This is a genomic window from Pseudomonas sp. GW823-FHT01D03 (genome assembly GCF_058798255.1).
Window position 1 is genome coordinate 2795600 of sequence record NZ_JBXAKK010000001.1, and the last position, 115343, is coordinate 2910942.

Sequence of the window (115343 nt, forward strand, 5' to 3'; positions counted from 1 at the left end):
TGGCAGCAAGGCTTTGCTGGCGTTCAATGCGGTTCGAAGGTTCAGCGAGTAGAGCCGATCCCAGGCCTCTATCGCACTGCCCAGCAACGGCTCCCAAGCATAGCCGCCGGCGCCGTTGACCAGGGCGTCGAGGCGACCGAAATAGCGATTGATCTGGTGGGCGACTGCCTGGCAATCGGCAAGGGAGGTCAGATCGATGCCGGACAGGACCAGTCGATTGTGGGAACTGGGCATCGCCATCGTCGCCTGATCGATCAGCACCAGATCTGCGCCCTGGGCTGCGGCCATGTCCGCCAGGGTCTCGCCGAGATTCCCCAGGGCGCCGGTAATCGCCACAACGCGCCGTGAGAGTGACTGAGTCATCAAGAGTCCTTTCCTTTTTAAGGGCGCATACTCTAATGACATCGGTGGCCCGTGGCATGCTTTTGGATGTCAACTTGTTGCGCAAAAGTGCCAAAATTTTATGCTTGGCAAAACAACGGGAAAGGGTCGTTAAACAGGCGTCAGAAAGTTGGCTTGAGGCTGGCGGCGCCAAGCGGATTCTGAAAGCCTGGCGATGGTTTGGTCTGGCATTCTTGTCGCTGTTTCGCCAAGCGCAAATGCTGTCCTGAAGTCTTTAGCACGCTTTTTTTCGGACGACGCAGTACAAACCAGAAGTCTGTTTTTTGCGTCACATAATCTGTTGCTGCAGCAAGTCAGTGCTGCTTGTATCCTTGCGCGCGACAAGGACACGCGGCTGCAGTCATCGAGTCGGTCGACCCGCCGCAGGAACGGAAACCGGACTTTCCCAAAGGTAGTAATGTGAAGCGTGATACCCGCCTGGTTGTGCTTTTGTTGTTGGTGATCGGTTGTTCCCTCGGGTCACTGACGGTATGGAAAGTGTTGGCCTCTCGAGAGCGCGCACTGGAGGAAGTCAACGTTCATGGCTTGAACCTGACCCAGACGCTGGCGACTTATTCCGAAGGGATCGTCCGCCAGAGTTCGTTGCTGCTGCTGGGGATCGTCGAACGTCTGGAAACCGAAGGCAGTGGCCCCGCGCAGATCCAGCGTCTGAGCGCACTGGTCAACCGTCAGGAACCGCTGATGCCACAGCTCAGCGGCATCACCATTTACGACAATCAGGGCCGTTGGCTAATGTCGTCCAACCGACCGATCCCGGCCGGGGCCAACAGCAGTGATCGTGTGTATTTCATCCATCATCGCGATGATCCGAGCCGCGAAACCTTTATCGGTCCGCCGATCCAGAGCCGCTCCAATCAGGAGTGGGTGATGACCGTCAGCCGCCGTTTCAATGACGCGCACGGCGAGTTTGCCGGGGTGGTGGCGGTGACCCTGGGAATCGAAAACTTCCTGCGCCTGTTCGGCAAGATCGACGTCGGGCAGGAGGGGGCCATCGGTTTGTCCTACACCGACGGCACGTTGCTGGTGCGCTATCCCTTCCGCGAGCAGGACATGGGGCGCAACTTTTCCAAGTCGCCCATCTATGCGAAGTATCTGGTTGATCGGTCCGTCGGTACCGCGTCGTTTACCTCCAGCCTCGATGGGGTCGAGCGGCTCTACGCCTTCCGCAAGAGTGACCGGCTGCCGCTGATCACCACTGTCGCTCTCGGCAAGCGCGAGGCCCTTGCTGCGTGGCGCATGGAGGCCTGGCTGTCGGCAGTGGTGGTCGCGGGGTTGCTGGGGCTTACCGGGCTCATCGGCTGGCTCCTGATTCTCGATATTCGCAGGCGTACCAGGGCTGAAGACCAATTGCGCGGGACGCAGCAACAGTTGCTTTCCTCCAATCGTCAGCTTGAGTTACTGGCGATGAAGGACGCCCTGACCGGCCTGGCCAACCGGCGCTGCTTCGATGAGAGCCTCGCCATGGAAGCCCGGCGCGCACAACGTGACGGCACGACGCTGGCGTTGCTGATGATTGATATCGACTACTTCAAGCTGTTCAACGACTCATTCGGGCATGTCGCCGGCGATGCCTGCCTACAGAAGGTCGGCACAATCCTTGAAGGTTGTGTACGGCGCCCCTCCGATCTGGTGGCGCGTTACGGCGGCGAAGAAATGAGCGTGATCATGCCTGCCACCGACAGCGACGGTGCTGCGGTGGTGGCGCAGCTGATCCTCGAACGCTTGGAGCAAGGGAACATCGCACACCCCTCCAGCCCGTTCGGCCGGCTGAGTGTGAGTATCGGCATCGCTACGGCTTCGGGGTCGCAACTGCAATCCTTGCAAGGGTTGATCGAGGTCGCCGATCAGGCGCTGTATAACGCCAAGGCGCTGGGGCGTAACCGGTTTGTGAAATGATGGGTGGGCATTTATCCGATAGATCGCCGTCGGGCTGACTTTCACGCCGGGCGGCGAACCCGCTGGGTGTCTTTTGATGGCGGACACCCGAACTGGCGACTGTATTCCCGGCTGAATTGCGACGGGCTTTCGTAGCCCACTCGATAGCAGGCACTCGCCACATCCAGCCCTTCGCCGAGCAATAAGCGGCGGGCTTCCTGCAGGCGGAGCTGTTTCTGGTATTGCAGCGGACTCATGGCCGTCACGGCCTTGAATTGATGATGCAATGTGGAGCTGCCCAGACTGGCAACCCGGGCGAGTTCTTCGATGCGCAAGGGTTGGGTGTAGTGGTTGTTCAGCCAATCGATTGCCCGCGTTACCCGGCGTGTTTGCGAGTCACCTAGGGCAAGCTCATACAGACGACGACCGTGCACACCTCGCAGGAGCCGGTAATACAGCTCGCGAAGGGCGAGGGGCGCGAGCATGCCGATGTCCTTCGGTGTTTCCAGCAGCCGGACCAGCCGAAGCATTGTTTCCAGCAGAGGCACATCGACCTTTTCAATGAACAGGCCAAGCTCCGGCTCGTCGGGGACGCCCGTCGGGGGCGCATCGGCGATGACCTGCGCGATTTCCGTGGCTTCGAAATCAATGCGGATACACAGATAAGGCGCCTCCGGGCTGGCCATCAGCACGCGCCCGGACACGGGAAGTGTCACTGAGACCACCAGGTAACTGAGCGGGTCGTACAGGTAATGGTCGTCACCCAGGCCGACTTCTTTTTGTCCTTGCACGATCAAGCAAAGTGCCGGCTTGTGCACGGTGTGGATCAGCTCCGAAGGTGCGTCAAAACGGATCACATGCAAGGGCGCTACGGCGGTCTCATAGACCCCGGGTGCGCTAAACCGTTGCGTCAGCAAGCGAACCAGTTCGTCACGGTAGATGGCCGTGTTTTGCAGGATGAAAGCATCGCTCTGTTGCATTTCAGGCTCTCACAAGTGTGCATGAGCGTCTGCCCGGAACTGTCCAGGCAGACGATATTCACCCGACATCATTAAAGTGCTCATTGCCGATAAAGGACCATGCCGGCGTGATACAGCACGTCGTCATGAAAATGCCCGTCAGCGGTGAAGCCGGTGTCGTCCCAGTACTGGATATAGTCACCGGTTATTTCGTAGCGACCTTCATAAGCACTGTTATTTTTACCACGCGCCTCGTCATAACGCCCAGTGGTCAGAAGCTCGTGACGGATGAATCCATCGGCGGTAACCCACATGCCGGCGTAACGATGGTCAGGCGTGATTTGTCTGGCATTTTTCATCAGCTTTACTCCTCAGTCCTCATTCAATCCGAGCGGCCTGCCTTGGCCTGTGTCTGCATCCGTTGCGTGCTTTCAGATTACGTAGCCGAGCGCAGTGGTGTTAGGACGAAACTGCCGCAGATTTGCCTGATCCTCTCGGGCTTGCCGGCGGATCTTTCCTGTAATGGCTCACCCGGCCTTGACGGTCATGCCGCCGTCGGCCATGACCACCGAACCGACCATGAAGCTGGCACGGTCCGAGGCGATGAACGCGACCACTTCGGCGATTTCTTCCGGTTGTGCCGCACGGCCGATCGGCGCGGCCTCGCCGTGCTGGGCGAGAAATGCCGGGCCATCGTCGACTACATTGTTGAGGATGTTGGTCACCACATCTCCGACGCCGACGGCATTGACGCGAATGCCGTGGCCAATGACCTCAAGCGCCAGGGTGCGCGTCAGTTGCGCGAGTGCGCCTTTGGAAGCGGTGTAGGCGGCGATGGTGGGGAAAGCGAAGTAGGAGGCGTAAGACGCGATGTTGACGATCGAACCGGATTTATTCGGCATCATCGCCTTGACTGCTTCGCGGCTATGCAGAAATGACGCCGTGGCATTGACCGCCTGAATGCGCTCCCAGTCTTCGCGAGTCATGTCGATGACCAGCTTGTTGATGATGATGCCGGCGTTATTGACCAGAATGTCCAGTCGACCAAATTGCTCGATGGCCAATGCGACCGCGCGTTCGGCGGCCCCGTCCTGAGTGATGTCGGCTACCAGTGGTACCAGCCCGGGGCGAGCCAGCGCCTCTACCTCAGGGTTGATATCTTCGGCGATGACTTTGGCGCCGCGGGCATGCAGCAGTAGCGCGATGGCCTTGCCGATGCCACTGGCCGCGCCAGTGATCAGAGCCACTTTACCGGCCACTTCGTTTGGTGTGCTGTGCTTGATATCGGTCATGATGTTCTCCAGCATTTTGATCGAGTAGGGATTGGCCGGGTCGGCGCCCGCAAGGCGCTGTCATCGGCGACGGGCCTACTGTCTCGCAGCGGGGCGAGGTCGGCTTTCGGGAGATTGCCCAGGCTGTCGGGGTTTTGCGCTGAATCTCAGCAAAAGGACATGTTCATGACCAATACCGGGCGAACGGCGTTGCAACAGAAGTCCACTTCCTCCCAGGACTTGCGCATCACCGGGCAGTCGATGGGTGACTACCTGCCGAGCGAGCCGCAGGCGTTGCCAGCGTGTCCGGAAATCAAGGACACCGTGATCCGGTTTTTTACCCATGGCAGCGTGGTTGAACCCGTTCTCGTGCCTGCGGTGGTGGAGCCGCTGCTCGTCCTGGTCCTGGCGGGGGCGGCGAGGGTGGAGGAGCGCGTGCCGGGTGGCGAGTGGGAAGCGGCGGAGGTCAGCGCCGGCGATTTTTTCCTCACCAGTTCCGACGAGCCTTATGAGATGCGCTGGCAGACTCATGGGGGCGATACCTTTGAAGTCATGCACCTTTATCTGGGGCTGCCGCTGATCGAGCACGCGTCGCGTGAGCTGTCGGGTGAGTACGCTGGCGCTGTGCGTTTGCGTGATATTTCCGGGGCACGCGACGCGCGCGTCGCGTTTGTGATGGAGCAGTTGCGCACCGAACTGGTTCTGGAGCGCTCGCCCAGCGCGCTGTTTGCCCGCTCGCTGGCACAGGCGCTGGCCGTGCATCTGGTGCGCAGCTATCGCGCCGAGGCCCGCGGCGGACGTCGGAGCAACGCCTTGCAAGCCTACAAACTGCGCAAAGTCACTGACGCCATGAGTGCGGATCTGGGCGCTGAATTCAGTCTGGCAAAACTGGCCGGACTGGCCGAGCTGAGCGAGTACCACTTCAGCCGTCTGTTCAAGCGTGCGACGGGTTTTTCGCCTTCGCAGTACTTCATCCGCTTGCGCATGATTCGCGCGCGGCAACTGTTGCTCGAGACCGGCCGCAGTGTCATCGACATCGGGCTGGAGGTCGGCTATTCAAGCCCCAGTCACTTCTCTCAAGTGTTTCGTCGCGAGGTGGGCGTAACGCCCAGCGAGTTCCGTGGGGCTTGAGCATCGCTGCCTTATCTGTTTTGCAGATTGCTGCACACCGACACGAATAGGCAAAAGTTGCGCAGGTTTCGGCACGCGCCGCACAGACGTGTGCCCTTAATCTTTTCGACGTACCCCAGCAGTAACGCCCGCGACTTCAGCGGTCGCTGCTGAACTTCAATGCTGAGAGCAGGAGCTACGGATATGTCGAACATTCAAAACAAAGTCGTGCTGATCACCGGTGCAAGCAGTGGTATTGGCGAAGCGGCGGCCAGGCTGATCGCCAGCAAAGGTGCCCATGTGGTACTCGGTGCCCGCCGTACAGAGCGTCTGGACCAACTGGTCAGCGAGATCCAGGCCGCAGGTGGCTCGGCCAGCGCCCGCGCACTGGATGTCACGGATCTGCAATCGATGCAGGCGTTCGTGACGTTCGCCAAGGCGCAACATGGCAAGGTCGACGTGATCATCAACAACGCGGGCGTGATGCCGCTGTCTCCTCTGGCCTCGCTGAAGGTCAACGAATGGAACCAGATGCTCGATGTCAACGTGCGCGGGGTGCTGCATGGTATCGCTGCGGTCTTGCCGGACATGCAGGCGCAAGGGTACGGGCAGGTTATCAATATCTCGTCGATCGGCGGTCTGGCGGTCTCTCCAACCGCCGCGGTGTACTGCGCGACCAAATTCGCCGTCCGCGCCATCTCGGATGGTTTGCGCCAGGAAACCGACAAGATCCGTGTCACGGTGGTGTGCCCGGGTGTCGTCGAGTCGGAACTGGCCGATACGATTTCCGATGAGGAGGCACGCGAGGCAATGAAAGCCTTCCGGCGTGTGGCGCTCAACGCCGACGCCATTGCACGAGCACTCGCTTATGCCATCGAACAGCCCGACGATGTGGATGTGAGTGAGATCGTGGTACGCCCGACGGCCAGCCCGCACTGATCGGTCCTGGCAGGCAATCGTTCTCCGGCCCAAGGCAGTCGTGGATTAACGGCTGCTTTGGGCCGCTTCATTTATTGAGGCCACAACGAAAACCATCTGTCGCGCCGTCAGTCGCCGCCGCTGAACACTCCAGAACCGCAGCCCTCTACCGACTTACAAGTCACCCGGGGGCAATAACCATGTGCGACATTCGCAAAGAGCAGGCGTTGGCCGCCTGGCGAAAATTACTGGAAGAGCCGGAGATCCGTATGGACGCCGAGGATCAATACGACGAGTTGCTGAAAATGGCCGATACGATGGAGCAGGAAGGACTGATTACAGCAACAGAATGGCGCCAGCTGGTGCGCAAGGCCGGGGTGAGGTTCGCCCAGACTACGGAGGGACTCTCGGGCGGAACCTGAAAGTTCGGCGGGGCAGGGCGCTGAGCGCCCTCTGGATCGCGGCCTTACCCGTTACGCGAAGCAGACCGCAACCGCCTCGCGCGACAGCTTTATCGGCGAAAAAGACGCAGGCAAACTGCACAACGACAACAACATGGCGCAATTGCGTTTTGAGCACATGCTCAACGACGACCGGACCTTGGGCGGCGGTTTCCAGTGGCTCGACGGTTCGCTCAAGGGCAACGCAATCGAGGCCAATGGCATTGCCGATGACGGCCGCACCCTCGGGCGAAATTTCAACTATCGCAAGCTGGAGTGGACCGAAAAGGATACCCAGCTCAACCTGACCGGGCATTTCTATACCGCGGGTTTGCAGCACAGCGTTGACCGATAAACTCAAGGTGCTGGCCGGGGCGCGTTTCGAGCGCTTCGAACATGATTACGAAACTTACGTGCCCGGAGGCAAGAGCTGGCAGGCCAGTGACAACGCGGTGACTCCGCGCATCGGCGTGACCTACGACCTGACCGAGACATTGGCGGTCTATGCCGACGCTGCGCGCTCCTTCAAGCCTTGTAGCAAGGTGGAGCGCAACGCTCACAGGCCACAAATGAAACAGCCCTGAATATCCAGGGCTGTTTCTTGTTTATCCGATAACGCTTGAAACGTTCTTGCTGTAGCCGCTGCCGGCCTCGGTCAGATTAGCGTAAAAGATACAGCCGATCAGTCTCGCGAACAGGCCTAACGTGTCCGCCAGATCCGGGTCGTCGAAAATGACCGCCCTGGAGTCCAGTGCACACAGCGCGCCCCAAAGTTGTCCGTCGGGCAGGAAAATCGGCGCACCTGCGTAGCTTTCAATCAAATATTGCTTTACCACCGGGCGTGTGGAAAACCTGCCGTCGCGACTTATCTGCGGCACGAAAAGCACCTGAGGGTCTCTGCGAAACTCGCTGCACAGCGTGGTCTCCAATTCCAGCGTGTCGCCGGAGTTGATCCCAAGTTCGATCGGATCGTAGGCGGAACAGACGATCCAGTCCGTGTCGGTGAATTTTGCGATCGCCGCGAAGCGTGTCCCGGTCATGCGTGTGACGAGCTGCAGAATATTGGTGGTGGCTTCAATTTCAGCGATAGAGGAACGTTCCTCTGCGCTTAGCAACGCTCTGTGAATGGTCTCACTGAGAGGCATGCATTGTTCTCCGGTAATGAATGATCGAGCTGGCGACTGCTGAACGCGATTGAAACTGCCCGTTTTGATACCAAGCCAAACGGATTCGTTCACATGAAAGGTTCCTGATGGCTGCCATAGCGAAGGGTCATTGGCGTTCGGCTTGAGACGCCGTTATCGGCGGCGTAGGCTTGATCACACCATTTGTTGGATATCGCGAAGTGCAGGGTGATGAAGTGGAAGGCGTAGTGTTGAACGAAAAGATGCAGCGTGAGGCTGATCGGCTCTTGGCGCAGATTGTCCGGGCAGACTCGATGATCATCGCGGTGAAGGCGGGTGCCCGTGCGGATGGCTTCGTGCTTGGGCTGGAAACCAGCGGGGTTTTACGTGCCGGCGATGCTGAAAAGTTGTACGTCATCTTTGAAGCGGCTTTGGTAGAGCGTCTGAAAACGCTTTCGCGGCCTTGAGCTGCGTGTCAGTCGCGCGCGGGTGGGCGGAAGGGAAAAGGCGTAGCGGGGTAGTGGGGCCGGCGGTGGAGGCTTAGTCCGAGCCACCGGCAACGAGCATGGTTACTCTACGATGCAAATCCAGCGGTGGTTCTGCCGGTATGGCGCGCGAGTGAAGTGAACATCTGAAACCAGATTCATTCCTTGCTCTTGGAGCGCCTCGGTCAGTTGTACGAGTGTCTCTGCCTGGATAGTCATTGCTGTCACCTCGTCAGATTTTCTGCGTTCATAATTCTTGACCAAGGGGGCAACTGGCTAATTCAATTTTTCTACCTGATTGATATGCAAATCACCCAGACCCGCTACTGGCGTCGGTTTGTAGCATCAAATTGTCGACATGCGAGGGGGGGGCTACCTCATTCGGCCGATGCGCGATGACATCGATGGCCTAATGTGTCGTCAATTGAGAAGTGCGGGTTGCATTCAGAACAGTGACCAGCCACTTCGATCTCAACGGAGTGCTGTAGAAACTCTTGATCGCGGTAGCAGGATGACTTGATCGATCTTCGGGCCTTAGACTGCGAAGACCCGAAGATCGGAGCTTTTTTTAGATCCGATGGATCTGAGTGATGTGCGGCTTGCCATTAATTGGCGCGTAGATTTCTACGATCGCTTGCCAGCCGTTTGGCGAACCCGGAAGCGTAGCTTTCGACTTGTAGCGATAGTTGGTGCCATTAACGACTTGGCTGGAAACCTCTTCGGGCGTGTAGCTCACGCCAACGAAGCCGGCCAGTGCTTCTTTGAAGACTTCCTGATCCTTGGGAGTCAGTTTGTGGTAAGGGGTCCATCCACCAACAAGATGTTCTTGAGCTGTCATGAATTAAATCTCCCTATTTAAATTCCTACTCGTTTGGCTTTTCGGAGTACGCCCCGTTTATTCAATGGTTTCCGGAATCCATATCCTGAATAGTTTTCCGTGCATCCCTGACTGCATTGAGATGATTGTCCAGGAAAACACCGATACGAGCTTACTGCCGGTGCCGGGGAGTGTAGGTGAAGAGGGAGGGAGGTCAAGGCGATCGCTGCGAAGAGGTCAAGGCGGCGTCTTGTAAAAAAGGCAACCGGAGCTGGCATATGTCGAATGGGTAGGAGCGCTAACCACGAGCGTCCAGTTGCGCCAAGTGCACTTTTCCGGCACCGGTTTCAAAAAGTCGAGGCGATTGCCTGGGCGAGTTGCATGTCGGTCATCAAAGGCGAGCCGTACGTCGAGCGGTAGTATCGAGATGCTTGCTCAAATTGAGCGTCGCGGATCTCGCCATCTGAGCCAATGAATGCAAGAGCATCAGCCTTCGCAGGCTTGAAGTTTTTTGCCGCCAACTCAGACAGTCCAGTGGTTCCTGACAGGAGGAATGTTGGAGCCATCATCATCATCGAGTTTTCGTACGAACCCCTATCTTCCGCAAGGGCTTGGGTGCTGATCAGTGCGAGAGTGATGATGCCGGAGGCTTTCCATGAGCCCATATTACAACCGCTTCCTTGCTGTCTAATGTGATGGCGCAAAGATAGCAGAGTAGGGTGTTTGCTAGAAACAAGAAGCCCGGCGCTGGACCGGGCTTTCAGGAAAAAATCAGGAGCTGAACTGCGGTTTATTTGTGTAAGCGGAAATCGCAAGTTAAGCGACGGACACGGGGAGCGCCTTCTGCTTGACCTTCGTGGCCAGATAGGTCTCAAACTTTCCAGATCCGAAAGTAGTCGGGGTAATTGTGGTCATACTTGATCCTGGGGCCGTAGAAATTTTTAAGTTCGGCAGTCTTCCAGTGTTTTGCCCAATAAATCCCGACGCTTCCATCTGGCACGAAGGTGCTATCAATAGGGATGCCACCCTGGCCAAGGTGGACAAATACGTTGCTGGAGAGTTTTAACTATACGGGTCTGCCGTCTGTTTCGGAAGGAAAAGCAAGTCTGTCAGCTTTCGCTTTATCATAATGCTTAGTCAAAAAAATAGTTTTGCTGCGGAGGCTGACAAGCACTGTTTTCATGGCTTTGGTCTTCTGGCTATATAATCAGATGATCGTTTGGAGTATGGGTAAGGGTGCATTCGGACGATTGCGAATGTTTTTTGGACGCCAGAATATTAACTGTTTGACTAGTTCTTGGTAATTTTGTATTTCCACCTCAGGAAGAAATGCTAGGAATTAGTAATGAAAAAATTGCATAAAAAGATCGCCTTGGTCACTGGGGCTTCTAAGGGCATTGGTGCAGCGATTGCTAGGGAATTAGGAAAGGAGGGTGCAACTGTAATAGTCAATTATGCAAGCAGTAGCGAGGATGCTGATCGAGTCGTTTCGCAGATCCTTAAAGCTGGTGGCAGGGCTTATGCGATACAAGGTGATGTCTCCAGTAACGTCGATATCAGCGCCTTGTTCAGGAATATCATGCATCAACATGAATATTTGGATATTCTGGTGAACAATGCGGGCGTTTACTCGACCAACGCTTTGGCTGATATTACCGAAGACGAGTTTCACCGACACTTTAATCTCAACGTTTTGGGCCTTATAAAATGCACCCAGGCAGCGTTGGATGTGTTCAATCCAGCAGGAGGCAGCATCGTCAATATCAGCTCTAGCGTTACTTCATTTACTCCCGCGAACTCTACGGTTTATACAGCTTCCAAGGGAGCGGTAGACGCTATCACCCGTACACTTGCCAATGAGTTAGGGCCAAGGAATATACGTGTTAACTCGGTTAATCCAGGTTTGGTCGTAACAGAAGGTGTGCATGCTAGTGGTTTCTTCGCAGAAGAATTCCGTCAAAAAATTGAAGCCATTACGCCCTTGGGGCGCATCGGCAAACCAGAAGATATTGCGCCCGCCGTTGCCTTTCTCGCTTCACACGATGCAAGTTGGATAACCGGAGAAACACTGGTTATTGGTGGTGGCCTGCACTAAGATAAAACGGTATGCTCACGGGCATACCGTCGAGGTGATTTCGACATGACTCGCTTGAAAGCGGTACTGAAAGCGCTTTCCGACTCATACCCTAATGAATAGGCAATAGTGGATATAGATTCTTCGGATTTTCTCAGGCGATCACTGGCTAAAAACATACGCCAATACGTCAGATATTCCATTGGGGCTAACCCAATTACTTGCTTAAAACGCAGTGCGAACGCCGAGCGTGACATAGCTGCTAACTGTGCCAGTTCTTGGACGGTCCAGCGACGTGATGGATTTTCATGAATTGCCCTCAAAGAGACGCAGATGCAGCGATTAGCCAAACCATACAACCATCCAATACCTAGTCTGTCGAGAGTCGCTAGGTGCGCGCGAAGAACTGCGGCTAAGATGATATGTACTAGATACTCGCTTATAAGTATGCGTCCAGGAAGTTTCTCTCGCAGTTCTGAACTAAAACGCTCGAGTGCCCAGCGCATGATCAACGTCTGATTTTCATTACCTTGCATGTGAACCAGGCTGGGCAATGTACTGAGTATGAGTTGGGAAGGAGCACCGGAGAATCCAAGTCGTACACCTATAAGTTGAGTGTCATCACCCCCGTAATTCAATCTAATTTCCTCTGAGCTGAAAGTTCGGATGTGATCATCTGAGTTCATGACTGTTTTGGACGTATCAGTGTAAAGCTTGAAAGATTTTCCATGGTTTATGAGAAAGCAATCGCCTTCAAGTAGTTGTTGTGGCTGTTGTTCACCATTGACGTGCAGCCAGCAACTACCCTTAAGGATCGCTGAAAAGTAAATGCCTTCTTTCTCCGGAAAGCTAAATGCCCAAGATCCACCCAATGTTAGTGACATTGAGCAGTGGTCGCTGGTCATTATTAATGATAAAACATTGGATAATGGATCCATTTATTACCTTGAATGGTTATGGTGTTGTATTTTATGATTTTATATATGTTTTTATTGTGCGTTTCCCCGGTTTTCTCTGTGGAAATTTCGCGAGTGCGTAAGCTAATAATTTCTATTGTGGTAGTGAGGTCTGAGACAGGTTGGCGCATCTCAAGACCGGGCGAGTTTAGCTTTTTACGTGCTTGTAAATCCGTGGCGCATTTCTTTTGTAATGTTTTGGTATAATAAATCTGTGATGGCTAAATGGTTTTTTAAAACTAATTTAATGCGCCGGTTTGTAATTGTTTTGATTCGGTGGTCGGTTTATTTTTATTGGTAAGATGGTTGATGGTTGTTTTTCAGTGCTCTAGACTTTGAGAGTGCAGGTGGCGTTACTGGCTCAGTTTTCATGCTCTCTAAGAATTTTAACTTTGGGGAGAGAGTGAAGTGCAAGTGATTGAAATTCGATCATAGTTTAGTTTCTTATTACGCGCCGGCAACGCATAAGGCGCTTCGCAACGCTGGCCCTGCCAGTTGATGGTCAAGATGCCGGCATCGGCTTCTACCAGCGCCAGTGCCTTGCCGCCCGGGTCGGAGATCGCCAGTTGCTTGCCGGCGCCGTCCTCCAGCGAGGCGCCAAACGGAATCGGCTGGTGCTGCGCGTCGAACAAGGCGAACTGCACGCGGCGTCCGGTCTTGCTGGTGTAACGCGCCAGCACGACGGCACCGCGACGTGGCACCACTTGCTGGGTGGCATTCTCGATCTCGACATCGCCGCCCAGATCGCGGGTGTCGAGGTTGATCCAGTTCACGCGATAGGGCTGCGCATTGGGCACCACGGCGAAGCCGTTACTGCCGGTGGTGGCCCCGGTGAAACTGCCGATTTTCACTCCTTTCACGCCTTCGACCTGGGCCAGTGCGAACGTCTCGCCCACGGTTTGTCCGAGGTTGATCCCGCCGGCATGGCCGACGATCGAACCTGCCAGGTTCAGGTTCTGCGAGTTGTAACCGCGGCCCTGACTGAAACCGGCACTGATATCCATCACCGAGGTACGGGTGCTGAGGTTGACCGAACCGGAGCTGCCACCGGTGCTGCTGTTGCCGGCTTGTACCGAGTAATAGGTGTCGCTGTCTTCCGACAGATAGCCGTTGATGCCCATTTGCGTGGTGTCGCTGGATTTCTGCGTGCTGGCCGAGACAAACGCCCGGGGAGCGCGGGGCTTGAACCCCAGCGGGAACGACACCGACAGGTTGACCAGTGTGTCGTTGTTAGCCGGTCCGTAATTGCCGACATCCTTTGTATACGTCGCACTGAGGTTGTAACTCACATCCCCCCAATAGTTGCTGTAACCGGCCGACAGGCTTTGTGAACCGCCGCGCTCCCAGTAACGCTGGTCGCTGGCGTTGATGTAGACGCTGCCATATTCCTGGCTGCGCCCCAGGCTCTGATTGACGGTCAGGTCGGTACGGGTTTTCGAGTTGCCGGTACGTGGCTGGCCATCGCGGCTCAACTGCTCGACGTGCTCTGTGAGGGTGCGATAGCCCTCGGTCGAGTAGCGATAGGCGGCGAGGGTGAAGTTGGTGTCGGTGCCAGTGAACGTCTTCGCATACAGGGCCCGCAAGCTGTTGCCGGTGAGCGTTTCGCCGAAGGTGTTGCTCATGGAGTGGGTCAAGTCCAGTGAGATCGCACCGATAGCAGTATTGCGGCCAGCGCCGACGGACAACGCCTTGAAGTTGTCCGTGGCCTGCACCCCGACGATGCCGGACAAGTTGCTGCTGATGCCATACGCCAGTGTGCTGCTGACAAACTGCGGGGTCTTCTGATCCTCGCTGTTGCTGTTGTACTGGCCAGTTGAGACGCTGTACTTCAACTGGCCCTGGCGAACCATGATCGGCAGGCTGGAAAACGCTTGCACCGTCACTCGGCGCCGACCATCGGCTTCGATAATCGTCACTTCCAGGTCGCCGTTGGAGCCGCTGGGATAGATATCGCTGATTTCGAACGGCCCCGGCGGTACGTTTGCGCTGTAGAGAATGTAGTTGTTCTGGCGAATCTCCACGGTCGCGCTGGACTGCGCAATCCCGCGGATCACCGGTGCATAACCGCGCTCGCTGTCGGCACGCATGCCGTCGTCGGACGCCAGTTTCACACCGCGGTAGCGCACGCTGTCGAACAGGTCGGCATCGGAGAAAATATCCCCGGCGCTGAACTGGCCTTTTAAGGCGGTCACGTCATGTTGCAGGTAACTGCGGTTGCTTTTGAATGTGCTGGGGCGGCCAGTGCTGCTGTTGAAGTTCGATTCGTTGCGCAGGCGCCAGCCACCGAAGTTGATTCCGTTGCGCAAGCCGAGGTTGTTGGACAGGGTGTTGTCAGCCTGGGTGCTGTTGCGGCTGCTGCTCAACTGATAATTGATGAACGCGGCGGGTACACCTTCGTCCCACAGCGCCGGGTCGACGTAACCCCGTCGGCCACGTTCCATAGCGCGTTGCGGGACACTGACCATCAGGCGCAGGCGCGGTACGTCGTAACGCACGCTGGCGTGATCGATCAGGGCGGGCAAGTTGATGCAGGCATCGGGGTTGTCACCGGCCAGTTTGCCGCTGGCTTGCAGTTTGCCGATGTCGACCCCCAGTTGCTGCACCATCTCCAGGGTCAGACAGGCCTCGACCTTTCCCGTGCCAGGGTGACGACGAAATTCAATATCCCGCCGGCCGACTAGCGTCTCGTTGCCGTAGAGGTCGACCCGGTAAGTGCCGGGCAGCACGCGACTGCTCGCGAGCAGTGATTGCAGGTCGACTGATGAGGGGGCGCCCTGCAGAAACGATGTGTTGAATTGTTCTTCGTCATCGGCCAGGCAGGTGCAACTGATAACCAGAGCAACCGAAAATGGCGCCCATCCGTCGCGTTTGAGTAAAAACATGCAGGAACCCTATATCACCTCCGATACGAACTAACGGAGCGAAGAGAAATACAGTGAATGTGTGCGATCAGTGCGATTCGCGAGTTATGGCACTTCTTTCTTTGGACTGGCGCGAGTGTCGGCGCTGTTGGAAAGTTGCGCGGTGAAGCGATCTTGGGCGCCATAGTCGTTAATGCTGCTGAACAACAAACTTGCCGCATTAGTCGAGTGAAGTTGTTTAAGCGCGAACTCTTTGCGTTCGCCGGGCGCGATCATCATCGAATCAAACGGGTGCTCACTGAGTGCGCCGGATTGCAGAGTGATATCGGCGATGGACACGTGATAAAGACCGGGGTTGTTCAACATCAGCACGCTTTTGCCGGCGCGCTCGGCCAGGCGCCAGGTCAATTCGCCTGGTGCCAGATAGGCGTTGTTTTTCAGGCCCGCCGGGCGGAAGAACACCTTGATGCGCTGGCGCACGGCGAGTTGCAGGGTGTTCTGGGTTTTCGCGTTCTGGGGGATTTCCTGCACGTTGAGCCAGACCACCGACTCGCGGTCGGTCGGCATGCCCGCGCCTTCGTAGATCACCCGCAGGATCTGCTGTTCGTCGCCACTGACGCGCACCAGTGGCGGAGTGACGGCAAACGGTACCGCGGCAGTTTCACTGGAGTCGGTGTCGATCCATGATTGAATCAATACATCAGCACCACTGTTACGCACGGTGATTCCGGCTTCCTTGTGCTGGCCGTCGAAGACCAGACGGGTGCTGCTCAAGGAAATGCCGGCCATGGCCTGATTGGCCACGAGCAGGCCCAAAAGGCCCGCGCAGAGGGACAATGAGTGACGATAAAACATAAGGGGTACCGCGCTGTTGATTGAGGGTGCAGGGCCGGCCGGCCCTGCACCAGGCGTGAGTGTTCGCGCGGGTTATTCGTATTGCAGCGTGAACGGCAGGGTCGCGTCACCGCGACCGGCAACGGCGGTTGTCACGTCGCCAGTGGTAACGTAGGCGGCCGAAAATCTCAGCGTGGTGTTGCTGTCTTGCAGAGTATTTTCGATCTTCGCAGTTGACGGCGAGCTCAGGTCGATCAGCGCTCCGTTGGAGTCGAGCAAGGCGATACCAATGTTCTTCGCAGCACCAAGACCGTCGATCAGCTTCAGCACTTTGGTTCCGGCAACGATGCCCGAACCTGCGCCCTTGGTTGGCTCGAAGATCATCGCAACCTTGGTCCCGGCGTTGCAGTTGATCTTCATGTCGAAGTTCTCGACGCTCATGGTGCCGTTGCCTTTAGGCGCAGTGGCGGTGCCCATGTTCTTGATCGACACTTCACCCATGTCGACCGAAATGGTTTTGTTGTTGCCGGCGCCTGCAACCGAGCAGGCATCGTTGTTGATGGTGCCGGTGAAGTTGATCGTGCCGCTGCCGGCTTTGGTCGGGGTCAGTGGCGGGTCGGCTGCCAGGACATTGCCGGCCGCAGCGAAGATCGAAAGGGCGAGAAGCGTTCGGGACAACTTTTTCATGTTGCTTTTTCCATTGATGGGGTTAGAGCAACACAATAAAGCGCGGTTTACTAGTGGAACATCAGACGATTCCTAGATGTACGAAAGTATCAGAGAGGTGGCTGATTTATTAATTGAACAAGTTGCGCTCAATACAATAGGCCATTAACTCTTGGTCGCTATTGACTTCAAGTTTGCGCATTGCCGATATTTTTTGAGTACTGATGGTTTTTGCACTTCTGTTCAGGTGACGGGCAATGTCGTTGACGCCTTGGCCCTGAACGAACAAACGCAGAATTTCATGCTCCTTGGGCGACAGCCGGGAAAAACGTTCATCCAGAGCGGCGCCGTCGTTCACTACGGATGTCGGCGCGGGTGCTTGCCAGCGCACCGGGCTGCCTTTGGCGATGGCTTTGAGGGCGGTCTCGATTTCGTCGTGCAGTTGGTTTTTCTGAATGACCGCCAGCACGCCCAGCTCCTGCAGGCGCGTCAGGATCAAGGGGTTGGAAATCATGGTCAGCACCAATACCCGGAGCTTGGGAAAGTGTCGTGTCAGGTATTCCATCAGTTTCAGACCGTCTCCGTAAGGCGAATCGGCGGGCATGTTGAAGTCGGTGATCAACAGATCTACAGGCTTGGTCTCCAGCAGCTTGATCAGCTCATCGGAGCTAACGGCTTCGCCCACCACGCGAAAGCGTTGGTCACGCTCAACCAGTTCCCGCACCCCCAGCACCACGATGGGATGATCATCGGCAATGACAACGTTGAAGGTTTCCATGAGTGATTTATCCAGAGTGAAGTTATTCGAGGGAGTCGAGCAGATCTTGCAGCCGCGTCATATTTTGTCGCACCGCCACGGCCAGAGCGGGCGTCACGGCCATGCCGGTCAAGCGACATTCCAGCTCGACAAACGCGCTGGCCAAGACGTTGACCTGCACCGCTCCCAGCGCTCCCGCCATGCTGTGCAGTTGCTGCGCCACGCTATTGGCGTCGGCCGCATCCAGTGCCGCCAGGGTGGTTTGAATATCCTGGCGCAGGGTCGCGACAAACAGCTCGCGCATTTTTGCTGATAGGGTTGGCGGGGCATCGATAGCGGGGGGCAGAGCGATTTTGCAATGCTGCACCAGTTGCGCGCGCAGGGTGGCGAGATTCAGTGGCTTGACCATCCAGGCGTTCATGCCGACGGCTGCGCAACGTTCGCCTTCTTCGCGCAGAGCGTTGGCGGTGACGCCGATGATCGGCAGCGTTGTGTCCTGTTGGCGTATCGCTTCGGCGAGTCGGTAGCCATTCATGACTGGCATGTTGACGTCGGTCAGCAGCAGATCGAAGCGGCCGGGTGTCCATTGCGCCAAGGCCTGTTCGCCATTCGCGGTGACGACCACCGTGCAGCCCAGTGCTTCCAGTTGTTCCTTGATAATTGCCGCGTTGATCACGTTGTCTTCGGCCACCAGCACTTGCAGATTCAACGGGCGGGTCTTTGCCTGCAACGAGGCTGGGCGCTGCGCATTGGCGCCGAGTTGGGCCAGATGAATCGCCCAGGCGATCGCGCGGACATCATCGGCATCGACCGCCCAGTCGGTGCCGTTTGACTGCGCCGGATTGGGGCCACCCGGCACGGCGACGATCCGTGGCCCGTTCCGGAGCGGGGCATTGTCGATGGGCGCAAGGTCCACCAGCAGCGACGATGGCGGCGGCATCTCGCTCACCACCAAGCGGCAATCAAGACCAAAACGATTGAGCCAGGCAATAAGGTACTGCGCCAATTCGCTGACGGGGGCACGTACATAAACGGTGGGACTGCCGGCTAAGAAGGCAGGGCAGTCAGCCAATGCCCCCGGCACGTTCTCCAGCGCGAGCTGCAGGGTAAAACTGCTGCCCAGTCCCGGTTCGCTGACCACGTTCAACTTCCCTTGCATCAACTCGCACAGCCATTTGCAAATAGCCAGGCCCAGACCCGCGCCGGCCTGACTGTCGGCGTCGTTGACCTGATAGAACGGGTCGAACAACTGCTGCTGTTGTGCCAGGGAAATCCCCACGCCGGAATCACTGACCTGCCACTGCACCTCGGTGTTGCCAGGGGCGTTTTGCAACACGTGTAGGCGCAGCGCCACGCGGCCGTTGTCGGTGAACTTGATCGCGTTGCTCAGCAGGTTGTTGAGGATCTGGCGGATGCGCAACGGGTCACCGCGCAGTCGATCCGGCAAGGTCGAATCGATGCAGGCATACAGTTGCAGGCCTTTCGCGCGGGCAAATGCGCTGTAAGTACGCACGACGTCTTCAGTCAGCTCCAGCGGGCAGAAGTCCTGAAGCTCAAGAGTCATTTGCCCAGCCTCGATCTTCGACACATCCAGCACATCGCTGATCAGCTTGAACAGGCTGGCGGAGGAGCGCTGGATGGTGTCCAGATAATCCTGCTGGCGCGGGGCGAGTGGTGTCAGTCCGAGCAATTCAAGGGTGCCCAGTACACCGTAGAGCGGGGTGCGAATCTCATGGCTCATGGTGGCGAGGAAGCGGCTTTTGGCCTGGTTGGCCGAGTCGGCGGCCTGACGGGCTTCTTCCAGCGCTGCCGCGTCTTCGATATGCCGGGTCACGTCATGCAGTGCACACAGCCAGGCATCCTGGCCTTGGTAACGCGTCGATACGAAGTCGACATGCACGTGGCGGCGGTCAATCTCCAGTTCCGCGTGACCAGGCCCGGTCGACTGCTGGAGCAGACTCATCAGATCGCGGGTGTCCTGCCATTGCTGCGCACGCTGGTTTTGCAACAGCACGCGGTGATCGCTACGGCGGATCACGCACAGGCCGGTGGGAGCCGTGTCGATGATCGCGCGGCCGAAAGCCTCGCTTTCGGCGATGCTGGCGTGAGCGCTCTGCGCCGGCAGGATGACCCGGTTCGTGTACCAGCGATTGAACGCGCGGCCGCAACCGAGCATGGTCACGACCAGAGCGAACAGGCCCAGCAGTGGCCACAGCGCGTAATCCATAAAACTCTGCACGCTGATGACGTAGATTGCCGTCCAGTGCTGATCTCCGGCACTGCTAAGTTTGAACACCAGACCGTCGCGATTGAAGTTCACGCCCTCATCCAGCGCCTGAGCAGATCGCTGTGCGCCGGTCAAAACCTCGCCAGCGGGACTGATCAAGGTGAAGTCATCGTAAATCGACCACTCCATCAATCGCTCGATGTTGTTCACCTGAGACAGTTTCAGCAACGTGCCGAGCACCACCCAGGAATCGGCGCCCTCAATGCTTAGTGTGGGCTGCAGCAGATTGATCCTGACGTAGGCCAGCAGCGTCGGTGTCGCTTCGTTGTCCTGAGTGGGCGGGTAGGGTGCCCAATGCACTTGATGATCGGCCGCCGATGAAGGCTGTTCGCGTGTGTGCTGGTTCATCTGGCTAATGATTTGGGCGACCGCGCCGATTTGCATCGGGCCGGCACCGCGCAAGCGCCCGGCGGAGGGAACGGCCACGTCGAAGTTGTCGGGGCCATTAAGCAGGATCACTTGCGGCGACTGATAGTGCGATGCCGCCCAGAACGCGCTGTAGTAGGCGGCCAGATAACTGCCCAGCGCGAAAACCTTGGGGTATTGGTCGGCGGCGATTCTCTGCGGATCAATCTTTACACTGAACGCCAGTGAGAACGGCAAGCCACGCCCCTCATAGACATTCGGGCCCTCTTCTGGCAGCAGTTTTTGCGAATAAGTGGGCAACACGATCAAAGGAAAATATTGACCCTTGGCACTGGCCTGGGAGATATCGCGCAGGAACACTTCCTGCTCATGGATATTTTCCATCAAGCGGGCGAAGTGAAACTGCAGCGTGTCACGCTGTTCTTCAATCATGCGCTGCGCGCCCAGATAGCTGACGCCGAGCAAAAACAACACCAGTGCGCCGAGCACTGGCAGGCTTTTGTTCAAACGCAACGAACTGCTGGCCAGTTTATCCAGAAATGCATTGGTATGCGGCATTACAGCGCCTGACCAGCGTTGATGGGGCGGCTTTGGAACACAGTGACCTCGGTAGCGAGCGACGTTCAATAACCGCCACGTGCCGCTCAATAGGCAGTCGCCGGCCCGTCGTGGGTCAGCAAGTGCTGGAACTGATCGGCTGAAACGGCGTGGGAGATCAGGAAGCCCTGAACCTGAGTGCAGTCGATCTTACGCAATAGGGCAAGTTCTTGCGCGGTTTCCACGCCTTCGGCGACTACGGTCAGGCCCAATTGGCGACCGAGGCTGACAATGCTGGTCAGGGCTTGCGCGAGTTCGGCGTTGACGTTGCAGCCTTGCACCAGCGCGCGGTCGATTTTCAGTTCGGTGAACGGTGCCGACACCAGGTTCATGTACGAGCTGTAGCCTTTGCCGAAATCGTCCTGCGACAGACCAAAACCTTTGATCCGCAAGCGGCAGGCGCCGGCGTAGAAATTGCTGATGTCGTCGGGCACCGAGCACTCCATCAACTCGAAACAGATCCGCGCGGGCAGGCCTTGATGGGCCAGAACGAACGCGAGAATGCGGTCGGGCAGGTCGTGGCTGTTGAGCAAGTGCGTGGGCAGGTTGACCGAGACCGGAATGTCATAGCCCTGTTCGCGCCAAGTCGCTTGGGCGGCGATCGCCTGTTTCAGCACGCACCAGAGCAGAGGCTCTTCGAGACCGAACGCAACCAACGCCGGCAAGAATGCCCCGGGTAACAGCGTGCCATGTTCAGGGTGATTCCAGCGTACCAGCGCTTCGGCGGCGACGATCCGGCCATTGTTCAAAGCCTTCTTCGGTTGAAACCAGGCTTGCAGTTCACCGTTGTCTAGGGCGTTGCAAATACTCTGGCGATCAATGCCGGGATGGCACGCCGTCGGGACGCTTTGGCGCAGTGCCTGCAATTGATCGATCAGGCAGCGCAGGGCGGCGGCATTCACCGGTTTGGAAATCAGCCCGATGACTTTCACTTGCAGATTGCTCGCCACCAGGCTCGCGCCCATCAGCATGCGTCGTGAAGCGGCGCTCATGATCGCCAGTGCCGGGCGTGAGCGTTGCGCGGCGAGGCTCTGAATGAATTGCACGCCGTCCATGCCCGGCATCAGCAGGTCGGTGAGGACCATATCGAAGTCGCGTTGTTTCAGGCAGTCCAATGCTTCTTCGCCGTCCCTGGCGCATGCCAGATCGAAGTCGCCCAACTCGCTGAACAGGTTCTGCAAATACAGGTGCTGGAAGGGGTGGTCTTCGACAATCAGAATGCTACAGGGCTTCATGAGCAACTCGTTCGTAGGGAGCCAGGATCGCGGACAAGGCTCGCAGCGTAAAAGGTTTGACCAGACAGTGATTCATCCCGGCCGCCAGACACAGGGCGTCTTCACCGCGCAGGGCGTTGGCGGTGGCGCCGATGATCGGAGTGACGCAGCCCGCGCGGCGCAGGGCTGCGGTGAGTTCGTAGCCGTTGAGTCGGGGCATGTTGACGTCGGTGAGGACAATGTCGAACTCACCCTCGCGCCAGATTGACAAGGCCTCTTCGCCATCGCTGGCCAATGCGACCGTGCAGCCCAGTTCTTCGAGCTGGTCGCGCAGGATCAGTTGATTGATGACGTTATCCTCGGCCACCAGAATGTGCAGGTGTAATGGACACAGCGTATGGGGTTCGTGTTGTTCGGGGTGGTGGGTAATCTGACCACCCTGTGCTTGGTGTACGGCGCGCTGGATCGCCGCCAGATCGTTCAGATTGACCTTCCAGCCACTTACGTCGAACTGCGGCTCATGGGCGCCGTCGCCACTGGCCAATACTCGCGGGCCGGGCCATGCCCGGCTCGGGCGTTGATCGAAGGGCGTTGGATACAGCTCAAGCAGCACAGCGCTGCTGTCGGGTTCCATGCAGTCGGGTGCGCCAATCTGCGGACGGGCGCCCCAGCGGCGCAGCCAGCCGCAGAGACTTTCGGCCAATTCACGCACGGGCGAAACCACGTGAACGAGGTCCGGCGCCAATGCCGGCACGAGGTCCGGCGAGGTCTTGTTTGAGGGTTGCTCCAGCGGCACACTCAGGGAAAAACTGCTGCCCAGCCCCGGCTCGCTGACCATGCGCAGGGTACCGTTCATCAAGTGCGTCAGCCGCTGACAGATGGGCAGGCCCAGGCCTGTGCCGGCCACCACGTTAGTGTTGCCTTGAGTCTGGTAGAACGGTTCGAAAATGAACGCCTGATCGTCATGGGCGATGCCCTTGCCAGTGTCCGAAACCTGCCATTGCAGGCACACCCGTTCGCCTTCGCGATCGAGCAATTTGACTCGCAGCACCACACGCCCGGAATCGGTGAACTTGACCGCGTTGCTCAGCAGATTGTTGAGAATCTGCCGCACGCGGCTGGCATCGCCGATCAACCGCTCCGGCGTTTGCGGGTCGAGGCAGGAGTACAGTTGCAGGCCTTTGCTCTGCGCCGCCGCCGCGTAGCCTTGCACCACTTCCTGCACCAGCATCATCGGTCTGAATTCGCTCAGTTCCAGCGCCAGTTGCCCAGCCTCGATTTTTGATACATCAAGCACGTCGCAAATCAACTGCAGCAGGGTGGCGGACGAGCCTTCGATGGCATGCAGGTAACTTTTCTGTTGGGTATCGAGTTGCGTACGGGCGAGCAATTCCAGGGTTCCCAGCACGCCGTATAACGGTGTGCGGATTTCGTGGCTCATGGTCGCTAGGAACAAGGTCTTGGCTTCATTGGCGGCGTCGGCGGACTGGCGAGCCTGCTCTAGCGCCGCTTCGATTTGCCGGCGTGCACTGATGTCGCTGAAGGCACAGAGCAACACGTCTTCGCCTTTGTAGCGGGTCGGCGCGCAGCTCAGGTACAAGTGACGGCCATCGGCGGTCGCGAAGTAATCGGTGAGAGCGGGTTGATGCTCGTCAAACGCTGCACGAATCCAGCCCGGCCCCAGTTGTTCACCGCGGCGGCCCAGCCATTGGCGGGCGAGGGTGTTTTCAAGCACCACCTGAGCGTCGGTGCGGCGCAGCACGCACAGCGCGACCGGGGCGGTCTGGATCACGTCGCGGCTGAACAGCTCGCTTTCCACCAACGCCTGGATCCGGTGAATCGCCGGGTTGATCACGCGGTGTTCCAGACGCCGGGTCAGCAGGCACACCAGGCTGATGCTCAGCAGACAGAACAGCAGCGCGCCGAGCATTTGCGGCCACAGCGCCCACAGCACTGCTACTAAATCGATAGAGTACGTGAGCTGCCAATCCGATGATTTGAGCTGTTTGCGTAATACCAACTGTTCGGGCAGCCAGCCGTCACCGACAAATCCGAAAAAGTCCTGTTGCCGCAGCAATGGCAGATTCTGCCCCGGCGGCGGATTGTGGCTGTTGCTGAACAGCGGCATGCCCTGCGAATTAAACATGGTGAACTCGCCGGCGCTGTGATCGCTCAAGGCGCTGGAAACCTCGCGGTCGTCCATTTCCAGACCGAGCCAGCCGGAGTTGATGTCGCGTTCGTCCAGGCGAATGAAGATGTACAGCTGCGAGTGCCCGTCAGCAGCATGGGTCAGCCAGAGCTCTTTCAAGTTGTCGCTGTGGTGGTGCTTGAGTGTTTGCAGTTGCTCAAGCGTGGCCCGTGGAAAAGCACTGGTCACCGGCGTCGCGTTGTACAGACGCCACACTTGAGGCTGGGGGCCGCTGCTGACATAGACCAGGTTGAGTTGCCGGGCCTTGAGATAGTCGCGCATGCGTTGGGTGAGCCAAATGCTCCATTGGTGTCCCGGCACTTGACCGAGGAGCAGACGGGTTTCTTCTTCGGAGACTGGCAGGTTCATGTTGGCCATGCGCGTGGCCGACAGGCTGAGGCTTTTCAGCAGCGCTTCCCGGGTGGTGAAAAAGGTGTGCGCTTCGGCGATCGCGCTGCTCATGTAGCTGCGCCGCTGGGATACTTCATTGTTGAAGGTAAACAACAGAAAGCTGTAGACGCCGCCGAGAATACCCACCAGCAGTACCAAGGCAAAAATGCGAAGCAGACGGCGTGCCGCATGGGGCGTGGAAAATATTGGGCTAATTTGATGGAGGCGATTTTTTAATGGCATCCCCCACTGTAAGGGCGGCGTGAAGTGGAGAAAATCAGACGATTCCTAGAATTCTGAAAGTAGTTGACCGTGAAAAAATAGCTGTGGTTTCACCTGCTCCGAGTTTCCTGTTGACAGCCTGATAAACACAACTCAAGGGTGGTGGTTGCTCTCGAGATACATAGCTCTACTATGGGATTGGTGGTTGCGAAGAAAAAATAAATTAAGATTCGTCTTATGTTGTTTGGCTATAACTGTGAAATGCTATGTCGTCTGTCGGTTTATTTGGATATTATTTATGTGCTTCTCTAAACGACTTGCCTTCACTGTTGCTTTGGCTTTGGTGTCGCCAGCACTCTTCGCAGGAGTATGTCGTTCGAATTCCCCCCACTCAAAATATACAATTTAACGGGCTTATTCCGGAATCTGGATTGAGCGCTGCCCCAAGAGATCCAATTGGCACCGTTTATTATGTTGTAGAGCGTTACGGGGCTGCTATTGATTGGACCTGTGACGGAAGCACTTTATACGGGATTTCCATGAATCCTAAATTCGGCAGTGTCGCCGGAGCCGTACATGAATTCCCAATAAACAAGACAGGGCTATCATTCCGCATTTGGATAGATTCGCTGGCGCGCTATGAATCCAATCAATTTATACTGCCTGGAAAAAAGTTTGTTATTCCTGCAACGCGGCTCCAGTTGGAAATATTCAAATCAAGCGAGCTTGCCCCCAACATCACTGTCAGTGGCGGCTTGTTGGCTACTTTGAAAAGCGATAACCTGGACTTGATGCGCTTCAATATCCCTCCCATTTACTTCAAGGCGAGAACCTGTCAGGCGCCTTCCCTAGCGGTCGCGATGGGAGATGATTATCAGCTCCACCAGTTCAATGACACAGGGTCGGTAAACCGTATGGTCAGGTTCAATATCGAGTTGAACAATTGTGAGGCAGGCATTCAGAAGATTACCTACTCGCTGCGCGCCAATACCCCTATAGTTGACGAGGCAAAAGCTGTGGTTGAGCTCAGCGGTAGCTCTACTGCGAAGGGTATTGGCTTGCAGCTATTGAGTGGTGCAGGGCTACCCATCTCATTGAATACCGACTACATACTCCAAGACTTTACCCCGTCGGGCACCAACTTTAAATTCCGTTGCAGGCTTCCTGCTACCGACTACCCGTCAGTAAAATCAAGGCAGGGAGCGCTAATACTGGAATTTCCTTTGTTGTAAACTATTTATAGCTCGGTGCCAGCAGATTTGGCGGATGTTTAACGGCGAGATTTTGTGAAAATAAGAATCGTCTGATTTTCAGGTTTATTTAAATCGCCTAAATTTCCTCTATTTGAATAAAAATTTCAGGAGCCCCATTTAAGGGGCGCTGAACCAATAGAGGACATCACCCTATGAGAAAATCTACATTATTTTTTGCATTTTTTATTCTGACATTCCCCATCTACGCTAACTCAGCAATCTGTTCTTTTTACAAAGATCACGCTATGACGACCTTTAATGTAAGCGTCCCATCAACGCTATCCATTCCTCGCGACACGCCCAACGGTACAGTTGTATATGAAAGTCCGCCAATCACACTAAACTCGATAAACAGTTCTTACACATGTACTGCCAATTCTGTATCGGGCATTAAAAATAATGTTGGGGAGTCCGGGAAGGATAAGTTGCTTCCTATAGGAAATACCGGCCTTGCATGGTCGTGGAAATACCAAGGCGCACCCGTAAACGTTTTTCCCAAGGATGTCTCAGTCAAAGGTACTTACGGGTTTAACGGCACTACACACAATCTTGTCATCGTAAAAGCTGCGAATATAACCAGCGCTCAAAAAATACCTTCTGGAATTCTAGGGTATTATCAAGTTGGTGAGGTATCTGTACTCGCGATGTCGATCCAAGGTATGACAATTTTGCCGCAGTCTTGCGAAACGCCTGATGTGAAGGTGGACATGGGCGAAAATGATCTAAGTCAATTCTCAGAGTTTGGTAAGCACACCGATCCGGTAGGCTTCACTGTCAAGGTCAATAATTGCCCTCGCGGCATAAATAAAATTACTTATACTTTATCCCCCACTCCAAACAGCCCAGAAGTTAGTGCTGGTTCGGGTGTCGTGAGTTTAAATCAAAACTCCACGGCAAAGGGAATAGCATTACAGTTACTTGATTCGAACCAGGTTCCAATCGAGTTTAATAAGGCGTATTTGTTGTCTGGCTATTCAGTTGAAGGGGGAAACTACAATATTCCACTTAACGCGCAGTACATCAGGACCGTGCCCACTGGCAATCAAGGGGGGTTGGATCCCGGTATGAGAGCAGGATCTGCGAATGCGGAAATCTGGTTCATCATGAGCTACCTATAAAGACGACTCATTTAAGGGGCGCTGCTGAATTTTGTATCTTGTGATTTCTTCGTCACTTAACAACATCAGCTTCAAGGCAAGCGTCACAGTAAGACGCCCGTGTTTTGAAACCGCATTTCTAAGGCTCGAACCGGCCTTGATTCCATAGTCATATCTAAATGACCGCTTTTGGCCATTCACTACCTTGTGCGACGGATCGAAAACGACCTATTAAAGGGTAACGGCGATGCGGGATGAAATTGAGGCGGATGAGCTGTATCAAACCATCGGAAATTTCGCGGTGAAGAGGGTGCCACTCTCTTGTGTTGAATTCACCGACACGACACCGTTATGCGCCCTGACGATCTCTCGAACGATAAAGAGTCCAAGCCCCACGCTTCGCGAATCGGTGCCGGTTATTTCTCCCCGAATCATAGGCTCAAACAAAACGCCCATCACAGACTCGGGAATGGCCGGCCCCAGGTTTTGTACCGATACAACGGAGTTATCCTGCTCGATGCGTGAAGTGATCGTGATCGGCTGTTGTAGATCACCATACTTCACGCTGTTAGCCACCAGATTACCAAAGATTTGCTGCACCCGATCTGCATCCAGACAAGCAGTGCCGGTTCCCACGGTCTGATGCACCAACGTGGCTTCGGGGAACGTCATACGCAATTCATCGACGCTGGCGCCAACGAAGGCATGCAAATCCACGGTCGAAGGGCCGATAGTAATGCCTTGCCCAACTCTGGCTAATGCCAGATCTAGCAGGTCGCCAATCATGCGTTCAGCACGGTCAGCCGACTGGCTGATGTGGCCGAGCATCCTGATATCTCGAGTGGTGCGTTCTTCTCGGGCAAGGATGCCAGAGGCCATTTTGATAGCCGTCAGCGGGTTTTTCAGATCGTGGCTGACGATGGCAACCATTTGTTCGGCGAACGCGGCGCGAACCTGGGCCTTTTCGTAGGCGTTTTTTAGCTCCTCCTGAGCCAGTCTGAGGGCTGTTTCGGCGGCGGTTTTTTCGCACAGCAGGTCTTCGGCGATTTTTCGTGCGTTGAGCAGCTCGCGCTCATACTTATCGAGATCCTTGGTGCGAAACAGCGCTAACTCATAAAACGCACCGCTGGCGTGCTTGCGTCGGACGCCATTAAGCAACATGGTCACAATGTGTTTGTCATGGTGAACCAGGTCGAGCTTTACCTCAGCGACGGAGCCTTGCATCTGCATCAGCGGCGACCAATGCGTTTGGTGGAAAATGCGTCCGCCCATCGTCAGTAGGTCCTGGAAACGCCGCCCTATGATCGCCTGGGTGTCCAGGCCGATTGAATGGCTGAACGTCTTATTGCTGCGAAGAATCGTGCCGTCTTCCTTCGTTACCACCAATCCGCATGGGGCTTCATCTAACAGCGCGTGAGCATCGGGCAGCAATTGCTGGTCAGTCGACATATTCGCCCATCCAGGGTAACAAGAAGTTCTCCATGGCCTCAGAACATGCACTGGGCGAACTCATGTGGGGGCAATGGCCGACGTTAGCCACCAGGCAGAGCGTGCTAGAGGGCATCACAGACTGCAGGTATTCGCCAACGGCGACGGGAGCGATCAGGTCATCGGTGGATTGCAGGATCAGCGTGGGTGTCGCCAGCCCAACGATGTCTTGGCGGTTGTCGGACATGAACGTCACTCGCGCAAATTGCTTGGCGATATCGGGCTCGGTGCGGCAAAAGCTATTGGTCAGATCTTCGCTCAGTGCCGGTTGCCCTGGTGTGCCCATGATCACTGGAGCCATGGTGCTAGACCAGCCAAGGTAGTTGCTGTCGAGTGTGTCGAGCAGTGAGTGGATGTCCTCCAGCTTGAAACCACCGACATAGTCGTCGGTGTCCATGTAGCAGGGTGAGGGGCCGATCATTATATGGGCAGCGATGCTTCCGGGCGCCTGGCGGTCAGCCAACGCACCGATCATGCTGCTGACAGAGTGGCCCACGACGATCACGGGTCCACGGGTGCAATGGTCGATGATTTCATTCAGGTCACGTGCGTACCCGGCCAGTGAGTTGTACTTTTCCCGATCATAGGCTTCAAGATCCGACTCACCCGCGCCGACGAGGTCGTACAGAACAACTGTAAATCGATCGGTGAAACCTTCGGCGAGATAACGCCACATGGTCTGATCGCAGCCGAAACCATGGGAAAAGATCAACGTTGAAGGACCATCGCCCATTATTTTCACGTTGTTGCGATGTTGAAGGTCCATGCGTGTTGCCCCGGTCGAGCCAAAGGTTTTGGTGCCTGCGGCAGTGTAGATAGTCAAGGGTACCGCGTTACGCGGTATAGGTTTATGGCTCCTTGATGACGTCGAACTTATCTCGGACAAACGATTTGATTCTCGCGCCCGGATGATAACTACCAATTTCTGCTTCGGCCGAAAGCTGCCTATGAAGACAGCCACACCCCCGTGAGTATAGAGTCGAATTAACTAAATTTGAGGGGGACGCACTAGTGTCGAAGGGGCAGGGTTGCGGAAATGACCGAAAAGATGCGGAAACGATCTGGACATTGAGGAGAAAAAACTCGATTCCCAGAAACGACAAAGCCCTGAATAATCAGGGCTTTGTCGTACATAAGATGGCGGAGGCGATGGGATTCGAACTCATGGACCTGTTACAGTCGACGGTTTTCAAGACCGTTGCCTTAAACCACTCGGCCACACCTCCGTTTGCGTTGCGGGCGCCATAATACCTGAATGAAACACACTGTCAAACTCTGTGCATGGCTTGTTACAGAGCGTCTGTTATGATCTTTGCGACTGAACGTTTCAAACCAACAGGAGTGTCGCCATGCGCGAACAGGATTACGCAGTTCACAACAGCGTGCAGGCTGAGCAGCTAGAGGTTAGCCGCGTCCTGCGCAACACATACGGCCTACTGGCGCTCACCCTCGCATTCAGCGGTGTGATGGCGTTCGTGGCCCAGCAGATGCGCGTCGGCTACCCGAATATTTTCGTGGTGCTGATCGGCTTCTACGGGCTGTTCTTCCTCACCAACAAACTCCGTGATTCCGCGTGGGGCCTGGTGTCCGCTTTTGCGCTGACCGGTTTCATGGGTTTCCTGCTCGGCCCGATCCTCAACCGTTACCTGGGCATGCAGGGCGGCGCTGAAGTGGTCAGTTCGGCGTTCGCCATGACCGCGCTGGTGTTCGGTGGTCTGTCGGCCTACGTGCTGATCACCCGCAAGGACATGAGCTTCCTCGGTGGTTTCATCACCGCCGGTTTCTTCGTCCTGCTGGGTGCAACGCTGGCGAGCCTGTTCTTCCAGATCAGCGGCCTGCAGCTGGCGATCAGCGCCGGTTTCGTGCTGTTCTCGTCGGTATGCATTCTGTTCCAGACCAGCGCGATCATCCACGGTGGCGAGCGCAACTACATCATGGCGACCATCAGCCTGTATGTATCGATCTACAACCTGTTCATCAGCTTGTTGCAGATCTTCGGCATCATGAGCCGCGACGACTGATCGCTGTTTATGAATCAACAAAAAACCCGCTTCGGCGGGTTTTTTGTCGTCTGCGAAAAGCGGATCAGTTGATCACCATGCTGCCATCGGCCTGCTGCTTATAAATCGTGTAGGGCAACAGAAACGTATCCAGCACACCGGAAACCGCTGCATCGACCACCAGACCAAAAGAAGCGTTGTTGTAATTGAACGCGTCGACGTCATCCGGCTTTTCGGCGTGCAGCATGCAGAAGTCGTAGGTTGCACCGCTGTAAATGCGCGGGACCGCGCCGCAGTAGCTTTTCCTGGTTTTCAACTGGTCTACGGAAGCCTTGTCGCTAAGCACAACGGTCTGCACCGTCCCGCACCCGCTGAGCATCAACACTGTCAGCATCACTGCCTGAATTCTCATTACCGCCAATCCTTCGCCGGAAAAACCTCAATCTACGCCGAGCAGGCGCAAAAAGCACTCACGCCATCGGCGGCAATCGGCGTTTGACCGGGGTTTTCTTGACGATCGCGGTGTTGGTTTCGGCCAGTGTATTGAGGCGGTCGAGCAGGGTGTCCAGCTGTTCCATCGAGCGCACGTGCAGGCGGGCTATGAAGCAATCCTCGCCCGTGACCTTGTCGCACTCGGTGAACTCCGGGATCGACATGATCTGCCGTTCCACTTCTTGCAGTTGGCCCGGCAGCGGCCGCACCCGGACGATGGCCTGGAGCTGATAGCCGAAGCATTTGGGGTCGATCTCGACGGTATAGCTCTTGAGCACACCGCGCTCCTCCAGGCGGCGCAGGCGTTCGGCCACGCTGGGTGAGGACAGGCCGCTGATTTGCGCCAATGCCTTGAGCGAGCGACGCGAGTCGTCCATCAAGGCGCTGATGAGGATCTGGTCGATATCGTCGGTCATGGGGCAACTCCGGTATTAGGCATTTAAGGGAAACCACCCACGATAAAAAAGGCAGAAATCGAGTTTAGCCTGCTTTTTGCGCTGGAGGCGCTCGTGGTCGGCTTGGCATACTTTTGCCATGCTTTCGTCAAACGCTTAGGGAGATCGATGATGGACAACACAATCCGCCGTGGTTCATTGGAAATGACCGCCGCCATGCTGATTTCCGGAACCATCGGCTGGTTCGTGCTGGTGTCCGGGCAACCGGTGCTGGACGTGGTGTTCTGGCGTTGCGTGTTCGGCGCCGGCACCTTGCTGCTGATCTGCGCGGCATTCGGTTTCTTGCGTCCGGGCATTCTGAACCGCACCACGTTCCTGCTCGCGGTGCTCAGCGGGGTGGCGATTGTCGGCAACTGGGTGTTGTTGTTCGGCTCGTATTCCCGGGCCTCGATCGCCATCGGCACGGCGGTCTACAACGTGCAGCCGTTCATGCTGGTCGGCCTGGCGGCGCTGTTTCTCGGCGAGAAAATCACCTTGCAAAAGCTGTTCTGGCTGGCGATTTCCTTTCTCGGCATGCTGGCAATCGTCAGCGCCCATGGCACGCAGAGTGAAAGCGGAAGCGACTATCTACTGGGCATTGCGCTGGCGTTGGGTGCGGCGTTGCTCTACGCGATTGCGGCGCTGATCATCAAGCGCCTGACCGGCACGCCGCCGCATCTGATCGCGTTGATACAGGTCTGCACCGGAGTGCTGTTGCTCGCGCCGTTCGCGCATTTCAACGGCCTGCCACAAACCAGCGGAGCCTGGGCCAGTCTGGTGACGCTGGGCATCGTCCACACCGGTCTGATGTACGTGCTGCTGTACGGCGCGATCCAGAAACTGCCGACAGCATTGACCGGAGCACTGTCCTTCATCTACCCGATTGCAGCGATCTTCGTCGACTGGTTCGCCTTCGGCCATCGCCTGGAGATCCTGCAATGGATCGGGGTGGCGGCGATTCTGCTGGCCGCCGCGGGAATGCAACAGGGCTGGAGATTGAAGTCGCGACGGCTGGCTACTCCGTAGGCTCAGATGTTCCAGCGCGGCGCCGTCATCGCCAGACGCTGACGCAGCTCACCAATGTTCGCGGCCAGTTGTCGGGTCAGCAAACGGTAACCGTCCAGCGTGCTGTAGACCGGTGTGTCGAGGCTGGCGTCAGGCAACTCCAGCGGGCGCTGCAGGCGTTGCGTGGCGCCGGACTTCAAGGCCCGGGCCATGCCGATCAACTGTATGCGGATCACCCGGTGTTCGGCCCGCAGCGCTGATTGCAGGTGCGCCATGGCTTCGGGGTCGTTGGCATCCGGGCGGGTGTTGCCGAGGATCTCCAGAGTGCTGACGCACGTCCGCAGGTTGCGTTGAATCGCGTCCAGTTCGGTCATGGAGATCTTCACTTCCTTGGACACCGAAGGCATCAGCGAGCGCAGTTGCACCATCACCGTGGTCACCCGGCCCATCAGCTTCAGATGCTCATCGGCGCTGACCGGTTGGCCGCTGATGATCCGCCCGTACAACGTGGCGCAGTCGCGCAAGGCGTCGGCCAGGTTGTAGCGCCACGAATACACCGCGTACAGCGGCAGGGCGAAGGAAAATGCGAGGGCCAGGGCGATGCCGATCAGGATGTCGACCCCGCGCCATAAGCCATCGGTGATCGGGTTGTCGCCATGTCCGGCGACGATGAACACGGTGATCGCCGAGAGCAGGGCGGTATAGCCGCCCTTGCCGATCGCGTGATAGGAGAAGAAGCCGCAGACCACCGCCATGGCAAAGTAGGTCAGCCACGGCAGGCCCAGCCACGCCTGTTGCGCCACCAGCAGCAGACCCACCCCGGCACCGATCAGGGTGCCGGTGGCACGTTCGGCGGCTTTCTTGCCGATGTTGCCGTGGTGTTGCAGGCCGCCGATCACCACCAGCATGGTCACCGACGCCCACTCGCCGTGGGGCAGGTTGATGCCGGTGGTCAGCAGGATGGTCGCCAGCAGCCCCAGCGCTACCCGCACCGCGTGAATCAGTCGGGCGTTCTGGTAGCGGCGGTACGGGTCCAGCAACGGACGCAGGATTCGCCGCAGCAGCGGTGGCAGTCGTTGGGTGCTGAAGGTGCTCAGTGCAAGGTCCTCGTCAGAAGATGTAGTCGGTGGTCAGGAAGCTCGAATCGCGGCCGCGAATGATTTCGCTGATCAGGTCCTTGTTGCTGTCCTGGAACTTGGTCGCCACCAGTGTGCGGATCGAAAACACCCGCAGTGCATCGTGTACCGACAGCGTGCCTTCGGCGGAGTTCTTGCGCCCGTTGAACGGGTAGGTGTCCGGGCCGCGCTGGCACTGGGCGTTGAGGTTGATCCGCCCGACCTGGTTGGCGAAGGTGTCGACCAGTCGGCCGATTGCCACCGGGTTGGTCCCGAACAGGCTCAGTTGCTGGCCAAAATCCGATTCCAGCACGTAGTCGATCACGGTATCGAGGTGACGGTACGGCACGATCGGCACCACCGGGCCGAACTGTTCTTCGTTGTACACGCGCATCTGCGGCGTCACCGGGTACAGCACCGCCGGGTAGAAGAACGACTCCCGGCTCTCGCCGCCGTTCGGGTTGACCACTTGTGCGCCCTTGCTCTGCGCATCGGCCACCAGACCGTGCAGGTAATCGACCTTGCCCGACTCCGGCAACGGCGTCAGCGCCACACCGCTGTCCCACGGCATGCCCGGTTTCAGCGTAGCGAGTTTGGCATTGAATTTTTCGATGAAGGCGTCGACCACATCCTCATGCACAAACAGGATTTTCAGCGCGGTGCAGCGCTGGCCGTTGAACGACAGCGAACCGGTGACCGCTTCGCTGACCGCATTGTCCAGATCGACTTCCGGCAGGACGATGCCGGGGTTTTTCGCGTCCAGGCCCAGCGCGGCGCGCAAGCGGTGTGGTTTCGGGTGCAGTTTCTTCAGGTCACTGGCTGCCTTGTTGGTGCCGATGAAGGCGAAGATGTCGATCTTGCCGCTGGCCATCAGCGCGCTGACGGTCTCGCGGCCACTGCCGTAGATCACGTTGATCACGCCGCTCGGGAAGCTGTCGCGGAACGCCTCGAGCAGTGGGCGGATCAGCAACACGCCGAGCTTGGCCGGTTTGAACACCACGGTGTTGCCCATGATCAGCGCCGGAATCAGCGTGGTGAAGGTTTCGTTCAGCGGGTAGTTGTAAGGGCCCATGCACAGTGCCACGCCGAGCGGCACGCGGCGGATCTGGCCGAGAGTGTCCTGTTCCAGTTCGAAACGGCTGGAGCGGCGGTCGAGTTCTTTCAGTGCATTGATGGTGTCGACGATGTAGTCGCAGGTGCGGTCGAACTCTTTTTCCGAGTCCTTGAGATTCTTGCCGATCTCCCACATCAGCAGCTTGACCACGGCTTCGCGCTGCTGGCGCATGCGGCCGAGGAACGCTTCGACGTGCTGGATGCGTTCGGCCACGCGCATGGTCGGCCACAGGCCCTGACCACGATCGTAGGCACGCACGGCGGCGTCGAGGGCGGTGAGGGCGGTGTCGGCGTCGAGCAGCGGCGTGCTGCCGAGAATCACTTGTTCATCACCGTTTTCGCCGTGCAGGTACACCGGGCTGCGCACGGTGGCAAGCGGGCCGTCCCAGCGCCGCAGTTCGCCGTCGACGAGGTATTCGCGTTGTTCGACTTGACCGTCGAGACGGTATTTTTCCGGGATGTCGCTGACAGAAGGGAACAGATTGCCAAGGATGTTTGCTGTGGTCATGTCGCTACCCCGTGTTGATGTCCGTATTCAGATCAAAAAGTCTTTACAGGTTATACGCCTGAATGCGCCGACATTTAAACCCGCCAATGTCACGCGAATGTCACGCAGATCCCCGGAGCAGAGCTTTGACTGGTTTATGAAATCCACTGTGGGAGCGGGCTTGCTCGCGAATGCGTCCTTTCAACTGACATCCTCATTGCTGACACACCGCATTCGCGAGCAAGCCCGCTCCCACAGTTGAATCGGGTTGCCTGAACACTCTCTACTGGCCCCGTTTGCCCCCATCGTTGTCCCGCAATGCCCTCAGCCCGCAGCCGAGCCTGCCTTAAGGTGGGATCAAAACAATAAGCGCTGCCATCCTCGAGGATCGTTATGCGGGCAATCCCACTCACTTTACTGCTGGCGCTGTCCATGACGCTGTGCGGCTGCGACGAAAAATCCGCACCGCCGGCGACTACTCGCAACGCCACCCCCTCCGACCCGGCCCTGGCGCAGATCTACGTCAACAGCTGCCAACTGTGCCACGCCAACCCGGCTGCCAATGCGCCGCTCACTGGCGATCGTCAAGCCTGGGAACCACGCATCCGCCAAGGCGCCGACACGCTGCTCGACCACGCCATCAATGGCTACAACGGCATGCCGCCGATGGGCCAGTGCGTCGAATGCTCGGAAGAACAATTCCTGCAACTGATCGGCTTCATGGCCGACCAGCCCCTCCCACAGTAAGGGCGCGCGCATGAGCATGGATCTGACACGGCGTCAGTTGTTGCAACGGGCAAGCATCGTCGGCGCGTTCAGTGCGTTGGCGGCCAATCCCGCGCTGGGGCAATTGATGCGCGCCCCGCGACTGATTCCCTGGCGCAACTGGTCGGGCGGGCAGAGTTGCCTGCCAGCGGCGCGGCTGGCGCCGAAGAATCTTGATGAACTAAGCGCTGCGATTCGTCAGGCCCAGGGCAAGATCCGCCCGGTCGGTTCGGCGCATTCGTTCAGCGCGCTGGTGCCCACCGACGGCACGCTGCTGTCGCTGAGTTACTTCACCGGCCTGCTCGACCACGACCCGAACACCCTGCAGGCGGAATTCGGCGCCGGTACGCCGATGTCGCGCATGGGCGTGCCGCTGAAGGACGTCGGTCAGGCCCTGCAGAACATGGCCGACATCGATTACCAGACCCTCGCCGGGGCGATTGCCACCTCGACCCACGGCACCGGCACAACCTTTCAGTCGTACTCGGCGCACGTCTGCGGCATGCAACTGGTGACGGCCAATGGCGAGGTGCTGGACTGCGACAGCCAGCGCCACCCGGAAGTGTTCAATGCCGCCCGGGTTTCCCTTGGGGCACTGGGCGTGGCGACGAAAATCCGTCTGCAAAATCGCCCGGCCTACCGCCTGCGTGAGCGTCAATGGATCGCCAAGACCGAAGAGCTGCTGGAAGACCTCGACAAAAACACCCGGGAAAACCAGCACTGGGAAATGCTCGTCGTCACCCATTCCGACTATGCGCTGTCCATCGCCCTCAACGAAACCAGCGACCCGGCCACGCCGCCGATTCCGCCCGAAGAGGAGGGCGGCAACGAGTTCGTCACCCTGATCGAGAAACTCGACAAGTACGGCAGCGACTTCCCCGACTTGCGCCGCACGCTGCTCAACAGCCTGCGCCATCTGGCGAGTTTCGACGATCGGGTCGGCGACTCTTTCGACATCTACGCCAACGTGCGCACCGTGCGCTTCAACGAGATGGAATATTCGGTGCCCGCCGAACACGGCCCGGCCTGTCTGCGTGAAATCCTCAAGCTGATTCAGGACAAGGACCTGCGCACCTGGTTTCCCATCGAGTACCGCTACGTCAAGGCTGATGACATTCCGCTGAGCATGTTCGAGGGCCGCGACAGCTGTTCGATCTCGGTGCACCAGCATTACCAGATGGATCATCACAACTTCTTCGCCGCGGTTGAACCGATTTTCTGGAAGTACAACGGCCGTCCGCACTGGGGCAAGTTGCATTCGCTCAATGCGCGCACCCTGCAACCGCTGTATCCGCGCTGGCGCGAGTTCGTCGAGGTGCGTCAGGCACTGGACCCGAGCGGGCGTTTTCTCAATGCACATCTGGCATCGATTTTGGGGGTGAGCTGATGGCGGTCAATCGACGCAATTTTCTCCTCGGCACGCTGGGTGTCGGCGCTTTGTTAGTGGGCGTGGGCGCCTGGCTGCGACCGAGTGATCGTGGCGGCCCGTACAGCGAGTATTTCCGCGCGCTGAATAAAGAGTTGAAGGACAACGGACCGATGCGCCCGGTGCTGTTGATCGATCTGGATCGCCTCGATCTCAACATCGACGTGGTGATGCAGTCGGTCAAACGCGGCGGCAAGCAATTGCGTCTGGTGGAAAAATCCCTGCCGTCACCGGGGTTGTTGAGCTACATCGCACAACGGGCCGGGACGCAAAAACTCATGTCGTTTCACCAGCCGTTTCTCAATCACGATGCGCTCACGTTTCCGCAGTCCGACATCCTGCTCGGCAAGCCGTTGCCGGTGCGTTCAGCCGAGCTGTTCTATCAAACCCACAAAGGCCCGTTCGATCCGTCCATACAGCTGCAATGGCTGCTCGACGGGCCTGAGCGCTTGCAGCAATACCTCGCGCTGGCAAAGAGTTTGGGCACGCGGCTGCGCATCAACATCGAACTGGATGTCGGCTTGCATCGAGGCGGGGTCAGGGATGTGAATGTGCTGGGGCAGATGCTCACGCTGATCAGCGCCAACCCGCAGCACTTAGCGTTCGCCGGGTTCATGGGCTACGACCCGTTTGTGGGCATGGGCGTGCCGGGGATACTCGGCTCACCGGAAGACCTGTTCGCCAAGGTGATGGTGATTTATCAGCGTTGCGTGGATTTCACTCGCCAGCAGTTTCCGGCGTTGTGGAACGAAAACCTGTGCCTGAACACCGCCGGCAGCCCGAGTTACCGCATCCACGAAAACGAAAAGCTGAGCACCGAGGTTTCGGTGGGCACGGCGATGCTCAAACCGACGCACTACGACCTGCCGTCGCTGGTCGAACATGTGCCTGCCACGTACATCGCCACCCCGGTGCTGAAGAGTACCGGTGCGGTGAATATTCCGGCGCTGGACGACAAGTCGACGTTGTTCTCGTGGTGGGACACCAATCAGCGCCAGACCTTTTTCATCTACGGCGGTTACTGGATGGCCGAATTCGAATCGCCGCTGGGGTTGCAGAGCAATGGGGTGTATGGGCGCAGTTCGAATCAGGAGATGGTCAACGGCTCCCACGCCGTCGGCCTGACCGTTGAGGATCAAGTGTTTCTGCGCCCGACCCAGACCGAAGCCGTGCTGCTGCAATTCGGTGATCTGCTGGCGGTGCGTGACGGCAAGATCGTCGACACCTGGCCGGTTTACACCTGACCCGCAGCCACCACAAATTTCCTCTGTAGGAGTGAGCCTGCTCGCGATAGCGTCCTGTCAGCTGAACTGTATTTTGCTGATCCAACGCCATCGCGAGCAGGCTCACTCCTACATTAGATTGATGTACACCTGACATCCCGCGCCATCTCCCACCCTCTGTAATGAAGCTTTTATGACAAAAGTTCGGTAGCACATCGCCAGTCCGGTCATGCCTATGTAACGCGCTTGAGGGGCCCAACGGGGCGCTTTTCACAAGCCGAGGCGGGACGCCGGGAGTGAGGCAATGGGGACTATGGAACGCTACTCAAAAGTGGGCATGCAGGAACTCGATCAGCGCCTGTCGAAGATCGTCGAAGCGGCGCGCAAGAAGCCGGTTTCGGTGTATCGCTACGGCGCGCCGTGGGTCTGGATCGTCTCGCAGGATGATTGGCAGGGCGCCTTGAAAGAGGTCTCCAGCTACATTCCGCCAGGCCATTCGCTGGTATTGCTGCGCCCGCAGATCGACGACTTGCTCGACGCCCATCAAGGCCTTCTGCACGAACTGAATGCCGAGCCCGGCATGCTCATCCCCGCGCAAACCGTCATGCACATCCTGCTCCTGCAACTGCTGTATTCGGTGCCCAGCGAGCAGCAACTGTATGAACAACTCAATTACAACCTGCTGTTCCGCTGGTTCGTCGGTCTTGGCCTGAACCAGAAAGTCTGGAGCTTCAACGTCCTCAGTCGCGACATCGCCACGCTGCTCAACAACCCGCGTGCGGTGCAGCTCATTCAGAAAATCATCGGCGAAGTGTTCTGCGGTGCCTTGCTGCAAATGCCCGAGTTCTCCTTGAACTTCGCGCTCCTGCACACCTGGCTCGGCAAGCACAGCGGTGCCTCGACAGTCAGCAACTGACGCAACACACAAGGCGCGCAACAGCGCCAACAGGTCATCGCGAATTCAGGGGGTAGTGTGGATCAGATTTTCACGTCACGGCTGGCGCTGTGGGGCTGGCTGCTGGTGACGGCCGGCGCGCAACCGGCATTCGCCGAAGAGGCTGCCCAAGACGCCGCACCGCAACGTCTGGTGGACGTCAACGAATACTTCGTGCGCGGCAACACCGTGCTCGACGCCCGGGCAATTGAAGAGGCGGTGTACCCGTTTCTCGGCCCGCAAAAAGCCATGACTGACATCGAAGGCGCCCGCGATGCCTTGCAGAAGGCTTATCAGGAACGCGGCTACCAATCGGTGTTCGTCGAACTGCCGGAGCAAGCGGTAGCGGACGGCATCGTCTATCTGCAAGTCAGCGAAACCAAGGTCGGCCGGGTGCGTGTGGTCGGCGCCAAACACTATTCGCCGCTGGACATCCGCGACAACGTCCCGGCGCTGAAAGAAGGCGAGGTGCCGGACTTCGCCAAGGTTCAGGGCGAACTGGCGCAGCTCAATAAAACCCCGGGCCGCCAGGTCATGCCGCTGGTGCGCGAAGGGCAACGCCCCGGCACCATGGACGTCGATTTGCAGGTCGAAGACCAGAACCCGTGGAGCGCCAGCGTCGGCCTCAACAACGACTACAGCGCCGACACCGAGAAGCTGCGCGCCGTGACCAGCCTCGGCTACAACAACCTCTGGCAGCTCGGCCACAGCATCAACCTGACGTACTTCACCGCGCCGCAGGACACCGACAACGCCAAGGTCTGGTCGGCTTCCTACACCGCGCCGCTGACCGAGCGCTGGAGCGTGCAATTCTCCGGTTATCAGTCCGACAGCAACGTCGCCACCATCGGTGGCAGCAACGTGCTGGGCAAGGGCCATTCCTATGGCGTGTCGGCGATCTACACGTTGCCGTCCAGTGGCAACTGGTCGAACTCGCTGTCGGCCGGTATCGACTTCAAGGACTTCGACGAACGCCTGACCCTGTCCGGCGAGAGCGACAAGGTGCCGCTGAAATACGCGCCGTTCACCTTCGCCTACAACGGCTTCCGCTACACCGAAAAGAGCCAGCTCGGCCTCGGCCTGAGCCTGGTCGCGGCCACCCGCAGCATTTTCGGCTACGGCAGTTCCGACGAAGACTTCGATTACAAGCGCTACCGCGCCAACCCGAGTTTCGCCGTGGTCAAGGGCGACAGCAACTTCACCTGGACCTTCGACAACGACTGGCAGAGCGCGAGCAAAGGCGCGTTCCAATTGGCGTCGGGGCCGCTGGTTTCCAACGAACAGTTTTCCGCTGGCGGCGCGACCTCGGTGCGCGGCTATCTGGCGGCCGAGCGCACCGGCGATGACGGCGTGCTGCTCAGTCAGGAGCTGCGCACCCCGTCGCTGGCGAAATACGCCGGCAGCTGGATGCAGGAATGGCGCTTCTACGCCTTCGCCGAAGGCGCGCAACTGTACCTGCGCGACGAACTGCCGGACCAGGACGCCAGTTACGCCCTGGCCAGCGTCGGTCTCGGCACCCGCGCCAGCCTCAGCAAATGGCTGTCCGGCAGCCTCGACTGGGGTTACCCGCTACTCGAAGGGCCGAACACCTCGAAGCAGGAATCGCGCCTGCACTTCAACCTTCAAGCCACTTTCTAAAGGAGCACGTTCATGCAGCGCCTCATTCTTTCGTTGTTGATCTGCCTGGGCTTCGTGCTCCCGGCCACGGCGCAGGCCTGGTGGCAGGACGACTGGCATTACCGCAAACAGATCGCCGTCGACACCACGCCGCAGGGTGCCGGGATCAATCAGGCGCTGGGCCGCACCGCATTGCTGGTACGCCTGCACACCGGCAACTTCACCTTCGACGGGGTCAAGGAAGACGGCGCGGATTTGCGCTTCGTCGCCGCCGATGACAAAACCGTGCTCAACCACCAGATCGAAAGCTTCGACGCGCTGATGGGCATGGCGCTGATCTGGGTCGATGTGCCGAATGTCGAGGGCGGTCAGCGTCAGGACATCTGGATGTACTACGGCAATCAGAAGGCCCCGGCCACCGGCAACGGCCAGTTGACCTTCGATCCGAATTACACCGCGCTGTATCACTTCGACGGCGCCACCGGCACCCCGGCCAAGGACACCACCGCCTACGGCAACACCGCACAACGCGCCACCGGTGCGGCGATTGACGGTGTAGTAGGGCGCGCCTTGCAGTTCAGCGGCCAGCCGTTGCTGCTGCCGGCCAGTCCGTCGCTGCAGCACAGCGCTGGCAACGCGTTCACCTTCAGCGCCTGGTTGCGTCTGGATCAGGCCAATGGCGAGCAACTGATCCTCGCGCGCCGTGAAGGCGCCAACAGTCTGCTGGTCGGGGTCAATCAAGGCGTGCCGTTCGTGGAGATCGACGGCCAGCGCGCCGTGGCCACTCAGCCGCTGAATCCGGGGCAATGGCAGCATGTCGCGCTGACTGCCGAAGGTTCGAAAGTCAGCTTGTACATTAACGGTCGTGAGGGCGCGTCCCTCGCTCAAGCGATGCCGGCGTTCAATTCGGTGATGGCGATTGGCGGCGATCTGACCACAGGCCCGTTCCAATCGTTCGTGGGCGCCATCGACGAACTGCGCCTGTCGAAAGTCGCGCGTCCGGCGCCGTTGCTGCTGGCCGACGCCACCGCGCAAGGCGCGGAGTCGAAACTGGTGGCCTACGGCGTCGATGAAGAACAGTCCGGTTTCGGTTTCGGCAGCCTCGGTTTCCTGCTCAACGCGGTGCCGGTGGACGCTTGGGTGATTATCGCCGTGCTGGTGCTGATGATGTTTCAGTCGTGGATCATCATGCTGCGCAAGAACCGCACCCTCAGCCGCGTGAGCAAGGCCAACGAGGACTTCCGCGAGCAGTTTGCCAAGGTCGGTACGCGTCTGGAAATGTTCGCCGACGACGCGCAACTGGCTCAGCGTCTGCAGCACTCGCCGCTGTGGCGCCTGTACTCGGTGGCGGTCAAGGAAATCCGTACCCGCCGCGAGCAGGGCGCCGATACCTCTTCGGTTTCCGCAGCGACCATTGAAGCGATCCGCTGCTCGATGGACGGCGTGCGCACTCGCGAGAACCAGGCCCTCAGCTCGAAACTCTCGACCCTGTCCAACGCCATCGCCGGCGGCCCGTATATCGGCCTGCTCGGCACCGTGCTGGGGATCATGGTGGTGTTCCTCGGCACGGCCATGGCCGGCGACGTGAACATCAACGCCATTGCGCCAGGTATGGCGGCAGCCTTGCTCGCCACGGCCATGGGCCTGTTCGTCGCGATCCCGGCGCTGTTTGGCTACAACCGCCTGATCACCCGCAACAAGGAAGTCAGCGCCGACATGCGCGTGTTCGTCGACGAGTTCATCACCCGTCTGGCGGAGATGCACGGCGAAGGCCAGTCCAGCGAAGCGGCGCATCAGCGCGGCCATCACGCCAACCACTCCGTACCGGCCTGAGGAGCACTGCCATGGCGTCCGTAAATGCCTCCCACGACGATGACGAAGATGCAGCGGTGGACAGCATCAACATCACCCCGTTGGTCGACGTGCTGATGGTGGTGCTGGTGATGTTCATCCTCACCGCCACCGCGCAGGTCTCCGGGATCCAGATCAACCTGCCCAAGGCCAGCGCCGCCGTGTCGCTGTCCGAGGCCAAGACCAAGGCGATTTCGGTCAACGACGGCGGCCAGGTGTTCCTCGACGCCTACCCGGTGACCTTGCCGGAGCTGGAAGAACGCCTGCGCATCGAGAAGGCGCAGAACCCGGACTTCCCGGTGATCGTGCGCGGCGACGCCACGGTGCAGTACCAGAAGGTCATCGAAGTGCTGGATCTGTTGCGCCGGCTCGAACTGTCTCAGGTCGGTCTGGTGACCGGCAAACCGACGCAGGGCTGACTGATGACCGCACAACTTCCGATCGAGCCGCTGCCGGTGAAACGCTCGCCGTTGCGTTACCTGAAGTGGGGCGCCGGGCTGCTGCTCGGCGCGCTCGCCGCGTGGTTTCTGTGGCAGTGGGCCAATGACATGAGCGGCGTGCGCCGTGAAGCGCCGAAGGTGCCGACGATCATTCCGTTGCCGCCTCCGCCGCCGCCACCTCCGGAAAAGCCACCGGAGCCGGAAACCCCGGTGGAAGAAAAAGTCGTCGAGCCCGAACCCACGCCCGAGCCGCAAGAGGTCAAGCCCGAGGAAGAGGCGCCGCCATCGCCGGCGGACGATCTGGCCAACCCGATGCAAATGGACGGTGACGCGCAGAGTGGCAACGACGCTTTCAACATCGGCGCCGGCAAGGGCGGCGGCATGGCCGGCGCGGGTGGCGGACGCCTGGGCACCGGCACTTACAGCCAGTTCCTCGCGTTCACTTTTCAGCGCTTGCTGCGCGAGAACCCCGACCTGCGCAACCTCGCATTTTCGCTGCAGGCCGATGTGTGGCTGAGCAGCGTCGGCGAAATCACCCGGGTCGAGCTGGTCAAGTCCAGCGGCAATCCCGAGATCGATACCCAGGTGCTGGCGGCGCTGCGTAACGCACCGCACCTGAGCGAACGGCCACCGGCCTCCATCACCTTGCCTGTGCGCCTGTCCCTGCAAGGGCGGCGTCCGGGTTAACCGAATTCATAAAGCTGTATGAAAAGGAGTTGTGTGCAGATGATTTCCAACGTGAATCGATTGTCCCTGGCGGTCGGCATGGTCATCGCGACCCTGGTCGGTCAGGCCGCGGCAGCGCCTGCGCCCTCGGAGAACGCCACGATCAATCTGATCCGCTTGCTGGTCGAGCAGGGCATTCTGAAACAGGACAAGGCCGACGCGCTGATCGCTCAGGCGCAGAACGAAGCGGCGCAGGCCAAGCAGGCCGCCGCTTCCACCGCCGTAGCGGCCGGACCGGTGGCGGCACCGGGCGATGTGCGCGTGCAGTACGTACCGGCCGCGGTGCGCGACCAGATCCGCGATCAGGTCAAGGCCGAAGTCATGGCCACCGCCAAGCAGGAAAACTGGGCGGCGCCCAATACCTTCCCGGACTGGGCTTCGCGTATCAGCTTCGACGGCGACATTCGTCTGCGTGACGAGTCGCGCTACTACTCGGGCAGCAACAGCAACGAAATCGTCGACTTCGCCAAACTCAACAACAACGGTCCGTACGACGTGAACCCCAACAGCAGCACCAGTCTGCCGCCGTTGCTCAACACCCGTGAAGATCGCACCAACCAGTTCCGCCTGCGCGCACGGCTCGGCATGAAAGCGGTGATCTCGCCGGAATGGACCGCCGGCATCCGCATCGGTACCGGCTCGGACAACAACCCGGTGTCGACCACGCAGAACCTCGGCGGCGGTTTCGCCAAGAAAGACATCTGGCTCGACCAGGGTTACCTGAACTGGAAACCCACCGACGAGTTGACCCTGACCGGCGGGCGCTTCGCCAACCCGTTCATGTCCACCGACATGCTCTATTCCAACGACCTGAACTTCGATGGCGTGGCGGCGATTTTCGACCACAAGCTCAATCGCGACTGGGGCGTGTTCGGCACCGTCGGCGCGTTCCCGGTGGATTACACCAACGACACCAGCACCAGCAACGGTTTCGACAAGGAAGAAAGCGACAACAAGTGGCTGTACGGCGCGCAGCTCGGCGCCAAGTGGGCGATCAACAGCAACAACCGCCTCAAAGGTGCGTTGGCCTATTACCGTTTCGACGACATTCAGGGGCAGCGTTCCAGCCCTTGCGAGCCGTGGGCCGGCGCTCCGGGCTGCGACACCGATGGCAGCCGTGCAGCGTTCATGCAGAAGGGCAACAGCGTGTTCCTGCTGCGTGACATCACGCCGAACCCGGCCAACCCGACCACCACGCCGCAGCCGCAATTTGTCGGTCTGGCGTCGGAGTTCAACCTGCTCGACCTCAACCTGGTGTGGGACGCCGATCTGCCAGAGGACTTCAAGCTGCGCAGCCAGGGCAACTACATCCACAACCTCGGTTACGACGAAGGCGACATGCGCAAGCGCTCCGAGGGGCAGATCGTCAACAACCTCAACAGCAACGGCGAGATCGAAAGCGGCGCCAATGCGTGGATGGTCCAGTTCACCCTCGGCAACGCGCTGGACCTGAAGAAGCAGGGCGACTGGAATATGTTCGCCGGCTACAAGTACATCCAGCCGGACGCCTTGCCTGACGGCTTCAACGATTCCTCGTTTCACCTCGGCGGCACCAACGCCAAGGGCTATTTCCTCGGCGGCAATTACGGTCTGGCGAAGAACGTCTACGCCACCGGCCGCTGGCTGAGCACCGAGGCGGTGTACGGCGCGCCGTTCGACATCGACGTCTTGCAGCTTGAGATCAACACGCGCTTCTAAGGCGCCGGGAGTACGGTCATGCACGCACGAGTTTTTCTGTTGGGGCTGAGTTTCTTCATCGCACAAGGCGCGTACGCCGAAGGCATGGAAGAGCGTCTGCGTACCCAGTTGCGCAGCACCACCCAGCAGTTGCAGGCCCTGCAAAGCCAGCAGGCCCAGGCCAGCGCCGCGCAACTGGCGGCACAGAACGAAGCCAAGGCCGCGCAGGCGCAGATCAGGCAATTGACCGCCGAACTGGCCAAGGCCAAAGGCCTGGCCGAGCAGTTGGCCAGCCAGCAGCAGAACCTGCACAGCCAGGCCCAGGCGCAAGTCGCCGCCAGCAGCGAACAGGTCGGCAAGTTCAAGAAGGCCTACGACGAGTTGCTGGTCATGGCCCGTGCCAAAGAGGCAGAACGGTCTAAGCTTCAAGCGCAATTGGCTGAACGTGACACACAAGTGCAGCAATGTTCAGTCAAGAATCAGCAGATGTACGGCGTCGCCAAGCAGATCCTCAATGCCTACGAAAACATCGATGTGGCCGAGGTGATGAAGATCCGCCAGCCCTTTGCGGGCAGCGCCCGGGTCAAGTTCGATGAACTGGCTCAGGGCTTTGGCGATGAACTGTACAAGACTCAATTCGATGCGCCACAAGCTGCGATTGCGCACTGATTAAAAGACTCATAGACAAGGAAGAAGTAATGACTCAATTGATCTCCCACGTATCCCCGCAATCCCTGACCGACGTCCTGCAAGCCGCCGGTTATCGCGTCAACCAGACCGAACAGAACGGCATCGTACAGTTGCTCAGCGCCAGTCAGGGCATCGGTTATGCCGTGCGTTTCGGCAACCCGGCGGTGGAGCAGGGCAGTTACGTCGATTTCACTTTCAGCTGTGCGCTGCGGGTGCAAGGTGAGTTGCCACAGGGTGTGGCCGAACAGTGGAACGCCACCCGGCGTTTTGCGCGGTTGTCGCTGCAGGGCGAGTTTCTGGTGATGGAAATGGACGTGGTGCTGGCGGCCGGTGTGAGCAGCGATCACCTGCGCGGCAACCTGGAATTGTGGGATCGCCTATTGCAGGAATTTATCGTCTACCTGCGTGACTTCAGCCAGGCTGCGCAAGCCTCGACCGCCAAAATCGCTACCGCTGAGCAAGAGGAAGTCGCGCTGTGAGGAAGCCTGCCATGGTGATCGGCGCCGGGGCAGTGGCGCTGTTGGTGGTAGCCGTGGCGCTGGTGCTGCGACCGGGCACTGACCCGGTCGCAGCGCAGCAATCGTCGCCCTTGGCGGCGGTTGCAACAGGGCCTGCGGTAGCGCGGTTGGGCAATCAGCAGGTGACGCCGCAGGAATTGCAGGCGCTGCTGGCTACCGTCCCGCCGGCGACTCGCGAGCAATTGCGCGGCAACCGTGAAGCGCTGGAACGCTGGATTCGTGCGCGTCTGGCTGAGAAAGCCGTGCTGGAACAGGCCGATGCTCAGGGCTGGGCGCAGCGCCCGGACGTGGTGCGGCAAACCCGCGCGGCCACTGAGCAGATCGTCTTTCGCGATTACCTGCGCTCGGTCAGTACGGTGCCGGCGGACTACCCGAGTACGGCCGAGTTGCAGCAGGCGTATGACGCTGGCAAGGGCAACTGGCAGACTCCGGCGTTGTACCGGGTGAGCCAGATTTTCCTCGCTGTGAATGAGCCGCAGAACCTCGAAGCGGTGCGCAAGCAGGCGACGGAACTGAGCAAAAAGGCTCAGGCCGCTCCGGGCGATTTTGCGGCGCTGGCAACCCAGTATTCGCAGGATCGGCAGACTGCCGAGCGCGGCGGCGATACCGGGCTGCAACCGTTACAGCAACTGGTGCCGGAGGTGCGGGGTGCGGTGGCGAAATTGAAGGTCGGCGCGGTGTCCGATCCGCTGCAGAGTGCAGCCGGTTTCCACGTGATCAAACTCACCGAACAGCAACCGGCACGTACCGCGACCCTCGACGAACTGCGCGACCAACTGACCCAGGCCTTGCGTGCGCAACGGCAGGAGCAGATTGCCCAGGCGTATCTGGACGGGATGCTCAATACCGCAACGCTGAGTATCGATGGGGCCGAGTTGAACAAGGTCCTTGAATCCAACCATTAGAGCACTGGCACACCACAAACCCTGTAGGAGTGAGCCTGCTCGCGATAGCGATGTGTCAGGCAAAGAGATGTCAGCTGTGCCGACGCTATCGCGAGCAGGCTCACTCCTACAGGGGATCTGCGCAATGTCTAAATACAAAGATCGACAGGGAGTCATCGATGTCATTCACCGAACCCGCAGGACGACAGGGTAGCCCCGACTATCGCTGGGCACAGGGCGAACGCGAGCCGTGGCTGGCGCAAGCCGCGACCATTGATGCCGAGGTCGCGCAATATTTTCTGGTCAGTGCCCGCTGTGGCTGTTTCATGCAGGCGGCGCGCAGCCTCAACGTGCGCTCGACCTTGCTGCGCAAGCAACTGGCGCAGCTGGAGCAAACGCTGCAGCACTCGCTGTTCAGCTTTCAGGGCAGCGCCCTGAGCCTGACCCGTGAGGGTCAGCAGTTGCAGGCGCAACTGGTGGCGCTGGCCCACGAGCGCAAACTGCCGGTGGTCGAGCAGCCGCTGGTGCGTCTGGCGGTAGCCGAATCGATCCTGCATGACATCCTCGGTCGCGACCTGATCGCATTGCTGCGGCGCAATGCCAGCGTGCGCCTGGAGATCATTGCGCTGGACAGCGAACTGGCGCTGCGTGCGGTCAGTGCCGACGTGGTGCTGTGGCTGGCCCACGGCGAAACCCCCAGCCCCGGCCCGACCTTCGCCACCAGTCAGCCGCAGGCCCTGGCGCGCCTGGATTACCTGCCACACATCGCCAAACGCTATTCCCGGGTCACCGCGCGCCCGGCGAGTGCCGACGACCTCAGCGATTTCATGCTGGTGCAATGGCAGCACGACCGGCAGATCGACAGCTTCCGGCCGTGGAATGAGCTGGTCGAACAACGCCTGGCCGGCGTGGTGCAGATGCAGTCCTATGAGCTGATGCTGGAAATGATCCGCTGCAGCGCCTGCATCGGTTTGTTGCCGGCGTACATGAGCCGCTTCGATCGCGGGCTGATTGCGCTGCCGGGGCTGTTTGACGAGCCGATGCAGTTGCAGGCATGGCTGGCGGTCAACGCTGATTCCCGGGACGTCGCCGAAGTGCAAACCCTGGTCGAACTGATCCAGCACACCTTCAACGAACGCCAGGAATGGTTCCAGACTTGATCTTCCCAACACCCCCAATCCCCTGTGGGAGCGGGCTTGCTCGCGAAAGCGGTCTGAAATTCAACATCTGTGTTGCCTGACACACCGCTTTCGCGAGCAAGCCCGCTCCCACATTTTGATATTCGCCAGCCAGACGCTCAACGGTTTAGAGTAAGCGGCCACCCATCGATCCAGGAAGGATCCGCCATGCCCGACCACAACCCCGCCATCACCCTCGAACGCTTCAACGAATCGCATATTGAGGCCGTCACCGCGCTGTACAACGATCCAGCCGTGACACGGCAAGTGCTGCAGATGCCGTTTCAGTCCACCGAGATCTGGCGTCAACGGCTACTGGCGGAGAACGAGCGGATGGTCAAACTGGTGGCGCTGCATCAGGGCGCGGTGGTTGGTCATCTTGGGCTGGAAAATTATTCGCGAATTCGCCGCGCCCACGCCGGCAGTGTCGGCATGGCGGTCGCTGTGGCGTGGCAGGGCAAAGGTGTCGGGTCGAAACTGCTGGCGGCGGCGCTGGACGTCGCCGACAACTGGATGAACCTGCACCGGGTCGAACTCTCGGTGTACGCCGACAACCAGGCGGCCATCGGTCTCTACCGCAAGTTCGGCTTCGAGAACGAAGGCCTGTTTCGTGACTACGCCGTGCGCGACGGGCAATGGGTCGACACCCTGAGCATGGCCCGTCTGCGTCGTCGATAAGCCAAAAATCCTGTGGAGTCAGTCGCCGAGCGCAAACGCCACTGCCGCCTGCGCATGCAGTTCGGTGGTGTCGAGCAGGGGCAGGGCGCTGTGTTCGGGTTTGACCAGCAGGCCGATTTCCGTGCAGCCGAGGATGATCGCCTGGGCGCCGCGCGCGGTCAGCGTTTCGATCACTCGTTGATAGATTTTGCGTGATTCGTCAGTGATGACCCCGACGCACAGTTCGTCGTAGATGATCCGGTGCACGTCCTTGCGCTCGACGTCGTCTGGCACCAGTACCGTCAGACCCTGTGCAATCAGACGCTGCTTGAGAAAGTCCTGCTCCATGGTGAACGCCGTGCCGAGCAGACCGACTGTGCGCGCGTCAATGTCCAGTGCTGCCTGCGCCGCCGGCTCGGCAATGTGCAGGAACGGAATGCTGATCGCTGCCTGAATCTGCGCCGCGACCTTGTGCATGGTATTGGTACACAGCACCACGCATTCGGCGCCGCCGGCTTCGAGCCTGCGTGCGGCATCCACCAGTATCGCCGCCGCATCGTCCCAGCGCCCGGCGTGCTGGGCCTGTTCGACCGGGCCGAAGTCGACGCTGTACATCAGGATTGGCGCCGAGCGCAGCGGGCCGAGGCAGTCGCGGACCTGTTGATTAATGAGACGATAATATTCAGCGCTGGATTCCCAGCTCATGCCGCCGATCAGGCCGATGGTGCGCATTGAAATTCCTCGAACAATGGCCCGTATTGGAAAAGTCGGGCTCCGGCCGAGTGTCCATCGGTTCAACGACGGATGCCAGTACAAAGCAACTGTACCGTTGATCCTGTTGCCAAGTGTCCCGGTGCCGGCGCTCAAGGTTTAACGTACGCCGGCGCGCCGATCTGTCACTATCGACTATCGCAGGCTCTCCCCGAGGAACGTACCGATGAACGACGTACAACAACTGGGCGAAATGCTTCGTCACTATGCCGAGAGTGAAGCGCACAAGAAGCAATTGTTCGAAACCCAGTCACAGGCGTGGGCCAGCCGGATCACTGAGCTGTTCGGCCATATTCAGCAATGGCTGGAACCGGTGCAGGCACCGAACCTGCTGGAGGTGAGCCGCGAGGCTTACGTCGCGTTCGGGCCGAGCACACCGGTGGAAACCTCGACCTTCAAGACCGAAAAACTCAGCATTGTGATCGCCGGCAAACCGGTGGAATTCGTGCCAGACGTGATGGGCAGCGCCGGGCAGATTTCCCTGGCGGTGATGGGCCTGACGGCGGCACGTTATGGCAGCATTTCGCTGGTCGGCTTGCCCAATGGCGAGTGGCAATGGCGCAAGACCAATGGCCTGAAGGATCCGGACACCTTTGTGTTTGATGCGGATTTTCTCGCGCAGCAGCTGCAGAGCCTGATTCCGCGCGACCGCAGCTGATATCAGGGCTTCACCCATTACCCCCTGTGGGAGCGGGCTTGCTCGCGAAGGCGGCAGCCCATTCGACATTGATGGCGACTGATAGAGCGCTTTCGCGAGCAAGCCCGCTCCCACAGGGGATTGAGGGTGATCCTACATATCGAGGTTGATCCACCCCGGTTTCGCCTCTTCCGGCGCCACTGCTTTCACGGTTTTACCGGTGGCTAACTCAACCCGCCGCGCCACCTCCGGATCATCGGCAAACGGCACCATGCTCGCGTCGTCGAGGCTCTCTGAGGTCTGATGGCGCAGGCAGTACTCCACCGCCAGCCACAGAAACACCACCCCCAACACATTCAGGAAAATATCCATCCTCTGCGGCTCCCTGCCTCAGGCAATCTGCGCCTGGCTGCGCGCCAGCGCTACGTCGGCGACCCGCACCGTGCGCCAGACGTTGTAGGCCATCAGCAGCATGCCGCTGAGGAAGAACACCCCGCCGGCAAAGCGCACGATGAACCCTGGATGACTGGCCTGTAGCGCTTCGACGAACGAGTAAGTCAGCGTGCCGTCCTCGTTGATCGCCCGCCACATCAGGCCCTGAGTGATGCCGTTGACCCACATCGACGCGATGTACAACACCGTGCCGATGGTCGCCAGCCAGAAGTGCAGGTTGATCAGCGGCGTGCTGTACATCTGCTCGCGGCCAAAGACTTTCGGCAGCATGTGATAAGTCGCGCCGAAGGTGATCATCGCCACCCAGCCCAAGGCCCCTGCGTGAACGTGGCCGATGGTCCAATCGGTGTAGTGGGAGAGGGCGTTGACCGTTTTGATCGCCATCATCGGCCCTTCGAATGTCGACATGCCGTAAAACGCCAGCGACAGGACGAGGAAGCGCAAAATCGGGTCGGTGCGCAACTTATGCCAGGCGCCGGACAAGGTCATCATGCCGTTGATCATCCCGCCCCAGCTCGGCGCCAGCAGGATCAGCGACATCGCCATGCCCAGCGACTGCGCCCAGTCCGGCAGCGCGGTGTAGTGCAAGTGGTGCGGGCCGGCCCAGATGTACAGGGTGATCAGCGCCCAGAAATGCACGATCGACAACCGATACGAATACACCGGGCGATTCACCTGTTTCGGCACGAAGTAATACATCATTCCGAGGAATCCGGTGGTCAGAAAGAAACCCACCGCGTTATGCCCATACCACCATTGCACCATGGCATCGGTGGCCCCGGAATACACCGGATAGGATTTGAACCAGTCCACCGGGATCGACAGGTGATTGACCACGTGCAACATGGCGATCACCAGAATGAACGCGCCGAAGAACCAGTTGCCGACGTAGATATGCTTGGTCTTGCGCTGTACCACGGTGGTGAAAAACACGATGGCATACGCGACCCAGACCACCGCCATCCACACCGCGCCGGAGAATTCGATCTCGGCGTATTCCTTGGTGGTGGTGTAGCCCAGCGGCAGGGTGATCAGCATGATCACGATCACCGATTGCCAGCCCCAGAAGGTGAACGCCGCAAGCTTGTCCGAATACAGCCGCACCTGGCAGGTGCGCTGCACCGCGTAGTAACTGGCGGCGAATTGCGCGCTGCCGGCGAACCCGAAAATCACCAGGCTGGTGTGCAGTGGCCGCAAGCGGCCGAAGGTGGTCCAGGGCAGGTCGAGGTTCATGTCCGGCCACACCAGTTGCGAGGCGATCCATACCCCCATCGCCATGCCGACGACACCCCAGAAAACCGTCGCGATAACGAATTGGCGGACGACCTTGTAGTTATAAGCCTGTCCGATTGTTGCTGTGCTCATGGTCAGTTCTTCCACGGTTGCAAAGTCTTGCCAGGCCACCCGGTCTGGCACGAGCTGCACTGTAGGAACAGCGCCAGAAACAAAACAGGCTCAGGAATATTTCATTTGTACGGATCAGATTGAAGTGCTGCCTGCGGCGTTCTGCCGCGCCCTGATATGGTTTTTATCGTTTCAGGTGAATCTGTTGCATGCTGCGCTGCTCGTCCATAGTCGGGGAAAATCTGTAGGAGTGAGCCTGCTCGCGATTGCGGTGTGTCAGTCAACAAAGCAGTTGCCTGACACACCGCAATCGCGAGCAGGCTCACTCCTACAGGAATTGCGCACAATTCTGATGAGGTAGCCGCTGCATGTATCAATACGACGATTACGACCGCGCACTGGTGTTCGAGCGCGTTGCGCAATTTCGCGATCAGGTCGAGCGCTTCATGGCCGGCGAATTGAGCGAGGAGGAGTTCCTGCCGCTGCGTCTGCAAAACGGTCTCTACCTGCAAAAGCACGCCTACATGCTGCGGGTGGCGATTCCTTACGGGACACTGAGTGCCGAGCAGATGCGTACGCTGGCGAGCATCGCCGCCGACTACGATCGCGGCTACGGCCACTTCACCACGCGGCAGAACCTGCAATTCAACTGGATCGAACTGGCGCAGGTGCCGGACATCCTTGAGCGCCTGGCGCAGGTCAACATGCATGCGATCCAGACTTCCGGCAACTGCGTGCGCAACATCACCACTGAAGCGTTTGCCGGGGTCGCGGCGGACGAGATGATCGATCCGCGCCCGCTGGCAGAAATTCTCCGGCAATGGTCGACGATCAACCCGGAATTCCTTTTCCTTCCACGCAAGTTCAAGATCGCCATCTGCTCGGCGAAGCAGGATCGTGCGGCGATCATGATGCATGACATCGGCCTGTATCTTTATCCGGGGCGCGACGGGCAGATGCTGTTGCGGGTGATCGTCGGCGGCGGGTTGGGGCGCACGCCGATCCTTGGTCTGCAGATCCGCGAAGGTTTGCCGTGGCAGCATCTGCTGTCCTACGTCGAAGCGATCCTGCGGGTCTACAACCGCCATGGCCGGCGTGACAACAAGTACAAGGCGCGGATCAAGATTCTGGTCAAGGCGCTGGGCATCGAGGCGTTCGCCAAAGAGGTCGAGGAAGAATGGCAACACCTCAAGGACGGCCCGGCGCAGCTGACCGAGGCTGAATATGAGCGGGTCGCCAGTGCCTTCGTACCGCCGATCTATCACACCCTGGCCGATACCGATCTGGACTTCGGCACGCGCCTGGCCGAAAGTCCGGCGTTCGCCCGCTGGGTTGCGCGCAACGTGCAGCCGCACAAGAAGCCGGGTTACACCAGCGTAGTGCTGTCGACCAAACCGGGGCTGAGCGCACCGCCGGGGGATGTCACCGGTCAGCAGATGCTGGCGGTGGCCGACTGGTCGGAGCGCTTCGGTTTCGGCGAGATTCGCATTGCCCACGAACAGAATATCGTCCTGCCCGATGTGCAGAAGTCTGACCTGTATGAACTCTGGCGACTGGCCTGCGAGCGCAATCTGGGCAGCGCCAACGTCGGCCTGCTGACCGACATCATCGCCTGCCCGGGCGGCGATTTCTGTGCGCTGGCCAACGCCAAGTCGATCCCGATTGCCCAGGCGATTCAGGCGCGTTTCGACAACCTCGACTACCTGCACGACCTGGGTGACATCAGTCTGAACATCTCCGGCTGCATGAACGCCTGCGGCCACCACCACATCGGCAATATCGGCATTCTCGGCGTCGATAAAAACGGCAGCGAGTGGTACCAAATCACCCTCGGCGGCGCGCAGGGCAAGCACAGTGCACTGGGCAAGGTCATCGGCCCGTCGTTCAGCGCGACCGAAGTGCCACAGGTGATCGAACGGATCATCAATACGTTTGTGCGTTACCGCGAAAGCGAGGAGTTGTTTGTCGACACCGTGGCGCGCATTGGCCTCGAGCCGTTCAAGGAGCGGGTCTACCCGAAAGCGCTGGAGGTGTCGGCATGAACAATCTGCTGCGCCTGGAGCAAGGTGTTGCGCGGCTGATCGAAGACGATCCGTGGACACTGATCCGCGAGCCGGAGCAGGGCAGGCCACAAGGATTGCTGATCCTGCCGCTGGCGCACTGGCTGCAATCGCCTTCGACTCACGCGGTGTGGCTGGGGCCGGACGATGAGGTCGAAAGCGTAGTGCCGTGGCTGGCCTCGCTGCCGCTGATTGCCCTGGACTTCCCGAGCTTTCGCGACGGTCGCGCCTACAGTCAGGCGTATCTGCTGCGCAGCCGGTTTGGCTGGGCTGGCGAGTTGCGCGCGATCGGTGATGTGCTGCGTGATCAACTCAGCCATATGCGCCAGTGCGGGTTCGACAGCTCCGCGGTGCGCGAGGACAAATCGGCCGAGGATGCACTCAAGGGCTTGGCCGGCATGAGCGTGCTGTACGGCCGTTCGGTGATCGAACCACGGCCGCTATTCCGTAGACGCTGAAGACTCTGTGGCGAGGGAGCTTGCTCCCGCTGGAGTGCGCAGCACTCCCAAACAGGCATGATGCAATCGGTCAGATAAATCGCGTTGTCTGGTTTGGGGCGGCTTCGCCACCCAGCGGGAGCAAGCTCCCTCGCCACAGGTGTCTGGCGTTGCTCGTACAGGGGAAACCCTTACATCCCGCACCATTCCCGGATTTTTCCTTGGGTCGATGCTGGCCTTTTGGTAGAGTCGCCGTCGCCAGCGGGTTTTCGGCTGGACGACGGAACGAAGAAGGGAGTCTGGGTAGTGAGTGCGGGCAAAAAGATTTTGGGCCTCACGGCGTTGCTGTTGATGCTGACGCTGTGGGCCAGTTACTTCTATGTGTTCAAGGAAAACCGCGACGGCCAGTTGGGCGGCGCCGGTGAAAGCACCGCGTGGTGCGGCGCGCCGCCGTCCACCGAAGCGGCGCTGTTGGGCAAGGATCAACTGACCTTGCGCGTCACCAACAACCTGCGCGGCGAGTTCATGCTCAGTGGCTCGCTGGTGGTCTCCGAACGCACCTTCAACCGTTACGACCTGGGCCGCAACGAACTGCGTCTGCGCCTGGAACCGTTGCAGTGGTCGTACGGCGTGACGCCGATCTTCCTCGAACAGGTCAAGGTTCAGCCGCTGAGCCGCAACCTCGCCTCACCGACCAAAAGCGCCTACGCCGAGCTTGAGCCGCGGCCGATCGGCGTCCAGGGCCAAGTCACCGAATTCCCCTTCGACACCTATCGCTACGGCTACAAACCGGTGCTGTATTACCTCAAGGGCAGCGAGCGCATCGACCTGCGCTTCAAGAACATCACCACGCTGATGGAGATGTCCAACACTTTCACGCCGATTCAGAAATACAACCGCGTCGAGTACATCAACGAGAAAAACTCCATGATCCGCGACGAGGATTACAAGGCCTACGGCCCCCACGAATGCGCGTTTAGTGTCGAGCGCAAAGGCTCGTTCAAAGTCGTGGTGCTGTTGTTCCTGCTGGTGCTGTGCCTGCCGCTGCTGCACGTGTTCTATCGCGACGAGCCGGGGATCGACTTCCTCGCCACGCTGGTGACGATTGCCGTGGTACGGGTGCTGCTGGTGGGGCCGGTGCAGGACTTCCAGTTGTACAACATCGACTTCCTGTTTGGCGCGGCGATCCTGCTGGTGGGCTCGGTGTCGCTGATCAAGGCGATGCGCGCCAACAGTCGGCGGGAGATGGCGTTGAAGAGCGGCGCGACGTCTTCCTGGTAACGCCCGGCGCTTGAGATCAACACTGACCCTGTGGGAGCGGGCTTGCTCGCGAATGCGGTACATCAGTAACCCTGATGTTGGCTGAGAGAATGCATTCGCGAGCAAGCCCGCTCCCACAAGGGATCAGCGGTTATTTCAGCGCCGGATCCCCCATGTTCATCTTCTTCCAGCCCTGCAACAACACCTGCGCTTTCGGCTCCTGGCCGTTCTCCAGGTAGTACTGGATCAACGACAGCCGCGCATTGCGGTTCGCCGGTTGCACCTTGAGCAAACGCTCCAGTTCGTCACATGCCTCAGTCACCTTGCCACTGTCGTGCAACGCCACCGCCAGCACATATCCGTACTGTGCGTTCTGCGGCTCCAGTTGCGCGGCTTGGTGCAGGGCGGTCATCGCTTGTGCCGTCTTGCCGGCGCGGATCAATGACAGGCCACGGGTGTGCTGCAACAACGCAGCCTCCGGGTGTGCCTTGAGACTGCTGTCCAGCAGGGTTTGCGCTTCCTGACCCCGACCATTGGCCTCCAGCCATTGCACCAGCGTCACCAGCGCCGGGTAGAAGTCCGGATCGCGTTTGAGTGCCGTACGCAGCAATCCTTCGACCTCGGCAGCTCGGCCACTGGCTTGATACAGCATCGCCAGATTCAGGTTGGCCTCGGCCCGTTCTGCGAGACTGTTCTGCACCGCCTCATACTCGGCAATCGCCGCGTCCCAATTGGCCTGTGCGGCACCGAGGCCGTTGTTGCGCGCGACGCTGAGCAGGTCCCGCGCCGCGACGATGCGCACGGCTTTCACCGGATCGCCGAGCAGTGGCGTCAGCAACGACGCGCGCTCGGTGGGTGGCAGGAAGGCACTGATCGCCCGCACTGCGCTTTCACGAACCTGCGGCGCCGGATTCTGCAGATCCCGGGTCGCCAGTTTCAGCGATTGATCGCTTGGATACAGCGGCAGTTCGGCGAGTAACGTCGCACGCTGAATGGCCGGCAGATCGCTGCGCTGCAATTGTTCATGCAAAGCGTCCGCCGCGCCCGGCTGGCCGTTGCGGATCAGCCACAGGCTCTCGTCATAGCGCGGTGCCTGCGGTGTCGATGCGGAGGCATTCCACAACTTGAACTGCGCGGTGACCTTGTCGCCGGCCTTGCCCTGATGGCAGCTCAGACACGCATCGAGCGTACCGAGTTTTTGCGCGCGTTCCGGGTTGGGGATGCTGAAGCTGTGGTCATGGCGCCAGTCGTTGCCCATGTAGAACTTGCCGGGCATGTGGCAATCCACGCACTGCGAGCCGGGCTGGCCCAGGGTGTGGCGGGTGTGTTCGATGGAATCGTAGTTCTTCGCTTGCAGACCCTTGCCGTCGACGCCCGCGACCGAAGTCTTGCCAGCCGTGTTGTGGCATTGCAGACACACCGCGTTGCCCGGTGCCTTGAGTTCAGTGCTGTGCGGATTGTGGCAGTTGCTGCAGCGCACACCCTTGTCGAACATCTTGCTCTGCAGGAACGAGCCGTGTTCGAACACTTCATCCTTGATCTTGCCGTCCAGCGCATACAGTTCGCGGGTGAGAGTGCTCGGCAGGTAGTCGTCCATCAAGCGCTTGCCGACGGTGTAGCCATCGCCCAGCGGCGCACGGCGGGCGTGGCAGCGGGCACAGGTTTCGATCTCGACGCTGGCGTTGTTGTCCTTGAGGTCGACGGCAAAACCCTTGTGGATCAGGTCGTCTTTTGTCTGCGCCCATTGCAGGTGATTCGATGCCGGGCCGTGGCAGGCCTGACAGCCGACACCGAGGCTGTTCCATTGGCTGTTGAACCTGTTGCTGGCCGCATCGAAATTACGCTTGAAACCGGTGGTGTGGCACTCGACGCACATGAAGTTGGCGTTCTGGCTCGGCTTGCTCCAGTGCAGCGGATTCTTGAAGTTCACGCCCTGGCCGGGGTAGAGGTGAAACCAGCGGTGTTTCTCGGTATCCCAGGCCACGCCAAGCGCCTGCAATCGGCCTTCGCCGACCTCGATCAGGTACTGCTGCAACGGGGCAATGCCGAAGGTGTAGGCGACTTTGAAGTCAGTGTTCTTGCCATCGATACCCGGCGTATTGACCCAGAACTCGTCGCCCTTGCGCGAGAAGCGGGTAGTCTCGTTTTCAGCCTTGAAGGTGACGTTGTTGAAGTCGCCGAGCATGGTTTCACCATTCGCTGCCTGCATCGCCAATTGGTGATGCGAGCCTTGCCAGTCCTTGACCTGCTCGGTGTGGCAGCCTTGGCATTGTTGTTCATCGACCATGGTTGCGGGCTTTTGTGCCACCGGTTGCGGTTTGGCGGCGACAGGCGTCGCCGCGCTGATCGGCGGCGCGGTGTGCGGCGCGGGCGCGGGGCTGAACAGAAACCAGCCAATCCCCGCCACTGCGGCCAGCAGCACACCGATGGTGAGGGGGAACAGGTAACGTGAAAGGGACGGTCGGGACGAATCAGGATCAGGCGGTACGACTTTATTTTTATGCTTGGGCATTACGACTTCCATGGTCCAGGTGCATTGGCCTGCTGGCGTGCATTCAAGCTTGATGCAGCTTTGCCGGATGCCCGGCGTCTGTCAAACGCCGGTTGTGAAGCAGCCCCCGAAGTTGTGTGAATTTTCCGGTTTTGCAGCGCAATCGGCGGGGTTTTAGCTATACCTGTAACTCCCCCATACGCAATACATTCAGGCCTTCTGACAGGAGTTACAGCATGAAGCTAGCCGTAATGATGGGCACCCTCTGCATCGCCACCCTTGGCGTGGTGGGTTGCTCCAGCAAAACCGTTGCTCCCGATGAGTATTCCGGCTTTCTCAAGGACTACAGCCAACTCAAGGAGACCAAATCGCCCTCCGGTGCCGAGGTGATGCGCTGGATCGATCCAAAGGTCGACATCAGCAAGTTCACCAGCGTGTATATCGAGCCGACCCAGCTCTATCCAAAGCCGCAACCGACCGCGAAGATTTCGCAGCAGACCCTCAACGGCATCACTTCCTATTACGACCAGGCGCTCAAGCGTGAAATCAGCAAGGATCTGCCATTGGCCAACGGCCCCGGCCCAGGAGTGATTGTGGTGCGCGCGGCGATTACCGCCGTGAGCAGCAAGACCGAAGGCCTGCAGGTGTATGAAGTGATTCCGGTTGCGCTGGTCGCGGCAGCGGTCAGCACTGCCAGCGGTATCCGTGATCAGGAAACCACTCTGGCCACCGAAGCGGTGTTCCTCGACGGTGCGAGCAACAAGGTGGTGGCGCAAGTGGTGCGCAAAGGCACCGGCAAACCACTGGAAAATGACACCCAGGCGATGAAGGCAACCGACGTCAAACCGGTGATTGATGGCTGGGCCAATGACATGCATCAGATGTATCTGAAGCTCAAGGCCAGCTCCAAATAATCCAGCGAGGCGTGGGCCCATTCGCGAGCAAGCCCGCTCCCACATTGAGATCTGCGCCGGACACATAGCCTGTGTCCACTGTAGATCCCCTGTGGGAGCGGGCTTGCTCGCGAAAGCGGTCTTTCAGGCAACCCATTACTGCCCGGTAAACCAACGGAAGTACGGGTTGCCGCCATCCCAACGCATCACTTCACGCATATCCCGCCCCCAGGCATCCCGAACCCCGTCATACGCATGCAGGCTGGCGCGGTAGAACTGCATCAGACGTTGGCGGTGCGTGTCCATTCGCTCAGTGAACCCGGCATCGGCATTCACCAGCGGCGGCGGCACATACAGATCCAATAGCGCCGGCAGCACCCGGGTGATTTCCTTGCTGCGCACCCACGGCGCGTATTCGATCCGGGGCTGATCGTCGGTCACCGCCGGCGCATTCGCTGCAAAGCGCTCAAGGCCTGCGCGGTCGGTGACCCAGGTCGCGAGCAACGCTGGTGCCGAGCCAATCCCGACATCCTGCAAGGTGCTGCGTACGCTGGCCTGCTGGAAGCGCTCGGTGATTTTCGCCGCGTCCAGTTGCATCGGCTGCAGCGAACCGACCAGCAGCATCTCGTGGAACTCACTGGTCCACAGCGAGGCATACGGGAACACGTCGAGGAAGCTGCGTACCAGTGAGCGAGAGTCATCAATGTTTTGGGTCGGCAACGGCAGCCATTGCGCGACGATGCCTTGTTGTTCAAGACGACTGGCTGCCAGTTGATAAAAGTCGCGGGAGTACAGATTGACCACGCCGGCCGCCGACGGTGGTGGCGGTTCGAGGGTGATCAGATCGTAGGTTTGCGGGCTGCGCAGCAGTTCCTGACGGCCATCGCGCAGGCGCACATCGACCCCGGGATCGCTGGCGGCGTTGAAGTTGCCTTTGAACAGAGGCGCGGCCTTGACCACCGATGGCAGCAGCTCGGCGACCACCCGATGTTCCAGCCCCGGATAGCGCAGCATCGCACCGGCGGTGATCCCGGTGCCGAAGCCGATCACCAGTGTCGAACGTGGTTCGCCGTTGTGGATCAGCAACGGCAGCAGCGCCTGGATGCGCATGTAGCGCAGCGACGGCATGGCGTCGCCGGTGTTGGACACGCCCTGAATGTACAGGCGGTGGAAGCTGTTCTCACCACGGCCCTGAGCGACCACCGCGACGGTACCGCCACGGCCTTCTTCATAGAACGCCAGCGTGCCGTTGCGCGCACCGGGCAACAGGCTGGCGAGTTTGTCCACCGGCGTCAGCGCGGCCAGTGCCACCGATACCAGCCCCAACGCGACCACGGCCTGACGCCGGCCTTTCCTGACGTGGTGGCCCTTGCGCACGGCCACATAGCCGATGCCCGCAGCGATGATCGCCAGCAAGCCCAGCGTGCGCACCAGCCCCAGCAGCGGAATCAGCAGAAAACCGCAGAGCATCACCCCGACAATCCCGCCCAGCGTGTTGAACGCGACCATGGCCCCGACATCGCGACCGACGCGTTCACGCCCCACACTCAAGCGCAGGGCCAGCGGAAACGCCGCGCCGAGCAGCAATGTCGGCACGAACACGATGCTCAACGCTGCCACCGCAAACCGTGCGCTCATGCCAGCCAGCTCGCTGGCGCCCATCGCCAGCAGCCAGCTCTCGGCCTGACTTTGTGCCAATACCAGCCAGCGCCCGAGCAGGGCAATTTCCAGCAAGGCGATCAGCCCGGCACCGGCAATCAACAGACCGAACACGCCCCATGGATCGCGAATGCGCTCGACACGGCGGGCGAGCAGGGCGCTGCCGATGAACAGCCCGGTCAGGTACGTCGCGAGCACCACGGCGAACGCGTAGGTGCGGGTGCTCATGAACTGCACGATCGACTGCGACCAGACCACTTCATACCCCAGCGCCACGCCGCCGGCGATGGCGTACAGCCACAGCGCCGTGCGGTCCGCGGCTTTCTCGGTGTGATGTTTGACCGCAGCCGCCACCGGCGTCGGCTGCTGACGTTGCAACCACAGCGCAGCGGCTGCGGCCAGCAGATTGAGCATTGCGGCAAACAGCGAACTGCCGCGCACGCCGAGGGTGGCGATCAGCACGAACGCGGCGAGCAGGGTGCCGACAATCGCGCCGAGGGTGTTGGCCGCATACAGCTGACCGCCGGCCCTGCCCGGATCCGCGGCCAGCGAGCGCACCAATACCGGGAGCGTGCCGCCCATCAACACCGCCGGAATCCCCACCAGCGTGAACGGCAAGCACCAGGCGAGAAGGCCGACATGACCTTGCAACCAGGCAAACGGGCTCGCCGCCAGGCTCATCGCAACCGTGGCGCCAACCCCGAGTATCGCCACCAGCACTTCCAGCCCGGCATAGAGCAACACCGGTTGCTGCAAGCGATCAGCCCAGCGCCCGAACAGCCAGCCGCCAATGGCCAGCCCGGCAAAAAACGCGCTGATGCCGGTGGTGATGGCATAGACCTCGACGCCGACCACCAGCGACAACTGTTTGATCCACAGCACCTGATACACCAGCGCGGCGGCGCCGGAGATGCACAGCAGCAGGGCGGGGATCAGCAGCGCCGGGGTGGCGGCTTGGGTGGTGGGTATGGCCGACGGCTTGCTGGCGATACGTGAGGGCATGCGGATTGCCTTATTTCAATTCAGAAATTGCGGTGATGGTGCTGGCCTTTTCGCGAGCAAGCCCGCTCCCACACTGGACTTGTGTCCACCACAAGTCCCCTGTGGGAGCGAGCTTGCTCGCGAAGGGGCCGACACAGTCCCAAGTTGGAAACAGGGCCGCCCGCCAATGCGGGCGGGCGACAGTTCAACGGTCTTACTGCGCAGCCGGAGCCGCTTTCATTTTTTCTTCAATCTTCGCATCCACCGCAGCACGGATCTGGTCGATGCTGAAACTCGCCGGTTTCTGGCTCGGCGGGTACTCGATGAAGGTCTGCAGGAAGCGCGCTGCCTTGGTTGTCGCAACGGCGACCAGATAAACGTTCTTGGTCGACCAGTCGTAGTATTGATCGGAAACCACGTCGGCCCGCTCGTACGGGTCCATTCTCAGGTTGAAGATCTTGGGCACGCGCAAGGGGGTAAACGGGTTGCTCCAGACTGCAAAACCACCCGGCGCTCGCTGCTCGGCGAAGACGGCCTTCCAGTTGCCAAAGCGCATTGAAACCAGCATGCCGTCGTCGTTGAAGTAGTAGAACTCCTTACGCTCACCGTTGGGTTGCTGGCCGGTCAGATAGGGCAACTGGTTGTAACCGTCCAGATGCACTTTGAAGTTGCTGCCTCCGGAAGTCGGCGCCCAGCCCTTGAGCAGCTTGTCTTTGACCTCGGCATCACCGGCAGCAGCGAGCAAGGTCGGGAACCAGTCCAGACCCGAGAACATCTCGTTGGAGACTTCACCCGGCTTGATCTTGCCCGGCCAGCGAACCATCGCCGGTACGCGGTAGGCGCCTTCCCAGTTGGAGTTTTTCTCGTTACGGAACGGCGTGGTCGCTGCGTCCGGCCATGAGAACTGATTCGGGCCGTTGTCGGTGGTGTAGACCACGATCGTGTTGTCGGTGATTTTCAGGTCGTCGAGGGTCTTGAGCAATTTGCCGACATCACCGTCGTGTTCCAGCATGCCGTCGGCGTATTCATTGCCGGGCATGCCGCTCTGGCCCTTCATCGAATCACGTACGTGGGTGAACAGGTGCATGCGCGTGGTGTTCATCCAGACGAAGAACGGCTTGTCGGCCTTGGCCTGTTTCTCGATGAACGCTTGTGCGGCAGCGGTGGTTTCGTCGTCGATGGTTTCCATGCGCTTGGTGGTCAGCGCGCCGGTGTCCTCGATCTTGCCGTCGGCGAAACTGTGGATTACGCCCCGTGGCGAGTTGGCTTTGACAAAGTCCGGGTCATCCTTGGGCCAGTAGGGGCGTTCGGGTTCCTCTTCGGCGTTCAGGTGATAGAGGTTGCCGAAAAATTCGTCGAAACCATGGTTGGTCGGCAGGTATTCATCCTTGTCCCCAAGGTGGTTTTTACCGAACTGGCCGGTGGCGTATCCCTGAGATTTGAGCGCCTGAGCGATGGTGATATCGCGCTTTTGCAGGCCGACAGTCGCTCCCGGCGCGCCGACTTTCGACAGGCCGGTACGCAGTGGCGTCTGGCCGGTGATGAACGAAGAGCGTCCGGCGGTGCAGCTGTTCTCGGCGTAATAGTCGGTGAACATCATGCCTTCTTTGGCGATCCGGTCGATGTTCGGGGTCTTGTAGCCCACCACGCCCATGGAGTAGGCGCTGATGTTGGTCTGGCCGATGTCGTCGCCGAAGATCACCAGAATGTTGGGTTTCTCAGCCGCTGTGGCAGTTGCCGACAGCGCCATCACCGAGGTTGCCACCAGGGCGAGTTTCGGTAGCCACTTGCGTATGCGAGTCATCTGACTTGCTCCTTATCGCGGGGGTCGTTGTTGCGACTTACGTTTGTTGCAGTCCTGCATCACGCTTTTTCTTATTGCACCTGCCCGGTTGCCGGTGGATCGAACGGGTAGATCCGGCGCCATTCGGTCGCCATGTCCACCACGGTCCAGCCACGGGAATTTGCTTCGTCGAGGGCTTTGTCGAGTCGCCCGATATCGGATTTTCGGTCGTAGGCCCACTCGCGTCTGGCGTCGGTGTGGTGCACCAGCCCCATGAAGCGTTTGCCGGGGCCAGCGGCGGTCCACTGCAGCATCTGCAGGTCGCCGTCGGAGTTGCCGAACGCGAGGATCGGCCGTTTGCCGATCACTGCATCAATGCTTTCCGGTTTGCCCGGGCCATCGTCGTTGTGCGCCAGTTTCCGGGTGCGCAGGATCGAGGCTTTGCCGTCCTTGAACTGGAACGCAGTGACGAACGTGGTGCCGATCACCTGTTCCGGCGGGATGCCGTAGACCTTCTCGGCAAAGGCGCGCATGAAGCCGGTGTCGCCGCCGGAAACGATGTAGGTCTTGAAGTCCTGGCTGCGTAGGTAGTCGAGCATTTCCAGCATCGGCTGGAAGATCATTTCGGTGTAGGGCTTGCCGGTCTTCGGATGCCGGGCCTGACTCAGCCAGGTCTTGGCGTGGTCGTCGAAAGCCTCGGTGGTCATGCCGGTGTGGGTCGCGCCGAAGATCTTGATAATCCCGTCCATGCCGGCGGCGGCCAGGGCCTTGTGGTCGTTTTCCAGCACGGCTTTGAACGGCTGGGTGGTTTTCCATTCCGGGTGCTGCGGCGCATTGCGCTTGACTTCGTCGAGGGCGAACAGCAACTCGAAATACATCGGCTGCTCGCTCCACAGGGTGCCGTCGTTGTCGAATACGGCGATACGCTCGGCGGGTTTGACGAAGTCTTTGCCGGACTGATCGGTGACCGCTTGCACAAACTCGATGATGTGTTTTTTGGCCGGGCCGTCGTTCCATGACGGCAGTGGCTCGCTGGCCTGGGCCAGCAGTGGCAATGCCAGCGCAAACAACAGCGCAAGGCTGAAACGTTGACGCTGCGGCGGTGGATTGGTCATGGGAAATCCCTTTCATGAACGGGGTTGAGCGGGCGCAGGGCCGACGCCGGTTTGTGCGCCTTTTGTTCGGCCTGATTGTGAAGCGTAGTCAACGATTCACGCAGTTGAGCGAGTGTTTGTGCAGTCTGCGGCTGACGTCCATAAAGTCCGCGCAGCAGGCCTTGCAGGCGCGGGCCGGCATTCATCAGTTGCAGCCCCAACCGACTGCGCCGCAGCCACAGGTACAACGCGCTCAATTGCGCCGGTTGCGCCCGCAGCTGCGGGTTGATCAGGTGCCAGGCGAAGTCCGCCGATTGCTCCCAGGCCAGTCGACGCGCGTGCTTGCGTGCCTGCCATTGGCGCCGGGCGCGCATCAGCGCCGGACGCAGCCAATTACCGACACCAATGCACACGGCGAGTAGCGCCAGCCACAGCAGCCAGCGCGTGGAAAAATGCGGGTTATTGCGGCCGAGTTGCTGGAGATCCTCGGTGATCGAAAACACCGGTTTATAGGCGCTATTGGCTGTGGCCTCAAAGTATATGGCGGGCACCTGCGCCGTTCGGCTCTGCTGCGTTTTGACATCCCACCATTTCACTGCGATGGCCGGCAGGGTGTAGGCGCCAGCCTTGTCGATGCGGTAGGTGACGGCGTCGATGCGCCGACCACCGAGCACGTTGCCGCGACCGTCATCCAGGCGGGTGACTTGTGGGGCCTGCAGGTAACGACTCAGGCCGGCCACGTCAGCCAATGGCGGAACCGGGAGCGCCATCGCCAGTGCGCCATCGGCTTGCAGGAGCAGTTGCCGGGTGATGCTGTCACCGGTTTTCAACGGGGTTGCCGAGTTGGTCAGGCTTTGGCTCAGGCGCACACCGCTGGCCACCAGCGGCGTTTCTCCGGGTTTGAAGCCGGGTGGCTGGGTGGTGCTGAAGTGCAATGGTTGGCTTTGGGCGCTGATCGCTGTGCTGGCCTGACCCGGTGTCGCACTGACCGTCAACGGCGGAATATCGAAGCGGCGGGCGACATTCGGGGTGATCAGGTAGCTGTAGCGCAAGCCGCTGAAGGATTGCCCGTCGATGGTCTGATTCAGGTGTTGGGCCTGGCCGTCCGGCGGCGTGACCAGAGCACCGTCGAGTTTCAGTTCGGGCAGGGTGGCGGCGCTGGTGAACCAGGTGTCGGTGAGTACGTCGACTTGCAGCTCGACCAGTCCGTCGACCATTGCGCCTTCGGCGGGTTGCAGGTGGGCCTGGACTTTCAGTTGGGGTTCGGCGGCAGAGGCCTGGATTGTAAAAAGGCAACTGGTGAGCAGGGTTAGCAGGGTTGCGGTGATCAGGCGGGCGCCATCGCGAGCACAGGGGATTTGTGTTCGCCGAAACTCTTCTGTAGGAGTGAGCCTGCTCGCGATAGCCGCAACCCGGTTCATGGTCTGGCCCCCGACTGATCCTGCAAACTGAATTTCTGCCTGAGAAACTTCGCCGGCGAAGTCGTCAGGTTCTGTAACCACAACGCATCGGACGTCGCCTGTTCGGTCTCAACCTTTTTGCTCTGGCCCTTGCCCGGCGCCTTGTCGAATTTCACTTCGTCCGGTTTGGTCTTGGGAGCGTTTTTCTCGGCGCTGTCGGTGTCCTTGAGCAACGCCTGCGCCAGCGCCAGATTGGCCGTGGCTTCGGGGAACTGCGGTTGCCGCTGCAAGGCCTGGGTGTAGGCGGCAATTGCCTGATCGAACTTGAAGCGCCGCACGTAAATGTTGCCCAGGTAGAACCACGCTTGCGCCGTGTCCAGCCGGGCAAAGGTCGCCAGTGCGAGGTCGTAGTCCGCCGCGTGATAGGCCGCCACGCCTTTCCAGTACGGATCGACAAACAGCGCCGCTGCTTGCGGCCAATGCTCATGCTCGACAGCCCAGCGCCCTTGCTGATCGCGGGTGAAGAACGCGTCGGTCAGTGCACTGGCCTGGGCGGGTGCGGCAGGCCAGCCCAGGCCCGCAGCCAATAGCAGCGCCGGTACCCAGTTGACGCTCCAGCCCTTGCGCACACCGAGCAGCGCCAACAATAGAAGAGGCCAGCACAGCCAGTAACCGGCATCCTTCCAGTGCAATTGCTGCTGTTCGGCGCTGGCACTCTGGAAGTGTTGTTGGGCGTGCAACTCGATCCAGTCCAGATCATCGTCGTCGAGGGTGAGGCTGCCCAGAGGCGCGTCGAGGGCGGCGGCCAATTGCTTGAGTGCCGCCGGATCGAAATGGCCGAGCAGCGGACGCCCGTTGCTGTCGACTGCCGGCTGGCCGTTGGCGCCCTGAATCACGCCGCCATCCGCGTTGCCGACCGCCAGTACCAGCACCTGCAATTGGCTGTCATCGAGTTGTTTGTCGAGGCCATCGAATTGCGTGGTGTCGGCACCGTCGGTGATCAGCAGCAGGCTGCCCGGGGTTTTCTCGGCACGGAGCAGGCGTTTGGCCTGCTCGATGACGGCGCTGACGTCCTTGCCGGGTTTGTCGATGAGGCCTGTGCCCAGCGCCTGAATGAAGGTGTCGAGCAACGCCGGATCGTCGGTCGACGGCAACACCAGATGCGCGCTGCCGGCATAGGCGATCAGCGCGGTGCGGGCGCCGGCGCGACGCTGGATCAGGTCGTGCAGTTTGTGTTTGGCCGCTTCCAGGCGCGTCGGTGGTACGTCGCTGGCGTCCATCGATGGTGACAGGTCCACCGCAACGATCAGTGGAGAGCGATTTTCCAGAAAGTCCGGACGATCCTGCTCCCAGGTCGGCCCAGCGGCGGCAATCGCCCCAAGGGCCAACACCGCGCACAGCCAGTGCACCGGGCGCAGGCGCTGCTGATCCTTTGGAGTCACCAGCAGGTGCGGCAGCAAATGTTCGGCGATGTTGCTGCGCAGCCGGCGCTGCAAGTCGCGGCTGCGGCGCCAGAGCAGCGGCAGCAGCGCGGCAAGCAGCGCGAGCAGCAGCCACAGCGGGCGTAAAAAGTGCAGGTCGCTGAGATTGATCTCCATCTCAGACCTCCTGCCGCTGGCGGGCAAGCGCCAGGCGCGGGCGCAGCAGGGCGCAGAGGTGATATAGCGCCAACAACCCCAGCGCCGCGCCCAGCGGCCAATGGAACAACTCGCGTTGCGGCTGATGGCTGAGGGTTTTCACCTGATGCGGCGTGAGGCGGTCGAGGGTGCTGTAGACCTGATCCAGCGCCGTACGATCTTCGGCGCGGAAGAACTGCCCGCCAGTGGTTTGGGCGATCTGTTGCAGCCCGCGCAGATTGACCTGCGCCTCGCCGGAAGCCGTCGGGTCGCCGATGCCGATGGTGTGAATGACCACGCCCTTGTTGGCGGCCATTTCCGCTGCGTGGTCGGGGGTGATCGCGCTGCTGGTGTCGTTGCCGTCGGTGAGCAGGATCAGCACCTTTTGCTGTTCGTGCGCCTGGTCGAGCAGCTTCAGGCTCAAACCGATGGCATCGCCGATGGCGGTGTTGGGCCCGGCCATGCCGATGCCGGTGTCGGCCAGCAACAGCGCAAGGCTGGCGTGATCGAGGGTCAGCGGCGCCTGCGGATAGGCGCCGCTGCCGAACACGATCAGACCGATGCGGTCGTCCTTGCGCTTGTCGATGATGCCTTGCACGACCTGTTTGACGGCGGCGAGGCGATTGATTTTCTGGCCGTCGGCATTGCTGAAATCTTCAGTCTCCATCGACTGCGAAATGTCGATGGCAAGCATCAGGTCGCGCACTGGTTGCTGGCGTTCGATGGGTTTTTCAACGAACACCGGGCGCGCGGCGGCGAGCAGGATCAACGTCCACACCAGCAGATTGAGCAGCAGTTGCCAGGGGTTCTGACGATTGCCGACCCGGCTCGGCGCTTCCCCGACGGCGCGGCTCATGGCGCCGAAAAACGGCACGCGCACGGCGCTGCGGGCTTCCTGATACGCCGGCAGATAACGCAAGGTCAGCCACGGCAGCGGCACCAGGAGCAGCAGCCACGGGTAATCAAGCTGCCACATGGTGCTGCTCCACCCAATGTTGGCAGGTGTCGAACAGCGCCTGGCGCTGTTCGGCGGGGAGGGCGCGCAGGGTGGCGTCGGGGGCGTAGGCGAGTTGGGCCAGTTGTGCGCTGAAATTGGCCGGTAGAGGTTTCTTGCTGTGTTGCTGCAAAAACGCCTGCCAATCATCTCTCCCCAGCGCCGCGGGACTCTGTGGGAGCGGGCTTGCTCGCGAAAGCGCTGTGTCAGGCGCCATCAATGTTGGATGTGCCGACGCCTTCGCGAGCAAGCCCGCTCCCACTGGTCGTGTGTTCCTGTTCCGGGATTGGATTGGCATCGAAAGGGCCACGCGTTTGAGCAGTTCGGGCAACTCGCGCAGGGCATTGAGGTCATCGCTGCGTTCACGCAACTGCGCCAGCCCTTGCGACTCATCTCTCCCCAACGCCGCAGGACCCTGTGGGAGCGGGCTTGCTCGCGAAAGCGCTGTGTCAGGCGCCATCAATGTTGGATGTGCCGGCGCCTTCGCGAGCAAGCCCGCTCCCACAGGTCGTGTGTTCCTGTTCCGGGATTGGGTCGGCATCGAAAGGGCCACGCGTTTGAGCAGTTCGGGTAACTCGCGCAGGGCATTAAGGTCATCACTGCGCTCACGCAACTGCGCCAGCCGCACCAGCGCTTCGCGCCGATACTGATCCCGTCGCCACTGCACATAACGCCGCACGCCAACAATCAACGCCAGCACAACCAACAACGCCAGCAACAGCCACCAGCCCCAAGTCTGCGGCGCATAACTGACCGGCGCCGGCAGGCTCAGCTCCTTGAGCTGGCTGATGTCGGGGATATTCGGGTTCATCGCCGTGGGCCGGCAGACTTGCCAAGCTCGGCACGCAATTGCGCGTGGGCCTCTTCGGCGGTGCTGAACATCATCAGCGGCACCTGACTGCGACGCAGCAGGGTGGCGACATCCTTGAGCCGGCCACCGAGGTAATCGCCCAATGGCTGATGCACGCTGCGTTTCTCGACAGCCAGTTCCACCTGCAACTGACCCTGGGTGACCAGCAGCCGGCCATCGCTCGGCAGCTTCAAGGCCAGTGGATCGTAGACTTGCAGGGCGATCACGTCATTGTGCGCGCGCAGTTGCCGCATCAATTGCAAGGTGCGTTCACCCGCCCCGGCGAAGTCGCTGACGATGCAGATCAAATGGTCATGCCCGGCCAGCGCCAGGCAACGCTGCAAGGCCTTGTCCAACTGGTCCTCGTCTTCGGCGTCGGGATTGGCCGCGTTCAGCGCCTGATTCTGTTGCGCCACGCGGCTGAGCAGGGCTTCGACCCGTTTGCGGCTGCGCAACGGTGCGATGCTGTCGATGCGTTGATCGTTGAACACCAGACCGCCAACCCGGTCACCGGCGTTGAACACCATCCACGCTGCCAGTGCGCCGAGTTCAGCGGCGAGGGCAGATTTGAAACTGCGTCGCGAGCCGAAGAACATCGACATGCGCTGATCGACCACGATCAACGCCGGGCGATCGCGTTCTTCAGTAAAAGTGCGTACCACCGGTTTGCCGGTGCGCAGCGAGGCGCGCCAGTCGAGGTGGCGCAAATCATCGCCTGGTTGATAGCGGCGCAACTCATCGAAGTTCAAGCCGCGTCCACGCAGGCGCGAGGCATGGTTGCCGGCGAGGATGCTGCCCTGGGGCTGGCGCGCCAGAAAGCTCAGGTCACGGGCCTTGAACTCCAGCGCCATCAATTGCGCCAGAGAGACGTAGACCAGGCCGTCCGTGTTCATGCTGGAATCGCCACTTTATCCAGCAAACGGTCAAGCACCTGATCGGCAGTCACGCCATCCGCGACCGCGTCGTAGCTCAATTGCAGGCGGTGACGCAGCACCGGATGCACCACGGCGCGCACGTTGTCCGGCGAGACGAAATCCTGGCCCTGCAACCACGCATCGGCCCGCGCGCAACGATCCAGGCCAATGCCGCCACGGGGACTGGCACCGATGCTGATCCAGCGTCCGAGGTCTTCGTCGTAATCGGCCGGGTGGCGAGTGGCGTTGATCAGGTCGATCAGATAGCGGTCGATGGCCGGTGATACATGCACCGCGCTGACCTCCTTGCGCGCGGCGAAGATCACTTCCTGTGACAGGCTGAAGCCCTTGCCCGGCGCGGTGTTCGCGCCTTGGGCAAACTCCTCGGCGCGCAACAGGCGCAGTACCTGGCTCTCGTTATCGGCGCTGGGGTAATCCAGCAACACCTTCATCAGGAACCGGTCCATCTGCGCTTCCGGCAACGGATAAGTACCTTCCTGTTCGATCGGGTTTTGCGTGGCGACCACAATGAACAGTTCCGGCAGCACGTGACTGGTGCCAGCCACGGTAATCTGCCGTTCTTCCATGGCTTCCAGCAGCGCCGCCTGCACCTTGGCCGGGGCGCGGTTGATCTCGTCGGCGAGGATCAGATTGCCGAACAGCGGGCCTGGCTGGAAGCGAATCTCGTTTTGCCCGGCGACCTGATGCAGCACTTCGGCGCCGGTGATGTCCGAGGGCAGCAAGTCGGGGGTGAACTGGATGCGGCTCATCTTCGCGTCCAGGTGCGTGGCCAGCGCCTTGACCGTGCGCGTCTTGGCCAGCCCCGGCAGGCTTTCGAGCAGCAAATGCCCGTTGGCCAGCAGGCCAAGGAGGATCTGCCGAATGACCTGATCCTGGCCGAGTACGGCTTCAGCGATGCTCGCTTGCAGGGCGTTGAGGTCGGTGAGTGCGGTCATGGGACAGTCCTTTGTGGCCGGTCTAGAAAAACGCCAGGGTCATGTTGACGGCAATGCCGTTGCCTTCGGGTCGGTTCTTGGTGTCGAATTCCGGCACCCAGCGCGCACTGATGTTGGCTTGGGCATCGGCGAATTTGCCGCTCCAGGCGACTACCGGCCCGGCGCCGACGGAGCGTCCACGGAAGCCATTGAGGCTGTCGGCGGTCTGCCCCTTGTCGTCGGTGACTTGCTGGATATAACCGGCCGCGAGACCTGCGCTCCAGCCACTGCCGAAGCCGTGAGTCCACAAGGCGTCGAGGGTGAAGATGTTGCCGTTGCGGTAATCGGTGGCGGTGTTTTCGGTGTAGAACTCCAGGCCACTGGACAGGGTGAATTCACCACCCTTGCCGTCCAGATGGGTGAAGGCCACGGTGGGCATGAACGTGTAATTGTTCTGCCCCGGGTTGGCCAGGCGATTGTCGTTGTAGGCGCCGGTCGGCACGTAGATCGGCAGGGAGAACGCGATGTGGTTGAGCTCGTCGAAGTGGTAGCCGGCGGCAATCGGGGTGACCAGCGCGTCGGCGAACTGAGTCCCGGAATCGCTGGTGCCGAGGGTGCGACCGCGCGGGCCGGTGATGGCTGCGTCAATGTCGGTGTACTGCACTGGAACGCCGATTGCCGAGGCGAAGTTCCATGGGCCTTTGCCGGTGTCCCAGATGTGCGTCAGGTTGGTCATGGTGTAGGACACTTTCATGTCGATCCCGGCACTGACTTCACCGGAAATCGGCGCGCCGCGACTGCCCTTGAGCGATCCGTCGTACCAGATGCTGGTGACCGAGACGACCCAGCCCGGTTCGGGCGGGATGATCCCGGCGTTGGAATACACCTGTTGCCCGGTGATTGGCCGGCCCACGCCGCCCTCGGCTGCATAGAGTTGAGTACTGCCGATCATGCACAGCGCCAGCAGCGGACGCACAACGTAAGGCTTGACCATCACTGGCTCCGTTTATTGTTTTGAGTTGACCGGGTTGAGCAGCGGCATCTTCCATTCGCCGCTGGCCACTTCCGGTTTCGGCAGGTACAGGCGCAACACGCCGTAGAACGGCCCGTCCGGTGCCGGCAGCCAGTTGGCCTGCTTGTCCTTGCCGGGATTTTTGTGCTGCACGTAGAGGGTCAGCCCGCCGTCGGCATCGAGCTTCAAGTCGGGCAGCATCCGCGAGTTGATCAGGTAGCGATTGAGCGGGTTGGCCACCAGCAATTTGCTCTTGCCGTCATACATGGTCAGCGACCAGAAGGCGTCGGCCGGGGGCAGGGCGCCCTTGTCGAAATGCAGGGTGTAGTCGTGTTTCGCCGCGTCGACCGGCTGGCCGTCCTTGTCGACGAAATAACCGATGTAGTTCGCCTCTTCGGCAGAGTTGCCGAAAATGCCCATGTTGGCGCCGGCGTAGCGATACAGGTAATTGCCCTTGAGGTGATCGCGGGTGCCGAACAGGTCACCGCTGCTGATTTCGTGCGTGTCGACCTTGTCTTTCTTGAACGCGGCGAATTCGGCCTTGGCGTCACTGATGCCGTCTTCAAGGGCCTTGCGTTGCTCGGCGCTGAGCTGTTTCAGGTCGAATGGCTGACCGGCACCGATGCCGATTTTGGCGAAGCGCGCGAGCAGGTCTTTTTCGACGTCCTGCGGCGCAGTGAAGGCGAGCATGAAGTTCAGGTAGCGGAACAGATCCGGGGTTTCACTCATGGTCGGCGTCGGCTTCGGCCAACTGACTTTCGGTGCCGGCGCCGGAGCTTTCTGTTTCACGTATTTGCTCAGCGGCTCGACTTTGTAGCCTTTCTGGATCTGCTTGACCTTGCCCAGATCTTTTTCGTCGAACAGCTGCGTGCGGTACAGCGCGTAGGCTATGTTGCTTTCGCTGCGCACCAGGCGGTCGATGTTGATCGGTTGCTGACCCTGCCAGTCAGGCCCGGCGATCATGAAATGGCCACCGTTATTGCCGGTGCTGCGGGTACCCAGGTAAGCGAAGTTCTGCGTGTAGGCGTCGATCAGTTGCACCGAGTAGTAACGGTGCTCTTCGATCGGCGGCAAGGTCAGGATCAGCGGTTCGCTGCGCAAGTCCATCCAGACGAACGAGTAGGGCGTGTCGGCGTTCGGCGTGACGAACGCGGTGTCTTTGGCAGTGAAGGCCTTGGCAGTGTTGCCGATCTGGTTGAACGGTGCCTTGAAGTTCGGGCTCTTGCTGTCCACGGCCTGGGTGTACAGGGTTTTGTACATTTCCACTACCGGGAAGCCATACAGATAAGCGTCCTTGGCGATGCCTCGGGCTTCTTCGGGGCTGGCGCTGAAATCGGCCCAGGCACTGCTGCTCAAGGCGAGGGTCAGGCCGGTCAGCCATAGCTTGCGTGTGTTCATGAGGCGTCCTTATTCATTGCACGACCGTGATGTCGTCGAGTTTCCAGCTCTTGTCGAAATAGGCTTCGGTCGGCGCGTACAGGCGGAAGTAGCTGAACCAGTGCTTTCCGGGCACGGTTTGCACCCAGTTGTTTTCGAAGCCTTTGGGTGCGCTCGGGCCGAAATACAGGTCTACCGAGCCGTCGGCGTTTTTCTTCAGATCCTGGCGCGAAGACAGGTCGGCCTTGCGCTGCGGATTGTCGATCAGGCAACGGCTGTCGATGTCGTACACGGTCATCGACCAGAACTGCTTGGCCGGCGGGTTGGCGCCGACGTGCAGGCGATAGGTCTTGCCGCCGTCGAGCCAGTCACCCTTGGCGTCGGTGTAGGCACCGAGGTAGGTCTGACCGAGGCCCGGGGTCTTGGAAACCATGCCCTTGGTGTTGGTCACCGCTTCATAAAACCAGGCGCTGCGTTCCCACAACTGGTCGTAATAGGCCACGCGCTGCGACGGTTCGGCGATGTTCAGCACCGTGTCCCAATGCCGGTCGGGCCAGTACTGCGCCTGAGGAAAGCGCTTGGCAAAGGTGTTGGCCTTGGCGATCAGCTCACCGACCTGCGCGCCGGACTCCAGGGCCTGACGCTGCTGGGTGTTGGGGTTGAAGGGTTTGTCCTTCTCGATGCCGAGACTGGCGAGCATCGCCATGTAGAAGCGATCACGCTCATTGACCGGTTCTTTCTGGATGATCTGGTGCAGCCGCTGCCAGTAAGCGATGCCGCGCGGCTGGGTGCCCGACCACTTTTTACCGTCAGGCGACAGCAGGCGGGTCTTGCTCGGCTCGGCACGTTTGGCGTACGGGTACATCTTGAATTTCTCGACCAGCGCCTTGCCTTTGGCCGGATCCGGATCCAGCACCCGGAAGCCCACCAGCACGTTCATGGTTTCCGATTTGGCCAAGTAATACTTGTCGGCATCGGCCGGTGGCTCCGCGCCCGGTGGCAGCACCAGATATTTGCCGCCCTGGCCTTTGTCCGGGCCGGTCTGACCCATGTCGATGATCGCCCGCTGCCAGAAATCGCCAATGCCGCCAGCGGTCGGTCCCGGTGGCAGTTCAATCACCAGCGGCCCGGTTTCGCTGAGGTCGACGAAACCGAGAATGTACGGCGTGGTGGCGTTGGCGGTGATCACGCCGAGCTTGTCTTCGTAGCTGTCGAGCACCATCAGATCGCCGCTGCGCGCGCCGAGCTTGTCGCGAAATTCTTCCTGCCACTGCGCGTAGGACACCAGCGGCAAGGCCCACAGGTAACTCTGGGTCGCTTGCTGGAAATCCAGCTCGGCGTAGAGTTTGGCGATCGACTCATGCGCCGGCAGTTCGCCCTCCATGGCGATCTTGCCGATACGGGTGTCGAGCGCCTGAGCACCGACGCCGCAGCTGGCGAACAGGGTCATCAGGCTGAAACCGGCGGCGCGCAAAGCGATGTGCATGGCGATGTCCTTATTTTCCGAATGTCACGTTGATCCCGGCGAACAGGGTGAACTGCGGCACACCATCGCCTTTGCGTTCGACGGTCCATTGCGGTTCGAGGAAGGCGTTGAGAATGTTGCTGCCGGACTTCCAGACCTTGCCCGCACCCAGACCGATCGGGATGTAGTGAGTGTTGTTTTTCAGATCGAACGTCCAGGTGCCGGTGGAGCGCAGGTACCAGCCCTTGTCGAGGTTATGAATGATGAACGGCTGCAGGGTTGCGGTTTCGACATGCGCTCGGTCGTGGTCGCCGGCGAACGAGCTCTGGTATTGCACCAGCGCACCGAGCAGGCCGCGCGGTGACGAATCGATCGCCACCGCAGCCAGGCCGGCCTGCCACTTGCCGGTGCCCAGTTCATCCTCGGCAGCGGTCGGCGCGGTGATCTGCGGGCCGATACCCAACTGCACGCCGTCGGTCTTGAGCAGAAAGATGTCGAACAGGTTGAGATCGCCGATGCCGGTGCTGTAGCCGCCGCGCGGATCGGGGCGGGTGCTGATCGGCATTGTTGCGCGCAGCAGTTGCGGCACACCGATGAAGTCGTTGGGCGCAATCGGCAACGTGCCGCGCAGCAACGCATCGTTGGTGTGCAGATTGCTGTCGAACAGCTTCGGCGTGTAGTAATCCTGCAGGTTGGCGCCGGGCGCCAGGTTCAGCGGATTGTTGCTTTTGTTGGCCTCTTCGGCGTTATTCGCAAAGGCACAAACCACAGGCGCCAGCGAACTCGCCAGCAGCAAGGCGTGAATCCCCAATTTTTTCGACATGATCCCCGTTTCCCTGGTGGCTACTGCATGGAGGTCCCGGCGCTTCTCGGCCGTTGGACGTATTCCCTTTTTTATCAAGCCCGTAGGACACGTCTGAATGACGCTAGCAGCTAACGGGGAGTTAGCCAGTCGAATGGATTAATTCTTTGGTTTTGTGTACGGCTTCGCAGTCGAGTGATGAACTGATCAGTTAGATGTGTGGCGGCAGTGATAACGCTTTCGCGGGCAAGCCACGCTCCCACAGGTATTGAAGCGTTCACAAATCCTGTGACCGACTCAATGCCGGTGGGAGCGTGGCTTGCCCGCGATGGCAATTTCAAATTCAACGCGGCATGGGATCAGGCATTTTTCTTCGCTTGTTCGCGAACACGTTCTTCCTGCGCCCGCGCCTCAGGCGTGAACTCGGCGCCGAAATCCTCGGCAGAGAAGATCTGGCGGATCTCGATATCCGATTCGCCCGGCATCGGGTTCGGGCAACGCTTGACCCATTCGATGGCTTCTTCCTTGGATTTCACTTCCCAGATCCAGTAGCCGGCCACCAGCTCCTTGGTCTCGATGAACGGGCCGTCGATGACCGTGCGCTTGTCGCCGGAGAAATGCACGCGCGCGCCTTTGCTGCTCGGGTGCAGGCCATCGGCGTCGATGAGGATGCCGGCCTTGACCAGTTCTTCGTTGAAGTTGCCCATGGCGGTGATCAGCTCTTCACTGGGCATGATGCCGGCTTCGGAATCGGCGCTGGCTTTGACAAGGATCATGAATCGCATGGTGGTTTCTCCAGGGAATGGGGTTGATTCACTGCTTAGTCGAACGGGAGGGGCGTGAATCGACAGGTCTCTGAATAAAAGATGCAGTCCGGCGTTTTAACAAACGCAATCCGACACACTGCAACTGCCAATGCAGGAGCTGCCGCAAGCTGCGATCTTTGCTCCTGTCGTTAAAAACCAACATCAAAAAATTACAGCCTTCGGCAGCTCCCAGTGCGTATTTCAATTCAGGATGTTTAAAAGTTGTTTCGATTTTGCGGAACGTTCCCACAAGGTTTTCAGGTTGTCCGTCGGACGTCGGGTCTCTAGCCTGTGTTCGTCGCTGCCAATTCAGCGACCGGGACTGGAAACCCCGACGGTTATTAGTGGCGCGTACACGCCTTTCATAACGTATCCTTGCGCACTTCGAATGTGTGCACTCCGTTATGGCGGCTGTGCGCGGGGGACCTTCGGGTCGTCCGGGTCGCCGCTGCCCGGGTTTCCAACCTGCGTACAGCTGCCACCTCTTCGTCCGGAAACCGAAGGGGGCAGCTCCGACTATTCAGTGGAGTTACACCATGAAAAAACCAACACCTAACCCCCCAGAATCAGGCGCCGACACCACAACCCCTTACGCCTCAGTCGACAGTAAAAAACTCCACGAAGCCGCCGACCGCGCCCTCGACTACTACCTCAATCCCGCCGCCCGTATCATGTCTAGCGCCAACGAACCGGAATCCATGTACCTCGCCAATCCCAGGTACAACACCGAATCTCTTCTAGCCAACGCCAGCGAAACCCTCGGCTCGGCCAGCGAGATGCTCATCAACTTCGCTGCCTCGCTGGAAACTTCCCAGCGCAAAACAGCACTGGGTATTGCTCAGGTCGTCATGCTGGGCGAATTAGCGGTAAATCAAGCACTGGATCACGTAGAACTTAAAGACTGATTGATCATGATCCTTCCCGCGCCCAGCAAAGCAATGTAGCCCTTGACGCTCTGCGTCAGATTCGTGAGTTGGCGCGCATAGCTCTCTTGTTACATTCCTTTGCCGCGCGTTGGAACGGTCAACGACCAACCAAAAAAGACTCTAGCCGGTCGTATTTTCTATCCAGTCCGGAGGTGCCATGGATACCCTGTTTTCCAGAACAAGATCGGGTAACATCCGCAGGTCGTGATATTCAATGGAGAGAAACGATGGCAGGAAAGCCAGTCGCAAGGCTCGGAGATCCAGGTAGTCACGGTGGAAATATCACCACTGGATCAAGTCCCATTTTTGTTAATTCGACTCCCGTAGCTTTGGTAGGAGATATCTATTCCTGCCCGATTCACGGCAGTAATCCTATAACAACGGGCGCCCCCCATGTTTTTGGGTTGGGAAAGGACGTTGCCCATGTCGGTTCCCAAACGGCATGTGGAGCGATGATTACTGCTGGATCACCCGACACCTTCGTCGGTGATTCTGGTAGTGCTCCCGCCAGCTTCTTCTCGCAGTTTCTGAAAGAAAAGACTTTCGTCGAGTTTCAGTTGCTTAATCAAAGAGATGAACCTGTAGCCAACGAGGCGTATGAATTGACGCTTCCCGATGGAACCTTGATGACTGGCGTCCTCGACGAAAATGGCTTTGTGCATGTTGCAAATATTCCCAGGGGGAGTTGTAGCATAAAGTTTCCGAAACTTGAAGATACGGAACATCTTTAATGGTTCAGTCTACTAAAACTACCAGCACAACCCAGGCAGCAAAAAATACAGGCGCACCAGGGAAAACCACAAAAACCAATCAGGTGGTCGTATCCGGTGCGTATATGGAAGTGCTGGTGGGTGGTCCCTACACTCGCGATAAAGAAGAACATCCTTTCGGGCACGCGGCTTTACACGTGGTGGTCGGTAGCAAAGACATTACTTATGACTTTGGTCGCTATTGAAAAACCTGGGGCACGTTCGATAGCGAGGGCGAAGGCGTGTTGAACGTCTGGACGTCCTTCAAAGCGTATATCTCTGGTGAAAACAGTTTGGGGCGTACAACAACAGGTTTTGTTTATTTTTTGGAAAATGCAAAAGCCGAGGCTGTGATCGCTCATTTCGACGGCATTGTCGCCCAGCAAAAAGAACAGCGAAAAAAGACTGCCTCATCAGCTCGGTATGTCTTGCCATCGAACTATCATCCGACAACGAATAACTGCACAACCGTGACAATTGCAGGAGCAAAGGTTTCCGGAAAGTCAATTGTGCAGAATCCGGCGAAATTCAATGAGATGCGAGGTCTTTCTTTCATCGAAAGACAGGCAGCGCGTACGCAAAGTAGTCCGAAGGACGGTATTTTCATGCCTGCGGATTTACAAGCCATGCTGGAAGCGAATACCGAGGCTCCCTATGATAAGAAAAATGTTTACAAATAGACGTCTTGGCCTATGGCTGGTGGCAGTTTTATCCGTCAATGCGATTTTTTTGGCTTTTCTGATTTTTGGCGATATTGCGAAGGGGCACAATATGAAAATGATCAAAACTAAAGAACCGTTGCTGATTGAAGGGCCAAATGGCGACGAGAATTACTATGTCCTGCCTTTGGGTACTACCCTTTATCACGATAAAAGCTTTCCTGAAGGGCATGACCGTTATGTGGTGTATCTCAATCATAAAGGTGCAATTGCACACGAAGAAGTACCCATGAAGCCTGAGTATGGCGGTTCGTTTATAGACCCGCTCTGGCTGGCCAATGTTGATGAGGAAACCTTGAAAGAAATTTTCAAACGGTTTCCGCTCTCCAAAACCGATATTGCCGCTGCTATCAAGGCCAATGAACTAACCAAGGATGATCTAGCCGACATCATCCGATCCATGCCCGACTGACCAATTCTTTTAGCTGTCGGTGAAACGAAGCTGCGATCTTTTGATCTTGATGAAAAGGTAAAGTCAAAAGATCGCAGCCTGCGGCAGCTCCTACCGGGGGGGGCTTGGGTTGTATACAATTTTTTGCGCAGGCCCCTGACAATTTTCTGTCAGGGCATAGGTCGTCGGACAATTTCGTGGTTAACTTCGGCCACTTGCATGCTCAATAACCACGTTAAGAAGGACTAAAGTCATGGCTCAAGTCACCCTCAAAGGCAACCCGGTTCAAGTCAACGGCCAGTTGCCACAAGCCGGTTCCAAGGCGCCAGCCTTTTCCCTGGTTGCCGGCAATCTGTCCGACGTCACCCTGAAAGACTTTGCCGGCAAGCGCAAAGTGCTGAACATCTTCCCAAGCGTTGATACCCCGACCTGCGCCACTTCGGTACGCAAGTTCAACGCTCAGGCCAACGAACTGGCCAACACCGTGGTGCTGTGCATCTCGGCTGACCTGCCATTCGCCCAGGCCCGCTTCTGCGGCGCCGAAGGCCTGGAAAACGTGCAGAACCTGTCGACCCTGCGCGGTGCCGAGTTCATCGAAAACTACGGCGTAGCCATCGCTGACGGCCCGCTCAAAGGCCTGACCGCCCGCGCCGTGGTAGTGCTGGACGAGAACGACAACGTTCTGCACAGCGAACTGGTCAAGGAAATCGCTGAAGAGCCGAACTACGACGCAGCACTCGCCGTTCTGAAATAAGCGCTTTTACAATTGTTAACGGCCTGGCCCTGTCCAGGCCGTTTTCATTTGTGTATCAGTGTTTTGCCTCACACCTTGAAACGTAAGTTGAAGGTAAATTGCCGGTAAAGCTGCTTTGCTTAAATCCGATCAGTGCTTATCGTTCAGCCTCCCGTAAAAGAAGCCCACGCGCCCAATGGTTAATCAATCCATGCAATCGTCCCCTCGCAATTCCCGTCGCTGGCTAATCAGCCTGCTCGTCCTGTTGGTCATCGCCGTTTTGTGCTGGAAATTCTGGCCCGCCGGTTCGGCCCACAAGGAGGGCGCCGACAAGGCGGCGAGCGGCCACGCCGGACGTTCGGGGATGATGCGGCCGGGCTTCGGCGGCGCGGCCGGGCCGATTCCGGTGCGGGTGGCGCCGGCGGTCACGGGGGACTTCCCGCTGTATTACAAGGCACTGGGGACGGTGACCGCGCTCAACACCATCAATGTGCGCAGCCGGGTCGGCGGTGAACTGGTGAAGATCAACTTCGAGGAAGGGCAGATGGTCAAGGCTGGCGACCTGCTGGCAGAGATCGATCCGCGTCCGTACCAGAACGCCTTGCTCCAGGCTGAAGGCACCTTGCTGCAGAATCAGGCGCAGTTGAAAAACGCACAGGTCGACGTCGAGCGTTATCGCGGTCTGTACAAGGAAGACAGCATCGCCAAGCAGACCCTGGACACCGCCGAAGCGCTGGTCGGCCAGTACCTGGGCACGGTCAAGACCAATCAGGCGGCGGTCAACGACGCCAAGCTCAATCTCGAATTCACCAAGATCCGCGCACCGATTGCCGGTCGCGTCGGCCTGCGTCAGGTCGACGTCGGCAACCTCGTCGCCGCCAACGACACCACGTTCCTTGCGGTCATCACTCAGACCCAACCGATCAGCGTGGTCTTCACCCTGCCGGAAAACAGCCTCGAAACCGTATTGGCGCGCTACCACAGCGGCGCCAAACTCCCGGCCGAGGCATGGGATCGCGGCGATACCAAGATCCAGGCCAGCGGCGTGCTGCAAAGCCTCGACAACCAGATCGACGTCGCCACCGGCACCCTGAAATTCAAGGCCCGTTACGATAACCGCGACCAGTCGCTGTTCCCCAATCAGTTCGTCAACGTCCATCTGCTGGCCGATACCTTGAAAGGCGTGGTACTGGCACCGTCGGCGGCGATTCAGTTCGGCACCAACGGCACGTTCGTTTACGCATTGGACGGCGACAAGAAAGTCACCATCCGCCAACTGAAGATCGGCGCCAGTGACGGCACCAACACCGTGGTCACCGAAGGCCTCGCCGCGGGCGATCGCGTGGTGCTGGAAGGCACCGACCGCCTGAAGGAAGGCAGCGAAGTGGAAGTGGTCAACGACAGCAATGACGTGCCGACCACCCCGACCGGGCACCTGCAGGGCAAACCCGCCGCCAGTGCACCGGACGCCGCCGCGGCTGACAAGGCCAAGAAGGGCGCATGAACATTTCGCGGCTGTTCATCCTCCGTCCGGTAGCCACTACCCTGAGCATGCTGGCCATTGTGCTGGCCGGCCTGATTGCCTATCGCCTGCTGCCGGTCTCGGCCTTGCCGCAGGTCGATTATCCGACCATTCGCGTCATGACCCTGTACCCCGGCGCCAGTCCGGACGTGATGACCAGTGCCGTCACCGCGCCGCTCGAACGTCAGTTCGGGCAGATGCCGGGCCTGACGCAAATGGCCTCGACCAGCTCCGGCGGCGCTTCGGTGCTGACCCTGCGTTTCAGCCTCGACATCAACATGGACGTCGCCGAACAGCAGGTGCAGGCCGCGATCAACGCCGCGACCAATCTGCTGCCGACCGATTTGCCGGCGCCGCCGGTGTACAACAAGGTCAACCCGGCGGATACCCCGGTGCTGACCCTGGCGATCACCTCGAAAACCATGCTCCTGCCCAAGCTTAATGATCTGGTCGATACGCGCATGGCGCAGAAGATCGCCCAGATCAGCGGCGTCGGCATGGTCAGCATTGCCGGCGGTCAGCGGCAGGCGGTGCGGATCAAGGTCAACCCGGAAGCCCTCGCGGCGAACAGCCTGAACCTTGAAGACGTGCGCACGCTGATCGGCGCGTCCAACGTCAACCAGCCAAAAGGTAACTTCGACGGCCCGACCCGGGTCTCGATGCTCGATGCCAACGACCAGCTGACGTCGCCCAAGGACTACGCCAACCTGATCCTCGCCTACAAGAACGGCGCGCCGTTGCGTCTGAAGGATGTGGCGGAAATCGTCGATGGCGCGGAGAACGAACGTCTCGCCGCGTGGGCCAACCAGAATCAGGCAGTGCTGCTCAATATCCAGCGTCAGCCGGGCGCCAACGTGATCGAGGTGGTCGACCGGATCAAGGCGTTGCTGCCGAGCATCACCGATAACCTTCCGGCCGGCCTCGACGTTACCGTGCTCACCGACCGCACCCAGACCATCCGCGCCTCGGTGACTGACGTGCAGCACGAACTGCTGATCGCCATTGCGCTGGTGGTGATGGTGACGTTCCTGTTTTTGCGGCGTGCCAGCGCGACGATCATCCCGTCGGTGGCGGTGCCGCTGTCGCTGATCGGCACGTTTGGCGTGATGTATCTCGCCGGGTTCTCGGTCAACAATCTGACCTTGATGGCGCTGACCATCGCCACCGGTTTTGTGGTCGACGATGCGATTGTGATGCTGGAAAACATCGCGCGCTTCATCGAGGAGGGTGACAGCCCGATGCAGGCGGCGCTCAAAGGCGCGAAGCAGATCGGCTTCACCCTGATCTCCCTGACCCTGTCGCTGATCGCGGTACTGATTCCACTGCTGTTCATGGCTGACGTGGTCGGACGGCTGTTCCGCGAGTTCGCCATCACTCTGGCGGTAGCGATCCTGATTTCCCTGGTGGTCTCGCTGACCCTGACGCCGATGATGTGCGCGCGCTTGCTCAAACGTGAGCCGGAAGCCCACGAGCAGGGCCGCTTTTACCGGGCCAGCGGCGGCTTCATCGACTGGATGATCGCCGCCTACGGGCGCAAGTTGCAGTGGGTACTCAAACACCAGCCGCTGACCCTGTTGGTGGCTATCGGTACGCTGGCGCTGACGGTGTTCCTATATATGGTGGTGCCCAAGGGCTTTTTCCCGGTGCAGGACACCGGGGTGATCCAGGGGATCTCCGAAGCGCCGCAGTCGATTTCCTTCGCGGCCATGGGCGAGCGTCAGCAGGCGCTGGCCAAGGTGATTCTCGAAGATCCGGCGGTGGAGAGCCTGTCGTCCTACATCGGCGTCGACGGCGACAACGCCACGCTCAACAGCGGTCGTCTGTTGATCAACCTCAAGCCCCACGGCCAGCGTGACCTGAGCGCCACCGAAGTGATCGCGCGCCTGCAACCGCAACTGGACAAACTGGTCGGCATCCGCCTGTTCATGCAGCCGGTGCAGGATTTGACCATCGAGGATCGGGTCAGCCGTACCCAGTACCAATTCAGTATGTCCTCGCCGGATTCTGAACTGCTCAGCCAGTGGAGCGGGCGTCTGGTCGAGGCACTGGCCCAGCGTCCGGAGCTGACCGACGTCGCCAGCGATTTGCAGGACAAGGGTTTGCAGGTCTATCTGGTGATCGACCGCGATGCGGCTTCGCGCCTCGGTGTGTCGGTGCAGAACATTACCGATGCGTTGTATGACGCCTTCGGCCAGCGGCAGATCTCGACCATTTACACCCAGGCCAGCCAGTATCGCGTGGTGCTGCAGGCACAGGCCGGGGAAAAGATCGGCCCGGCGGCGCTGGATCAGATTCACGTCAAGACCACTGACGGTGCGCAAGTGCGCCTGTCGAGCCTGGCCCATGTCGAGGAACGTCAGGCGCAACTGGCAATCACCCACATCGGCCAGTTCCCCGCCGTGATGATGTCGTTCAACCTCGCATCCGGCGTGGCGCTGGGGCATGCGGTGGACATCATCGAACAGGTGCAGCAGGACATCGGCATGCCGATTGGCGTGCAGACCCAGTTCCAGGGTGCGGCCGAAGCGTTTCAGGCCTCGCTGTCGAGCACTTTGCTGCTGATTCTGGCGGCGGTGGTGACCATGTACATCGTGCTCGGCGTGCTTTACGAAAGTTACATCCACCCGATCACCATTCTCTCGACCCTGCCGTCGGCGGCGGTGGGAGCCTTGCTCGCGTTGCTGCTCAGCGGCAATGACCTGGGCATGATCGCGATCATCGGCATCATCCTGCTGATCGGTATCGTCAAGAAGAACGCGATCATGATGATCGACTTCGCCCTCGACGCCGAACGCACCCAGGGCATGGCGCCGGAGCAGGCGATCTATCAGGCGGCGCTGCTGCGCTTCCGGCCGATTCTGATGACCACGCTGGCGGCGCTGTTCGGCGCGGTGCCGTTGATGCTCGCCACCGGTTCCGGGGCTGAATTGCGTCAGCCACTGGGTCTGGTGATGGTCGGCGGCTTGCTGGTGAGCCAGGTACTGACTCTGTTCACCACGCCGGTGATCTACCTGTATTTCGACCGTCTCGGCCGGCGCTTTGGCAAGACCAATGCTGACCGCGAAGAGGTTTCGGTATGACTGTCCGTACACATACCCCTTGTAGGAGTGAGCCTGCTCGCGATAGCGGTGTGTCTGTCCCTACCGATATTGAATGTGCCGACCTCATCGCGAGCGGGCTCACTCCTACAGGGGAGTGCGGTGAAAGTAAGGATCTTGGTCAATGAACCTCTCCGGTCCTTTCATCAAGCGCCCGGTCGCGACCATGCTCCTGAGTCTGGCGATCATGCTGCTGGGCGGTGTCAGTTTCGGTCTGTTGCCGGTGTCGCCGCTGCCGCAAATGGACTTCCCGGTGATCGTGGTCCAGGCCAGTCTGCCCGGCGCCAGTCCCGAGGTCATGGCGTCCACGGTGGCGACGCCGCTGGAGCGGTCGTTCGGCGCGATTGCCGGCGTTAACACCATGAGTAGCCGCTCCAGCCAGGGTTCGACCCGGGTCATTCTGCAATTCGACCTCGACCGTGACATCAACGGCGCGGCGCGGGAAGTGCAGGCGGCGATCAATGCTTCGCGCAACCTGTTGCCGAGCGGGATGCGCAGCATGCCGACCTACAAGAAGGTCAACCCGTCGCAGGCGCCGATCATGGTGCTGTCGCTGACGTCGGACGTGCTGGAAAAAGGCCAGCTCTATGACCTGGCCTCGACCATCCTCTCGCAGAGCCTGTCCCAGGTGCAGGGTGTCGGTGAGGTGCAGATCGGCGGCAGTTCGTTGCCGGCGGTGCGTATCGAACTTGAACCGCAGGCGCTGAACCAGTACGGCGTGGCGCTCGACGATGTGCGAGAGACCATCGCCGGGGCCAACGTGCGCCGGCCCAAGGGCTCGGTCGAAGACGGCGAGCGCCTGTGGCAGATCCAGGCCAACGACCAGTTGGAGAAAGCCAAGGATTACGAGTCGCTGATCATCCATTACAAGGACGGTGCGGCCCTGCGTCTGAAGGACGTGGCCAAGGTCAGCGACGGCGTCGAAGACCGTTACAACAGCGGCTTCTTCAACGATGACGCGGCGGTGCTGCTGGTGATCAACCGCCAGGCCGGCGCCAACATCATCGAGACGGTCAACGAGATCAAGGCGCAGTTGCCGGCGTTGCAGGCGGTACTGCCGGCCAGCGTCAAGCTGAACCTGGCGATGGATCGCTCGCCGGTGATCAAGGCCACGCTGCACGAAGCGGAAATGACCCTGCTGATCGCCGTGGCGCTGGTGATTCTGGTGGTGTTCCTGTTTCTCGGGAATTTCCGCGCCTCGCTGATTCCGACGCTGGCAGTGCCGGTGTCGCTGGTCGGCACCTTTGCGGTGATGTACCTCTATGGCTTCTCGCTGAACAACTTGTCGCTGATGGCGCTGATTCTGGCTACCGGACTGGTGGTGGACGATGCCATCGTGGTGCTGGAGAACATCTCCCGGCACATCGACGAAGGCGTCAAGCCGATGCAGGCTGCCTATCTCGGGGCCAAGGAAGTCGGTTTCACCTTGCTGTCGATGAACGTGTCGCTGGTGGCGGTGTTCCTGTCGATCCTGTTCATGGGCGGGATTGTCGAGAGCCTGTTCCGCGAGTTTTCCATCACCCTGGCAGCAGCCATCGTGGTCTCGCTGGTGGTCTCGCTGACGCTGACTCCGATGCTCTGCGCGCGCTGGCTCAAGCCGCACACGCCGGGCCAGGAAAACCGTTTGCAACGCTGGAGCCGCCGGACCAACGACTGGATGGTCGGCAAATATGCGACCAGCCTCGATTGGGTGCTGCGCCATCGGCGTCTGACCTTGCTCAGTCTGATCATCACGGTCGGGGTCAACGTTGCGCTGTACGTGGTGGTGCCGAAGACGTTCATGCCGCAGCAGGACACCGGCCAGTTGATCGGTTTCGTCCGGGGTGACGACGGTCTGTCGTTCAGCGTGATGCAGCCGAAAATGGAAACCTTCCGCCGCGCCGTGCTCAAGGACGAAGCAGTGGATAGCGTCGCCGGGTTTATCGGCGGCACCAACGGCACCAACAACGCGTTCATGCTGGTACGGCTGAAGCCGATCAAGGAACGCAACCTGTCGGCGCAGAAAGTCATCGAACGCCTGCGCAAGGAAATGCCCAAGGTGCCCGGCGCCCAGTTGATGCTGATGGCGGATCAGGACCTGCAGTTCGGTGGTGGCCGCGAGCAGACCACCTCGCAATACAGCTACATCCTGCAAAGCGGCGATCTGGGGGCGTTGCGCGAGTGGTACCCGAAAGTGGTGACCGCGCTGCGCGCACTGCCCGAGCTGACTGCAATCGACGCCCGCGAGGGCCGTGGCGCGCAGCAGGTGACGTTGATTGTCGACCGTGATCAGGCCAAGCGCCTGGGAGTCGACATGAACATGGTCACGGCGGTGTTGAACAACGCCTACAGCCAGCGGCAGATTTCGACGATCTACGACAGCCTCAACCAGTATCAGGTGGTGATGGAGGTCAATCCTAAATACGCGCAGGATCCGGTGACGCTCAATCAGGTGCAGGTGATTACCGCTGACGGTGCGCGGATTCCGTTGTCGACCATCGCCCATTACGAAAACAGCCTGGAAGACGACCGTGTCAGCCACGAAGGCCAGTTCGCTTCCGAAAGCATCGCGTTTGACATGGCCGAAGGCGTGACCGTGGAGCAGGGCAGTGCCGCGATCGAGCGGGCGATTGCCAAGGTCGGTCTGCCGGAAGACGTGATCGCGAAAATGGCCGGCACCGCCGATGCGTTTGCCGCCACGCAGAAGAGTCAGCCATTCATGATCCTCGGTGCGCTGCTGGCGGTGTATCTGGTGCTCGGTGTGCTGTATGAAAGCTACATTCACCCGTTGACGATCCTTTCGACCTTGCCGTCGGCCGGGGTCGGTGCGTTGCTGTCGATCTATGCGCTGGGCGGCGAGTTCAGCCTGATCTCGCTGCTCGGATTGTTCCTGTTGATCGGGGTGGTGAAGAAAAACGCGATCCTGATGATCGATCTGGCGCTGCAACTGGAGCGCCATCAGGGCCTGTCGCCGCTGGAGTCGATCCGCAGCGCCTGCCTGCAACGGCTGCGGCCGATTCTGATGACCACCCTGGCGGCCATCCTCGGCGCCTTGCCGTTGCTGCTCGGCCGCGCGGAAGGCGCAGAAATGCGCCAGCCGTTGGGCCTGACCATCATCGGCGGCCTGATCTTCAGCCAGGTATTGACCCTTTACACCACGCCTGTGGTTTACCTCTATCTCGACAAGCTGCGCCACCGCTTCAACAAGTGGCGCGGCGTGCGTACTGACGCCGCTCTGGAAACTCCGCTATGACTGACCGTTCGCTTCTCAATCTGGCCACTGCGCGCGGTTCGCGCTTGTTGAGCCTGTCGCTGTGCGTGGCGATGCTCAGTGCCTGCGCCGTCGGCCCGGACTATCAGCGTCCGCAGACCGCCGAGGTCGCGCAATACAAAGAGGCCGAAGGCTGGCGTCAGGCCAATCCGAGCGACTCGCTGGCGCGCGGCGCCTGGTGGGAGTTGTATGGCGATCAGCAGCTCAATGGCCTGATCGAAAAACTTAACAGTTCCAACCAGACTGTCGCGCAATCCGAAGCGCAGTTCCGTCAAGCCCAGGCCTTGGTGCGCAGCGCCCGTGGGGCGTTTTATCCCAGTGTCGACCTGAGCGTGGGCAAGACCCGCTCCAGCCAAGGCACCGGCAGCAGCAGCTCAAGCCTGAGCAGTTCTGCCAGCGGTATTCGCGATACCTACAACGCGCAGTTGGGCGTGAGTTGGGAAGCGGATATCTGGGGCAAATTGCGCCGAGGCCTGGAAGCCAACGAGGCCAGCGCCCAGGCGAGCTTCGCCGATCTGGCCGCGATGCGCCTGAGCCAGCAGTCGGAGTTGGTGCAGAACTACTTGCAACTGCGGGTCATCGACCAGCAGAAACGCCTGCTTGAAGCCACCGTCGCGGCCTACGAAAAATCCCTGCAAATGACCCAGAACCAGTACCGCGCGGGGATTTCCGGGCGTGATGCGGTGGCGCAGGCGCAAACCCAGTTGAAAACCACTCAGGCCGATCTGGTCGACCTGATCTGGCAGCGGGCGCAGTTTGAAAATGCCATCGCCGTGCTCACCGGGCAGGCGCCGGCCGAATTCAGCATCGCCGAAACCCAGAACATCCCGAATCTACCGCAGATTCCCCTGAGCCTGCCGTCGCAACTGCTGGAACGCCGCCCGGACATTGCCTCGGCGGAGCGCTCGGTGATCGCCGCCAACGCCAATATCGGCGTGGCCAAAGCGGCGTACTACCCCGATCTGACCTTGAGCATGAGCGGCGGCTACAGCAGCAGTACCTCGAAAAATCTCTTAACGCTACCTAACCGTTTCTGGTCGGTCGGGCCGAAACTGAACTTGCCGATATTCGACGGTGGCATCCGTTCGGCCGAAGTTGATCGCACCGAGGCGGCGTACGATCAGACCGTCGCCAAGTATCGCCAGACCGTACTCGATGGCTTCCGTGAAGTGGAAAACTATCTGGTGCAATTGAAAGTTTATGAAGACGAGGCGGCGGTGCGTCAGGAAGCACTGGATGCCGCGCGCGATTCGCTGCGCCTGACCCAGAATCAGTACAAGGCCGGGTTGATTGCCTACATCGACGTGGTCGTGGTGCAAGCCACGGCGCTGAGCAACGAGCGGACTGTGCTGAACATTCTGCAGAGCCGCCTGATTGCCAGCGTGCAATTGATTGCAGCGCTGGGTGGCGGCTGGGACGGACAACTGGCCACCGAATAACCTGTGTAGGAGTTGCGGCACGCTGCGATCTTTTGATCTTTAAAAGCAAGGTCAAAAGATCGCAGCTTGCCGCAGCTCTTACAGGTTGTGATGGTTGTTCCAGAGCCTCGAAAAACCATCAAACAAGCGTTTCATCGGCTTGATGGCAAAATGATTACTTTGTCAGTGCGTTCTTCCGCGCAATCAGTACAATCGCCGCATTTGCCCGGCCGAGAATGGACGCAGTACGGCGTGGGTGGTCGCGAGAATCTTCATGCTCATCGGTAATTATTCCTTCACCCTGGTTTTCATTTCTTTGTGTGTGGCGATCCTCGCGTCCTACACCGCGCTCGACCTGACCGGGCGCATCGCCAGCGCCCGTGGCCGTGCAGTGCATTTCTGGACGGCGGGCGGCGCGCTGGCAATGGGGGTCGGCGTCTGGTCGATGCACTTCATCGGCATGCTCGCCTTCAAGCTGCCGATCGAACTGGGTTACGACATTGCGATTACCGCGCTGTCGCTGCTGATTGCCGTGCTGTCCTGCGGGTTTGCCTTGTGGCTGGTCAGCCAGCCGAGACTGCCGATCCTGCAGTTGGGTTTCGGCGCCCTGATCATGGGCGCCGGCATCAGTGCAATGCATTACACCGGCATGGCCGCGCTGCGCATGATGCCGGGCATCGATTACGACCCGACCCTGTTCGGTGCCTCATTGCTGATCGCGGTCGGGGCCTCGGCGGCGGCGTTATGGATCGCCTTCCGCCTGCGTCAGCACTCGCCTTATGTGCGTCTGATTCGAGGTGGTGCGGCAGTGATCATGGGCATCGCGATTGTCGGCATGCACTACACCGGCATGGCCGCCGCGCAGTTTCCTGACGGCAGTTTCTGCGGCGCGACGCTCGACGGCCTCAAGGGCAACGGCCTCGACAATCTGGTGCTGATCACCACGCTGGCGGTGCTGTCGATCGCCTTGCTCACTTCGATTCTCGATGCGCGCCTTGAAGCGCGTACCGCCGATTTGGCGCATTCGCTGACCCTGGCCAACCGTGAACTGACGCAACTGGCATTGCACGACACCCTGACCGGTCTGCCGAACCGCATGCTGCTGGACGACCGGATTAATCAGGCGATGAAGAAGGTCGAGGAGCAGGGCGGTTGTTTTGCGTTGATGTTTATCGATCTGGACGGTTTCAAACCGGTCAACGATGCCTTCGGCCATCACATGGGCGACCAGTTGTTGCGCGAAGTCGGGGTGCGCCTGCGCGAAGATCTGCGCAGTCAGGATACGCTGGCGCGGATCGGCGGCGACGAGTTCGTGCTGCTGGTGCGCCTGAGCGAACCCGACGATGCACTGGGGCTGGCCGCGCGTCAGGTCGGGCTGCTTGGTCAGGCGTTTCGCGTGGCCGAGCACGACTTGCAGATTTCTGCCAGCGTCGGCATCGCCCTGTACCCGGGCAACGGCCTGAACGCTCAGGAATTGCTGATGAACGCCGACGCGGCGATGTATCACGCCAAGGGCAGTGGCAAAAACGGTTACAGCTTCTTCGATGCCTCGATGAACAGCAACGCGCGCAAGCAGTTGCAGCTGTTGCAAGATCTGCGCGCCGCGCTGGAGCACAGTCAGTTCAGCCTGTATTTCCAACCCAAATTCGACGCCGCCAGCGGTCGTCCGGTCGGTGCCGAAGCACTGCTGCGCTGGCAGCATCCAATGCAGGGCATGTTGCTGCCGGACAAATTTATCGATCTGGCAGAGAAGACCGGCCTGATCATCGCCATCGGTGAATGGGTGCTCAATGAAGCTTGCCGGCAGATGCGCGAATGGTACGTGCTCGGTTACACCGACTGGCGCATCGCGGTGAACCTCTCGGCCTTGCAGTTCTGTCACGCGGGGCTGGTGCAGAGCGTGGCCAGGGCGCTGGCGACGCATCATCTGCCGGCCAATAGCCTGACCCTGGAAATCACCGAAACCACGGCCATGAGCGACGCCGATGCGAGCATGAAGGTGTTGCAGGAGTTGTCGGACATGGGCGTCGACCTGTCGATCGACGACTTCGGCACCGGCTATTCGAGCCTGATGTACCTCAAGCGCTTGCCGGCCAACGAGCTGAAGATCGACCGCGGTTTTGTCCGCGATCTGGAGCGCGACAGCGACGACGCGGCCATCGTCTCGGCGATTGTGGCGCTGGGCCAGGCACTGGGTTTGCGGATTGTTGCCGAGGGGGTCGAGACCGGCGTGCAGCAGGATTTCCTCACGCAGTTGGGCTGTGATTCGTTGCAGGGTTATCTGTTGGGCCATCCGATGCCGGCGGATCGCTTCATGCAGAACATTGCCCGTGGAGAGGCTCTGGCCGCTGTCTGACTGCATTCTGTGGCGAGGGAGCTTGCTCCCGCTGGGGCGCGAAGCGGACCCGTTTTTACTCGGTTGTACCGTATTGGCCGGATTCACGGCTGCTTCGCAGCCGAGCGGGAGCAAGCTCCCTCGCCACAAAAAACCTCTCAGTCTCATGCATGGTTTTGTCTTTGACAGAGCCCATGCAAAACCGCCCAATGGCGGTTATTCTTCCACCCGACTGTTACGTGTGCATTGGGGGGAAGGGCCAGCATGGATAAAGTCATGGTTATCACCGGTGGCGGGCGCGGAATCGGCGCCGCTACGGCGTTATTGGCTGCCGAACAGGGCTATCGGATCTGCATCAACTATCAGTCGGATGAACAGGCCGCGCAAAGCGTGCTGGAGCAAGTGCGGGCGCTGGGGGCGCAAGCCATTGCGGTACGCGCCGATGTCAGCATCGAAGACGAAGTGATCGCGCTGTTTCAGCGGGTCGATACCGAACTCGGTCGGGTCACCGCGCTGGTGAACAACGCCGGCACTGTCGGGCACAAGTCGCGGGTCGATGAAATGTCCGAATTCCGCATTCTCAAAATAATGAAAACCAACGTCCTGGCGCCGATCCTCTGCGCCAAGCACGCGATCCTGCGCATGTCGCCCAAACACGGCGGGCAGGGCGGCAGCATCGTCAACGTCTCCTCGGTCGCCGCACGCCTGGGCTCGCCCAACGAGTACGTCGACTACGCGGCGTCCAAAGGTGCGCTCGACACCTTCACCATCGGTTTGTCCAAGGAAGTGGCGGGCGAGGGGATTCGGGTCAACGCGGTGCGTCCGGGCTATATCTATACCGATTTCCATGCACTGAGTGGCGATCCGGATCGGGTCAGCAAGCTTGAGTCGGCGATCCCGATGGCCCGGGGCGGACGCCCGGATGAGGTCGCGGAGGCGATTGTCTGGCTGCTTTCCGATAAGGCTTCGTATGCGACCGGGACGTTTGTTGATCTGGGTGGTGGGCGCTGATCGTTGGGATTTGTGTTGCCTGATCCGGCCTCTTCGCGAGCAAGCCCGCTCCCACAGTAGACCGCGTTTCTCCAGATGGAATGCGATCTACTGTGGGAGCGGGCTTGCTCGCGAAGGCGTCATGAGCGGCAACATCCAACTGTCAGAACGACCGCACAATCCGCCCCAACGTCTCCATCGCCTTCTCCGAATCCTCGGTCCACGGGCTGCCGTAGTTCAGGCGAATACAATTCCTGAACCGCTGGGTCGGCGAGAAGATCGGCCCCGGCGCGATGCTGATGCCCTGCGCCAATGCCATCTGAAACAACTTCAACGAATCCATCTGCGGTGGCAGTTCCAGCCACAGAAAGTAGCCGCCGGCCGGCTGGCTGACGCGGGTCTGTGCCGGGAAATACCGAGCGATCGCTGCGAGCATCGCGCTTTGCTGTTCTTCCAGGGCATAGCGCAGTTTGCGCAGGTGACGGTCGTAGCCGCCGTGTTGCAGGTAGTCGGCGATGGCCGCTTGCGCCGGCATTGAGGCGCAGAGCGAGGTCATCAGTTTCAGTCGTTCGATTTTCTGTGCGTAGCGCCCGGCAGCGACCCAGCCGATGCGGTAGCCGGGGGCCAGGCTCTTGGCGAACGAACCGCAGTGCATCACCAGCCCTTCGGTGTCGAACGCCTTGGCCGGTTTCGGCGCTTGCTGACCGTAATAGAGTTCGGCGTAGACATCGTCCTCGATCAGCGGCACCTGATGCAGGCGCAGCAGCTCGACCAGTTCCTGTTTCTTCGCCTCGGGCATGGTCGCGCCCATCGGGTTCTGGAAACTGGTCATGCACCAGCAGGCCTTGACCGGGTGCCGTTCCAGGGTCTGGGCGAGCACGTTGAGGTCGATACCGTCGCGCGGGTGCACGGGGATTTCCACGGCTTTGAGTTTCAAGCGCTCCAGCACTTGCAGGCTGGCGTAGAACGCCGGAGCTTCGATGGCTACCAGATCGCCCGGCTCGGTGACCGCTTGCAGGCACAGGTTCAGCGCTTCGAGGGCGCCGTTGGTGATCAGCAGTTCTTCCATCGGCAGCATCAGCCCGCCGACCATGTAGCGCAGGGCGATCTGTCGGCGCAGTTGCGGGTTGCCCGGCGACATGTCGGTGACCACCATGCGCGGGTCCATCTCCCGCGCGGCACTGGCCAGCGAACGCGACAGACGCTGCAACGGGAACAGGGTCGGGCTGGGGAACGCGGAGCCGAAGGGCACGGTGCTCGGGTCCTTGATCGATTCCAGCACTGAGAACACCAGTTCGCTGACGTCGACTTCGGTGGAGTCGTTGACGTGGCTGCTGATCACCGGCTCCGAGAACGGACTCGGTGCGTGGGTGTTGACGAAGTAGCCGGAGCGCGGCCGCGCGCGAATCAGGCCGCGACGTTCCAGCAGGTAATAGGCCTGGAACACCGTGGACGGGCTGACCCCGTAAGTCTGGCTGGCGTAGCGCACCGACGGCACCCGTTGCCCGGGGCCGAGGACGCCGGAGCGGATCAGTTCAGCGATGTCGTCGGCGAATTTTTCGTAGCGTTTCATCGGTATCCCGCGATGGACTGAATTCGAATTGCTTGTTGTGGCGAGGGAGCTTGCTCCCGCTGGGCTGCGCAGCGGCCCCAAAAGCTTGTGAGTGCTGCGCACTCAAGCGGGAGCAAGCTCCCTCGCCACAGGTATCACAGTGTCAAAAGAGAGCTGCATCTTAAAGGCTCAACGATTCATCGGCGCCACAAACCTGCTTTTCGCCACGCTATAAATCTGCGGCTCGTCGCTGTCGGCGATCTTGAAGCTCAAGGTCTGCGAGCTGCTGGCCGGACGCTCGGTGGTCATCGCTACCGACACTGGCACGTCGACAATCTCCCCCGGCGCCAGACTCAGTTCGGTCTTGCCCTGCAACTGGAAGCCGTCGCCGTCCACCAGGCTCAGGTGGTAGTCCTGGCGCTGCTGGGTCTTGTTGATCACCTTAAGGGTGTAGATGTTCTCGATCTGGCCCTGACCGTTTTCGCGGAACAGCCCGCGATCCTTGGTCACGTCCAGCGAGACCATTGGCCGCTCGACCAACGCCAGCGCCAGGGCGCCGATCATCACCAGCAGCAGCGCGACATAACCGATCAGCCGTGGTCGCAGCAGATGGGTCTTGCCACCCTGCAATTCGCGCTCGGAACTGTAGCGGATCAGGCCGCGCGGATAATTCATTTTGTCCATGATCGAATCACAGGCGTCGATGCACGCCGCGCAGCCGATGCACTCCATCTGCAGGCCGTCGCGGATGTCGATGCCGGTCGGGCATACCTGCACGCACAACTGGCAATCGATGCAATCACCCAGTCCTGCTTCGGCGGGCTTCACATCACGTTTACGCGGGCCACGGTTTTCGCCACGGGCCACGTCGTAGGAAATCGCCAGGGTGTCCTTGTCGAACATCACGCTCTGGAACCGCGCATACGGGCACATGTGCATGCACACCGCTTCGCGCAGCCATCCGGCGTTGATGTAAGTGGCGGCGGTGAAAAACAACACCCAGAACAGACTGACCCCGCCGATCTGCAGGGTGAACAGCTCTTCGGCCAGCGGGCGGATCGGGGTGAAGTAGCCGACGAAGGTCAGCCCGGTCATCACGCTGATCGCCAGCCACAGGGTGTGCTTGGCCGCGCGCCGCGCCAGTTTGTTCAGGCCCCAGGGCGCCGCTTGCAGTTTGATCCGCTGGTTGCGTTCGCCTTCGGTGACTTTCTCGCACCACATGAAGATCCACGTCCACGAACTCTGCGGGCAGGTGTAACCACACCAGACCCGGCCGGCGAACACGGTGATGGCGAACAGGCCGAACGCGGCAATGATCAGCAGCGCCGAGAGCAGGATGAAATCCTGCGGCCAGAAGGTCGCGCCAAAGATGTGGAATTTGCTTTCGGCCAAGTCCCACAGCACCGCCTGGCGGCCACCCCAGTTCAGCCACACGGTGCCGAAGAACAGCAGAAACAGAAAGCCCGCGCCGCTGATGCGCAAGGTGCGGAACAGGCCGGTGAAACTGCGGGTGTGGATCTGCGTGTCGGTGGAGCCGGCCTTCGCCTTCATCGGGCGACCAGGCACATTTTTTATGGTGGGGCTTGCTTCTACGGTTCGGACGGGGATTTGTTCGCTCATGGTCATTCGCTCATCAGCCTCCATCAGGCGAGCGAACTATGAGCGCCGATCTGTTTGCATAACAGACTCAGCTATTTTAATAAAAAGCGTATCAGATGGCTCTGGGCACACATCCTGCGACAACTTGAAGCAGCCCGCAGGCGCAGGCGCAAACGCCTATCGCAGGCGTCTGCGCCGGATGTTGATCAGGGTCAGTCAAATCACCGAATCACTCTCGTCGGCCTTCAGGTGCTTGCGACCATCCTTCGCGCCGGCGACGGTCAAGGCGTCGGCTTCTGCTTCGGTGATGTAGATGCGCCGGTTTTCAACCTCTACAAAAGACATGGCCTTTTCACTATCGGTTTTGACTTCCAGCGTGTCGCAGATGCGAATTTCCTCGCCATTTTCGACGCTGAAAAAACACACTTTTGATTCGGGATTGGATTCATCGATTCGAACGGGCATGAGGCTGTCCTTTTTTCATGGGTACCTAAAAGGTTAGGGCGCGTGCTTTGCCAATCGTTCTGCGCAACTGATTAATGGTCGCTGCTGTCCATCCACTAACGACCAATAAGAAAGGACGGTGCAATGAACGCCTGGTGGCATGAAGTGTGGGAAACGCTGCAAGCGGAGTTCGCCGACATCGGCGATGCCTCGCAATTGACACGCATCACCGTGCGCCTGCTGATGGCGGCGGTGCTGGGTGGGATTCTCGGTTTCGAACGTGAGCACAAGGGCAAGGCCGCCGGGGTGCGCACGCACATGCTGGTGGCGTTGGGGGCGGCGCTGTTTGTGCTGGTGCCGCAGACTTCAGGGGCTGAATCCGATGCGATGAGCCGGGTGTTGCAGGGGGTGATCGCCGGGATCGGCTTTCTCGGTGCCGGGACGATTCTGAAGAATCAGGCAGGCGATGAGGGGCATGTCAAAGGACTGACCACGGCTGCCGGGTTGTGGATGACGGCGGCGATCGGCGTGGCGACCGGGTTGGGCAGGGAAGCCACTGCGCTGCTCAGCACCTTGCTGGCGCTGGGGATCTTCAGTGTGATGCCGCGGGTGGTCAGGTTGTTCGAGAAGGAAGGGGAGAAAAAACCACACCTGTAACAACCTTGGATTAACTCCTGTAGGAGCTGCCGAAGGCTGCGATCTTTTGATTTTGCTCTTAAAAACAAGATCAAAAGATCGCAGCCTGCGGCAGCTCTTACAGGATGGGGGGCACATGCTCAGACGATTACGGGCGGCATCGTCGTCGGTGGTTCTTCCTTCGGCGGTGGCGTGGTGCCTGGGGGTTCCTGCTCGGGGATCGGTTGCGGCTCGGTCTCGGGCAGGGTGGGTTTGTCGATGTTCGGATCGGGCGTTTCGGCCGGGATCGGGATGTTCATCTGTAGACCTCCGTGTGGCACATGGCGTGAGAAGTGCTTAAGTGGATTGACCACCGTGTGATGAATTCGATCCGCTTTTCTGTCCAGACAAATCCCTGTGAACTTTTCCCCGCGCCGGTCGCTCGGAACCTAAGTGAGTTCAAGTCGGGGCCGGTGCCTCATTGTGAACACTGTTCCGGCACAAGAGCGTCCTTGGGGCGTTAAGGAGAGATGCTCGATGTCTGCTGAAAAACCTTCAGAGCAGAGCTACAACCCGCACATGCCGCTGTCGCAGGCATTGCTGCTGCCGCGCATCGTGATCGAAAACACCATGCCGACCCTCGATGGCGGGCAGTTTGCCGTCAAGTCGATCGTCGAGCGTGACGTGATCGTCACCAGCAAGGTCTTTGCCGACGGCCACGACAAGCTGGCCGTGCGCATCCGCTGGCGTGCCGAGGGCGAGGAGAGTTGGCACAGCGAGGTGATGAACGAGCTGGGCAATAACAGTTGGCAGGGGCAGTTTCGTCCCGAACGCCAGGGGCGCTACCTGTATTGCATCGAAGCGTGGATCGACCATTTCGCCAGTTTCCAGTACGAACTGGAGAAAAAGCACAACGCCGCCGTCCCGGTGTCACTCGAACTGCAGGAAGGCCGCAGCATGGTGCAGCAGGCTGCCGAACGCAGCGAAGGTCAGCTCAGCGAGGAACTCGCTGCCTTGCATCATGAATTGTCCGGCCTGCTCGAAACCGAGCAGGTGGCGCTGTTTCTGCACTCGCGCAGTGCGCAATTGATGGCGCAGGCCGATCACCGCGCCTATCTGAGCCTGAGCGCCGAATTCCCGGTGGATGTCGAACGGGAGCTGGCCGAATTCGCCAGTTGGTACGAGCTGTTTCCGCGCTCGATCACCGACGATCCCAAGCGTCACGGCACTTTCAACGATGTGCACTCGCGGCTGCCGATGATTCAGGACATGGGGTTCGACGTGCTGTACTTCACGCCGATCCACCCGATCGGCCGTGCCCACCGCAAGGGCCGCAACAATTCTCTGACCGCAGGTCCCGATGATCCGGGCAGTCCCTACGCGATCGGCAGCGAGGAGGGTGGTCATGAGGCGATTCACTCGCAGCTCGGCACCCGCGAAGACTTCCGCCGGTTGGTCGCCGCTGCCGCTGAGCATGGCCTGGAAATCGCCCTCGATTTCGCCATTCAGTGTTCGCAGGATCACCCGTGGCTCAAGCAGCATCCGGGCTGGTTCAACTGGCGCCCGGACGGCACGATCAAATACGCAGAAAACCCGCCAAAGAAATACCAGGACATCGTCAACGTCGACTTCTATGCGCCGGATGCGATCCCCAGCCTCTGGGTGGAACTGCGCGATATCGTCGTCGGCTGGGTCAACGAAGGTGTGAAAATCTTCCGCGTCGACAATCCGCACACCAAGCCGCTGCCGTTCTGGCAATGGCTGATCGCCGATGTGCGGGCGCTGCACCCGGAAGTGATCTTCCTCGCCGAGGCGTTCACCACGCCGGCGATGATGGCGCGTCTGGGCAAGGTCGGTTACAGCCAGAGCTACACCTATTTCACCTGGCGTAACACCAAGTCGGAGCTGGCGACCTATTTCACCGAACTCAACGAGTCGCCGTGGCGTGAATGCTACCGGCCGAACTTCTTCGTCAACACGCCGGACATCAACCCGGCGTTCCTGCATGAGTCGGGGCGTCCGGGCTTTCTCATCCGGGCGGCGCTGGCGACCATGGGGTCGGGCCTGTGGGGCATGTATTCCGGTTATGAGCTGTGTGAGGCGGCACCGGTGCCGGGCAAGGAGGAGTATCTCGATTCGGAGAAGTACGAGATCCGCGTCCGCGACTTCAATGCGCCGGGCAACATCATTGCCGAAATCGCCCAGCTCAACCGCATCCGCCGGCAGAACCCGGCGTTGCACACGCACCTGGGGCTGAAGGTTTACAACGCGTGGAACGACAACATTCTGTACTTCGGCAAGCGCAGCTTTGACGGCAGCAATTTCATTCTGGTGGCGGTGAGCCTCGATCCGCACAACGTGCAGGAAGCCAATTTCGAACTGCCGCTGTGGGAGATGGGCCTGCCCGACGACGCGACCACCCACGGTGAGGATTTGATGAACGGGCATCGCTGGGACTGGCATGGCAAGTACCAGTTCATGCGCATCGACCCGGCGTACCAGCCGTTCGGGATCTGGCGGATTACTGCCGCGTAAGGTCGTGCACAGAACCTTGTGGCGAGGGAGCTTGCTCCCGCTCGGCTGCGCAGCAGTCGTAACCCAAGTGAACGCGGTGCATCAGAACAAATTCAACGGGGCTGCTTCGCAACCCAGCGGGAGCAAGCTCCCTCGCCACAGGTATTAGCCGTGTGGCTTTCCGGAATTGAACAGGAGTTTCACATGGCGAAGAAACCCAAGGCAGCCACCTTTATCAAAGACCCGCTCTGGTACAAGGATGCGGTGATCTATCAAGTTCACGTCAAATCGTTTTTCGACTCCAACAATGACGGGATCGGCGACTTTCCCGGCCTGATCGCCAAACTCGACTACATCGCCGAACTCGGCGTCAACACCATCTGGCTACTGCCATTCTATCCGTCGCCACGTCGCGATGACGGTTACGACATTGCCGAATACCGCGGCGTACACAGCGACTACGGGACCATGGCCGACGCCAAGCGCTTTATCGCCGAGGCGCACAAGCGGGGTTTGCGGGTGATCACCGAGTTGGTCATCAACCACACCTCGGATCAGCACCCGTGGTTCCAGCGGGCGCGCAAGGCCAAGCCCGGTTCGGCGGCGCGCGACTTTTATGTGTGGTCGGATGACGACCAGAAATATGACGGCACGCGGATCATCTTCCTCGACACCGAAAAGTCCAACTGGACCTGGGACCCGGTCGCCGGCCAGTACTTCTGGCACCGTTTCTATTCGCACCAGCCCGACCTCAACTTCGACAATCCGCAAGTGATGAAAGCGGTGCTGTCGGTGATGCGTTACTGGCTGGACATGGGCATCGACGGCCTGCGTCTCGACGCGATTCCGTACCTGATCGAACGCGACGGCACCAACAACGAAAACCTGCCCGAGACCCACGACGTCCTCAAGCAGATTCGTGCCGAGATCGATGCGAATTACCCCGACCGCATGCTGCTGGCCGAGGCCAACCAATGGCCGGAAGACACCCAGCTGTACTTCGGTGACACCGATGCCGAGGGCGTCAACGGCGACGAATGCCACATGGCGTTTCACTTCCCGCTGATGCCGCGTATGTACATGGCGCTGGCCCAGGAAGATCGCTTCCCGATCACCGACATTCTGCGTCAGACCCCCGAGATTCCGGCCAACTGCCAGTGGGCAATCTTCCTGCGTAACCACGATGAGCTGACGCTGGAGATGGTCACCGACAAAGAGCGCGACTACCTGTGGAACTACTACGCCGCTGACCGCCGCGCGCGGATCAACCTCGGCATTCGTCGGCGTCTGGCACCGTTGATGGAGCGAGACCGCCGCCGCGTCGAGTTGCTCAACAGCCTGCTGCTGTCGATGCCCGGCACGCCGACGTTGTATTACGGCGATGAAATCGGCATGGGCGACAACATCTACCTCGGCGACCGCGACGGCGTGCGTACGCCGATGCAATGGTCGATTGACCGCAATGGCGGTTTCTCCCGCGCCGATCCGGCCAGTCTGGTGCTGCCGCCGATCATGGACCCGCAATACGGTTATCTGTCGGTCAACGTCGAAACCCAGGCCGGCGATCCGCATTCGCTGCTCAACTGGACGCGACGCATGCTCGCCGTGCGCAAGCAATCCAAGGCATTCGGCCGTGGCACGCTGAAGATGCTCTCGCCGAGCAACCGACGGATTCTGGCCTACACCCGTGAGTTCACTGACGTCGACGGCAAGCACGAAATCATTCTTTGCGTGGCCAACGTCTCGCGCAGCGCGCAAGCGGCGGAACTCGATCTGTCGGCGTACGTCGGCATGGTTCCGGTGGAGATGCTCGGCGGTAACGCGTTCCCGCCGATCGGCCAGTTGAATTTCCTCCTGACCCTGGCGCCGTACGGTTTCTACTGGTTCGCCCTGGCTGCGGAAAACCAGATGCCGAGCTGGCACGTGGAGCCGGCGCAGAGCCTGCCGGACTTCACCACCCTGGTGCTGAAAAAACGCATGGAAGAGCTGCTCGAAGCGCCGACCCGCAATACCCTGGAGCAGAGCATCCTGCCGAGCTGGTTGCAGAACCGCCGCTGGTTCGCCGGCAAGGACGCAGCCATCGAACAGGTCAATCTGGCCTACGGCGTGCGCTTCGGCGATGCGCAGCATCCGGTGCTGCTCAGCGAGATCGAAGTCACCAGCGCCGGGCAAACCAGCCGCTACCAACTGCCGTTCGGCTTCATCGCCGAAGATCAGGTCGGGCCGGCGTTGCCGCAGCAACTGGCGTTGTCCCGTGTTCGTCGCGGGCGTCAGGTCGGTCTGATCACTGATGCGTTCAGCCTCGAAACGTTTGTGCACGCGGTGCTGCAAGGCATGCAGAGCAACACCGTGCTCAATTCCGAACAGGGCGAGATTCGTTTCGCGCCGACCGCGCAACTGGAAAAACTCGGCCTCGGCGCCGAATCCGAGGTGCGTTATCTGTCGGCCGAGCAATCGAACAGTTCGGTGGTGATCGGCAACAGTCTGGTGCTGAAGCTGATCCGCAAGGTCGCTTCGGGTGTTCACCCGGAACTGGAAATGAGCGCGTACCTGACCGAGGCCGGTTTCGCCAACATCTCGCCGCTGCTCGGCTCGGTGATCCGCCGCGACGCCGCTGGCGAAGACAATCTACTGATGATCGCCCAAGGCTATCTGAGCAATCAGGGCGATGCCTGGGAATGGACGCAGAACAACCTCGAGCGAGCGTTGCGTGATGAACTGGCGGACGCGATGTCCGAGCAGGAACAGCATTACAACGCCCTCGGCGAGCTGAAGGACTTTGCCGGCATGCTCGGCCAGCGTTTGGGCGAAATGCACCAAGTGCTGGCGGCGCCAAGCGACAACGCCGACTTCGCCCCGCAAACCACCAGCGCCAAGGACGCCCAAGCCACTGGCAAGGACGTTGCGGCGCAGGTCGAGCATGCGTTGAAGCTGCTCAAGCAGCATCAGAGTCATCTGAGCGCGGCGGATCAGAAAATGGTCGCGCGGCTGCTCGACAACAAAAAAGTCATCCTCGGCCATGTGCAGGAACTCGCGCAGAAAGCCGTGGGCGGCTTGCGGATTCGCGTCCACGGCGACCTGCACCTGGGTCAGGTGCTGGTGATCAAGGGCGATGCCTATCTGATCGATTTCGAGGGTGAACCGGCGCGGTCGCTGCACGAGCGGCGCGGCAAACACAGTCCGTACAAGGACGTCAGCGGCGTGCTGCGTTCCTTCGATTACGCGGCGGCGATGACGATCAACGTGCACAACGTCGATCACAGTCCAGAGTCGGAAGCGGCCCGGCATCGGGTTGCCGAGCGCTACCTGCGTGAGGCGCGCGAGGCATTTGTTCAGGCGTATCGCCAAGCGGCAGCTAGTCTTGATCATGCCTGGCAGGATCCTGCGGGTGCCGACGCTGCGCTTGCGCTGTTCGGCCTGGAGAAGGCGGCCTATGAAGTGGCCTATGAAGCCGAAAATCGCCCCACGTGGCTGCCCGTGCCGTTGCACGGTTTGTATGGGTTATTGACGGGGCTTAAACCCTTTTCCGATCTTGGTGGAGAGTAGTCATGAGTTTCTCGAACAAGGAACAGGGTCACGCTAAAGAAGCGTTATTGCCGGCGGCGCGGGACATCGACGCCCTGGTGCGCGCGGAACACCACGACCCGTTTTCCATTCTCGGCCCGCACGGTGATGGTGCCGGTGGGCAGTTCATCCGCGCTTATCTGCCGGGTGCGTTGAAAGTCGAAGTGCTGGACAAGGACAGCGGTGAAGAACGCGGCGAACTGCAAGCCACCGAAACGCCGGGATTGTTTGTCGGTCACTTCGATCAGGCGCGGCCGTATCTGCTGCGTACTCGTTGGGCCGGCGGCGAACAGGTCGCAGAAGATCCCTACAGCTTTGGCCAGTTGCTCGGCGAAATGGATTTGTATCTGTTCGCCGAAGGCAATCACCGCGACCTCAGCAGTTGCCTCGGCGCGCAACTGACCACGGTCGATGGCGTCGACGGTGTGCGTTTTGCCGTGTGGGCGCCGAATGCTCGCCGAGTGTCGGTGGTCGGCGATTTCAACGTGTGGGACGGTCGCCGGCATCCGATGCGCCTGCGCCATCCGTCCGGGGTCTGGGAGTTGTTCATTCCGCGCCTGCAAGCAGGGGAGTTGTACAAATACGAAATCCTCGGCGCCCACGGCATCCTGCCGCTGAAGGCCGACCCGATGGCCCTGGCCACCAGCCTGCCGCCGGACACCGCGTCGAAAGTCGCCGCACCGCTGCAGATCAACTGGCAGGATCATGACTGGATGAACGGCCGTCGCGAACGGCAGAAGCATTCAGCGCCGCTGTCGATCTACGAATTGCATGCCGGCTCGTGGCAGTGCGAACTGGACGATCTGGGCGAAGTCGCTCGCCAGTACACTTGGCCGGAACTGGCCGAGCGCTTGATTCCTTACGTCAAGGAGCTGGGTTTCACCCACATCGAACTGATGCCGATCATGGAGCACCCGTTTGGTGGTTCGTGGGGTTATCAGTTGCTCTCGCAATTCGCCCCGAGCGCCCGATACGGCACGCCGGAGCAATTCGGTGAGTTCGTCGATGCCTGCCACCGTGCCGACATCGGCGTGATCCTTGACTGGGTGCCAGCGCATTTCCCCACTGATACTCACGGTCTGGCGCAGTTCGACGGCACGGCGTTGTACGAATACGGCAACCCGCTGGAAGGCTTTCATCAGGACTGGGACACGCTGATTTACAACCTTGGGCGCACTGAAGTTCACGGCTACATGCTGGCGTCGGCGTTGCACTGGTTGAAGCATTTCCACATCGATGGCCTGCGCGTCGATGCGGTGGCCTCGATGCTGTATCGCGACTATTCGCGCAAGGCCGGCGAATGGGTACCGAACCGTCACGGCGGGCGCGAGAACCTCGAGGCGATTGATTTCCTCCGCCACTTGAATGACGTGGTCGAACTGGAAGCACCGGGCGCACTGGTGATCGCCGAGGAGTCCACCGCATGGCCGGGCGTCAGCCAGAGCACCCAGCAGGGTGGTCTCGGTTTCGCCTACAAATGGAACATGGGCTGGATGCACGACTCGCTGCACTACATCCAGCAGGATCCGGTGTACCGTGCGCATCACCACAACGAATTGAGTTTCGGTCTGGTGTACGCCTGGTCCGAGCGCTTCATCCTGCCGATCTCCCACGACGAAGTGGTGCACGGCAAGCACTCGCTGATCGACAAGATGCCCGGCGACCGCTGGCAGAAATTCGCCAACCTGCGCGCCTATCTGAGTTTCATGTGGACCCATCCGGGCAAGAAGCTGTTGTTCATGGGCTGCGAATTCGGCCAGTGGCGCGAGTGGAATCACGATCAGCAATTGGACTGGTACCTGCTGCAATACTCGGAACACAAAGGCGTGCAGAAACTGGTCGGTGACCTCAACCGTTTGTACCGCGAGGAACCGGCGCTGCACGATCAGGACGATGCGCCGCAGGGTTTCCAGTGGCTGATTGGCGATGATGCGATCAACAGCGTGTACGCGTGGCTGCGCTGGAGCAAGGACGGCAAACCGGTGCTGGTGGTGGCCAACTTCACTCCGGTGCCGCGGCAGTCGTACCGGGTCGGCGTGCCGTTCGCCGGGCGCTGGAACGAGCTGCTCAACAGCGATGCCGACACCTACGCCGGGTCCAATTATGGCAATGGCGGCGGGGCGTTTACCGAAGAGGTGCCGAGCCATGGCCAGTCGCTGTCGCTGGAGCTGAATCTGCCGCCGCTGGCGGTGTTGATTCTCAAACCGGAGGGTTGATCCGCGACCGCGTCCCTGCCATCGCGAGCAGGCTCACTCCTACATTTGGAATGCGTCTCCCTGTAGGAGTGAGCCTGCTCGCGATGGCGTCAGCTTAGAGGCCATCGCCCCTCAAGCCGAAATCACCAACGCATCCGCACCCCCAAGCTGCCAATCAACCCGTTCAAGTCATTGTCATCCACATCACTGCTGTAATCGGCGCTGACATACAGGCTGACCGCCGGCGTCACCCGCGCCACCAAACCCAGCCCTAATTCGACCGTCGATGATTTGCGGCTGCTGCTGATCTTGTCGACCTGATCGAGAGTCACCGTGTTGCCGGTGTAGACCGTGTGCCAGAGGTTGGTGCGCACGTAGGGTTCCACGGGCAGACCGTTCACATCGTAGCTACCTTTGAGGCGGGCGCCGACGCGGCCGCTCCACGCCGACAGATCCGATGACGACGCATTGCCGGAGCCCGCGTACGGCGTGTCGAGGGTGATGCGCTGATTGATCAGTTGCGCCTGGGGTTCAACCACCCAGTTGCCGCCCAGGCCGATCGGATATCCACCTTCGACCGAGAAGGTCATCGCACTGCCTTCGGTGGCTTGGCGCGCGCCTTGTTCGTTACGACTGAAACCGCTGACCCGGCCACCGCTGGCCGACAGGTCGACATGCCAGCCTTGCGCGCCCGTCAGGCGGTAATAAGCGCCGAGGCTCTGGCCTTGCAGGTTCAGAGTGTCGGCGGCCGGGTCGGCGAGGGCGCGGCTGTTGATCGGGCCACCGCTGTTGGCCTGGATCTGGTTGTATCCGCCAATCAGACCGAGGGTCTGAGTGTGGCCGCCGGCGCTTTGCACGGTGATTAATGGCGGGCCTTTGAAGTCGCCGTGGCCGGGCGTGGCAAAACCTGGCGACAGCACGTCGGTTTGCGCTCGCCGGGCGCTTTGCCCGTACAGCTGGTCCCAGGCCAGCGGCGCCAGATCCTCGGTGATCAGATCGGTGCCGCGCAGGTCGGGACGGGGACTCAGGCGTTGGGGCCCGGGGGTAATAACGGTCGCCGGCAGGGTCAGGACGGGCACGTCCTGGCGATACCAGGGGGTGGTTTCATCCGCTGCAGGACCGGCCTGCGCCTCCATGGATGAGCACAGCAGAATCGAACTCGACACTGTGCAAAACGTCACTTTGATTTCTTGCGGGGTGAATGAGCTTTTCATGGAGGTCTACCTTGCAAGCGCATGCGGGCTCTCTTTTCTGGCGTCTCTCCTACCCCGAACGAGGGGCGACCGAATGGGGCGGGGCGAACCGCGGCGCTCGATTTCGCGAGTGCCGGAAGGGTCGCCCCGGTTAGTGATTCCGGGGGTAGTAAGGTAGAGATAAGAAGAGTGATGCCCATGCGTCAAGAAACTGAACGATGAGCGGTACAGCTAAATCAGACGCTGCAAGTGTTTGTTTTTCTGAACATATCTAAGTCGTTGTCTGTGCTCACAAATGCACTTCGACCGCCAGCGGCAAATGGTCCGACAAGTGCGTCCACGGCTTGTTGCCGAGGATCTGCGGGTCGTGACTGCTGGCATTGCGCAGGTAAATGCGGTCCAGGCGCAGCAGTGGAAAACGCGCGGGGTAGGTCTTGGCCGGACGGCCGTGGTGGCGTTCGAAGGCTTCGTGCAGATAATCGCGGCGGGCGAGGGCGGCATTGCCCTGCAGCTGCCAGTCATTGAAGTCGCCGGCAATGATCACCGGTGCATCGTCGGGCAATGATTCGAGCAACTGGCAAAGCAGTTGCAACTGCAATTGGCGGTGGCTTTCCAGCAGACTCAAATGCACGCAGATCGCATGCACTTCGGCGTGGCCCGGCACGTCCAGCACGCAGTGCAGCAGGCCGCGGCGCTCGGGGCCGGTGATCGACACGTCGAGGTTGCGGTATTCGCGGATCGGGTATTTCGACAGCAGGGCATTGCCATGATGACCATCTGGGTACACCGCGTTGCGCCCGTAGGCGAAATCGCTCCACATGCTGTCGGCAAGAAATTCGTATTGCGAGGTTTGCGGCCATTCGTGGTAGCGATTGGAATGTCGCTCGTGTTCGCCCACCACCTCCTGCAGAAACACCAGATCAGCCGAGGTGCTGCGCACCGCTTCGCGCAGTTCCGGCAGGATGAAGCGCCGGTTGAGGGCGGTAAAACCCTTGTGAGTGTTGACCGTCAGCACGCGCAGGCGATGGATGACGGGTGCGTCGACGATGAGACGCTCGGGATCGCTGGACACGTTCACTCCTCTGAAAAAACGGCTTCCTGTTCATGCGACTGGTCTGTGAGCGGGCAGTTCCTTCCAGATGCCCCAGGCCGTAATACAAATCACCAGAGCCACCACGAAACCTGAGGGAGCGAGCTTGCTCGCGAAAGCGGCCTCCCGATCGACCAATCTCTGACTGAATGCACTCGGTCAAACTGTGGGAGCTGGCTTGCCAGCGATGACGGCTCACAAGCCGACCAACCTCCCAACTGAATGCACTCGTTCCAACTGTGGGAGCGAGCCTGCTCGCGAAAGCGGCCTGCCAGGCACCATCAAAACTACAGGAGCAATCCCGGTTCTCCACACACACAATAAACGCACCCCTGCAATCACGTTTAAAGTACACGAACCGTTACGCCATAACGGCTACAACGCCTTGCGCCGTTACCTACGCGTACGCCAGAATCCGCCGGCTTACACGACCATACCCTGCGCTATATCGTTTTCCTGCCACTGCCCATCGGTGGTCGGGTTTAGTAGCCCGTATGGTTTTAGTAAGTGCATGAGTCCCATTGAGCCAGGCGTATCTATTGCCTGCACTTCGATGGTGGTTGTGCGCAGGGCGCTCTCGAGCGCGCCGGTCTTGCTAATTCCTCCGGTCTACTAACCTGTGCACAGCCGCCACCCTTCTTTTAGTAGAGAACGGTCGCGGCCCTCAATCAGGAATTAGATATTTATGTTCAAAGCCACACCCAACCCCCCAGACGTCGACCCGATCCCGTACGACCCGGCCCTCGACCCGCAGAAGATAAAAGCGGCAACCGATCGCGCCATCAACTTCTACCTCAACCCCGGCGCACTGAAGATCTCGATCCCTTCAACCTCGTCATGCAAGGCGAACAGAATCTTCCTCATCGACCCCACCGTGGACGAAGAAACCTTGCTCGTCGAAGCCTGCGAATCATTAGCCGCCGCCAGCGACATGGCCCGTGATATCGGCGACACCGTCGACCACTCGCAACGCCGGGCCATGCTGATGCTGCATCAGGTGATCATGCTCAGTGAACTGATGGTCAACCGGGTGCTGGACAGCCGCCGCGTCCCGAACTAACTGCCCGGTCCCCCTGTAGGAGCTGCCGAAGGCTGCGATCTTTTGATCTTGATCTTTAAAAGCAACATCAAAAGATCGCAGCCTTCGGCAGCTCCTACAGGTCATCATCCTTTCAAAGTGCCTCGATCGGAGTTCCAACTGATGCCCGAAACCCCACCCAATCCGCCGGTCACAGAATCGGTATCGTCCTACGAATCCCTCAACTCCAGAAAACTCCACGAAGCCGCCGAACGCGCCCTCGACCACTACCTCGCGCCCGCGAACATCATGGCAACGCCATACACCCCCAGCAGCATGTTCCTCGTCAATCCACAAATCGACACCGAATCCCTGCTAGCCAACGCCTGCGAATCCCTGGCCTCGGCCACGGTCATGCTCGGTGATTTCGCCGGCACGCTGGAGGGGCCGAGTCGCAACACGGTGTTGGGTATCGCGCAGGTGGTGATGTTGGGAGAGTTGGCGGTGAATCAGGCGCTGGATAATGTTGTGCCAAAGGAATAGGCGCTGACAGTTCTGGCCTCTTCGCGAGCAAGCCCGCTCCCACAGTGGATCTGCGCTGGTCACAGGTTAAGTGCCCGGCAAAGATCTCTTGTAGGTGTGAGTTTGCTCGGGATTGTCATTAAATAAATCCAACCCTTATCTATGGTAGTACGCCAGCCCACCCAGTTCTGGGGAGAATGGTATTGATGGGGTTTAGCAGGTAGTTGGGAAGGTATCGATTGGCCGCGTCTTCAAATTTGGCAAAGTCCAACGACAGCTTGAATTTTCCGGCATAACTTAACGTGTTGTTTCTTAAGGCAAGAGAGCCTGACACAAAGCCAAGCTGCATGTCGCTCAGGCTTTTCCAAAAAAACACCCTACGAAAACGTATCTCTCGTAGGGTATCGGGGGAAGTAGATTTGCCTAGCGCACTGAGCTTCAGGATAAAGCAAGTGCAATACTATTCAAAAATCAAATACAGTTCATCGACGCCCTCCAAAACAGTAAATACCTCGACAAGCACTACCACCCCCCTAAAAGCCCTTATCATTCATCGATATTTTTACATGAAGCAATTCCAGATCGGCAGCCTCTAAACCACTTTTAAACATAAAGCAAATTTATTTTGCGGTTGTGCATTAGGCCAGCAACTCAAAAACGCTCTGTACGCAGTGTCGCCTAGCACTTGCATAGTTCCAGGCTGGGGGAAACTAGTGGTGCACGGGGCGCACACGTGGTAACTACTTTGGGGAGCCATCGAGAACATCGCAAGAAAGAGGTCAACATCCACCGCGGAAGCATATCCAGGGGCAATTGGAGTTCCTCCTATGCTAGCAGCCCACTGTGTTGAATCGGGGCCAAGTATTGGTTGTGGCGACTGGATGAGTCGGATGACATTCGACGCATTAACGATGAAAGACTTTCTTTGAGGCGGGCTTGAAGAGTCCGTTACGGTGATTATCGCACTACCATTTCCTTCGCTTTCAACACTACCGCCTAGAACAGATGCAATTTGTGGTGCCGAGGAAGTGTATGTATATGGAGGTCTTCCTCCAGTTGCTATACGTTCGACTCTCGTATTGGGGGGGATGTAGCCCCCCCAACGATTCAATTGAGGTACCACGCCTTGCTGCGAAATATTTCTCCCATTTAATGTAACTGTTGAAGTATCCAAGATTAACTCCGAAATCACTACCACGACCCTCGGCGGATTCGACACCTGCCCACTGCCATACAGCGCGGTGGCGGTGAAGCTATGGGAGTCCACGCTAAGGCTGCGCACCGTGAACACCCAGTCACCACTCTGTGGATCGATGTCGGCAGTGCCTTTGACAGTATTGCCGTCCTTGATCTGGACTTTCTGACCTTTAGCCCCAGCCCCTCTAAGCGTGATCGAGGTGTCGACGGTCGTGCCACCTGGGAGAATTTCTGCTCCTTTGGAGTCTTCAGCGCGAAAGATGGTCGGGGGGGCGCTGGCCGTCACTGTCAACGTCCACTCCCCCGACTCCGTCCCGCTGCCATACAACGCCTTGGCCTTGAACACATGCTCCGTAGTTGTCAGCCCAGTCAGCTCAACCGTCCATATGCCATTCTCATTGGCCAGGGCCTTTTTGCCAGTGGAGCTGTTACCGTCGAAAATTTCCACCTCAAGATACTTGGTCGCCGTCCCCCTCAGACGAACAGTGGTGTCAACAGTGCTTCCATCATTGCTGATTGGCTGCCCTTTGGAATCCTCCGCACCGGTGATGGCCGGCACGACCCCATTCAACACGGTCAGGCGCCAGGGATTCGACGGCGGGTTATTTGCGTATTGACCAATGGCCTTGAAGGTATGCAACACATCCAGCGATAACCCGCTCACGGTACGGGTCCAGATAGAGTTGCTCTCTGCCTTGGCCTTGCCTTTGGAGACCGCACCGAGGAAAACTTCCACCTCCTCGCCGGCCGGCGCGGAGCCCTCGAGCGCGATACTGGTGTGCACGGTATAGCCGTTATCGGGGATGTTCCATTTGCTTTCGTCTTGCACTGAGGTGATCGTGGGTGCAGCAGCTGCCACCACGTTTACCGCCCACTCTCCCGACTCCGTCCCGCTGCCATACAATGCCTTGGCTTTGAACACATGCTTCGTACGTGTCAGCCCGGTCAGTTCAACCGTCCATATGCCATTCCCATCGGCCTCGACCCTTTTGCTAGTGGAGCTGTTACCGTCGAAAATTTCCACCTCAAGATACTTGGTCGCCGTCCCCCTCAGACGAACAGTGGTGTCACTGGTGCTTCCATCATTGCTGATTGGCTGCCCTTTGGAATCTTCCGCACCGGTGATGGCCGGCTGGACCCCATTCAACACGGTCAGGCGCCAGGGATTCGACGGCGGGTTATTTGCGTATTGACCAATGGCCTTGAAGGTATGCAACACGTCCAGCGATAACCCGCTCACGGTACGGGTCCAGATAGAGTTGCTCTCTGCCTTGGCCTTGCCTTTGGAGACCGCACCGAGGAAAACTTCCACCTCCTGGCCGGCCGGCGCGGAGCCAGTGAGCGTGACGCTGGTGTGCACGGTGTAACCGTTTTCGCGGATGTTCCAGTTGCTCTCGTCTTTTACTGATGTGATGGCCGGTGTGTCGGCAGCCACCACGACCACGATCCGCGGAAGCGATACCTCCTCATTACCATACCGCGCAGTAGCGGTGAAACTATGGGTGTCGGCGCTCAGCCCCGTCACCGGGAACTCCCAGTCACCACTCTGTGGATCGACGTCGGCAATGCCTATCTCGATATTGCCATCCTTGATCAGGACTTTCTGACCTTTAGCCCCTTTCCCTTCAAGCTTGATCGAAGTGTCAACGGTCGTGGCGCCTGGGAGAATTTCTTCCCCTTTGGAGTTTTCCACCCGAGTGATAGTTGGCGCGGTAGGAGCGGTCACGACCACGACCCACGGTTCCGATATCTGCCCATTGCCGTACTGGGCAGTGGCGGTGAAACTATGGGAGACAAGGGCCAGCCCCGTCACCGGAAACTCCCAGTCACCACTCTGTGGATTGACGTCGGCTGTACCTTTGACGGTGGTGCCATCCTTGATCAGGACTTTCTGACCTTTAGCCCCTTTGCCTTTAAGCGTGATCGAGGTGTCAACGGTCGTGGCGCCTGGGAGAATTTCTTCCCCTTTGGAGTTTTCCACCCGAGTGATAGTTGGTGCGGTAGGAGCGGTAACGACCACGACCCACGGTTCCGATATCTGCCCATTGCCGTACTGGGCAGTGGCGGTGAAACTATGGGAGACAAGGGCCAGCCCCGTCACCGGAAACTCCCAGTCACCACTCTGTGGATCGACGTCGGCTGTACCTTTGACGGTGGTGCCATCCTTGATCAGGACTTTCTGACCTTTAGCCCCTTTGCCTTTAAGCGTGATCGAGGTGTCAACGGTCGTGGCGCCTGGGAGAATTTCTTCCCCTTTGGAGTTTTCCACCCGAGTGATAGTTGGTGCGGTAGGAGCGGTAACGACCACGACCCATGGATCCGATACCTGCCCATTGCCGTACTGGGCAGTGGCGGTGAAACTATGGGAGACAAGGGCCAAGCCCGTCACCGGGAACTCCCAGTCACCACTCTGTGGATCGATGTCGGCTGTACCTTTGACGGTGGTGCCATCCTTGATCAGGACTTTCTGACCTTTAGCCCCTTTGCCTTTAAGCGTGATCGAGGTGTCAACGGTTGTGGCGCCTGGGAGAATCTCATTCCCTTTTGAGTCTTCTACACGGGTAATTTCTGGCCGCACATCCTCAAGCGCTTTGATCATGTAAGTGCGCACTGGGAAGGGCACCGCCTCGCTCTCATCCGTGCTCTTGCCGAACGCGGCCTTGAATTCCATGGTCAGCGGGCTGCCATCCTTGAGGTTTCTCAAGCCTGCAAAGGCGATGCTCCGCTCGTAATAACCTTGATTGATCCACGTATCATTGACCTGTGAGGTGGGTGCCGTATGGATCGGAAGGTTGTAGTCGCTGCCATCAGCGTTCGTCCCTTTCAGACGCAGCCAGACATATTGGCCTGTGGCAATCAACGGCCAGACGCCCATGCGATAGGTGGCATTGCTGGTCAGATTCCCTACGTTGAACTCCGGGCCTTCGCCGTCGTTGTCCGCGTCCTTGATGATCGGTTTGAGCAGTTCATTCTGCGGCATGCTCAACACAGTCAAATCAAAGACGAGGGACGGCAGCGGCTTGCCGTCGCGGATGACGACGTAGGACACCTTCACATCTTTGTTCAGGTTGAACGCGACCACGCTATTTGGAATCACAAACTCCCGGTTGCTGCCCAGCGGCCGAGGAACAGAGGTGTGCGAACCGCCGGCCGGCGTACCCTGTGCGCCAGTCCAGGTGGCGATGATTTCATCAGTTGGCAGCAACGCGCTGTTGTCCGGCACCACGATGGTCAAGGTGTCCCTGACCAGCAGCGGGTTGAGTGCGCTGTCGCCGTTGTTCTCCTTGATCGAGGGGGCGAGCAGTTCCAGCGCGACGCCCACGGTGAACACCAATGGGTTCGAAAGGCTGGTCTCATCTGTGGCATGGCGCCAGAGCTGGTAGCGGACGGTGATCTTGCTGCCGCGGTTCGGTTCGATGTGTTGGGCGACGAAGGCGGCGTCCAGGTTGATGATCCAGTCTTGTTGGGCGGTTACGGCATTGAATGTGCGGGACCCGGGTTCCTCGCCGGAGATGTCGCCCACCCACTTCCAGGTGGCCTCGTCGTTGGCTACCCATGGCTTCACCACAGGCCTGGGGATGGTCAGTTTACTGGTACCGCCGGGCAGTGTGGCCGGGTCGAGGAAACCGTTCTGCACCCCGAGGACAATCGGGGCGTCCAGCTCGAATTTCGGTTCACCCACATTGAGCAATTTCGTGTGCAGCGATTCCCGTCTGAGGATCTCGTCGCCCTCGGCTATCAGCAGGTCGTACCACCCCTTCAGGGTTCCGCCGTCAAGGAGCTTGAGGTTGT

General features: G+C 59.6%; 92 protein-coding genes, 1 tRNA gene and 4 pseudogenes (2 of these 97 running past the window's edge). 48 read left to right on the forward strand and 49 right to left on the reverse strand.

The features are described from left to right. Positions 1–363: the 5' portion of an SDR family NAD(P)-dependent oxidoreductase gene (locus AC1RBR_RS12140; RefSeq protein WP_027613831.1), read on the reverse strand. It extends 333 nt beyond the left edge of the window; the window shows 363 of its 696 coding nt (coding positions 1–363); the start codon lies at positions 361–363; its stop codon lies beyond the left edge, outside the window. 438 nt (positions 364–801) lie between these two features. Between AC1RBR_RS12140 and AC1RBR_RS12145 the strand changes: the two genes are divergently transcribed. Next, positions 802–2298, forward strand: a complete 1497-nt coding sequence (locus AC1RBR_RS12145) for a sensor domain-containing diguanylate cyclase (protein ID WP_492564582.1) — start codon at positions 802–804, stop codon at positions 2296–2298. Between the two features lie 41 nt (positions 2299–2339). Here AC1RBR_RS12145 and AC1RBR_RS12150 read toward each other — a convergent pair whose 3' ends face one another. From AC1RBR_RS12150 to AC1RBR_RS12160, 3 genes are all read right to left on the reverse strand, one after another. Further along, complete coding sequence (locus AC1RBR_RS12150; RefSeq protein ID WP_096796854.1) at positions 2340–3257, reverse strand: AraC family transcriptional regulator; 918 nt, start codon at positions 3255–3257, stop codon at positions 2340–2342. Positions 3258–3337: 80 nt separating this feature from the next. Then, positions 3338–3595: an Atu4866 domain-containing protein gene (locus AC1RBR_RS12155; protein WP_330207483.1), complete on the reverse strand. Its 258-nt coding sequence runs from the start codon at positions 3593–3595 to the stop codon at positions 3338–3340. Positions 3596–3763: 168 nt separating this feature from the next. Further along, complete coding sequence (locus AC1RBR_RS12160) at positions 3764–4528, reverse strand: SDR family NAD(P)-dependent oxidoreductase (protein WP_492564584.1); 765 nt, start codon at positions 4526–4528, stop codon at positions 3764–3766. 165 nt (positions 4529–4693) lie between these two features. Here AC1RBR_RS12160 and AC1RBR_RS12165 point away from each other — a divergent pair, with 165 nt between their 5' ends. From AC1RBR_RS12165 to AC1RBR_RS12180, 4 genes and pseudogenes are all read left to right on the forward strand, one after another. Then, positions 4694–5638 (forward strand): helix-turn-helix domain-containing protein, encoded by a 945-nt coding sequence (locus AC1RBR_RS12165; protein ID WP_492564585.1) that lies wholly within the window; start codon positions 4694–4696, stop codon positions 5636–5638. 183 nt (positions 5639–5821) lie between these two features. After that, a complete protein-coding gene (locus tag AC1RBR_RS12170; RefSeq protein ID WP_492564587.1) occupies positions 5822–6556 on the forward strand; it encodes an SDR family oxidoreductase in 735 nt (244 codons plus the stop codon). Positions 6557–6735: 179 nt separating this feature from the next. Continuing rightward, positions 6736–6957, forward strand: a complete 222-nt coding sequence (locus AC1RBR_RS12175) for a hypothetical protein (RefSeq protein ID WP_492564589.1) — start codon at positions 6736–6738, stop codon at positions 6955–6957. A 28-nt stretch (positions 6958–6985) separates the two neighbouring features. Then, a pseudogene (locus AC1RBR_RS12180) lies at positions 6986–7526 on the forward strand (TonB-dependent receptor domain-containing protein); the annotation flags it as partial. 54 nt (positions 7527–7580) lie between these two features. Here AC1RBR_RS12180 and AC1RBR_RS12185 read toward each other — a convergent pair. Continuing rightward, a complete protein-coding gene (locus AC1RBR_RS12185; RefSeq protein ID WP_492567230.1) occupies positions 7581–8120 on the reverse strand; it encodes a GAF domain-containing protein in 540 nt (179 codons plus the stop codon). A 215-nt stretch (positions 8121–8335) separates the two neighbouring features. Between AC1RBR_RS12185 and AC1RBR_RS12190 the strand changes: the two genes are divergently transcribed. Further along, on the forward strand, positions 8336–8566 hold the full coding sequence (locus tag AC1RBR_RS12190; protein WP_492567231.1) for a hypothetical protein: 231 nt from the start codon (positions 8336–8338) through the stop codon (positions 8564–8566). Positions 8567–9152: 586 nt separating this feature from the next. Here AC1RBR_RS12190 and AC1RBR_RS12195 read toward each other — a convergent pair. The 3 genes and pseudogenes from AC1RBR_RS12195 to AC1RBR_RS12205 all read right to left on the reverse strand — a co-directional run. Beyond that, the gene (locus tag AC1RBR_RS12195; protein ID WP_103483306.1) at positions 9153–9422 is read right to left on the reverse strand and encodes a hypothetical protein; all 270 of its coding nucleotides are present in this window, start codon (positions 9420–9422) and stop codon (positions 9153–9155) included. Between the two features lie 326 nt (positions 9423–9748). Then, entirely contained in the window at positions 9749–10066 is a 318-nt protein-coding gene (locus AC1RBR_RS12200; protein ID WP_492564592.1) for a DUF2388 domain-containing protein, read from the reverse strand. 206 nt (positions 10067–10272) lie between these two features. Continuing rightward, positions 10273–10440 (reverse strand): annotated as a pseudogene (locus AC1RBR_RS12205) (BstA C-terminal domain-containing protein); the annotation flags it as partial. 306 nt (positions 10441–10746) lie between these two features. Between AC1RBR_RS12205 and AC1RBR_RS12210 the strand changes: the two are divergent. Further along, positions 10747–11496 (forward strand): SDR family NAD(P)-dependent oxidoreductase, encoded by a 750-nt coding sequence (locus tag AC1RBR_RS12210; RefSeq protein ID WP_492564594.1) that lies wholly within the window; start codon positions 10747–10749, stop codon positions 11494–11496. On the opposite strand, the gene AC1RBR_RS12215 is transcribed toward AC1RBR_RS12210, so the two are convergent. From AC1RBR_RS12215 to AC1RBR_RS12250, 8 genes are all read right to left on the reverse strand, one after another. After that, complete coding sequence (locus AC1RBR_RS12215; protein WP_492564595.1) at positions 11493–12413, reverse strand: AraC family transcriptional regulator; 921 nt, start codon at positions 12411–12413, stop codon at positions 11493–11495. The two genes, AC1RBR_RS12210 and AC1RBR_RS12215, sit on opposite strands and share 4 nt — an antisense overlap. A gap of 404 nt (positions 12414–12817) precedes the next feature. Continuing rightward, positions 12818–15313 carry a fimbria/pilus outer membrane usher protein gene (locus tag AC1RBR_RS12220; RefSeq protein ID WP_492564597.1) on the reverse strand — a complete coding sequence of 832 codons (2496 nt, stop codon included), beginning with the start codon at positions 15311–15313 and terminating at the stop codon, positions 12818–12820. An 84-nt stretch (positions 15314–15397) separates the two neighbouring features. After that, positions 15398–16147, reverse strand: a complete 750-nt coding sequence (locus AC1RBR_RS12225; protein WP_492564599.1) for a fimbrial biogenesis chaperone — start codon at positions 16145–16147, stop codon at positions 15398–15400. A gap of 72 nt (positions 16148–16219) precedes the next feature. After that, positions 16220–16813, reverse strand: a complete 594-nt coding sequence (locus AC1RBR_RS12230) for a fimbrial protein (RefSeq protein WP_008086738.1) — start codon at positions 16811–16813, stop codon at positions 16220–16222. A gap of 109 nt (positions 16814–16922) precedes the next feature. Then, positions 16923–17570 (reverse strand): response regulator, encoded by a 648-nt coding sequence (locus tag AC1RBR_RS12235; RefSeq protein ID WP_492564601.1) that lies wholly within the window; start codon positions 17568–17570, stop codon positions 16923–16925. 22 nt (positions 17571–17592) lie between these two features. Further along, the gene (locus AC1RBR_RS12240; RefSeq protein WP_492564603.1) at positions 17593–20760 is read right to left on the reverse strand and encodes a hybrid sensor histidine kinase/response regulator; all 3168 of its coding nucleotides are present in this window, start codon (positions 20758–20760) and stop codon (positions 17593–17595) included. An 86-nt stretch (positions 20761–20846) separates the two neighbouring features. Then, positions 20847–22034 carry a response regulator cyclic di-GMP phosphodiesterase PvrR gene (pvrR, locus tag AC1RBR_RS12245; protein WP_492564605.1) on the reverse strand — a complete coding sequence of 396 codons (1188 nt, stop codon included), beginning with the start codon at positions 22032–22034 and terminating at the stop codon, positions 20847–20849. After that, the gene (locus AC1RBR_RS12250; RefSeq protein ID WP_492564606.1) at positions 22021–24834 is read right to left on the reverse strand and encodes an ATP-binding protein; all 2814 of its coding nucleotides are present in this window, start codon (positions 24832–24834) and stop codon (positions 22021–22023) included. Before AC1RBR_RS12250 ends, pvrR begins: the two co-directional genes overlap by 14 nt. A 518-nt stretch (positions 24835–25352) precedes the next feature. Between AC1RBR_RS12250 and AC1RBR_RS12255 the strand changes: the two genes are divergently transcribed. Next, positions 25353–26045 carry a fimbrial protein gene (locus AC1RBR_RS12255; protein WP_492564608.1) on the forward strand — a complete coding sequence of 231 codons (693 nt, stop codon included), beginning with the start codon at positions 25353–25355 and terminating at the stop codon, positions 26043–26045. A gap of 173 nt (positions 26046–26218) precedes the next feature. Continuing rightward, positions 26219–27184: a fimbrial protein gene (locus AC1RBR_RS12260; protein ID WP_492564610.1), complete on the forward strand. Its 966-nt coding sequence runs from the start codon at positions 26219–26221 to the stop codon at positions 27182–27184. Between the two features lie 258 nt (positions 27185–27442). Here AC1RBR_RS12260 and AC1RBR_RS12265 read toward each other — a convergent pair whose 3' ends face one another. The 3 genes from AC1RBR_RS12265 to AC1RBR_RS12275 all read right to left on the reverse strand — a co-directional run bounded on the left by AC1RBR_RS12265 (position 27443) and on the right by AC1RBR_RS12275 (position 29877). Next, positions 27443–28612 (reverse strand): PAS domain-containing sensor histidine kinase, encoded by a 1170-nt coding sequence (locus AC1RBR_RS12265; protein ID WP_492564612.1) that lies wholly within the window; start codon positions 28610–28612, stop codon positions 27443–27445. Next, complete coding sequence (locus AC1RBR_RS12270) at positions 28602–29417, reverse strand: alpha/beta fold hydrolase (protein WP_045123291.1); 816 nt, start codon at positions 29415–29417, stop codon at positions 28602–28604. Before AC1RBR_RS12270 ends, AC1RBR_RS12265 begins: the two co-directional genes overlap by 11 nt. A 372-nt stretch (positions 29418–29789) precedes the next feature. Continuing rightward, positions 29790–29877: transfer RNA gene (locus AC1RBR_RS12275), tRNA-Ser, on the reverse strand. Positions 29878–30000: 123 nt separating this feature from the next. Here AC1RBR_RS12275 and AC1RBR_RS12280 point away from each other — a divergent pair. Continuing rightward, positions 30001–30672, forward strand: a complete 672-nt coding sequence (locus AC1RBR_RS12280) for a Bax inhibitor-1/YccA family protein (RefSeq protein ID WP_047602140.1) — start codon at positions 30001–30003, stop codon at positions 30670–30672. A 64-nt stretch (positions 30673–30736) separates the two neighbouring features. Here the strand turns inward: AC1RBR_RS12280 and AC1RBR_RS12285 are convergent, their stop codons facing one another. After that, a complete protein-coding gene (locus tag AC1RBR_RS12285; protein ID WP_492564614.1) occupies positions 30737–31063 on the reverse strand; it encodes a YceK/YidQ family lipoprotein in 327 nt (108 codons plus the stop codon). A 58-nt stretch (positions 31064–31121) separates the two neighbouring features. Then, on the reverse strand, positions 31122–31559 hold the full coding sequence (locus tag AC1RBR_RS12290; RefSeq protein WP_492564616.1) for an Lrp/AsnC family transcriptional regulator: 438 nt from the start codon (positions 31557–31559) through the stop codon (positions 31122–31124). A gap of 150 nt (positions 31560–31709) precedes the next feature. Between AC1RBR_RS12290 and AC1RBR_RS12295 the strand changes: the two genes are divergently transcribed. Next, on the forward strand, positions 31710–32603 hold the full coding sequence (locus AC1RBR_RS12295) for a DMT family transporter (RefSeq protein ID WP_492564617.1): 894 nt from the start codon (positions 31710–31712) through the stop codon (positions 32601–32603). Positions 32604–32605: 2 nt separating this feature from the next. Here AC1RBR_RS12295 and AC1RBR_RS12300 read toward each other — a convergent pair whose 3' ends face one another. Then, positions 32606–33646, reverse strand: a complete 1041-nt coding sequence (locus AC1RBR_RS12300) for an FUSC family protein (protein WP_492567232.1) — start codon at positions 33644–33646, stop codon at positions 32606–32608. A gap of 46 nt (positions 33647–33692) precedes the next feature. Further along, the gene (locus tag AC1RBR_RS12305) at positions 33693–35318 is read right to left on the reverse strand and encodes an NADP-dependent glyceraldehyde-3-phosphate dehydrogenase (protein WP_103367488.1); all 1626 of its coding nucleotides are present in this window, start codon (positions 35316–35318) and stop codon (positions 33693–33695) included. A 372-nt stretch (positions 35319–35690) separates the two neighbouring features. Here AC1RBR_RS12305 and AC1RBR_RS12310 point away from each other — a divergent pair, with 372 nt between their 5' ends. The 14 genes from AC1RBR_RS12310 to AC1RBR_RS12375 all read left to right on the forward strand — a co-directional run bounded on the left by AC1RBR_RS12310 (position 35691) and on the right by AC1RBR_RS12375 (position 49904). Next, a complete protein-coding gene (locus AC1RBR_RS12310) occupies positions 35691–36044 on the forward strand; it encodes a c-type cytochrome (protein ID WP_492564619.1) in 354 nt (117 codons plus the stop codon). A 76-nt stretch (positions 36045–36120) separates the two neighbouring features. Further along, positions 36121–37449 carry a D-arabinono-1,4-lactone oxidase gene (locus AC1RBR_RS12315; RefSeq protein ID WP_492567233.1) on the forward strand — a complete coding sequence of 443 codons (1329 nt, stop codon included), beginning with the start codon at positions 36121–36123 and terminating at the stop codon, positions 37447–37449. Positions 37450–37523: 74 nt separating this feature from the next. Next, positions 37524–38732, forward strand: a complete 1209-nt coding sequence (locus AC1RBR_RS12320) for a DSD1 family PLP-dependent enzyme (protein ID WP_492567234.1) — start codon at positions 37524–37526, stop codon at positions 38730–38732. Positions 38733–39015: 283 nt separating this feature from the next. After that, positions 39016–39627: a transposase gene (locus tag AC1RBR_RS12325; RefSeq protein WP_007969141.1), complete on the forward strand. Its 612-nt coding sequence runs from the start codon at positions 39016–39018 to the stop codon at positions 39625–39627. Between the two features lie 57 nt (positions 39628–39684). Next, a complete protein-coding gene (locus tag AC1RBR_RS12330; protein WP_456019505.1) occupies positions 39685–41283 on the forward strand; it encodes a ShlB/FhaC/HecB family hemolysin secretion/activation protein in 1599 nt (532 codons plus the stop codon). A gap of 12 nt (positions 41284–41295) precedes the next feature. Beyond that, the gene (locus AC1RBR_RS12335; protein ID WP_492564621.1) at positions 41296–43095 is read left to right on the forward strand and encodes a DUF2341 domain-containing protein; all 1800 of its coding nucleotides are present in this window, start codon (positions 41296–41298) and stop codon (positions 43093–43095) included. Between the two features lie 11 nt (positions 43096–43106). Next, the gene (locus tag AC1RBR_RS12340) at positions 43107–43532 is read left to right on the forward strand and encodes an ExbD/TolR family protein (protein ID WP_007955109.1); all 426 of its coding nucleotides are present in this window, start codon (positions 43107–43109) and stop codon (positions 43530–43532) included. A 3-nt stretch (positions 43533–43535) separates the two neighbouring features. Next, positions 43536–44240 carry an energy transducer TonB family protein gene (locus AC1RBR_RS12345; RefSeq protein WP_492564627.1) on the forward strand — a complete coding sequence of 235 codons (705 nt, stop codon included), beginning with the start codon at positions 43536–43538 and terminating at the stop codon, positions 44238–44240. Positions 44241–44279: 39 nt separating this feature from the next. Next, positions 44280–45977, forward strand: a complete 1698-nt coding sequence (locus AC1RBR_RS12350) for a putative porin (RefSeq protein WP_448179080.1) — start codon at positions 44280–44282, stop codon at positions 45975–45977. 18 nt (positions 45978–45995) lie between these two features. Beyond that, a complete protein-coding gene (locus tag AC1RBR_RS12355) occupies positions 45996–46625 on the forward strand; it encodes a DNA repair protein (RefSeq protein ID WP_492564630.1) in 630 nt (209 codons plus the stop codon). A gap of 29 nt (positions 46626–46654) precedes the next feature. Next, positions 46655–47125, forward strand: coding sequence for a YbjN domain-containing protein (locus AC1RBR_RS12360; protein ID WP_492564632.1), 471 nt, complete (start codon positions 46655–46657; stop codon positions 47123–47125). Continuing rightward, positions 47122–48069, forward strand: coding sequence for a peptidylprolyl isomerase (locus AC1RBR_RS12365; RefSeq protein WP_492564635.1), 948 nt, complete (start codon positions 47122–47124; stop codon positions 48067–48069). The genes AC1RBR_RS12360 and AC1RBR_RS12365 overlap by 4 nt, the downstream gene beginning before the upstream one ends. A 158-nt stretch (positions 48070–48227) precedes the next feature. Next, a complete protein-coding gene (locus AC1RBR_RS12370) occupies positions 48228–49208 on the forward strand; it encodes a LysR family transcriptional regulator (protein WP_492564637.1) in 981 nt (326 codons plus the stop codon). Between the two features lie 186 nt (positions 49209–49394). Then, on the forward strand, positions 49395–49904 hold the full coding sequence (locus AC1RBR_RS12375) for a GNAT family N-acetyltransferase (RefSeq protein ID WP_134786273.1): 510 nt from the start codon (positions 49395–49397) through the stop codon (positions 49902–49904). Between the two features lie 18 nt (positions 49905–49922). Here the strand turns inward: AC1RBR_RS12375 and AC1RBR_RS12380 are convergent, their stop codons facing one another. Continuing rightward, positions 49923–50615 (reverse strand): aspartate/glutamate racemase family protein, encoded by a 693-nt coding sequence (locus AC1RBR_RS12380; RefSeq protein WP_492564640.1) that lies wholly within the window; start codon positions 50613–50615, stop codon positions 49923–49925. Positions 50616–50820: 205 nt separating this feature from the next. Between AC1RBR_RS12380 and AC1RBR_RS12385 the strand changes: the two genes are divergently transcribed. Next, entirely contained in the window at positions 50821–51312 is a 492-nt protein-coding gene (locus AC1RBR_RS12385) for a hypothetical protein (protein WP_492564642.1), read from the forward strand. Positions 51313–51444: 132 nt separating this feature from the next. On the opposite strand, the gene AC1RBR_RS12390 is transcribed toward AC1RBR_RS12385, so the two are convergent. Together AC1RBR_RS12390 and ccoN are read right to left on the reverse strand one after the other, a co-directional pair. Then, the gene (locus AC1RBR_RS12390) at positions 51445–51663 is read right to left on the reverse strand and encodes a CcoQ/FixQ family Cbb3-type cytochrome c oxidase assembly chaperone (RefSeq protein ID WP_096797626.1); all 219 of its coding nucleotides are present in this window, start codon (positions 51661–51663) and stop codon (positions 51445–51447) included. 18 nt (positions 51664–51681) lie between these two features. Next, entirely contained in the window at positions 51682–53109 is a 1428-nt protein-coding gene (ccoN, locus tag AC1RBR_RS12395; RefSeq protein ID WP_492564644.1) for a cytochrome-c oxidase, cbb3-type subunit I, read from the reverse strand. Between the two features lie 347 nt (positions 53110–53456). On the opposite strand from ccoN, the gene AC1RBR_RS12400 reads away from it, so the two are divergent. The 3 genes from AC1RBR_RS12400 (at position 53457) to AC1RBR_RS12410 (ending at position 56866) form a co-directional block, all read left to right on the forward strand. After that, positions 53457–55130: a nitrite/sulfite reductase gene (locus tag AC1RBR_RS12400; protein WP_492564645.1), complete on the forward strand. Its 1674-nt coding sequence runs from the start codon at positions 53457–53459 to the stop codon at positions 55128–55130. Next, positions 55127–55606, forward strand: coding sequence for a DUF934 domain-containing protein (locus AC1RBR_RS12405; protein ID WP_492564646.1), 480 nt, complete (start codon positions 55127–55129; stop codon positions 55604–55606). The genes AC1RBR_RS12400 and AC1RBR_RS12405 overlap by 4 nt, the downstream gene beginning before the upstream one ends. Before the next feature lie 285 nt (positions 55607–55891). Then, positions 55892–56866 (forward strand): hypothetical protein, encoded by a 975-nt coding sequence (locus AC1RBR_RS12410; RefSeq protein WP_098963910.1) that lies wholly within the window; start codon positions 55892–55894, stop codon positions 56864–56866. A 130-nt stretch (positions 56867–56996) separates the two neighbouring features. Here the strand turns inward: AC1RBR_RS12410 and AC1RBR_RS12415 are convergent, their stop codons facing one another. Then, positions 56997–59357, reverse strand: a complete 2361-nt coding sequence (locus tag AC1RBR_RS12415; RefSeq protein WP_492564648.1) for a tetratricopeptide repeat protein — start codon at positions 59355–59357, stop codon at positions 56997–56999. A 215-nt stretch (positions 59358–59572) separates the two neighbouring features. Between AC1RBR_RS12415 and AC1RBR_RS12420 the strand changes: the two genes are divergently transcribed. Continuing rightward, positions 59573–60250 carry a DUF3313 domain-containing protein gene (locus AC1RBR_RS12420; protein ID WP_115987500.1) on the forward strand — a complete coding sequence of 226 codons (678 nt, stop codon included), beginning with the start codon at positions 59573–59575 and terminating at the stop codon, positions 60248–60250. A gap of 135 nt (positions 60251–60385) precedes the next feature. Here the strand turns inward: AC1RBR_RS12420 and AC1RBR_RS12425 are convergent, their stop codons facing one another. The 15 genes and pseudogenes from AC1RBR_RS12425 to AC1RBR_RS12495 all read right to left on the reverse strand — a co-directional run bounded on the left by AC1RBR_RS12425 (position 60386) and on the right by AC1RBR_RS12495 (position 77896). Next, positions 60386–62890 carry a spermidine synthase gene (locus tag AC1RBR_RS12425; RefSeq protein ID WP_492564650.1) on the reverse strand — a complete coding sequence of 835 codons (2505 nt, stop codon included), beginning with the start codon at positions 62888–62890 and terminating at the stop codon, positions 60386–60388. A 193-nt stretch (positions 62891–63083) separates the two neighbouring features. Further along, positions 63084–64673, reverse strand: coding sequence for an arylsulfatase (locus tag AC1RBR_RS12430; protein ID WP_492564652.1), 1590 nt, complete (start codon positions 64671–64673; stop codon positions 63084–63086). 71 nt (positions 64674–64744) lie between these two features. Continuing rightward, positions 64745–65767: an HAD family hydrolase gene (locus tag AC1RBR_RS12435; RefSeq protein ID WP_492564654.1), complete on the reverse strand. Its 1023-nt coding sequence runs from the start codon at positions 65765–65767 to the stop codon at positions 64745–64747. After that, positions 65764–67167 (reverse strand): BatD family protein, encoded by a 1404-nt coding sequence (locus tag AC1RBR_RS12440; RefSeq protein ID WP_492564655.1) that lies wholly within the window; start codon positions 67165–67167, stop codon positions 65764–65766. The genes AC1RBR_RS12435 and AC1RBR_RS12440 overlap by 4 nt, the downstream gene beginning before the upstream one ends. After that, entirely contained in the window at positions 67164–68744 is a 1581-nt protein-coding gene (locus tag AC1RBR_RS12445; RefSeq protein ID WP_492564657.1) for a VWA domain-containing protein, read from the reverse strand. Before AC1RBR_RS12445 ends, AC1RBR_RS12440 begins: the two co-directional genes overlap by 4 nt. 1 nt (position 68745) lies before the next feature. Beyond that, a complete protein-coding gene (locus tag AC1RBR_RS12450; protein WP_492564659.1) occupies positions 68746–69738 on the reverse strand; it encodes a vWA domain-containing protein in 993 nt (330 codons plus the stop codon). Continuing rightward, positions 69725–70135: pseudogene (locus AC1RBR_RS12455) on the reverse strand (DUF4381 family protein); the annotation flags it as partial. The pseudogene AC1RBR_RS12455 and the gene AC1RBR_RS12450, both read right to left, overlap by 14 nt. After that, positions 70127–70567 (reverse strand): annotated as a pseudogene (locus tag AC1RBR_RS12460) (DUF4381 domain-containing protein); the annotation flags it as partial. The pseudogenes AC1RBR_RS12460 and AC1RBR_RS12455, both read right to left, overlap by 9 nt. Continuing rightward, positions 70564–71499: a DUF58 domain-containing protein gene (locus AC1RBR_RS12465; protein WP_492564660.1), complete on the reverse strand. Its 936-nt coding sequence runs from the start codon at positions 71497–71499 to the stop codon at positions 70564–70566. The gene AC1RBR_RS12465 and the pseudogene AC1RBR_RS12460, both read right to left, overlap by 4 nt. Continuing rightward, on the reverse strand, positions 71496–72476 hold the full coding sequence (locus AC1RBR_RS12470; RefSeq protein ID WP_095135538.1) for an AAA family ATPase: 981 nt from the start codon (positions 72474–72476) through the stop codon (positions 71496–71498). Before AC1RBR_RS12470 ends, AC1RBR_RS12465 begins: the two co-directional genes overlap by 4 nt. A gap of 22 nt (positions 72477–72498) precedes the next feature. Next, positions 72499–73449, reverse strand: a complete 951-nt coding sequence (locus AC1RBR_RS12475) for a transporter (protein WP_115989893.1) — start codon at positions 73447–73449, stop codon at positions 72499–72501. A gap of 12 nt (positions 73450–73461) precedes the next feature. Continuing rightward, on the reverse strand, positions 73462–74865 hold the full coding sequence (locus AC1RBR_RS12480) for a DUF1254 domain-containing protein (protein ID WP_492564664.1): 1404 nt from the start codon (positions 74863–74865) through the stop codon (positions 73462–73464). 13 nt (positions 74866–74878) lie between these two features. Further along, positions 74879–76330: a DUF1254 domain-containing protein gene (locus AC1RBR_RS12485; RefSeq protein ID WP_492564666.1), complete on the reverse strand. Its 1452-nt coding sequence runs from the start codon at positions 76328–76330 to the stop codon at positions 74879–74881. A gap of 10 nt (positions 76331–76340) precedes the next feature. Beyond that, positions 76341–77132: a hypothetical protein gene (locus AC1RBR_RS12490; RefSeq protein WP_095135550.1), complete on the reverse strand. Its 792-nt coding sequence runs from the start codon at positions 77130–77132 to the stop codon at positions 76341–76343. A 338-nt stretch (positions 77133–77470) separates the two neighbouring features. Continuing rightward, the gene (locus tag AC1RBR_RS12495; protein WP_492564667.1) at positions 77471–77896 is read right to left on the reverse strand and encodes a YciI family protein; all 426 of its coding nucleotides are present in this window, start codon (positions 77894–77896) and stop codon (positions 77471–77473) included. Positions 77897–78453: 557 nt separating this feature from the next. On the opposite strand from AC1RBR_RS12495, the gene AC1RBR_RS12500 reads away from it, so the two are divergent. From AC1RBR_RS12500 to AC1RBR_RS12555, 12 genes are all read left to right on the forward strand, one after another. Continuing rightward, entirely contained in the window at positions 78454–78822 is a 369-nt protein-coding gene (locus tag AC1RBR_RS12500; RefSeq protein WP_123587949.1) for a DUF6124 family protein, read from the forward strand. Between the two features lie 248 nt (positions 78823–79070). Then, positions 79071–79574 (forward strand): PAAR domain-containing protein, encoded by a 504-nt coding sequence (locus AC1RBR_RS12505; protein WP_492564670.1) that lies wholly within the window; start codon positions 79071–79073, stop codon positions 79572–79574. Beyond that, entirely contained in the window at positions 79574–79798 is a 225-nt protein-coding gene (locus tag AC1RBR_RS12510) for a hypothetical protein (protein WP_492564672.1), read from the forward strand. Before AC1RBR_RS12505 ends, AC1RBR_RS12510 begins: the two co-directional genes overlap by 1 nt. Before the next feature lie 36 nt (positions 79799–79834). After that, a complete protein-coding gene (locus tag AC1RBR_RS12515; protein ID WP_492564674.1) occupies positions 79835–80272 on the forward strand; it encodes a hypothetical protein in 438 nt (145 codons plus the stop codon). Beyond that, positions 80259–80723, forward strand: coding sequence for a hypothetical protein (locus AC1RBR_RS12520; RefSeq protein ID WP_492564676.1), 465 nt, complete (start codon positions 80259–80261; stop codon positions 80721–80723). Before AC1RBR_RS12515 ends, AC1RBR_RS12520 begins: the two co-directional genes overlap by 14 nt. Positions 80724–80955: 232 nt before the next feature. Continuing rightward, the gene (tpx, locus tag AC1RBR_RS12525; protein WP_007968505.1) at positions 80956–81456 is read left to right on the forward strand and encodes a thiol peroxidase; all 501 of its coding nucleotides are present in this window, start codon (positions 80956–80958) and stop codon (positions 81454–81456) included. A gap of 175 nt (positions 81457–81631) precedes the next feature. Beyond that, a complete protein-coding gene (locus AC1RBR_RS12530; RefSeq protein WP_027613731.1) occupies positions 81632–82939 on the forward strand; it encodes an MdtA/MuxA family multidrug efflux RND transporter periplasmic adaptor subunit in 1308 nt (435 codons plus the stop codon). Further along, positions 82936–86037 carry an MdtB/MuxB family multidrug efflux RND transporter permease subunit gene (locus AC1RBR_RS12535; protein ID WP_492564677.1) on the forward strand — a complete coding sequence of 1034 codons (3102 nt, stop codon included), beginning with the start codon at positions 82936–82938 and terminating at the stop codon, positions 86035–86037. The genes AC1RBR_RS12530 and AC1RBR_RS12535 overlap by 4 nt, the downstream gene beginning before the upstream one ends. A gap of 142 nt (positions 86038–86179) precedes the next feature. Next, on the forward strand, positions 86180–89287 hold the full coding sequence (locus tag AC1RBR_RS12540) for an efflux RND transporter permease subunit (protein ID WP_492564679.1): 3108 nt from the start codon (positions 86180–86182) through the stop codon (positions 89285–89287). Further along, entirely contained in the window at positions 89284–90744 is a 1461-nt protein-coding gene (locus AC1RBR_RS12545) for an efflux transporter outer membrane subunit (RefSeq protein WP_095135560.1), read from the forward strand. Before AC1RBR_RS12540 ends, AC1RBR_RS12545 begins: the two co-directional genes overlap by 4 nt. A 253-nt stretch (positions 90745–90997) precedes the next feature. After that, entirely contained in the window at positions 90998–93079 is a 2082-nt protein-coding gene (locus tag AC1RBR_RS12550) for a putative bifunctional diguanylate cyclase/phosphodiesterase (RefSeq protein WP_492564681.1), read from the forward strand. Between the two features lie 243 nt (positions 93080–93322). Further along, positions 93323–94069 carry an SDR family oxidoreductase gene (locus tag AC1RBR_RS12555; RefSeq protein ID WP_095135563.1) on the forward strand — a complete coding sequence of 249 codons (747 nt, stop codon included), beginning with the start codon at positions 93323–93325 and terminating at the stop codon, positions 94067–94069. 142 nt (positions 94070–94211) lie between these two features. On the opposite strand, the gene mapR is transcribed toward AC1RBR_RS12555, so the two are convergent. The 3 genes from mapR to AC1RBR_RS12570 all read right to left on the reverse strand — a co-directional run bounded on the left by mapR (position 94212) and on the right by AC1RBR_RS12570 (position 97664). Next, positions 94212–95621, reverse strand: a complete 1410-nt coding sequence (gene mapR / locus AC1RBR_RS12560) for a GntR family transcriptional regulator MpaR (RefSeq protein WP_095135565.1) — start codon at positions 95619–95621, stop codon at positions 94212–94214. Positions 95622–95789: 168 nt separating this feature from the next. Continuing rightward, positions 95790–97220 carry a cytochrome c oxidase accessory protein CcoG gene (gene ccoG, locus AC1RBR_RS12565; protein ID WP_492564684.1) on the reverse strand — a complete coding sequence of 477 codons (1431 nt, stop codon included), beginning with the start codon at positions 97218–97220 and terminating at the stop codon, positions 95790–95792. Between the two features lie 195 nt (positions 97221–97415). Beyond that, a complete protein-coding gene (locus tag AC1RBR_RS12570; RefSeq protein WP_095135567.1) occupies positions 97416–97664 on the reverse strand; it encodes a DUF3203 family protein in 249 nt (82 codons plus the stop codon). Positions 97665–97787: 123 nt separating this feature from the next. Between AC1RBR_RS12570 and AC1RBR_RS12575 the strand changes: the two genes are divergently transcribed. After that, complete coding sequence (locus AC1RBR_RS12575) at positions 97788–98300, forward strand: MgtC/SapB family protein (RefSeq protein ID WP_095135570.1); 513 nt, start codon at positions 97788–97790, stop codon at positions 98298–98300. Positions 98301–98419: 119 nt separating this feature from the next. Here AC1RBR_RS12575 and AC1RBR_RS12580 read toward each other — a convergent pair whose 3' ends face one another. Beyond that, positions 98420–98578, reverse strand: a complete 159-nt coding sequence (locus AC1RBR_RS12580; RefSeq protein ID WP_003224520.1) for a hypothetical protein — start codon at positions 98576–98578, stop codon at positions 98420–98422. A gap of 217 nt (positions 98579–98795) precedes the next feature. On the opposite strand from AC1RBR_RS12580, the gene AC1RBR_RS12585 reads away from it, so the two are divergent. The 3 genes from AC1RBR_RS12585 to glgB all read left to right on the forward strand — a co-directional run bounded on the left by AC1RBR_RS12585 (position 98796) and on the right by glgB (position 106552). Beyond that, positions 98796–100793 (forward strand): alpha-1,4-glucan--maltose-1-phosphate maltosyltransferase, encoded by a 1998-nt coding sequence (locus AC1RBR_RS12585; protein ID WP_098963917.1) that lies wholly within the window; start codon positions 98796–98798, stop codon positions 100791–100793. A 183-nt stretch (positions 100794–100976) separates the two neighbouring features. Then, positions 100977–104318 carry a maltose alpha-D-glucosyltransferase gene (gene treS, locus AC1RBR_RS12590; RefSeq protein WP_492564687.1) on the forward strand — a complete coding sequence of 1114 codons (3342 nt, stop codon included), beginning with the start codon at positions 100977–100979 and terminating at the stop codon, positions 104316–104318. 2 nt (positions 104319–104320) lie between these two features. Then, entirely contained in the window at positions 104321–106552 is a 2232-nt protein-coding gene (glgB, locus tag AC1RBR_RS12595) for a 1,4-alpha-glucan branching protein GlgB (protein WP_492564689.1), read from the forward strand. A gap of 122 nt (positions 106553–106674) precedes the next feature. On the opposite strand, the gene AC1RBR_RS12600 is transcribed toward glgB, so the two are convergent. Both AC1RBR_RS12600 and AC1RBR_RS12605 read right to left on the reverse strand, forming a co-directional pair. Next, positions 106675–107745, reverse strand: coding sequence for an autotransporter domain-containing protein (locus tag AC1RBR_RS12600; protein WP_492564691.1), 1071 nt, complete (start codon positions 107743–107745; stop codon positions 106675–106677). Positions 107746–108013: 268 nt separating this feature from the next. Beyond that, positions 108014–108796, reverse strand: a complete 783-nt coding sequence (locus tag AC1RBR_RS12605) for an endonuclease/exonuclease/phosphatase family protein (protein WP_492564692.1) — start codon at positions 108794–108796, stop codon at positions 108014–108016. A 703-nt stretch (positions 108797–109499) separates the two neighbouring features. Between AC1RBR_RS12605 and AC1RBR_RS12610 the strand changes: the two genes are divergently transcribed. Continuing rightward, on the forward strand, positions 109500–109874 hold the full coding sequence (locus AC1RBR_RS12610; protein ID WP_492564694.1) for a DUF6124 family protein: 375 nt from the start codon (positions 109500–109502) through the stop codon (positions 109872–109874). 141 nt (positions 109875–110015) lie between these two features. Beyond that, a complete protein-coding gene (locus tag AC1RBR_RS12615) occupies positions 110016–110375 on the forward strand; it encodes a DUF6124 family protein (RefSeq protein ID WP_492564695.1) in 360 nt (119 codons plus the stop codon). Between the two features lie 571 nt (positions 110376–110946). Here AC1RBR_RS12615 and AC1RBR_RS12620 read toward each other — a convergent pair. Further along, positions 110947–115343, reverse strand: partial view of an immunoglobulin-like domain-containing protein gene (locus tag AC1RBR_RS12620; RefSeq protein WP_492564697.1) — the 3' portion only. It continues 1381 nt past the right edge of the window; 4397 of the gene's 5778 nt are visible here — the last part of the coding sequence; its start codon lies off the right edge, out of view; its stop codon occupies positions 110947–110949.

Excerpts from the sequence above, each read along its gene's own strand:
- AC1RBR_RS12520 (WP_492564676.1), top strand. The coding sequence starts at position 80,259 with ATGTTTACAAATAGACGTCTTGGCCTATGGCTGGTGGCAGTTTTATCC.
- AC1RBR_RS12355 (WP_492564630.1), top strand. The coding sequence starts at position 45,996 with ATGCACGCACGAGTTTTTCTGTTGGGGCTGAGTTTCTTCATCGCACAA.
- AC1RBR_RS12475 (WP_115989893.1), bottom strand. The coding sequence starts at position 73,449 with ATGGTCAAGCCTTACGTTGTGCGTCCGCTGCTGGCGCTGTGCATGATC.
- AC1RBR_RS12495 (WP_492564667.1), bottom strand. The coding sequence starts at position 77,896 with ATGCGATTCATGATCCTTGTCAAAGCCAGCGCCGATTCCGAAGCCGGC.
- AC1RBR_RS12235 (WP_492564601.1), bottom strand. The coding sequence starts at position 17,570 with ATGGAAACCTTCAACGTTGTCATTGCCGATGATCATCCCATCGTGGTG.
- AC1RBR_RS12485 (WP_492564666.1), bottom strand. The coding sequence starts at position 76,330 with ATGCACATCGCTTTGCGCGCCGCCGGTTTCAGCCTGATGACCCTGTTC.
- glgB (WP_492564689.1), top strand. The coding sequence starts at position 104,321 with ATGAGTTTCTCGAACAAGGAACAGGGTCACGCTAAAGAAGCGTTATTG.
- AC1RBR_RS12280 (WP_047602140.1), top strand. The coding sequence starts at position 30,001 with ATGCGCGAACAGGATTACGCAGTTCACAACAGCGTGCAGGCTGAGCAG.
- AC1RBR_RS12260 (WP_492564610.1), top strand. The coding sequence starts at position 26,219 with ATGAGAAAATCTACATTATTTTTTGCATTTTTTATTCTGACATTCCCC.
- AC1RBR_RS12210 (WP_492564594.1), top strand. The coding sequence starts at position 10,747 with ATGAAAAAATTGCATAAAAAGATCGCCTTGGTCACTGGGGCTTCTAAG.
- AC1RBR_RS12350 (WP_448179080.1), top strand. The coding sequence starts at position 44,280 with ATGATTTCCAACGTGAATCGATTGTCCCTGGCGGTCGGCATGGTCATC.
- AC1RBR_RS12400 (WP_492564645.1), top strand. The coding sequence starts at position 53,457 with ATGTATCAATACGACGATTACGACCGCGCACTGGTGTTCGAGCGCGTT.
- mapR (WP_095135565.1), bottom strand. The coding sequence starts at position 95,621 with ATGAAACGCTACGAAAAATTCGCCGACGACATCGCTGAACTGATCCGC.
- AC1RBR_RS12580 (WP_003224520.1), bottom strand. The coding sequence starts at position 98,578 with ATGAACATCCCGATCCCGGCCGAAACGCCCGATCCGAACATCGACAAA.
- AC1RBR_RS12545 (WP_095135560.1), top strand. The coding sequence starts at position 89,284 with ATGACTGACCGTTCGCTTCTCAATCTGGCCACTGCGCGCGGTTCGCGC.
- AC1RBR_RS12385 (WP_492564642.1), top strand. The coding sequence starts at position 50,821 with ATGAACGACGTACAACAACTGGGCGAAATGCTTCGTCACTATGCCGAG.
- AC1RBR_RS12325 (WP_007969141.1), top strand. The coding sequence starts at position 39,016 with ATGGGGACTATGGAACGCTACTCAAAAGTGGGCATGCAGGAACTCGAT.
- AC1RBR_RS12505 (WP_492564670.1), top strand. The coding sequence starts at position 79,071 with ATGGCAGGAAAGCCAGTCGCAAGGCTCGGAGATCCAGGTAGTCACGGT.
- AC1RBR_RS12405 (WP_492564646.1), top strand. The coding sequence starts at position 55,127 with ATGAACAATCTGCTGCGCCTGGAGCAAGGTGTTGCGCGGCTGATCGAA.
- AC1RBR_RS12445 (WP_492564657.1), bottom strand. The coding sequence starts at position 68,744 with ATGGAGATCAATCTCAGCGACCTGCACTTTTTACGCCCGCTGTGGCTG.
- AC1RBR_RS12390 (WP_096797626.1), bottom strand. The coding sequence starts at position 51,663 with ATGGATATTTTCCTGAATGTGTTGGGGGTGGTGTTTCTGTGGCTGGCG.
- pvrR (WP_492564605.1), bottom strand. The coding sequence starts at position 22,034 with ATGAAGCCCTGTAGCATTCTGATTGTCGAAGACCACCCCTTCCAGCAC.
- AC1RBR_RS12615 (WP_492564695.1), top strand. The coding sequence starts at position 110,016 with ATGCCCGAAACCCCACCCAATCCGCCGGTCACAGAATCGGTATCGTCC.
- AC1RBR_RS12170 (WP_492564587.1), top strand. The coding sequence starts at position 5,822 with ATGTCGAACATTCAAAACAAAGTCGTGCTGATCACCGGTGCAAGCAGT.
- AC1RBR_RS12435 (WP_492564654.1), bottom strand. The coding sequence starts at position 65,767 with ATGACCAATCCACCGCCGCAGCGTCAACGTTTCAGCCTTGCGCTGTTG.
- AC1RBR_RS12285 (WP_492564614.1), bottom strand. The coding sequence starts at position 31,063 with ATGAGAATTCAGGCAGTGATGCTGACAGTGTTGATGCTCAGCGGGTGC.
- AC1RBR_RS12375 (WP_134786273.1), top strand. The coding sequence starts at position 49,395 with ATGCCCGACCACAACCCCGCCATCACCCTCGAACGCTTCAACGAATCG.
- AC1RBR_RS12250 (WP_492564606.1), bottom strand. The coding sequence starts at position 24,834 with ATGCCATTAAAAAATCGCCTCCATCAAATTAGCCCAATATTTTCCACG.
- AC1RBR_RS12610 (WP_492564694.1), top strand. The coding sequence starts at position 109,500 with ATGTTCAAAGCCACACCCAACCCCCCAGACGTCGACCCGATCCCGTAC.
- AC1RBR_RS12465 (WP_492564660.1), bottom strand. The coding sequence starts at position 71,499 with ATGAACACGGACGGCCTGGTCTACGTCTCTCTGGCGCAATTGATGGCG.
- AC1RBR_RS12155 (WP_330207483.1), bottom strand. The coding sequence starts at position 3,595 with ATGAAAAATGCCAGACAAATCACGCCTGACCATCGTTACGCCGGCATG.
- AC1RBR_RS12370 (WP_492564637.1), top strand. The coding sequence starts at position 48,228 with ATGTCATTCACCGAACCCGCAGGACGACAGGGTAGCCCCGACTATCGC.
- AC1RBR_RS12380 (WP_492564640.1), bottom strand. The coding sequence starts at position 50,615 with ATGCGCACCATCGGCCTGATCGGCGGCATGAGCTGGGAATCCAGCGCT.
- AC1RBR_RS12160 (WP_492564584.1), bottom strand. The coding sequence starts at position 4,528 with ATGACCGATATCAAGCACAGCACACCAAACGAAGTGGCCGGTAAAGTG.
- AC1RBR_RS12270 (WP_045123291.1), bottom strand. The coding sequence starts at position 29,417 with ATGGACCTTCAACATCGCAACAACGTGAAAATAATGGGCGATGGTCCT.
- AC1RBR_RS12480 (WP_492564664.1), bottom strand. The coding sequence starts at position 74,865 with ATGAACACACGCAAGCTATGGCTGACCGGCCTGACCCTCGCCTTGAGC.
- ccoG (WP_492564684.1), bottom strand. The coding sequence starts at position 97,220 with ATGAGCGAACAAATCCCCGTCCGAACCGTAGAAGCAAGCCCCACCATA.
- AC1RBR_RS12555 (WP_095135563.1), top strand. The coding sequence starts at position 93,323 with ATGGATAAAGTCATGGTTATCACCGGTGGCGGGCGCGGAATCGGCGCC.
- AC1RBR_RS12215 (WP_492564595.1), bottom strand. The coding sequence starts at position 12,413 with ATGGATCCATTATCCAATGTTTTATCATTAATAATGACCAGCGACCAC.
- AC1RBR_RS12540 (WP_492564679.1), top strand. The coding sequence starts at position 86,180 with ATGAACCTCTCCGGTCCTTTCATCAAGCGCCCGGTCGCGACCATGCTC.
- AC1RBR_RS12230 (WP_008086738.1), bottom strand. The coding sequence starts at position 16,813 with ATGAAAAAGTTGTCCCGAACGCTTCTCGCCCTTTCGATCTTCGCTGCG.
- AC1RBR_RS12200 (WP_492564592.1), bottom strand. The coding sequence starts at position 10,066 with ATGGGCTCATGGAAAGCCTCCGGCATCATCACTCTCGCACTGATCAGC.
- AC1RBR_RS12305 (WP_103367488.1), bottom strand. The coding sequence starts at position 35,318 with ATGACCACAGCAAACATCCTTGGCAATCTGTTCCCTTCTGTCAGCGAC.
- AC1RBR_RS12430 (WP_492564652.1), bottom strand. The coding sequence starts at position 64,673 with ATGACTCGCATACGCAAGTGGCTACCGAAACTCGCCCTGGTGGCAACC.
- AC1RBR_RS12340 (WP_007955109.1), top strand. The coding sequence starts at position 43,107 with ATGGCGTCCGTAAATGCCTCCCACGACGATGACGAAGATGCAGCGGTG.
- tpx (WP_007968505.1), top strand. The coding sequence starts at position 80,956 with ATGGCTCAAGTCACCCTCAAAGGCAACCCGGTTCAAGTCAACGGCCAG.
- AC1RBR_RS12195 (WP_103483306.1), bottom strand. The coding sequence starts at position 9,422 with ATGACAGCTCAAGAACATCTTGTTGGTGGATGGACCCCTTACCACAAA.
- AC1RBR_RS12535 (WP_492564677.1), top strand. The coding sequence starts at position 82,936 with ATGAACATTTCGCGGCTGTTCATCCTCCGTCCGGTAGCCACTACCCTG.
- ccoN (WP_492564644.1), bottom strand. The coding sequence starts at position 53,109 with ATGAGCACAGCAACAATCGGACAGGCTTATAACTACAAGGTCGTCCGC.
- AC1RBR_RS12220 (WP_492564597.1), bottom strand. The coding sequence starts at position 15,313 with ATGTTTTTACTCAAACGCGACGGATGGGCGCCATTTTCGGTTGCTCTG.
- AC1RBR_RS12225 (WP_492564599.1), bottom strand. The coding sequence starts at position 16,147 with ATGTTTTATCGTCACTCATTGTCCCTCTGCGCGGGCCTTTTGGGCCTG.
- AC1RBR_RS12165 (WP_492564585.1), top strand. The coding sequence starts at position 4,694 with ATGACCAATACCGGGCGAACGGCGTTGCAACAGAAGTCCACTTCCTCC.
- AC1RBR_RS12550 (WP_492564681.1), top strand. The coding sequence starts at position 90,998 with ATGCTCATCGGTAATTATTCCTTCACCCTGGTTTTCATTTCTTTGTGT.
- AC1RBR_RS12575 (WP_095135570.1), top strand. The coding sequence starts at position 97,788 with ATGAACGCCTGGTGGCATGAAGTGTGGGAAACGCTGCAAGCGGAGTTC.
- AC1RBR_RS12530 (WP_027613731.1), top strand. The coding sequence starts at position 81,632 with ATGGTTAATCAATCCATGCAATCGTCCCCTCGCAATTCCCGTCGCTGG.
- AC1RBR_RS12295 (WP_492564617.1), top strand. The coding sequence starts at position 31,710 with ATGGACAACACAATCCGCCGTGGTTCATTGGAAATGACCGCCGCCATG.
- AC1RBR_RS12570 (WP_095135567.1), bottom strand. The coding sequence starts at position 97,664 with ATGCCCGTTCGAATCGATGAATCCAATCCCGAATCAAAAGTGTGTTTT.
- treS (WP_492564687.1), top strand. The coding sequence starts at position 100,977 with ATGGCGAAGAAACCCAAGGCAGCCACCTTTATCAAAGACCCGCTCTGG.
- AC1RBR_RS12510 (WP_492564672.1), top strand. The coding sequence starts at position 79,574 with ATGGTTCAGTCTACTAAAACTACCAGCACAACCCAGGCAGCAAAAAAT.
- AC1RBR_RS12585 (WP_098963917.1), top strand. The coding sequence starts at position 98,796 with ATGTCTGCTGAAAAACCTTCAGAGCAGAGCTACAACCCGCACATGCCG.
- AC1RBR_RS12490 (WP_095135550.1), bottom strand. The coding sequence starts at position 77,132 with ATGTCGAAAAAATTGGGGATTCACGCCTTGCTGCTGGCGAGTTCGCTG.
- AC1RBR_RS12600 (WP_492564691.1), bottom strand. The coding sequence starts at position 107,745 with ATGAAAAGCTCATTCACCCCGCAAGAAATCAAAGTGACGTTTTGCACA.
- AC1RBR_RS12265 (WP_492564612.1), bottom strand. The coding sequence starts at position 28,612 with ATGTCGACTGACCAGCAATTGCTGCCCGATGCTCACGCGCTGTTAGAT.
- AC1RBR_RS12310 (WP_492564619.1), top strand. The coding sequence starts at position 35,691 with ATGCGGGCAATCCCACTCACTTTACTGCTGGCGCTGTCCATGACGCTG.
- AC1RBR_RS12175 (WP_492564589.1), top strand. The coding sequence starts at position 6,736 with ATGTGCGACATTCGCAAAGAGCAGGCGTTGGCCGCCTGGCGAAAATTA.
- AC1RBR_RS12345 (WP_492564627.1), top strand. The coding sequence starts at position 43,536 with ATGACCGCACAACTTCCGATCGAGCCGCTGCCGGTGAAACGCTCGCCG.
- AC1RBR_RS12500 (WP_123587949.1), top strand. The coding sequence starts at position 78,454 with ATGAAAAAACCAACACCTAACCCCCCAGAATCAGGCGCCGACACCACA.
- AC1RBR_RS12150 (WP_096796854.1), bottom strand. The coding sequence starts at position 3,257 with ATGCAACAGAGCGATGCTTTCATCCTGCAAAACACGGCCATCTACCGT.
- AC1RBR_RS12420 (WP_115987500.1), top strand. The coding sequence starts at position 59,573 with ATGAAGCTAGCCGTAATGATGGGCACCCTCTGCATCGCCACCCTTGGC.
- AC1RBR_RS12415 (WP_492564648.1), bottom strand. The coding sequence starts at position 59,357 with ATGCCCAAGCATAAAAATAAAGTCGTACCGCCTGATCCTGATTCGTCC.
- AC1RBR_RS12450 (WP_492564659.1), bottom strand. The coding sequence starts at position 69,738 with ATGTGGCAGCTTGATTACCCGTGGCTGCTGCTCCTGGTGCCGCTGCCG.
- AC1RBR_RS12185 (WP_492567230.1), bottom strand. The coding sequence starts at position 8,120 with ATGCCTCTCAGTGAGACCATTCACAGAGCGTTGCTAAGCGCAGAGGAA.
- AC1RBR_RS12255 (WP_492564608.1), top strand. The coding sequence starts at position 25,353 with ATGAATCCTAAATTCGGCAGTGTCGCCGGAGCCGTACATGAATTCCCA.
- AC1RBR_RS12470 (WP_095135538.1), bottom strand. The coding sequence starts at position 72,476 with ATGACCGCACTCACCGACCTCAACGCCCTGCAAGCGAGCATCGCTGAA.
- AC1RBR_RS12425 (WP_492564650.1), bottom strand. The coding sequence starts at position 62,890 with ATGCCCTCACGTATCGCCAGCAAGCCGTCGGCCATACCCACCACCCAA.
- AC1RBR_RS12290 (WP_492564616.1), bottom strand. The coding sequence starts at position 31,559 with ATGACCGACGATATCGACCAGATCCTCATCAGCGCCTTGATGGACGAC.
- AC1RBR_RS12335 (WP_492564621.1), top strand. The coding sequence starts at position 41,296 with ATGCAGCGCCTCATTCTTTCGTTGTTGATCTGCCTGGGCTTCGTGCTC.
- AC1RBR_RS12440 (WP_492564655.1), bottom strand. The coding sequence starts at position 67,167 with ATGAACCGGGTTGCGGCTATCGCGAGCAGGCTCACTCCTACAGAAGAG.
- AC1RBR_RS12360 (WP_492564632.1), top strand. The coding sequence starts at position 46,655 with ATGACTCAATTGATCTCCCACGTATCCCCGCAATCCCTGACCGACGTC.
- AC1RBR_RS12240 (WP_492564603.1), bottom strand. The coding sequence starts at position 20,760 with ATGCCGCATACCAATGCATTTCTGGATAAACTGGCCAGCAGTTCGTTG.